This is a genomic window from Pseudaquabacterium rugosum (genome assembly GCF_038066575.1).
GTDB classification, from domain to species: domain Bacteria; phylum Pseudomonadota; class Gammaproteobacteria; order Burkholderiales; family Burkholderiaceae_C; genus Pseudaquabacterium; species Pseudaquabacterium rugosum.
This window is the reverse complement of the sequence record NZ_JBBUTF010000005.1, coordinates 57672-170856: the sequence shown is the minus strand read 5'-3', so window position 1 is coordinate 170856 and position 113185 is coordinate 57672. Positions and strand designations below refer to the sequence as shown.

General features: G+C 68.7%; 101 protein-coding genes, 3 tRNA genes and 1 other RNA gene (2 of these 105 only partly in view). 36 read left to right on the top strand and 69 right to left on the bottom strand.

Annotated features, from left to right (window positions below):
- The 8 genes from AACH11_RS06750 to rnpB all read right to left on the bottom strand — a co-directional run.
- A protein-coding gene (locus tag AACH11_RS06750; protein ID WP_341373434.1) for a UDP-N-acetylmuramoyl-L-alanyl-D-glutamate--2,6-diaminopimelate ligase crosses the window boundary here: on the bottom strand, nt 1–752 show its 5' portion. It extends 883 nt beyond the left edge of the window; only the first 752 of its 1635 coding nucleotides appear in the window; its start codon is at nt 750–752; its stop codon lies off the left edge, out of view.
- Nucleotides 749–2536 carry a peptidoglycan D,D-transpeptidase FtsI family protein gene (locus tag AACH11_RS06745; protein ID WP_341373433.1) on the bottom strand — a complete coding sequence of 596 codons (1788 nt, stop codon included), beginning with the start codon at nt 2534–2536 and terminating at the stop codon, nt 749–751. Before AACH11_RS06745 ends, AACH11_RS06750 begins: the two co-directional genes overlap by 4 nt.
- Nucleotides 2533–2856, bottom strand: coding sequence for a cell division protein FtsL (gene ftsL, locus AACH11_RS06740; RefSeq protein WP_341373432.1), 324 nt, complete (start codon nt 2854–2856; stop codon nt 2533–2535). Before ftsL ends, AACH11_RS06745 begins: the two co-directional genes overlap by 4 nt.
- Nucleotides 2853–3764, bottom strand: coding sequence for a 16S rRNA (cytosine(1402)-N(4))-methyltransferase RsmH (gene rsmH / locus AACH11_RS06735; protein WP_423228705.1), 912 nt, complete (start codon nt 3762–3764; stop codon nt 2853–2855). The genes ftsL and rsmH overlap by 4 nt, the downstream gene beginning before the upstream one ends.
- 138 nt (nt 3765–3902) lie before the next feature.
- Entirely contained in the window at nt 3903–4358 is a 456-nt protein-coding gene (gene mraZ / locus AACH11_RS06730; RefSeq protein WP_341373430.1) for a division/cell wall cluster transcriptional repressor MraZ, read from the bottom strand.
- A gap of 402 nt (nt 4359–4760) precedes the next feature.
- Nucleotides 4761–5915 carry a carbonic anhydrase gene (locus AACH11_RS06725; protein WP_341373429.1) on the bottom strand — a complete coding sequence of 385 codons (1155 nt, stop codon included), beginning with the start codon at nt 5913–5915 and terminating at the stop codon, nt 4761–4763.
- Nucleotides 5916–6070: 155 nt separating this feature from the next.
- Entirely contained in the window at nt 6071–7282 is a 1212-nt protein-coding gene (locus tag AACH11_RS06720; protein WP_341373428.1) for a multidrug effflux MFS transporter, read from the bottom strand.
- Nucleotides 7283–7335: 53 nt separating this feature from the next.
- Nucleotides 7336–7678: RNase P RNA component class A (rnpB, locus tag AACH11_RS06715), an RNA gene on the bottom strand.
- Nucleotides 7679–7774: 96 nt separating this feature from the next.
- Here rnpB and cysK point away from each other — a divergent pair.
- Complete coding sequence (gene cysK / locus AACH11_RS06710; RefSeq protein WP_341373427.1) at nt 7775–8701, top strand: cysteine synthase A; 927 nt, start codon at nt 7775–7777, stop codon at nt 8699–8701.
- A 47-nt stretch (nt 8702–8748) separates the two neighbouring features.
- Here the strand turns inward: cysK and pyrC are convergent, their stop codons facing one another.
- Nucleotides 8749–9795, bottom strand: coding sequence for a dihydroorotase (pyrC, locus tag AACH11_RS06705; RefSeq protein ID WP_341373426.1), 1047 nt, complete (start codon nt 9793–9795; stop codon nt 8749–8751).
- A 202-nt stretch (nt 9796–9997) separates the two neighbouring features.
- On the opposite strand from pyrC, the gene AACH11_RS06700 reads away from it, so the two are divergent.
- The 4 genes from AACH11_RS06700 to AACH11_RS06685 are packed head-to-tail and all read left to right on the top strand — an operon-like array spanning nt 9998 to nt 13957.
- Nucleotides 9998–11038 (top strand): amino acid ABC transporter substrate-binding protein, encoded by a 1041-nt coding sequence (locus AACH11_RS06700; RefSeq protein ID WP_341373425.1) that lies wholly within the window; start codon nt 9998–10000, stop codon nt 11036–11038.
- 5 nt (nt 11039–11043) lie between these two features.
- A complete protein-coding gene (locus AACH11_RS06695) occupies nt 11044–12081 on the top strand; it encodes an amino acid ABC transporter permease (protein ID WP_423228700.1) in 1038 nt (345 codons plus the stop codon).
- A complete protein-coding gene (locus AACH11_RS06690) occupies nt 12081–13208 on the top strand; it encodes an amino acid ABC transporter permease (protein WP_341373424.1) in 1128 nt (375 codons plus the stop codon). Before AACH11_RS06695 ends, AACH11_RS06690 begins: the two co-directional genes overlap by 1 nt.
- Nucleotides 13205–13957, top strand: a complete 753-nt coding sequence (locus tag AACH11_RS06685) for an amino acid ABC transporter ATP-binding protein (protein WP_341373423.1) — start codon at nt 13205–13207, stop codon at nt 13955–13957. Before AACH11_RS06690 ends, AACH11_RS06685 begins: the two co-directional genes overlap by 4 nt.
- An 18-nt stretch (nt 13958–13975) precedes the next feature.
- On the opposite strand, the gene AACH11_RS06680 is transcribed toward AACH11_RS06685, so the two are convergent.
- A complete protein-coding gene (locus tag AACH11_RS06680) occupies nt 13976–14887 on the bottom strand; it encodes a LysR family transcriptional regulator (RefSeq protein ID WP_341373422.1) in 912 nt (303 codons plus the stop codon).
- A gap of 226 nt (nt 14888–15113) precedes the next feature.
- On the opposite strand from AACH11_RS06680, the gene AACH11_RS06675 reads away from it, so the two are divergent.
- A complete protein-coding gene (locus tag AACH11_RS06675; protein ID WP_341373421.1) occupies nt 15114–15764 on the top strand; it encodes a PEP-CTERM sorting domain-containing protein in 651 nt (216 codons plus the stop codon).
- A 130-nt stretch (nt 15765–15894) separates the two neighbouring features.
- Here the strand turns inward: AACH11_RS06675 and AACH11_RS06670 are convergent, their stop codons facing one another.
- Complete coding sequence (locus AACH11_RS06670) at nt 15895–17718, bottom strand: ABCB family ABC transporter ATP-binding protein/permease (protein WP_341373420.1); 1824 nt, start codon at nt 17716–17718, stop codon at nt 15895–15897.
- A 156-nt stretch (nt 17719–17874) separates the two neighbouring features.
- Between AACH11_RS06670 and AACH11_RS06665 the strand changes: the two genes are divergently transcribed.
- Nucleotides 17875–18309, top strand: a complete 435-nt coding sequence (locus tag AACH11_RS06665) for an acyl-CoA thioesterase (protein ID WP_423228699.1) — start codon at nt 17875–17877, stop codon at nt 18307–18309.
- A gap of 50 nt (nt 18310–18359) precedes the next feature.
- Here AACH11_RS06665 and AACH11_RS06660 read toward each other — a convergent pair whose 3' ends face one another.
- From AACH11_RS06660 to AACH11_RS06635, 6 genes are all read right to left on the bottom strand, one after another.
- On the bottom strand, nt 18360–19121 hold the full coding sequence (locus AACH11_RS06660) for an enoyl-CoA hydratase (RefSeq protein ID WP_341373419.1): 762 nt from the start codon (nt 19119–19121) through the stop codon (nt 18360–18362).
- Nucleotides 19122–19180: 59 nt separating this feature from the next.
- Entirely contained in the window at nt 19181–20410 is a 1230-nt protein-coding gene (locus AACH11_RS06655; protein WP_341373418.1) for an acetyl-CoA C-acyltransferase, read from the bottom strand.
- A gap of 52 nt (nt 20411–20462) precedes the next feature.
- Entirely contained in the window at nt 20463–22871 is a 2409-nt protein-coding gene (locus AACH11_RS06650; RefSeq protein ID WP_341373417.1) for a 3-hydroxyacyl-CoA dehydrogenase/enoyl-CoA hydratase family protein, read from the bottom strand.
- Between the two features lie 65 nt (nt 22872–22936).
- Nucleotides 22937–23401, bottom strand: a complete 465-nt coding sequence (locus AACH11_RS06645) for a DUF2147 domain-containing protein (protein WP_341373416.1) — start codon at nt 23399–23401, stop codon at nt 22937–22939.
- Between the two features lie 79 nt (nt 23402–23480).
- Nucleotides 23481–25277 carry an acyl-CoA dehydrogenase C-terminal domain-containing protein gene (locus tag AACH11_RS06640; RefSeq protein WP_341373415.1) on the bottom strand — a complete coding sequence of 599 codons (1797 nt, stop codon included), beginning with the start codon at nt 25275–25277 and terminating at the stop codon, nt 23481–23483.
- A gap of 108 nt (nt 25278–25385) precedes the next feature.
- The gene (locus AACH11_RS06635; RefSeq protein ID WP_423228698.1) at nt 25386–26108 is read right to left on the bottom strand and encodes a TetR/AcrR family transcriptional regulator; all 723 of its coding nucleotides are present in this window, start codon (nt 26106–26108) and stop codon (nt 25386–25388) included.
- A 307-nt stretch (nt 26109–26415) separates the two neighbouring features.
- On the opposite strand from AACH11_RS06635, the gene AACH11_RS06630 reads away from it, so the two are divergent.
- From AACH11_RS06630 to AACH11_RS06620, 3 genes are all read left to right on the top strand, one after another.
- Nucleotides 26416–26973 (top strand): HNH endonuclease, encoded by a 558-nt coding sequence (locus tag AACH11_RS06630; protein WP_341373414.1) that lies wholly within the window; start codon nt 26416–26418, stop codon nt 26971–26973.
- Between the two features lie 102 nt (nt 26974–27075).
- Entirely contained in the window at nt 27076–27564 is a 489-nt protein-coding gene (locus tag AACH11_RS06625) for an outer membrane lipoprotein (RefSeq protein WP_341373413.1), read from the top strand.
- A gap of 438 nt (nt 27565–28002) precedes the next feature.
- Nucleotides 28003–29661 carry a GGDEF domain-containing protein gene (locus AACH11_RS06620; RefSeq protein WP_341373412.1) on the top strand — a complete coding sequence of 553 codons (1659 nt, stop codon included), beginning with the start codon at nt 28003–28005 and terminating at the stop codon, nt 29659–29661.
- Between the two features lie 19 nt (nt 29662–29680).
- On the opposite strand, the gene AACH11_RS06615 is transcribed toward AACH11_RS06620, so the two are convergent.
- Both AACH11_RS06615 and hrcA read right to left on the bottom strand, forming a co-directional pair.
- Nucleotides 29681–29759, bottom strand: a tRNA-Ile gene (locus AACH11_RS06615).
- Nucleotides 29760–29786: 27 nt separating this feature from the next.
- On the bottom strand, nt 29787–30824 hold the full coding sequence (hrcA, locus tag AACH11_RS06610; protein WP_341373411.1) for a heat-inducible transcriptional repressor HrcA: 1038 nt from the start codon (nt 30822–30824) through the stop codon (nt 29787–29789).
- Between the two features lie 119 nt (nt 30825–30943).
- Here hrcA and AACH11_RS06605 point away from each other — a divergent pair, with 119 nt between their 5' ends.
- From AACH11_RS06605 to AACH11_RS06590, 4 genes are read left to right on the top strand one after another with little or no spacing between them, the layout of a single operon-like run.
- Nucleotides 30944–31819, top strand: a complete 876-nt coding sequence (locus AACH11_RS06605; protein ID WP_341373410.1) for an NAD kinase — start codon at nt 30944–30946, stop codon at nt 31817–31819.
- A gap of 19 nt (nt 31820–31838) precedes the next feature.
- A complete protein-coding gene (gene recN, locus AACH11_RS06600) occupies nt 31839–33572 on the top strand; it encodes a DNA repair protein RecN (protein ID WP_341373409.1) in 1734 nt (577 codons plus the stop codon).
- Nucleotides 33569–34510: an RNase adapter RapZ gene (gene rapZ, locus AACH11_RS06595; RefSeq protein WP_341373408.1), complete on the top strand. Its 942-nt coding sequence runs from the start codon at nt 33569–33571 to the stop codon at nt 34508–34510. Before recN ends, rapZ begins: the two co-directional genes overlap by 4 nt.
- Nucleotides 34511–34536: 26 nt before the next feature.
- On the top strand, nt 34537–35169 hold the full coding sequence (locus tag AACH11_RS06590; protein WP_341373407.1) for an LON peptidase substrate-binding domain-containing protein: 633 nt from the start codon (nt 34537–34539) through the stop codon (nt 35167–35169).
- Here the strand turns inward: AACH11_RS06590 and mutY are convergent.
- From mutY to mutM, 3 genes are all read right to left on the bottom strand, one after another.
- On the bottom strand, nt 35156–36307 hold the full coding sequence (gene mutY, locus AACH11_RS06585; RefSeq protein WP_341373406.1) for an A/G-specific adenine glycosylase: 1152 nt from the start codon (nt 36305–36307) through the stop codon (nt 35156–35158). The two genes, AACH11_RS06590 and mutY, sit on opposite strands and share 14 nt — an antisense overlap.
- Nucleotides 36308–36449: 142 nt before the next feature.
- Nucleotides 36450–38462 carry a dynamin family protein gene (locus AACH11_RS06580; protein ID WP_341373405.1) on the bottom strand — a complete coding sequence of 671 codons (2013 nt, stop codon included), beginning with the start codon at nt 38460–38462 and terminating at the stop codon, nt 36450–36452.
- Between the two features lie 179 nt (nt 38463–38641).
- A complete protein-coding gene (gene mutM, locus AACH11_RS06575; protein ID WP_341373404.1) occupies nt 38642–39565 on the bottom strand; it encodes a bifunctional DNA-formamidopyrimidine glycosylase/DNA-(apurinic or apyrimidinic site) lyase in 924 nt (307 codons plus the stop codon).
- A 232-nt stretch (nt 39566–39797) separates the two neighbouring features.
- On the opposite strand from mutM, the gene AACH11_RS06570 reads away from it, so the two are divergent.
- The 8 genes from AACH11_RS06570 (at nt 39798) to pth (ending at nt 46900) form a co-directional block, all read left to right on the top strand.
- Nucleotides 39798–41606, top strand: coding sequence for a tetratricopeptide repeat protein (locus AACH11_RS06570; RefSeq protein ID WP_341373403.1), 1809 nt, complete (start codon nt 39798–39800; stop codon nt 41604–41606).
- Between the two features lie 53 nt (nt 41607–41659).
- The gene (locus tag AACH11_RS06565; protein WP_341373402.1) at nt 41660–42184 is read left to right on the top strand and encodes a lipoprotein insertase outer membrane protein LolB; all 525 of its coding nucleotides are present in this window, start codon (nt 41660–41662) and stop codon (nt 42182–42184) included.
- A gap of 69 nt (nt 42185–42253) precedes the next feature.
- Entirely contained in the window at nt 42254–43168 is a 915-nt protein-coding gene (ispE, locus tag AACH11_RS06560) for a 4-(cytidine 5'-diphospho)-2-C-methyl-D-erythritol kinase (RefSeq protein ID WP_341373401.1), read from the top strand.
- Between the two features lie 36 nt (nt 43169–43204).
- Nucleotides 43205–43281 (top strand) — tRNA-Gln (locus AACH11_RS06555).
- A 92-nt stretch (nt 43282–43373) separates the two neighbouring features.
- On the top strand, nt 43374–44336 hold the full coding sequence (locus AACH11_RS06550; RefSeq protein WP_341373400.1) for a ribose-phosphate pyrophosphokinase: 963 nt from the start codon (nt 43374–43376) through the stop codon (nt 44334–44336).
- A 140-nt stretch (nt 44337–44476) separates the two neighbouring features.
- Nucleotides 44477–45094: a 50S ribosomal protein L25/general stress protein Ctc gene (locus AACH11_RS06545; RefSeq protein ID WP_341373399.1), complete on the top strand. Its 618-nt coding sequence runs from the start codon at nt 44477–44479 to the stop codon at nt 45092–45094.
- Between the two features lie 117 nt (nt 45095–45211).
- Entirely contained in the window at nt 45212–46171 is a 960-nt protein-coding gene (locus tag AACH11_RS06540) for a LysR family transcriptional regulator ArgP (protein WP_341373398.1), read from the top strand.
- Nucleotides 46172–46264: 93 nt separating this feature from the next.
- Complete coding sequence (gene pth, locus AACH11_RS06535) at nt 46265–46900, top strand: aminoacyl-tRNA hydrolase (protein WP_341373397.1); 636 nt, start codon at nt 46265–46267, stop codon at nt 46898–46900.
- A gap of 383 nt (nt 46901–47283) precedes the next feature.
- Here pth and AACH11_RS06530 read toward each other — a convergent pair whose 3' ends face one another.
- The 12 genes from AACH11_RS06530 to AACH11_RS06475 all read right to left on the bottom strand — a co-directional run bounded on the left by AACH11_RS06530 (nt 47284) and on the right by AACH11_RS06475 (nt 56505).
- Nucleotides 47284–47616, bottom strand: coding sequence for a YfhL family 4Fe-4S dicluster ferredoxin (locus AACH11_RS06530; protein ID WP_341373396.1), 333 nt, complete (start codon nt 47614–47616; stop codon nt 47284–47286).
- Between the two features lie 47 nt (nt 47617–47663).
- Complete coding sequence (gene coaD / locus AACH11_RS06525) at nt 47664–48188, bottom strand: pantetheine-phosphate adenylyltransferase (protein WP_341373395.1); 525 nt, start codon at nt 48186–48188, stop codon at nt 47664–47666.
- Entirely contained in the window at nt 48185–48769 is a 585-nt protein-coding gene (gene rsmD, locus AACH11_RS06520) for a 16S rRNA (guanine(966)-N(2))-methyltransferase RsmD (RefSeq protein WP_341373394.1), read from the bottom strand. Before rsmD ends, coaD begins: the two co-directional genes overlap by 4 nt.
- Complete coding sequence (gene hisF / locus AACH11_RS06515; RefSeq protein WP_341373393.1) at nt 48769–49548, bottom strand: imidazole glycerol phosphate synthase subunit HisF; 780 nt, start codon at nt 49546–49548, stop codon at nt 48769–48771. The genes rsmD and hisF overlap by 1 nt, the downstream gene beginning before the upstream one ends.
- A 20-nt stretch (nt 49549–49568) precedes the next feature.
- Complete coding sequence (hisA, locus tag AACH11_RS06510) at nt 49569–50318, bottom strand: 1-(5-phosphoribosyl)-5-[(5-phosphoribosylamino)methylideneamino]imidazole-4-carboxamide isomerase (RefSeq protein WP_341373392.1); 750 nt, start codon at nt 50316–50318, stop codon at nt 49569–49571.
- Between the two features lie 127 nt (nt 50319–50445).
- Nucleotides 50446–51105, bottom strand: a complete 660-nt coding sequence (gene hisH, locus AACH11_RS06505; RefSeq protein ID WP_341373391.1) for an imidazole glycerol phosphate synthase subunit HisH — start codon at nt 51103–51105, stop codon at nt 50446–50448.
- 4 nt (nt 51106–51109) lie between these two features.
- Nucleotides 51110–51697: an imidazoleglycerol-phosphate dehydratase HisB gene (gene hisB, locus AACH11_RS06500; protein WP_341373390.1), complete on the bottom strand. Its 588-nt coding sequence runs from the start codon at nt 51695–51697 to the stop codon at nt 51110–51112.
- Nucleotides 51698–51729: 32 nt separating this feature from the next.
- Nucleotides 51730–52800 (bottom strand): histidinol-phosphate transaminase, encoded by a 1071-nt coding sequence (gene hisC / locus AACH11_RS06495; RefSeq protein WP_341373389.1) that lies wholly within the window; start codon nt 52798–52800, stop codon nt 51730–51732.
- A 21-nt stretch (nt 52801–52821) separates the two neighbouring features.
- Nucleotides 52822–54159, bottom strand: coding sequence for a histidinol dehydrogenase (gene hisD, locus AACH11_RS06490; protein ID WP_341373388.1), 1338 nt, complete (start codon nt 54157–54159; stop codon nt 52822–52824).
- Between the two features lie 46 nt (nt 54160–54205).
- Nucleotides 54206–54856, bottom strand: coding sequence for an ATP phosphoribosyltransferase (gene hisG, locus AACH11_RS06485; protein ID WP_341373564.1), 651 nt, complete (start codon nt 54854–54856; stop codon nt 54206–54208).
- Between the two features lie 22 nt (nt 54857–54878).
- Entirely contained in the window at nt 54879–56147 is a 1269-nt protein-coding gene (gene murA, locus AACH11_RS06480) for a UDP-N-acetylglucosamine 1-carboxyvinyltransferase (protein WP_341373387.1), read from the bottom strand.
- A gap of 94 nt (nt 56148–56241) precedes the next feature.
- A complete protein-coding gene (locus AACH11_RS06475; RefSeq protein WP_341373386.1) occupies nt 56242–56505 on the bottom strand; it encodes a BolA family protein in 264 nt (87 codons plus the stop codon).
- Nucleotides 56506–56601: 96 nt separating this feature from the next.
- Here AACH11_RS06475 and AACH11_RS06470 point away from each other — a divergent pair, with 96 nt between their 5' ends.
- On the top strand, nt 56602–57399 hold the full coding sequence (locus AACH11_RS06470) for a fused MFS/spermidine synthase (protein ID WP_341373385.1): 798 nt from the start codon (nt 56602–56604) through the stop codon (nt 57397–57399).
- Here AACH11_RS06470 and AACH11_RS06465 read toward each other — a convergent pair.
- The gene (locus tag AACH11_RS06465) at nt 57350–58144 is read right to left on the bottom strand and encodes a YoaK family protein (RefSeq protein WP_341373384.1); all 795 of its coding nucleotides are present in this window, start codon (nt 58142–58144) and stop codon (nt 57350–57352) included. The two genes, AACH11_RS06470 and AACH11_RS06465, sit on opposite strands and share 50 nt — an antisense overlap.
- Nucleotides 58145–58474: 330 nt before the next feature.
- On the opposite strand from AACH11_RS06465, the gene AACH11_RS06460 reads away from it, so the two are divergent.
- A complete protein-coding gene (locus AACH11_RS06460; RefSeq protein WP_341373383.1) occupies nt 58475–60031 on the top strand; it encodes a methyl-accepting chemotaxis protein in 1557 nt (518 codons plus the stop codon).
- Between the two features lie 15 nt (nt 60032–60046).
- Here AACH11_RS06460 and AACH11_RS06455 read toward each other — a convergent pair whose 3' ends face one another.
- The 3 genes from AACH11_RS06455 to AACH11_RS06445 are packed head-to-tail and all read right to left on the bottom strand — an operon-like array spanning nt 60047 to nt 62417.
- Nucleotides 60047–60820 carry an ABC transporter permease gene (locus tag AACH11_RS06455; RefSeq protein ID WP_341373382.1) on the bottom strand — a complete coding sequence of 258 codons (774 nt, stop codon included), beginning with the start codon at nt 60818–60820 and terminating at the stop codon, nt 60047–60049.
- Nucleotides 60817–61725 carry an ABC transporter ATP-binding protein gene (locus tag AACH11_RS06450; protein WP_341373381.1) on the bottom strand — a complete coding sequence of 303 codons (909 nt, stop codon included), beginning with the start codon at nt 61723–61725 and terminating at the stop codon, nt 60817–60819. The genes AACH11_RS06455 and AACH11_RS06450 overlap by 4 nt, the downstream gene beginning before the upstream one ends.
- A gap of 59 nt (nt 61726–61784) precedes the next feature.
- Nucleotides 61785–62417 carry a response regulator gene (locus AACH11_RS06445; protein ID WP_341373380.1) on the bottom strand — a complete coding sequence of 211 codons (633 nt, stop codon included), beginning with the start codon at nt 62415–62417 and terminating at the stop codon, nt 61785–61787.
- A gap of 257 nt (nt 62418–62674) precedes the next feature.
- Here AACH11_RS06445 and AACH11_RS06440 point away from each other — a divergent pair, with 257 nt between their 5' ends.
- Nucleotides 62675–64384, top strand: coding sequence for a catalase (locus tag AACH11_RS06440; RefSeq protein ID WP_341373379.1), 1710 nt, complete (start codon nt 62675–62677; stop codon nt 64382–64384).
- A 29-nt stretch (nt 64385–64413) separates the two neighbouring features.
- On the opposite strand, the gene AACH11_RS06435 is transcribed toward AACH11_RS06440, so the two are convergent.
- Nucleotides 64414–65298: a winged helix-turn-helix domain-containing protein gene (locus AACH11_RS06435; protein ID WP_341373378.1), complete on the bottom strand. Its 885-nt coding sequence runs from the start codon at nt 65296–65298 to the stop codon at nt 64414–64416.
- 129 nt (nt 65299–65427) lie between these two features.
- Between AACH11_RS06435 and AACH11_RS06430 the strand changes: the two genes are divergently transcribed.
- Entirely contained in the window at nt 65428–66867 is a 1440-nt protein-coding gene (locus tag AACH11_RS06430) for a GGDEF domain-containing protein (RefSeq protein ID WP_341373377.1), read from the top strand.
- A gap of 140 nt (nt 66868–67007) precedes the next feature.
- On the opposite strand, the gene AACH11_RS06425 is transcribed toward AACH11_RS06430, so the two are convergent.
- The 14 genes from AACH11_RS06425 to AACH11_RS06360 form a co-directional block, all read right to left on the bottom strand.
- On the bottom strand, nt 67008–67775 hold the full coding sequence (locus tag AACH11_RS06425; RefSeq protein ID WP_341373376.1) for a PEP-CTERM sorting domain-containing protein: 768 nt from the start codon (nt 67773–67775) through the stop codon (nt 67008–67010).
- 197 nt (nt 67776–67972) lie between these two features.
- Complete coding sequence (locus tag AACH11_RS06420; protein ID WP_341373375.1) at nt 67973–68206, bottom strand: hypothetical protein; 234 nt, start codon at nt 68204–68206, stop codon at nt 67973–67975.
- 177 nt (nt 68207–68383) lie between these two features.
- Nucleotides 68384–70681 carry an O-antigen ligase family protein gene (locus AACH11_RS06415; RefSeq protein WP_341373374.1) on the bottom strand — a complete coding sequence of 766 codons (2298 nt, stop codon included), beginning with the start codon at nt 70679–70681 and terminating at the stop codon, nt 68384–68386.
- A gap of 384 nt (nt 70682–71065) precedes the next feature.
- A tRNA-Met gene (locus tag AACH11_RS06410) sits at nt 71066–71142 on the bottom strand.
- Nucleotides 71143–71277: 135 nt separating this feature from the next.
- Nucleotides 71278–73182 (bottom strand): methyl-accepting chemotaxis protein, encoded by a 1905-nt coding sequence (locus AACH11_RS06405; protein WP_341373373.1) that lies wholly within the window; start codon nt 73180–73182, stop codon nt 71278–71280.
- Between the two features lie 273 nt (nt 73183–73455).
- Entirely contained in the window at nt 73456–74673 is a 1218-nt protein-coding gene (locus AACH11_RS06400; protein ID WP_341373372.1) for a GGDEF domain-containing protein, read from the bottom strand.
- A 44-nt stretch (nt 74674–74717) separates the two neighbouring features.
- Nucleotides 74718–78380: a CHASE domain-containing hybrid sensor histidine kinase/response regulator gene (locus tag AACH11_RS06395; RefSeq protein WP_341373371.1), complete on the bottom strand. Its 3663-nt coding sequence runs from the start codon at nt 78378–78380 to the stop codon at nt 74718–74720.
- Nucleotides 78373–79338 carry a diguanylate cyclase domain-containing protein gene (locus tag AACH11_RS06390; protein ID WP_341373370.1) on the bottom strand — a complete coding sequence of 322 codons (966 nt, stop codon included), beginning with the start codon at nt 79336–79338 and terminating at the stop codon, nt 78373–78375. The genes AACH11_RS06395 and AACH11_RS06390 overlap by 8 nt, the downstream gene beginning before the upstream one ends.
- Nucleotides 79339–79363: 25 nt before the next feature.
- Complete coding sequence (locus AACH11_RS06385; protein WP_341373369.1) at nt 79364–80407, bottom strand: acyltransferase family protein; 1044 nt, start codon at nt 80405–80407, stop codon at nt 79364–79366.
- 87 nt (nt 80408–80494) lie between these two features.
- Nucleotides 80495–81658: a glycosyltransferase family 4 protein gene (locus tag AACH11_RS06380; RefSeq protein WP_341373368.1), complete on the bottom strand. Its 1164-nt coding sequence runs from the start codon at nt 81656–81658 to the stop codon at nt 80495–80497.
- 33 nt (nt 81659–81691) lie between these two features.
- A complete protein-coding gene (locus AACH11_RS06375; RefSeq protein ID WP_341373367.1) occupies nt 81692–82957 on the bottom strand; it encodes a lipopolysaccharide biosynthesis protein in 1266 nt (421 codons plus the stop codon).
- Nucleotides 82954–83676, bottom strand: a complete 723-nt coding sequence (locus AACH11_RS06370; RefSeq protein WP_341373366.1) for a tyrosine-protein phosphatase — start codon at nt 83674–83676, stop codon at nt 82954–82956. The genes AACH11_RS06375 and AACH11_RS06370 overlap by 4 nt, the downstream gene beginning before the upstream one ends.
- A gap of 133 nt (nt 83677–83809) precedes the next feature.
- Nucleotides 83810–84127, bottom strand: a complete 318-nt coding sequence (locus AACH11_RS06365) for a helix-turn-helix domain-containing protein (protein WP_341373365.1) — start codon at nt 84125–84127, stop codon at nt 83810–83812.
- Nucleotides 84111–84263, bottom strand: coding sequence for a hypothetical protein (locus tag AACH11_RS06360; RefSeq protein ID WP_341373364.1), 153 nt, complete (start codon nt 84261–84263; stop codon nt 84111–84113). The genes AACH11_RS06365 and AACH11_RS06360 overlap by 17 nt, the downstream gene beginning before the upstream one ends.
- Before the next feature lie 227 nt (nt 84264–84490).
- Here AACH11_RS06360 and AACH11_RS06355 point away from each other — a divergent pair, with 227 nt between their 5' ends.
- Both AACH11_RS06355 and AACH11_RS06350 read left to right on the top strand, forming a co-directional pair.
- Nucleotides 84491–84775 carry a helix-turn-helix domain-containing protein gene (locus AACH11_RS06355; protein WP_341373363.1) on the top strand — a complete coding sequence of 95 codons (285 nt, stop codon included), beginning with the start codon at nt 84491–84493 and terminating at the stop codon, nt 84773–84775.
- Nucleotides 84765–86009: a type II toxin-antitoxin system HipA family toxin gene (locus AACH11_RS06350; protein ID WP_341373362.1), complete on the top strand. Its 1245-nt coding sequence runs from the start codon at nt 84765–84767 to the stop codon at nt 86007–86009. The genes AACH11_RS06355 and AACH11_RS06350 overlap by 11 nt, the downstream gene beginning before the upstream one ends.
- Before the next feature lie 58 nt (nt 86010–86067).
- Here AACH11_RS06350 and AACH11_RS06345 read toward each other — a convergent pair whose 3' ends face one another.
- From AACH11_RS06345 to rfbB, 13 genes are all read right to left on the bottom strand, one after another.
- Nucleotides 86068–88362 carry a GumC family protein gene (locus AACH11_RS06345; protein ID WP_341373361.1) on the bottom strand — a complete coding sequence of 765 codons (2295 nt, stop codon included), beginning with the start codon at nt 88360–88362 and terminating at the stop codon, nt 86068–86070.
- A gap of 104 nt (nt 88363–88466) precedes the next feature.
- A complete protein-coding gene (locus AACH11_RS06340) occupies nt 88467–89531 on the bottom strand; it encodes a right-handed parallel beta-helix repeat-containing protein (RefSeq protein WP_341373360.1) in 1065 nt (354 codons plus the stop codon).
- A gap of 13 nt (nt 89532–89544) precedes the next feature.
- Nucleotides 89545–90624, bottom strand: coding sequence for a glycosyltransferase family 4 protein (locus tag AACH11_RS06335; protein ID WP_341373359.1), 1080 nt, complete (start codon nt 90622–90624; stop codon nt 89545–89547).
- 18 nt (nt 90625–90642) lie between these two features.
- On the bottom strand, nt 90643–92034 hold the full coding sequence (locus AACH11_RS06330) for an oligosaccharide flippase family protein (RefSeq protein ID WP_341373358.1): 1392 nt from the start codon (nt 92032–92034) through the stop codon (nt 90643–90645).
- Nucleotides 92035–92090: 56 nt separating this feature from the next.
- Complete coding sequence (locus tag AACH11_RS06325; protein ID WP_341373357.1) at nt 92091–93143, bottom strand: glycosyltransferase family 4 protein; 1053 nt, start codon at nt 93141–93143, stop codon at nt 92091–92093.
- Nucleotides 93144–93155: 12 nt separating this feature from the next.
- Nucleotides 93156–94445, bottom strand: a complete 1290-nt coding sequence (locus tag AACH11_RS06320; RefSeq protein WP_341373356.1) for an O-antigen ligase family protein — start codon at nt 94443–94445, stop codon at nt 93156–93158.
- On the bottom strand, nt 94442–95425 hold the full coding sequence (locus AACH11_RS06315; protein WP_341373355.1) for a glycosyltransferase family protein: 984 nt from the start codon (nt 95423–95425) through the stop codon (nt 94442–94444). Before AACH11_RS06315 ends, AACH11_RS06320 begins: the two co-directional genes overlap by 4 nt.
- Entirely contained in the window at nt 95422–96372 is a 951-nt protein-coding gene (locus tag AACH11_RS06310; protein ID WP_341373354.1) for a glycosyltransferase, read from the bottom strand. The genes AACH11_RS06315 and AACH11_RS06310 overlap by 4 nt, the downstream gene beginning before the upstream one ends.
- A 62-nt stretch (nt 96373–96434) precedes the next feature.
- Nucleotides 96435–97310, bottom strand: coding sequence for a glucose-1-phosphate thymidylyltransferase RfbA (rfbA, locus tag AACH11_RS06305; RefSeq protein WP_341373353.1), 876 nt, complete (start codon nt 97308–97310; stop codon nt 96435–96437).
- A gap of 66 nt (nt 97311–97376) precedes the next feature.
- Entirely contained in the window at nt 97377–97949 is a 573-nt protein-coding gene (rfbC, locus tag AACH11_RS06300; RefSeq protein ID WP_341373352.1) for a dTDP-4-dehydrorhamnose 3,5-epimerase, read from the bottom strand.
- A gap of 46 nt (nt 97950–97995) precedes the next feature.
- On the bottom strand, nt 97996–98895 hold the full coding sequence (rfbD, locus tag AACH11_RS06295) for a dTDP-4-dehydrorhamnose reductase (RefSeq protein ID WP_341373351.1): 900 nt from the start codon (nt 98893–98895) through the stop codon (nt 97996–97998).
- 18 nt (nt 98896–98913) lie between these two features.
- The gene (locus tag AACH11_RS06290; RefSeq protein ID WP_341373350.1) at nt 98914–99822 is read right to left on the bottom strand and encodes an acyltransferase family protein; all 909 of its coding nucleotides are present in this window, start codon (nt 99820–99822) and stop codon (nt 98914–98916) included.
- A 46-nt stretch (nt 99823–99868) separates the two neighbouring features.
- Complete coding sequence (gene rfbB, locus AACH11_RS06285; protein WP_341373349.1) at nt 99869–100933, bottom strand: dTDP-glucose 4,6-dehydratase; 1065 nt, start codon at nt 100931–100933, stop codon at nt 99869–99871.
- Between the two features lie 287 nt (nt 100934–101220).
- Here rfbB and AACH11_RS06280 point away from each other — a divergent pair, with 287 nt between their 5' ends.
- From AACH11_RS06280 to fcl, 8 genes are all read left to right on the top strand, one after another.
- Nucleotides 101221–102372, top strand: a complete 1152-nt coding sequence (locus AACH11_RS06280) for a glycosyltransferase (protein WP_341373348.1) — start codon at nt 101221–101223, stop codon at nt 102370–102372.
- A gap of 140 nt (nt 102373–102512) precedes the next feature.
- Nucleotides 102513–103193, top strand: coding sequence for a sugar transferase (locus AACH11_RS06275; protein ID WP_341373347.1), 681 nt, complete (start codon nt 102513–102515; stop codon nt 103191–103193).
- A 256-nt stretch (nt 103194–103449) separates the two neighbouring features.
- On the top strand, nt 103450–104796 hold the full coding sequence (locus AACH11_RS06270; protein ID WP_341373346.1) for a UDP-glucose dehydrogenase family protein: 1347 nt from the start codon (nt 103450–103452) through the stop codon (nt 104794–104796).
- A gap of 191 nt (nt 104797–104987) precedes the next feature.
- Complete coding sequence (locus AACH11_RS06265; RefSeq protein ID WP_341373345.1) at nt 104988–106448, top strand: mannose-1-phosphate guanylyltransferase/mannose-6-phosphate isomerase; 1461 nt, start codon at nt 104988–104990, stop codon at nt 106446–106448.
- A 51-nt stretch (nt 106449–106499) separates the two neighbouring features.
- A complete protein-coding gene (galU, locus tag AACH11_RS06260; protein ID WP_341373344.1) occupies nt 106500–107366 on the top strand; it encodes a UTP--glucose-1-phosphate uridylyltransferase GalU in 867 nt (288 codons plus the stop codon).
- Nucleotides 107367–107578: 212 nt separating this feature from the next.
- Entirely contained in the window at nt 107579–108970 is a 1392-nt protein-coding gene (locus AACH11_RS06255; protein WP_341373343.1) for an undecaprenyl-phosphate glucose phosphotransferase, read from the top strand.
- A 183-nt stretch (nt 108971–109153) separates the two neighbouring features.
- Nucleotides 109154–110278: a GDP-mannose 4,6-dehydratase gene (gene gmd / locus AACH11_RS06250; protein ID WP_341373342.1), complete on the top strand. Its 1125-nt coding sequence runs from the start codon at nt 109154–109156 to the stop codon at nt 110276–110278.
- A complete protein-coding gene (gene fcl, locus AACH11_RS06245) occupies nt 110275–111258 on the top strand; it encodes a GDP-L-fucose synthase (RefSeq protein ID WP_341373341.1) in 984 nt (327 codons plus the stop codon). Before gmd ends, fcl begins: the two co-directional genes overlap by 4 nt.
- Before the next feature lie 171 nt (nt 111259–111429).
- Here the strand turns inward: fcl and AACH11_RS06240 are convergent, their stop codons facing one another.
- The 3 genes from AACH11_RS06240 to AACH11_RS06230 form a co-directional block, all read right to left on the bottom strand.
- Nucleotides 111430–111906, bottom strand: a complete 477-nt coding sequence (locus AACH11_RS06240) for an ImmA/IrrE family metallo-endopeptidase (RefSeq protein WP_341373340.1) — start codon at nt 111904–111906, stop codon at nt 111430–111432.
- 154 nt (nt 111907–112060) lie between these two features.
- The gene (locus tag AACH11_RS06235; RefSeq protein WP_341373339.1) at nt 112061–112510 is read right to left on the bottom strand and encodes a helix-turn-helix domain-containing protein; all 450 of its coding nucleotides are present in this window, start codon (nt 112508–112510) and stop codon (nt 112061–112063) included.
- An 85-nt stretch (nt 112511–112595) separates the two neighbouring features.
- A protein-coding gene (locus AACH11_RS06230) for a transposase (protein WP_341373338.1) crosses the window boundary here: on the bottom strand, nt 112596–113185 show its 3' portion. The gene runs 325 nt beyond the window's last position; only the last 590 of its 915 coding nucleotides appear in the window; its start codon lies off the right edge, out of view; it ends in the stop codon at nt 112596–112598.

The window sequence follows — 113185 nt, the reverse complement described above, 5'->3', positions numbered from 1 at the left end:
GCCCAGTAGGCCGCCATGTCCACGTGATAGTCGAGGTGGTCGCGGGTGAAGTTGGTGAAGACGGCCACGCGCACCGGCATGCCGGCCATGCGGGCCTCGGCCAGACCGATCGACGAAGCCTCGATCGCGCAGGCGCGAACGCCCTCGTCGCGCATGCGGGCGAAGCCCGCGTGCAGGCGCACCGGATCGGGCGTGGTCAGGCCGGTCGGGTCGATGGTGCCGGGGCGGCCGGCCAGCGGCGGGCGGCCGATGCCCAGCGTGCCCACCACCTCGCAGGGGCGCTGCAGCAGGCCCAGCACCTGAGCCAGCCACCAGGCGCTGCTGCTCTTGCCGTTGGTGCCGGTGATGGCCACCACGTCGAGCGCGATGGCGGGCTCGCCCTGCCAGCGCGCGGCCAGCGGGCCACACAGCGGCTTGAGCCCGGACAGCAGGGCCACGCGCGGATCGTCGAAAGCCCAGGCCTCGGCGCCCTCGGCCTCGACCAGGCAGGCCGCCGCGCCGGCGGCCAGCGCATCGGCGACATAGCGGCGACCATCGGTGGCCGCGCCCGGCCAGGCGATGAAGGCATCCCCGGCGCGCAGCTGGCGGCTGTCGATGACCAGCCGGCCGGTCGTCGCGCCGGCGGGCACGACCGCATCGGCGGCCACACCCAGGCGCGCGCGCAGCCACGCCAGCGCGGCGTCCAGATCGGCCAGACGTGGCGAGCCACGGGGGTCCACGGGGGCGATGGCGTCGGCGGTGCGATCGGTCATTGCACCGTCTCCTCGGCGGCGACCGGCTGCGGCGCGGCACGCGCCACCAGCTGGCTGCGCACGTCCAGATCCGGCGGCACGTTCATCATCCGCAGCGTCTGCTGCACGATGGTGCTGAACACCGGCGCGGCGACCTCGCCACCGAAATAGACACCGGCGCTCGGTTCGTCGACCATCACCGCGACGATGACCCGCGGCCGCTCGATCGGCGCCATGCCGACGAACCACGACCGGTACTTGTTCGACGCGTACTGGTGGCCCATCTGCTTGTGGGCGGTACCGCTCTTGCCGCCGACGGAATAACCGATGGTCTGCGCCTTCGTGCCGGTGCCGCCGGGCCCGGCGGCCATCTGCAGCATGTGCCGCACCTCCTGCGCGGTGGCGGGCGAGAACACGCGCGTGCCGGTCACCGGCTCGGAGCGCTTGAGCATGGTGATGGGAATGATCTCGCCGTCTCGTGCGATGGCGGTGTAGGAGCGCGCCATCTGCAGCAGCGATGCCGACAGTCCATAACCGTAGGACATGGTGGCCTGCTCGATCGGACGCCAGCTCTTGAACGGCCGCAGCCGACCGCCGGCCACGCCGGGGAACTCCATCTGCGGCCGCTGGCCATAGCCCAGCGAGCTGTAGAGCTCCCACATCTCCTGGGGCGGCATGCCCATCGCCACACGGGCGATCCCGACATTCGAGCTCTTCTGGATCACTTCACGGGCGGTCAGGCTGTCGTGGCCATGGGCGTCGCGGATCGCGAAGCCCCCCACCACCAGGCTGCCCGGGCGGGTGACGATCACCTGCTCGGGCTTGACGCGACGGGTCTCCAGCGCCCAGGCCATGATCAGCGGCTTGACGGTCGAACCCGGCTCGAAGGTGTCGGTCAGCGCGCGGTTGCGCAGCTGCTCGCCGGACAGGCGGCTGCGGTCGGCAGGGTCGTAGCTGGGCCAGTTGGCCAGCGCCAGGATCTCGCCGGACTGCGCATCCAGCACCACCGCGCTGCCCGCCTTGGCCTTGTGCTGCTCGACGGCCTCGCGCACGCGCTCGAAGGCGATGTACTGCACCTTGGCATCGATCGACAGCTGCACGTCCTGGCCATCGACGGTGTCGACGCCCACGCCCACGTCGTCGATGACGCGGCCGAGCCGGTCGCGCACCACCTTGTAGCGGCCGGTACGGCCTTCGAGCGCGTTCTGGAACGCGCGCTCGACCCCTTCCTGCCCCTCGTCATCGAGGTTGGTGAAGCCGACCACGTGCGCCGCGGCACGCCCTTCGGGATAACGGCGGCGGTACTCGGCCGTCTGGTAGATGCCCTTGATGCCGAGCGCCTTGACCTGGTCCCACAGCTCGGGCTCGACATGGCGGCGCAGCCAGGTGAAGCCGATCTTGCGGTTGCCCAGGCGTTCGCCGAGCTCCTGGGCGTCCAGGCCCAGCAGGCGCGCGAGCTGGCGCAGCTGTTGCGGCGTGGCGCGCAGATCCTTGGGATTGGCCCAGATGCTCGGCACCTGGACGCTGGTGGCGAGCATGACGCCACTGCGGTCGAGGATGCGGCCACGCGTGGCCGGACTCTCCAGCCGGGCCTCGATGCGCTTGGCGCCTTCCTGCTGGAAGAAGTCCGGCCGCACGACCTGGATCCAGGCCGCCCGGCCGAGCAGACCGACAAAGCCCAGGCCGACGAGCGCGACGACGAAGCGGCTGCGCCACGCCGGCGTGGGCGAGGCCAGCAGCGGGCTCTGCGCGTAGTTGACGCCGCGCACGCTGCCGGCGGCACGGGCCTGGCGACGGTCGTTCATCGGGCCGACTCCTGACGACGGATCTGCGGCGCCGAAGCCGGCATCGGCGCACTGGCCGGCGCGCCGTCCTCGAACATCATCACGGCCGGGGTCATCGGCCGCATCTGCAGCTTCTGGCGCGCGGTGCGGTCGACCTGCACGCTGGTGGCCTGGACCTGGCGCTCGGCTTCGAGCCGGGCCTGCTCCAGGCCCAGCTGACGGTGCTGGGTCTGGGCGCGGTAGAGCTCGGCGAACAGGCGGCGCTCCTCGTAGGCGGTGCGCACCAGCGCCATCGCGCTGAGCATCACCGCCAGCAGCAGCACGGCGTTCAGACGCGTCATGCCGACGCCTCCGTGCGCTCGGCCACGCGCAGCATCGCCGAACGCGAACGCGGATTGGCCGACACCTCGGCGGCCGACGGCTTCTGGCGGCCGAGCGCCCGCAGCTTGAGCTGCGCCGGTGGCAGCAGGTGGCTGGGCATGCGGCGGTCGACCACCTCCCGGCTGTGGGCGGCGATGAACTGCTTGACGATGCGGTCTTCCAGCGAATGGAAGCTGATCACCGACAGGCGGCCACCGTGCGCCAGCAGATCGAGTCCCGCGCTCAGGGCCTGTTCCAGCTCCTCGAGTTCGGCGTTGACGTGAATCCGAAGAGCCTGAAACGTGCGCGTGGCCGGGTCCTGCCCCGGCTCGCGGGTGCGCACCGTACCAGCCACGAGCCGGGCCAGCTGCGAGGTGCGCTCGATCGGCTGTCCGGCGAGGCGGCCAGCAACAATCGCCTTTGCAATCTGAACAGCAAACCGCTCTTCGCCGTAATCACGTATCACCTCCGCGATCTGGCGCTCGTCGGCACGGGCCAGGAAGTCCGCGGCGGTCTCGCCACGGGTGGTGTCCATGCGCATGTCCAGCGGCGCGTCATGGCGGAAGCTGAAGCCGCGCTCGGGCTGGTCGATCTGCGGCGAGCTGACGCCCAGATCGAGCAGCAGCCCGTCGATGGCCGTCACGCCGCGCGCGGCAAGGGACGGCGCCAGGGTGGCGAAGCCGTCATGGACGATGGAGAAACGGGCATCCTGCGCAGCCAGTGCCTGGCCGGCGGCGATCGCCTGCGGATCCTTGTCGAAGGCGATCAAGCGACCCTGGGGGCCGAGCCGGGCCAGCAGCGCACGGCTGTGGCCGCCACGGCCGAAGGTCCCGTCGACATAGGTGCCGTCCGCGCGCGTGAACACGCCGTCGACGGCCTCGTCGAGCATCACCGTGATGTGGCCGCTGGCGGCAGGAACGGAAGCGGTCAAGGCGTCACGCACAGAATCAGGAGCCACCGGACAGGCGGCGGCGGGCGTCGCGGCTGCGACGGTGGGGGCGGGAGTGCGGCGCGGCATCGGGCGGCCTCAGAACACGAAGTCCTTGATCGCGTCGGGCATCTCGCTGCCCATGACGGCAGCCTCGTGCTGCGCGTAGCGGCCGGCATCCCAGAGCTCCAGGCGCTGGCCCATGCCCATCAACAGCACATCCCGGTCGAGACCGGCCCAGGCGCGCAGCTCGGGCGGCACCAGCACGCGGGCAGCCGAGTCGACATCGACGTCGACCGCACTGCCCAGGAAGATGCGGCGCCAGCCATCGGCCTGCATCGGCAGACCCATCAGCTTGTCGCGGAACTGCTCCCAGGCGCCGCGCGGGAACACCAGCAGGCAGCCGGCGGTGTGCTTGGTCAGCGTCAGCTGGCCCGCGCTCAGCGTGGACAGGACATCACGATGGCGGGCAGGAACGGTGATCCGTCCTTTCCCGTCCAGCGTCAACGCCGACGTCCCCTGAAACACGCTGCCCGACACACTGAGCCCCACCATTTCCCACGAAATGACACTTTACCCCAACTTGTAGGGGGTGACGGCCCGGAGCAGCTTGGAAAATTCAATCAAATCAACTACTTACAAAGCCACCATCAGGACCACCCCGAGGAAAATGGCCTTACAGAAGAACAACTTGCGTCATTTTTTGAAAGCGGGGACTGAGCACCCGGACGGACCGCCGCCGCAGGACATCCACCAGACGGTGGATCCACCCATCCAGCACTCCCTACAGCAACGATCAACAGAGTGTGGCAAGCGTCACCAGGTGTAGCGCGGCCCGAGGCCCCGGCGCGACCCGCACGGACGACGAAAAGCCGCCCGACCGGCGATGCGGTGGGGCGGCGCGAGGAGAGCCGGCGGACCCATGCGGACCTCATGGGTCCGCCGGGCGGGCGCGCGTCAGGGGTTCTGCTTGATCAGACGCCCCGAGGCCTGCTGGACAGGCCGCGCGTTCATCGGATAGAGGCGGCTGAAGATGGCGATCTGCTCCTTGGAGATCGTCACCGGCTGCTGCATGACCAGCCACAGCACGCCTTCGCTGCACGGCGGCGTGGTCAGGCTGCCCATGTAGGTGTAGTAGCGGCGGTCGGCCGGCAGCAGCTGGTTCAGGTCGATCGCACCGGCGGCGGCGACCTCGCTCGACTTCTCCAGCGGCAGGTTGTTCCAGACCGTCTGCACCAGCGGATGGGCGCTGCCCCGGTCCAGCAGCACGGCGATCACCGCCAGCCGGCCTTCCGGATCCTTGTGCACCAGATGCGCGACCATGTCGAACTGGCGGCCGTCGATGCGCTCCTCCGACGGCCGGTGGAAGTGGAACTGCAGCAGGTCGTAGCGCCGGCCCTGGACCTCGATCGCGTTGCCGCCGGCGACGTTGACCTGCACCGTGTGGCCGTTGTCGACGACGCGGAAGGCGCTGGACTGGTAGTCGATGGCGATCGGTTCGAGATCGACCTTGATGCCGCCACGGATGTCGATCGGGCTCTGGCGCTGGCCGCTGCCGCACAACGAGAACTCGGGCCGCAGCCGCCCCCACTGCTCGGGCCCGCCATCGGCGCCATAGCTCCAGTGGGCCGCGTGCCCCCCGGCTGCGGCCGGCCCGTGGCCATCGGTCTTGGCGGCCGCCTTCACGGGCGGCCGCGGTGCCGCCGGCCGGGCCACCTTGCGCGGCGCCGGCGCGGGTGCGGCCGCACCATGGCCGTCATCGTGGGCGTCGCCCGTGGCCTTGGTGGTGACGCGCACGACATAGGGCGACGGCGCCTCGGGCGCCTTGGTCGCACCGAGCTTCTGCGCCAGCCGCTCGCGCAGCTGGTCCATCGGATCGGCGCCCCCGCCACGCGCGGCCGGTGCCGCGGCCACGGCCGGGGCCTCGCCCTTGACCGTGGCATGCAACGGTGGCGGCTGGACGGCCTTGGCGGGTTTGGTCGCGGCCTCCGCCGCATGGCCGTCGGCCGCCCGCGCGGCCAGCGGCCAGAGCGACAGCAGCGCCAGCGTCAAGCAGACACCGAGCACACGGCCGGGGGCGGATCGACACAGCATCGCGACAGGGACGGACATGGCTCGGGCCTCACGGACGGCGGACGGGAACGGTCGGCCGCGCCGACCCCGCCGATGGGTCTCGCAGCACCTGTCCGCAGATATCGGCCCGCCGGTGCGGCCGCTTGAGCCCGATGCGGGCGCCCGATGCCGATCCCGCGGCCCGACTCGGGCCCTCAGCGCGCCACGAGACGCCGCAACAGGACCCAGGCCAGCAGGCCGATGCCCAGCAGCCCCAGCGCCGTCCAGGCCAGCGCCTGGATCGAATGCATGACCAGCGGCGCCAAGACGCCGGCCACCACGCCGTTGGCCGCGCTGCCCACGCACGACTGCAGCGACGACGCCATGCCCCGCCGCGTGGGCACCAGATCGATCACCATCAGCGTGACCACCGGCATCGTCAGCGCCCAGCCATACGCATAGGCGGCCACCGGCGCGATGGCGGCCCAGGCCGGTGCCTGCGGCCAGGCGAGGTTGAGCACGAGATTGGCCACCGCCATCGTGCCCATCACGACGAAGCCCAGCGAGGCCTGGCGGTCGCGCGGCAGCCGTCCGGCCAGGCGGCCGCTGGTCCAGCTGCCGGCCATGATGCCGCTGATGGTGGTCAGGAAGAACCAGAAGAACTGCGTCGGCGCCAGGCCCAGGTGCTCGCCCAGCCAGGCCGGCGCCGACAGCACGTAGAGGAACATGCCGTTGAACGGCACCCCGCTGGCCAGCACCAGCGGCAGAAAGCGCGGATGGACCAGCAGCTGCCGGTAGCCGGCCATCAGCGGCCGCGGCGCGAAGGGCTGGCGCTGGGCCGGCGGCAGGCTCTCGGGCAGCCAGCGCGCATTGGCCGCCAGCAGCAGCAGGCCGACCAGCACCAGGAAGCCGAACACCGCCCGCCAGCCGAAACCGACGAACAGCCAGCCACCGACCACCGGCGCGATGGCCGGCGCGACGCCGAAATAGATCGTGACCTGCGACATCAGGCGCTGGGCCTCGTCGGCCGGACACAGGTCGCGGATGATCGCGCGCGAGATCACCACCCCGGCGCCGGCCGACATGCCCTGCAGCGCCCGGCAGGCCACCAGCATGCCGATGCTGTCGGCCAGCGCGCAACCGGCCGAGGCCAGCGTGAACACCGCCAGCCCGGCCAGCACCACCGGCCGCCGGCCCCAGGCGTCCGACAAGGCGCCGTGGAACAGGTTCATCAGCGCGAAGCCGAACAGATAGGCCGACAGCGTCTGCTGCATCTGCGCCGGGCTGGCCCCCAGCGCCTGGCCGATGCCGGCGAAGGCCGGGATGTAGGTGTCGATCGAGAACGGCCCGATCGTCGCCAGACCGGCCAGCAGCGCGGCCAGGGCCCAGCGGGGATGGCGCCAGAGCGCCGGTGCATCAGCTTGCATGAAGCGCCGCAGTGTGGGCGGCCGGCGGCCGCCGGCCACCGCGGGAAAAGATAGTGTGAAGCGCGCCGATAGGCCGGATTCTGTGCGGCCGCCGGCAGCTTGCGCCGCCGATGGCCGTGACCGCCATTCATCTGGGCCGGGGGTCGCCCACCCGGCTCGGTGCCACCTACCCGCCAGCTCCGCGGGTCACGTCAACGCTGGCCTACTTGGTGTTGCTGCACGCAGAGATTGCCCGTTTCACCCGCCCGCCGGTTGCCCGGCGGACGACTCGTCTCTGTTGCTCTGATCCTCACCTCGCGGTGGAGAGTCGTTAACTCCTGCGCTGCCCTGTGCAGTCCGGACCTTCCTCCAGGGCCACCTTTCGGTGATCGCCCCAGCGGCGGTCTGGCGTGCTTCACGGGCCTATTATCGCCGCATGGGCGGACATGGCCTGCGCGCACCCCGCCCCGGGCCTTCCGGCCCGCTTCCCCGACGCCCCTTCCGGAGCCCCTCATGAAAGCCGACAACGTCCTGGCCACCATCGGCCGCACGCCGCACATCCGCATCCAACGTCTGTTCGCCGGCGTCGGCCCCGGCGCCGAGGTCTGGGTCAAGAGCGAGCGCAGCAACCCCGGCGGCTCGATCAAGGACCGCATCGCGCTGGCCATGGTCGAGGAGGCCGAGACCTCCGGCGCGCTGCAGCCCGGCGGCACCATCATCGAGCCGACCAGCGGCAACACCGGCATCGGCCTGGCGATGGTCGCCGCGGTCAAGGGCTACAAGCTGGTGCTGGTGATGCCCGAGAGCATGAGCATCGAGCGTCGCCGCCTGATGCTGGCCTACGGCGCCAGCTTCGACCTGACGCCGCGCGAGAAGGGCATGAAGGGCGCCATCGAGCGCGCCAAGGAACTGGTGGCCGCCACGCCCGGCGCCTGGATGCCGCAGCAGTTCGAGAACCCGGCCAACATCGCGGTGCACGTGCGCACCACGGCCGAGGAGATCCTCGCCGACTTCCCCGAGGGCCTGGACGCGCTGATCACCGGCGTGGGCACCGGCGGCCACCTCAGCGGCTGCGCCCAGGTGCTCAAGGCGAAGTGGCCGCAGCTCAAGGTCTATGCGGTGGAGCCGGCGGCCAGCCCGGTGATCTCCGGCGGCAGCCCGGCGCCGCACCCGATCCAGGGCATCGGCGCGGGCTTCATCCCGGCCAACCTGAAGACGGGTCTGCTCGACGGCGTGATCCAGGTCGATGCCGAGCCGGCGCGCGAGATGGCACGCCGCTGCGCCCGTGAGGAAGGCCTGCTGGTGGGCATCTCCAGCGGCGCCACGCTGGCGGCCATCGCGCAGAAGCTGCCCGAGCTGCCGGCCGGCGCCCGCGTGCTGGGCTTCAACTACGACACCGGCGAGCGCTACCTGTCGATCGAGGGCTTCCTGCCGACCTGAGCGGACGACGGGCACGGTTCACGCCGTGCCCGGTGCCTGCGGCGGGATCAGGCCGGATCGACCTGGCGCCAGGCCAGCGTCTCGCCGCCGCGCAGTGGCTTGAGCTGCGCATCGCCGAAGGGCACGGCCTCGGGCAGGGCCCAGGCCTCACGGCGCAGCGTGACGGTGCCGGTGTTGCGCGGCAGGCCGTAGAAGTCCGGGCCGTGGAAGCTGGCGAAGGCCTCCAGCTTGTCCAGCGCACCGGCGGCCTCGAAGGCCTCGGCATAGAGCTCGAGCGCCGACAGCGCGGTGTAGCAGCCGGCACCGCAGACGCTGGCCTCCTTCATCACCGAGGCGTGCGGCGCCGAGTCGGTGCCGAGGAAGAAGCGGTCCGAGCCCGAGGTGGCCGCCTCGACCAGCGCCAGGCGGTGGGTCTCGCGCTTGAGCACCGGCAGGCAGTAGTAGTGCGGCCGCAGCCCGCCCTGGAAGATCGCGTTGCGGTTGTAGAGCAGGTGATGGGCGGTCAGCGTGGCCGCGGTGTGGGCGCCGGCCGCGGCCACGTACTGCGCGGCCTCCTTCGTCGTGATGTGCTCGAACACCACCTTCAGCTCGGGGAAGTCCTGGCGCAGCGGCTGCATCACGCGGTCGATGAAGACGGCCTCGCGGTCGAACAGATCGACCGCCGGATCGGTCACCTCACCGTGCACCAGCAGCAGCAGGCCCTCGCGCTGCATCGCCTCCAGCGTGGCGTAGGTCTTGCGGATGTCGGTCACGCCGGCATCGCTGTTGGTGGTGGCGCCGGCCGGGTAGAGCTTGAGCGCGACGACACCCGCATCCTTGGCGCGACGGATCTCGTCGGGCGCGGTGTTGTCGGTCAGGTACAGCGCCATCAGCGGCTGGAAGTCCGCGCCGGGGCCGTCCTTCGGCAGGGCGGCCAGGATGCGTTCGCGGTAGGCGACGGCGGCCGCGGCGGTGGTCACCGGCGGGCGCAGATTGGGCATCACGATGGCGCGGCCGAACTGGCGCGCGGTGGCCGGCAGCACGGCGGCCAGGGCGGCGCCGTCGCGCAGGTGCAGGTGCCAGTCGTCAGGGCGGGTGATCGTGAGCGTGTCCATCGGGAATCTCGGGGCGAAGGTCGGCGAAGAAGGGCCGGGCAGCGCGGTGGCGGCCGCCGCGGCGGCGCGGATTGTCCCACCACGGCGCAGCGCCCCCGGGCTTGTCCGTGCACGCGCACGCTTCTTGCCTGCATACACTGCGCCCGCCCCGACGCCGGGGCCCGCCGCCCCTGAACCGTCCCGCGCCTGGAGCCTGATCCCGATGAATCGACCGACCACCCCCCGCCTGCTGGCCGGCCTGTGCACCGCCGCGGTGCTGGCCGCCTGCGCCCTGCCCGCCCAGGCCGGCAAGACGCTGGACGCGATCAAGGCCCGCGGACAGCTGGTGTGCGGCGTCAACACCGGCCTGGCCGGCTTCGCCGCCGCCGACAGCCAGGGCAACTGGAGCGGCCTGGACGTCGACTACTGCAAGGCGCTGGCCGCCTCGCTGCTGGGCGATGCCGGCAAGATCAAGTACGTGCCGCTGAACGCGCAGCAGCGCTTCACCGCGCTGCAGTCGGGCGAGATCGACGTGCTGTCGCGCAACACCACCTGGACGCTGACGCGCGATGCCTCGCTCGGCCTGAACTTCGTCGGCGTCACCTACTACGACGGCCAGGGCTTCATGGTGCCGGCCAAGACCCGCATCAAGAGCGCCAGGCAGCTCAAGGGTGCCACCGTCTGCGTGCAGTCGGGCACCACGACCGAGAAGAACCTGACCGACTTCGCGCGCACGCACAAGCTGGCGATCAAGCCGGTGGTCTTCGAGAAGCTGGAGGCCGTCAACGGCGCCTACTTCAGCGGCCGCTGCCAGGCCTACACGACCGACGCCTCGGGCCTGGCCTCGATCCGCAACAAGGAGGCCAAGGACCCGGCCGAGCACGTGATCCTGGCCGACCTGATCAGCAAGGAGCCGCTGGGCCCGGTCGTGCGCCGCGGTGACGACGAGTTCTTCGCCATCGCCAAGTGGGTGCTGTTCGCCCTCGTCGAGGCCGAGGAGTACGGCCTGACCCAGGGCAACATCGACCAGCAGAAGACCCGCACCGACGACCCGGCCATCGGCCGCATCACCGGCGCCACCGAGGACACCGGCAAGCTGCTGGGCCTGGACAAGGAATGGGCGGTGCGCGCGATCAAGGCCGTCGGCAACTACGGCGAGGTCTTCGAGCGCAACGTCGGCCCGAACACGCCGCTGAAGCTGCCGCGCGGGCTCAACAACCTGTGGAGCAAGGGCGGCCTGCAGTACGCACCGCCGGTGCGCTGAGCCCGATGGCCGCGCCCGAGGCCGGCATCCCCGCCCGCCCGCCGCCCCGCGGCGCGGCCGCGGACGGCCGCGGGCGGCGCCGGCGTTGGCGCGGCGGGCTGGTCCAGGCCCTGCTGCTGGCGATGGTGGCCGGGGCGCTGGCCTGGCTGGCCCTGCAGACGCTGGACAACATGCGCGCGCGCGGCATCCGCAGCGGCTTCGACTTCCTGGGCGACGCCGCCGGCTTCGACATCGGCGAGACGCCGATCCCCTACGACGCGCTCGACAGCTATGCCCGCGCCTTCGCCGTCGGCATCGCCAACACGCTGCGCGTCGCACTGCCGGGCATCGTGCTGTGCACGCTCATCGGCACGCTGGTGGGCATCGGCCGACGCTCGCCGAACGCGCTGCTGCGCGGCCTGTGCGGCGCCTGGGTCGAGGTGCTGCGCAACGTGCCGGTGCTGCTGCAGCTGCTGATCGGCTACCTGCTGCTGACCGAGTGGCTGCCGGATCCGGACGCGCCGCTGTCGGCCTTCGGCCACGTCTTCCTCAGCAAGGGCGGGCTGGCGCTGCCGGCCCCGCTGTGGGAGAGCGGCCGGCTGGTCTGGGACCTGCCGCGGCCGGGGCCGTTCGCGGTCGAGGGCGGCATGTCGCTGACGCCGGAATACCTGGCGCTGCTGGCCGGCCTGGTGGCCTACACCTCGGCCTTCGTCGCCGAGATCGTGCGCGGCGGCATCGCCGCGGTGCCGCGCGGGCAGACCGAGGCAGCGCTGGCCCTCGGCCTGGGCCGCGGTCTGCTGCTGCGCCGCGTGGTGCTGCCGCAGGCGCTGCGGGTGATCATCCCGCCGCTGGGCAACCAGTACCTGAACCTGACCAAGAACTCCTCGCTGGCGGTGGCCATCGGCTACCCGGACGTGGTGTCGATCGCCAACACCTCGATCAACCAGACCGGCCGCGCCGTCGAATGCATCGCACTGATCATGGCGGTCTATCTGTGCACCTCGCTGGGCACAGCCGCGCTGATGCAGGTCTGGAACCGGCGGGCGGCGATCCGCGAGCGCTGATGGCCGACGCCCCGCGCCCTGACGCCCTGCGGCCGCCGCGCCCGCCACCGCCGGTGCGGCGCGACCTCTGGCCCCGCCTGCGCGCGGCCTGCTTCAGCTCGACCGCCAGCACGCTGGCCACGCTGGCGCTGCTGGCCCTGGCGGCGTGGGCCGCGCCGGGCCTGTGGCGCTGGGGCGTGGCCGAGGCCGTCTGGCGGCCCGATGCCGACGCCTGCCAGGCCGCGCACGGCGTCGGCGCCTGCTGGGGCGTGATCGCCGAGAAGGGGCGGCTGATCCTGTTCGGCCGCTATCCGTTCGACCAGCAGTGGCGGGCGGCGGCCGCCACGGCCGTGCTGATCGGCCTGCTGGGCCTGAGCGGGCTGCGCGCCTGCTGGCGGGCCTGGCTGCCGCTGGCCTGGCTGCTCGGCCTGGGCGCGGGCGCGCTGCTGATGCGCGGCGGCGCCTTCGGTCTGCCCCTGGTCGAGACCGACCGCTGGGGCGGCCTGCCGCTGACGCTGCTGCTGACGGTGCTGTCGGTGGCCAGCGCCTTCCCGCTGGCGCTGGCCGTGGCGCTCGGCCGGCGCAGCGCCCTGCCGCTGGTGCGGGCGCTGTGCGCGACCTATGTCGAGCTGGTGCGCGGGGTGCCGCTGGTCAGCGTGCTGTTCATGGCCAGCTTCCTGTTTCCGCTGTTCATGCCGGCGGGGCTGCAGATCGACGTGCTGCTGCGGGTGCTGGCCGGGATGACGCTGTTCGCCGCGGCCTATGTCGCCGAGGTGATCCGCGGCGGACTCCAGGCGGTGCCGCGCGGCCAGATCGAGGCGGCCGCCGCGCTCGGCCTGGGCGTCTGGCGGACCCAGCTGCGCATCGTGCTGCCGCAGGCGCTGGCCGCCGTGGTGCCGGGCCTGGTCAACCACGTGATCGCGCTGTTCAAGGACACCTCGCTGGTCACCATCGTCAGCCTCTACGAGCTGACCGGCGCGATGAGCCTGGCGCTCAACAGCGACAGCCTGTGGCGCCCGTTCAAGATCGAGGCCTATCTGTTCATCGCCGCGATCTACTTCGCCGGCTGCACCGCCGCCAGCCGCTACGGCGCCTGGGTCGAGCGCCGGCTGCAGCGGACCGCCCCGACCACCGATCCCGCCGCATGACACCCGCCGCAGACCCCGTCATCCGTTTCGAGCGCGTCAACAAGTGGTACGGCGCGGCCCACGTGCTGCGCGACATCGACCTGGACGTCGCCGCCGGCGAGCGGGTCGTGATCTGCGGCCCGTCGGGCTCGGGCAAGAGCACACTGATCCGCTGCATCAACGCGCTCGAGCGCCATCAGGAGGGCCGGCTGACCGTCAACGGCACACGGCTGGACGACGACGATCCGCAGGCCGTCGCCCGCGTGCGGCGCGAGGTCGGCATGGTGTTCCAGCAGTTCAACCTGTTCCCCCACCTGACGGTGCTGGAGAACCTGACGCTGGCGCCGTCGACCGTCGGCGGCCTGAGCCGGGCGCAGGCCGAGGAACGGGCCCTCGCCCAGCTGCAGCGCGTGCGCATCGCCGAACACGCCGCCAAGTACCCGCTGCAGCTGTCGGGCGGCCAGCAGCAGCGGGTGGCCATCGCCCGCGCGCTGTGCCTGCGCCCGCGCGTCATGCTGTTCGACGAGCCGACCTCGGCCCTCGACCCGGAGATGATCCAGGAGGTGCTGCAGGTGATGGAGGAACTCGCTGGCCAGGGCATGACCATGCTGTGCGTGACGCACGAGATGGGCTTCGCCCGTGCGGTGGCCGACCGGGTGGTCTTCATGGACCAGGGCCAGATCGTCGAGCAGGCCGATCCGGCCACCTTCTTCGGCGCGCCGCGCACGGCACGGGCGGCGGATTTCCTGTCGCGCATCCTCGGGCATTGAGGCGCGCCAGCGCCCGGCTCAGCCCGCCTTCAGGAAATCCCACAGCGCCTGGGCCGCGGGCTTGACGTGGCGGGCGACCTCGCGCCGCTCGCGGTACAGGCGCACTTCCATCGTCAGCTCACCGACGCCGGGCGGGGCGGCCGGCACCAGGCGCCGCGCCTGCAGGTCCTTGCGTGCCAGGCTCGACGGCAGGAAGGCGAGACCGTGGCCCTCGACGGCCATCGCCTTCAGTCCCTCGGCCATGTCGGTCTCGTAGAGGGTCTCGAGCACCGGCGGCACCGGCATCTGGCGGATGATCTGCTCGACCATCTGGCCCATGTAGGCACCGCCGGCATAGGCCAGCATCGGCACCGGCGGCCCGCCCGGCTGCAGGCGGAACAGCGGCCGGCCCTCGGCATCGGCCTTGGCATAGGCGGCCAGCGTCTCGTGGCCGAGCGACAGCATCTCGTAGCGCTCGGGGCTGAGCTGCAGCGGCTGCGACGCGTGGTGGTAGGCGATCAGCAGATCACAGCCGCCGTCGGTCAGCCGCAGCACCGCATCGTGGACGTTGGACGCGTTCAGCCGCGTCTTGACGGCGCCGAAGCGGCCACGCAACTCCATCAGCCAGTGCGGGAAGAAGGTGAAGGCCAGCGTGTGCGGGATCGCGAACTCGATGACGTCCTGGCCGCTGGCACGGTGCGACCGCATCAGGTTGCGCGCCGACTGCAGCGCGACCAGGATCTCGAGCGCCTGGGCATGCAGCGTCTCGCCGGCCGGTGTCAACCGCGTCGGGTAGGACGAGCGGTCGACCAGATCGGTGCCCGCCCAGGCCTCGAGCGCCTGGATCCGGCGCGAGAAGGCCGGCTGGGTCACATGGCGCAGCTGGGCCGAGCGCGAGAAGCTGCGCGTCTCGGCCAGGCTGACGAAATCCTCGAGCCATTTGGTTTCCACCGCGCGCAGTGTACGGCGGGCATGCCCCGCGACCCGCCGGACGGCCAAGGGGGCAAACCCGTGACGCCATAGCACGTCAGGACCCACTCACCCCCGTGACCACGCCCTTCCCCCCTCGAACAAAGGGCCTGATAATCTGGGCGTTGCCTCCGGGGCTCGATACAGTCGCCTACAACCCATCTACCTGGCCCACCGAGCAGTCCGGGTCAAGAACAAGGCTCAAGTCATGGCACTCTTCCAACGTCTGATGTTGGCTTCCGCGCTGGCCGCCGGCCTGGTCCCGGCAGCCTCCCACGCAGCAACCATCGATTTCAACAGCGTCGCGTCGAGCATCACCAGCTCGGCCGGTTATGCGCTGACCGGTACCGAATTCGTATCGCAGGGCGTGCGATTCGTGTCGAACAGCAGCAGTCCGCTGGTGCTGTACGCGTTCAGCTCGACGCTGGGCAACGCTGTCGGTTTGGCCGCATCACCCGACAACTCGGTGTTCTTGGTCGGTCTCGACTACTCGATTGAAGTCCTGCCGGGATTCACTTTCGATCTGTTGACCCTTGACCTGATCGGTCAGCAAGGCAACTCGCTGCAAGGCAGCGTGTTTGGCACGACGGGTAGTCAAACGATCAGCTTCGCACGAGGTGGTGCTGACAGTTGGATCAACGACTATCTGGCGGTCACTGCCGCGACCACCATCGGCACCATCACCTCGATCAGCTTCGGCAGCAACGCCTTCGTCGGTCTGGACAATCTGGCGTTGACGCTCAGCAACACCGGCGGTGGCGGCAATAACGGCGGCGGCTCCGTCCCCGAGCCGGCCAGCTTCGCGCTGGCGCTGGCAGCCCTGGCCGGCATCGGCGTCAGCCGCCGTCGTCAGGCCTGATCCCGACCGCCCGAAGGGCCTGCCCATCGGCCACACCTCCGGGGGTGTGGCACGCCGAGGGCAGAAAACGACCGCAAGGGCCGCGTCATCGCGGCCCTTCGTCATTCCGGGGCCAGGGATCAGGTGCCGGTCACGCCTGCCCCGCCTGCTGCAAGCGCCACATGCGCGCATAGCGGCCATCGGCCACCAGCAGCGCGGCATGGGTACCGCGCTCGACCACCCGGCCGGCCTCCAGCACGACGATCTCGTGCGCATCGACCACCGTGGACAGGCGGTGGGCGATGACCAGCGCGGTGCGCCCCTGCGCCGCCGCGCGCAATTCAGCCTGGATGGCCCGTTCATTGGCGGAATCCAGTGCCGACGTCGCCTCGTCGAATATCAGCACCGGGGGATTCTTCAGCAGCGTACGCGCGATCGCCACCCGCTGTTTCTCGCCTCCGGACAGTTTGAGACCGCGCTCACCGACCACGGTTTCATAGCCCTTGGGCGACGCGGCGATGAAATCATGGATATGGGCGGCCCGGGCCGCACGCTCGACGTCCACCGCATCGGCGCCGGGCCGGCCGTAGGCGATGTTGTAGCCCACGGTGTCGTTGAACAGCACCGTGTCCTGCGGCACGATGCCGATGGCACGGCGCAGGCTGTCCTGGCGCACCGCGCGGATGTCCTGGCCGTCGATCGTGATGCGGCCACCGGCCACGTCATAGAAGCGGTAGAGCAGCCGTGCCAGCGTGCTCTTGCCGGCGCCGGACGGACCGACCACGGCCACCGTCTTGCCGGCCGGGATCTCGAAGCTGACGCCCTGCAGGATGGGGCGGTGCTGCTCGCCGCGCTCGTAGGCGAAATGCACGTCCTCGAAGCGCACCGTGCCGCCGGCCACCTGCAGCGACGACGCGTCGGGCGCGTCGGCCACCTCACGCTCGCGGCCCAGCAGCGTGAACATGCGGTCGAGGTCGACCAGGCTCTGCTTGATCTCGCGGTAGAGCACGCCGAGGAAGTTCAGCGGGATGTAGAGCTGGATCATGAAGGCGTTGACCATCACCAGATCGCCCAGCGTCATGCGGCCATCGACCACGCCCGAGGTCGCCCGCCACAGCATGGCCACCAGGCTGGCCGCGATGATCAGCTGCTGGCCGGCGTTGAGCAGCGACAGCGTGCCCTGCGACTTGACCTGGGCGCGGCGGAAGGCCTCCAGCCCCTGCTCGTAGCGGCGGGCCTCGAAGGCCTCGTTGTTGAAGTACTTGACGGTCTCGTAGTTCAGCAGCGCGTCGATGGCATGGGTGTGGGCGCGGTTCTCCAGCTCGTTCATCTCGCGCCGGTAGCGCGTGCGCCACTCGGTGACGGTGACCGTGAAGACGATGTAGACCGCCAGCGCACCGAGCGTGATCCACACATAGCCCATGTCGAAGCGCAGGCCGAGGTAACCCAGCACCAGCGTGACCTCGACCAGCGTCGGCACGATGGTGTAGAGCGAGTACGAGACCAGCGACTGCAGCGCCCGCGTGCCGCGCTCCAGGTCGCGGCTCAGGCCGCCGGTCTGGCGCTCCAGGTGGAAGCGCAGCGACAGCGCGTGCAGGTGCTCGAAGACCTGCAGCGCGATCTGCTTGGACGTGCCGTAGGCGACCTTGGCGAACAGCAGCTCGCGCAGCTCGGTGAAGACGGTCGTCGACAGGCGCAGCAGGCCGTAGGCCAGCAGCAGCCCGGCCGGCACCACCAGCACCGAGCGCGGATCGCCCGCCTTCAGGTCGAGCGCGTCGACGATGTGCTTGAGCAGCACCGGCACCCCGACATTGGCCAGCTTGGCCGCCACCAGGCAGGCCAGCGCGATGGCCACCCGACCGCGCCACTGCCACAGATAGGGCAGCAACTGCCGCAGCACGGCCCAGTCGTTGTCGCGGCGTTCGTCGGCCCGGCGGGGCTCGGACGGGGTCAGGGAAGCGGAGGATCGGCGCATGGCGGCGGCAGCGTCGACGCGGACACCGGCGATCCGCTGCCGCCACGCCGCCCTGCCGGGATGCGACAAGGCGATCCGTGGCCGTCCAGCGGCGGTCCAGGTCGGTCGGAGACAATCGAAGCGGTCGAGTACACCACACAGCCCAGGATCCGCATGATGAGCGTCCCACCGTCGCCGCCCTCCTACCCCCGTGCGACGGCCGCCGTGCCCGAACTGCCGCCGGGCAGCGAGCTGGTGATGCGGGTGATGCCGATGCCGGCCGATCTGAACGGCAACGGCGACGTGTTCGGCGGCTGGCTGATGGCCCAGGTCGATCTGGCCGGCGCGGTGCTGCCGGCACGCGTGGCGCGCGGGCGCATCGCCACGGTGGCGGTCAACCAGTTCGTGTTCAAGCAGCCGGTCTACGTCGGCGACCTGGTGAGCTTCTACGCGCGGGTCGAGCGCGTGGGCACGACCTCGATCACGATCCATGTCGAGGTCTGGGTCGAGCGCGATCCGGCCGACCCGAAGCTGGTCAAGGTGACCGAGGCCAGCCTGACCTATGTCGCCATCGATGCCCGGGGCAAGCCGCGGCCGGTGCCGCTGGACTGAGCGCCCGCGGTCGGGCCGGCACCCGCGACCCGCGGCCCGGCCCGGGGGGCTCAGAAGCGCGAGAAGTCCGGCTTGCGCTTCTCGAAGAAGGCGCGGATCGCCTCCTGCGTCTCCGGGCCGCGCAGCCGGGCGGCGAACAGCGCGTTCTCCTCGGCCATCACCGCGTCCAGCGTCGCGCGCTGCGGCGCGCGCAGCAGGCGCTTGGTCTCGCGCACGGCCGACGGCGGCAGCGCGTTGAAGCGCTCGGCCATGCGCCGGGCATGCGGCAGCACCTCGTCGGGCGGCAGCACCGCGTTGCACAGGCCGAGCTCGACCGCCTCCTGGGCGGTGAAGGGATCGCCCAGCAGCAGCTTCTCGGCCGAGCGCACCGCGCCGATGCGCTGCGGCAGCAGCAGGCTGGCGCCGAACTCCGGCACCAGGCCGAGACCGACGAAGGGCAGCGCCAGCCGCGCCTCGTCGCTGACATAGACCAGGTCGCAGTGCAGCAGCATCGTCGTGCCGATGCCGATGGCCGCGCCGGTGACGGCGGCCACCACCGGCTTCTCGCAGTCGGCCAGCGCGCGCATGAAGCGCCAGACCGGCGCGTCCTCGCCCTGGGGCGGGCGCTGGACGAAGTCCTCCAGGTCGTTGCCCGCGGTGAAGATGCCGGGCTGTCCGGTGATCAGCACCGCGCGCACGGCCGGGTTGGCACCGGCCGCGGCCAGGCCATCGGCCAGCGCCTGGTACATGTCGAGCGTCAGCGCGTTCTTGCGCTCGGGGCGCGCGATCTCGAGGGTGGCGACGCCGTTGAGCAGGCCGCTGCGGATGGTCATGGGGTCAGGCTCCTGGTGTCGGGGTCGGGCAGACGGGCGTCAGAGGTGGTCCCTGCCGGTCAGACGCGCTCGAAGATGCCGGCCGCGCCCTGGCCCGTGCCCACGCACATCGTGACCATGCCGTACTTCAGCTGCCGGCGACGCAGCGCGTGCACCACGGTGGCGGCCCGGATCGCACCGGTGGCCCCCAGCGGGTGGCCGAGCGCGATCGCCCCGCCCATCGGGTTGACCTTGGCCGCATCCAGACCGCAGCTGCGCATGACGGCCAGCGACTGCGCGGCGAAGGCCTCGTTGAGCTCGATCCAGTCCAGGTCGGCCTGCGCGAGGCCGGCCGACTTCAGCGCCGCCGGAATCGCCTCGACCGGGCCGATGCCCATGATCTCGGGCGGCACGCCGCGCGAGGCGTAGCTGACGAAGCGCGCCAGCGGCTGCAGGCCGAAGCGCTGCACGGCCGCCTCGCTGGCCAGGATCAGGCAGCCGGCACCGTCACTGGTCTGCGAGCTGTTGCCGGCCGTCACCGAGCCCATGCCGGTGGCCTGACCGGCCGGATCGAGCGGTGCGGCGAAGGCCGGCCTGAGCTTGCCCAGCGCCTCCAGGCTGGTGTCGGCGCGCGGGCCCTCGTCCAGGCTGACGGTGCGGCGCTGCTCGCGCACACCGCCGCTGGCCAGGTCGGGGCTGCGGCTGACGACCTCCACCGGCACGATCTCGTCGGCGAACTCGCCGGCCTGCTGGGCGGCGATCGCGCGGCGGTGGCTCTCCAGCGCGAAGGCGTCCTGGTCGGCGCGGCTGACGTTCCAGCGCTGGGCCACCTTCTCGGCCGTCAGGCCCATGCCGTAGGCGATGCCCAGGTTGTCGTCGCGCTCGAAGATGGCCGGGTTGAACGAGGGCTTGTGGCCGGTCATCGGCACCAGGCTCATGCTCTCGGCACCGCCGGCGATCATCACCTCGGCCTCGCCGACGCGGATGCGGTCGGCCGCCATCTGGATCGCGCTCAGGCCCGAGGCGCAGAAGCGGTTGACGGTCACGCCGCCGACCGACTTCGGCAGGCCGGCCAGCAGCGCGGCCACGCGGGCCATGTTGAGGCCCTGGGCGCCCTCGGGCATCGCGCAGCCGATGACGGCATCCTCGATGGCGGCCGGGTCCAGCCCCGGGGCCTGGGCCAGCGCGCCCTGGATGGCGGCCACCAGCAGGTCATCGGGCCGCATCGCGCGGAACACACCGCGGTGGCTGCGGCCGATCGGCGTGCGGGCCGCGGCGACGATGTAGGCCTCGGTCAGTTGCTTGCTCATGGAATCAGTCTCCTGAAGTCTGCGGGAAGGTCGGTGGCCGGTGCCCGGCGTCTCAGTTGCGCACCGGCCGGCCGCCGCCCTGCAGCAGGCTCATCACGCGGGCCTGGGTCTTGGGATGTTCGAGCAGCGCGCAGAAGCGCTGGCGTTCCAGCGTCATCAGGTAGCGCTCGCTGACCAGGCTGCCGGCATCGACGTCACCGCCGCACACCACCTGCGCGATCTGCAGGCCCAGGTGCAGATCGTGGGCGGTGATCAGCCCGCCGTCGCGCATGCCCACCAGCTGGGCCTGGATGGTGGCGATGCCCTCACGGCCGGCGACCGGGAATAGGCGCTCGACCGGCGGCCGCCAGTTGGCCTCGGCCATCGCGTGCACCTGCTGCAGCGCGACGTGCAGCAGCTCGTCGCGGTGGGCGATGACCACGTCCTCGGGCAGCAGGTAGCCCAGCTGGCGGGACTCCAGCGCGCTGGTGCCGACCTTGGCCATCGCCGCGGCCAGGAAGCCGTCCTTGAGGAAGGCCAGCCAGTCGGTCGAGCCGGCGGCCAGCGCCTGCTCGGCGGCGCGGCGGGCGATGTAGGTCAGGCCGCCGCCGCCCGGGATCAGGCCGACGCCGACCTCGACCAGACCGACATAGCTTTCCAGGTGAGCGACACGGCGGGCACAGGCCACGGCCAGCTCGCAACCACCGCCCAGCGCCATGCCGCGGATCGCCGCGACCGTCGGCACCTGGGCATGGCGCAGGCGCAGCACCAGCTCCTGCAGGCGACGCACCACCGGCTCGATGCCCTTGGCGCCCTGCTTCATGAACACCGGCAGCAGCGCCTCCAGATTGGCGCCGGCCGAGAACGGCTCGTCGGGCGACCAGATCACGAGCCCGGCGTGGCCGCGCTCGGCCTCGTCCAGGCCGCGCTCCAGCGCGTCGAGCACGCCGTCGCCGATCAGGTGCATCTTGCCGGTCAGCGACAGCACCAGCACCTGACCGTCCGGCGTCCACAGCCGGGCCTCCTCGTTCTTCAGCAGCTCGGTGCCGGCCTTGCGCGGGTCCTCACCGCCCTCGCCGCCCAGGCGCTCGGGGAAGCGCTGGCGGGCATAGACGGGCAGCGTGCTGCGCGGCACGAAGCGGCCCTCGGCGGCGCTCCACGAGCCCTCGGGCGTGTGCACGCCACCGCGCTCGGCCACCGGACCGGCGCTCACCCAGCCGGGCAGCGGCGCGTCGCTCAGCGCCTTGCCGGCGGCGATGTCCTCGGCCACCCACTGCGCGACCTGGGCCCAGCCGGCCTCCTGCCACAGCTCGAACGGGCCCTGCTTCATGCCGAAGCCCCAGCGCATGGCCAGATCCACCTCGCGCGCGCTGTCGGCGATCGACGCCAGATGCACGGCGGCGTAGTGGAAGGCGTTGCGCAGGATGGCCCACAGGAACTGCGCCTGCGGGTGGGAGGACTCACGCAGCAGCTTCAGCCGCTCGGCCGCCGGCTTCTTCAGGATGCGGTCGATGATGGGCTCGGCCTTGGCGCCGGCCGGCACGTACTGCTGGGTCGCCGGATCCAGCCGCAGGATGTCCTTGCCGACCTTCTTGAAGAAGCCGGCCTTGGTCTTCTGGCCCAGCGCGCCGGCGGCGATCAGGCCGGCCAGCACCGGCGGCGTCGCATAACTGGCGTGGAAAGGATCCTCGGTCCTGCCCGGGCCCAACGTCTCCTGCATCGTGCGGATGACGTGGGCCATGGTGTCCAGACCGACGACATCAGCGGTGCGGAAGGTGCCCGAGCTGGCCCGGCCCAGCTTCTTGCCGGTCAGGTCATCGACCAGATCGAAGCCCAGGCCGTAGCGCTGGGCCTCCTGCATCGTCGACAGCATGCCGGCGATGCCGACCCGGTTGGCGATGAAGTTCGGCGTGTCCTTGGCCCGTACCACGCCCTTGCCCAGCGTGCGGGTGGCGAAGGTCTCCAGCGCGTCGAGGATGCCCGCATCGGTGTCGGCCGTCGGGATCAGCTCGACCAGCTGCATGTAGCGCGGCGGGTTGAAGAAGTGGATGCCGCAGAAGCGCGGGCGCAGCGCCTCGGGCAGCGCCTGGGCCAGCGCACCGATCGACAGCCCCGAGGTGTTGCTGGCGACGATGGCATGCGGCGCGATGTGGGCGGCCACCTGCGCGTACAGCGCCTGCTTCCAGTCCATGCGCTCGGCGATGGCCTCGATCACCAGGTCACAGCCGGCCAGCAGGTCCAGGTGCTCGCCGTAGTTGGCCGGCGTGATCAGCGACAGCTCATCGGCCACGCCGATCGGCGAGGGCTTGAGCTTCTTCAGACCCTCCAGCGCCTTGAGCGCCACGCCGTTGGCCGGCCCCTCCTTGGCCGGCAGGTCGAACAGCACGACCGGCACGCGCACGTTGACCAGGTGCGCGGCGATCTGCGCACCCATCACGCCGGCGCCCAGCACGGCCACCTTGCGGACATTGAAGCGGTTCATCTCGTCTCCTCGGGATTCGGGTCAGGTACCGGCACCGGTGCGAAGCCGGGACCGGCGCGGCGCGTTCACTCGACGCGCTGCCAGATCTGGTTGCGGTAGAAGGGGCCCAGGTAGCCGCGCACCTCGAGCCGTGCGCCGCCGTCCAGCGGCTTCAGGCGCAGGCGGTAGACCTTGCCCTTGTTCGGGTCCAGGATGTCGCCGCCCTCCCAGACCTGGCCGTCGGCGGCCTTGGCCTTGCGCAGGATGGTCATGCCCAGGATGGGCTGGTCCTTGCGCTCGTCCTCGCACTTGTCGCAACGCGCGTCGGGCCTGGCCTGCGGATCGAGGATCTTCTCGACCTTGCCGACCAGCGCGCCGTCCGCACCGGCGACGATGCGCACCAGCGACTTCTCGGCCTTGGTCTCGTCGTCGATGGTCTTCCACAGGCCGACCGGGGTGGACTGGGCCTGCACGCCCGCCGCACCCAGCAGCAGCGGCAGCACGGACAGGGTGGCGAGGCGGCGGATGGCGGTACGGGACGCGAAGGACATGGCGGGCTCCGGCAGGATGGATCGGACGGGAAGGCGGCGCACCCGCGACGGACGCACCACCATGACGTTATCGATCATCTCAGAACAGATCGGCCTCCATCGCCATCAGCGAGCCCACGCCGGAGCGCGCACTGCGGATCAGCGCGGCCGTCTCCGGCAGCAGCTTGGCGAAGTAGAAGCGCGCGACATGCAGCTTGGCCCGGTAGTGCGGATCGTCGCTGCCGGCCGCGATGCGCGCCTGCGCGACCTGGGCCGCGCGGGCGAACAGGTAGGCGAAGCACAGATGGCCGACCACGCGCAGGTAGTCGACCGCCGCACCGCCGACCTCGTCGGCATTGCCGAAGGCCTTCATGCCCAGCTCGGTCGACAGCTTGGTCACCTTGTCGCCGAGGTCGGCCAGCGGGTTGACGAACTCCTGCATCGACTCTGTGACGCCGTGCTCCTCGACCCAGTCGGCGATCTCGCGGCCGAACTCCTTGAGCGCCTTGCCGTTGTCGCCCAGCACCTTGCGGCCCAGCAGGTCCAGGCTCTGGATGGTGTTGGTGCCCTCGTAGATCATGTTGATGCGGGCGTCGCGCACGAACTGCTCCATGCCCCACTCGCGGATGTAGCCGTGGCCGCCGTAGACCTGCATGCAGGCGCTGGTCGCCGTCCAGCCGTTGTCGGTCAGGAAGGCCTTGACCACCGGCGTCAGCAGCGCGACCCGGCGCTCGGCGGCGGCCTTCTCGTCGGCATCGTCGCTGGCGAGCGCGGTATCGAGCTGCAGCGCGGTGTAGACCAGCAACGCCCGACCGCCTTCGGCCATCGCGCGGGCGGTCAGCAGCATGCGGCGCACATCGGGGTGGACGATGATCGGATCGGCCGGCTTGTCGGGCGCCTTCGGTCCGGTCAGCGCGCGCATCTGCAGCCGGTCACGGGCATAGGTGACGGCGTTCTGGTAGGCGACCTCGGTCAGGCCCAGGCTCTGGCAGCCGACGCCCAGACGCGCCGCGTTCATCATCACGAACATCGCCGCCAGGCCCTTGTTCGGCTGGCCGACCAGCCAGCCGGTGGCGCCGTCCAGCGTCATCTGGCAGGTGCTGTTGCCGTGGATGCCCATCTTGTGTTCCAGCCCGCTGCAGAACACCGGATTGCGCGCGCCCAGGCCCCCATCGGCCTGCGGGATGAACTTCGGGCAGATGAACAGCGAGATGCCCTTGGAGCCGGCCGGCGCGTCCGGCAGCCGCGCCAGCACCAGGTGCACGATGTTGGCCGCCAGATCGTGCTCGCCGGCCGAGATGAAGATCTTCTGGCCGGTCAGCCGGAAGCTGCCGTCGGCCTGCGGCTCGGCCTTGGTGCGCAGCAGGCCGAGATCGGTGCCGCAGTGCGGCTCGGTCAGGCACATCGAGCCCGTCCACTCGCCGCTGGTCAGCCGCGGCAGGTAGAGCGCCTTCTGCTCGGGCGTGCCGTGGGCGTGCAGACATTCGTAGGCGCCGTGGCTGAGGCCCGGATACATGGTCCAGGCCTGGTTGGCGCTGTTGAGCATCTCGTAGAGGCACTGGTTGAGCGTCAGCGGCAGGCCCTGGCCGCCATGCGCGGGGTCGACGCTGAGCGCCGGCCAGCCGCCGTCCACATAGGCCTGATAGGCCGCCTTGAAGCCCTCGGGCGTGCGCACCGCGTGCGTGTCGCGATCCAGCGTGCAGCCCTGGATGTCGCCGGGCGCGTTCAGCGGCGCGATCACGCCGGCAGCGAACTTGCCGGCCTCCTCCAGCACGGCGTTGACGGTGTCGGCATCGAGCTCGCCGTGCGGCGGCAGCTGCTTCAACGTCCCGACGGCGTCGAACATCTCGTGGAGCACGAACTGCAGGTCACGGATCGGCGGGGTGTAGGTCGGCATGGTCGGCTTCCTCGGTCAGGGTGCGCGGTGCGCACCGGGCGGCGGGTACGGCAGGCGGTGAAACAGGGATCAGGACGGGATGGCGCCGGTTCCGGCGCCGGGCGGACATCAGCCGCGGGGAGACGGCGCTGCGGCCGGCAGCCAGGGTGCGATGACGCGATCGAAGCCGCGCTGTGCACGCTCGACCGCGCCGGGCCGGCGCAGGAAGCGCGCGTCATGGTGCAAGGCCAGCACCAGACCGTGCAGCTCGAACAACAGCTGCTCGACATCGCAATCCGCGCGCAGATGGCCGCTGTCGACGGCCAGGCGCACCGCGCGGGCCAGCGCCTGGCGCCAGGTCTCGACCATGGCCGCCAGCGCGTCGCGCACGGGACCGGGCCGGTCGTCGAACTCGACGGCGCCGCTGATGTAGAGGCAGCCCGAGTCGATCTCGACCGTCACCCGGCGCAGCCAGGCCGCGTAGAGCGCCCGCAGCCGCGGCAGGCCGCGCGGCTCGGCCAGCGCGGGCCGGAAGACCTCGGCATCGAAGCGGGCGTGGTACTGGCCGACGACGGCGATCTGCAGCTCCTCGCGCGAGCCGAAGTGGGCGAAGACGCCGGACTTGCTCATCGTGGTGATCTCGGCGAGCGCACCGATGGACAGGCCCTCCAGCCCGACATGGGCGGCCAGACCGAGCGCCGCATCGAGGATCACCGCGCGGGTGTGCTGGCCCTTGGCCTGCGCCCTGGGCGCCGACGCGAGCGCACGCATCGGCCGCCGCACGGCCGCGCCGGAGGGGCCGCTGGCGGACGAGGCGGGCCCGGTGGCGCCGGGATCAGGAAGTCGGCTCATGGTGAAGGAGGCGCGCTGTGTCACGCAATAAAACGAACGGTCGTTCTATTTTGATGCCGCGCGACCTCACTGAAGACCCGGGACAACCCTGGGATCGGCGACAGCCGTCCCCTCGCATCCCACCAGGCCGACACATCTCGGGCCGGTGCGCGGGCCCATGCGCGGGCGCACTGGGCCCTGTCACGTGTTTGCGCTACGCTAAGCGGATTGGATCGATCCCGCACCGGGGGCTGCCCGAGTCAGGCGGCACGACGGCACGGCGGGTCAGGGCCTGTTGTTCCGGCGTTTCCTGCTCGAGGAGGTGTCCTTGGACGTTCTGCAGCTCGATGTATCCGGCCGCCCGCAGGCCTGGATCAGCGCGCGCGAGGCGGCGGTGCTCTATGCCAGCGATGGCGTGGCCTGGACGCTGGGGCGCGCCTTCCAGGTGCTGCGCGGCGGCATCCAGCGCACCACCGGCCTGCAATCGCGCATCGAGGTCCATCCGATCATCGCGGTGCGCGGGACCATCCCCAGCCGCGCCTGGCGCCAGCAGCCGGCGCTCAGCAATGCCAAGCTGTTCGTGCGCGACCGCCATCTGTGCGCCTACTGCGGCGGCCGCTTCACCTTCGACCAGCTCACGCGCGAGCACATCGTGCCCACCAGCCGTGGCGGCCGTGACGGCTGGATGAACTGCATCACCGCCTGCAAGGCCTGCAACGGCCGCAAGGGCAGCCGGCTGCCCGAGGAGGCCCGCATGAGCCTGCTCTACCTGCCCTACGTGCCCAATCTGCACGAGGACATGATCCTGCGCGGCCGGCGCATCGTGGTCGACCAGATGGAGTTCCTGATGGCGAGCGTGCCGATCAGCAGCCGCCTTCACGGCTGATCCGCGACATGGGGATGACGGTGCGGCAGGGAACCGGCAACAGCTTGCAGGCACCATAGCGGGATCGATATCCTGCGCGGCCCGCGTGCCGCCCACCCCGCCATGCGCCTGATCCGCCTTCCCCTGACCGCCCTGCTGGTCGGCCTGACTGTCCTGTCGGGCTGCAGCACCAGCAGCCCTGACGTCATCGACCGCGCCGACGCGCAACGCCTGTCGACGGTGACCGACGCCGTCGTGCTCAGCGTGCGTCCGGTGGTGATCGATGGCAGCCAGAGCGGCGCGGGCGGTGTCACCGGTGCGGTCGTCGGCGGCATCGCCGGCGCCTCGGTCGGGGGCCGCCGCGAGGCGGCCGCCGTCGGCGTGCTGGCCGCCGTCGCCGGCGCGGTGGCCGGCAACGCGGTCGAGCGGCTGTCGACCCGCGAACAGGCCGTCGAGATCCTGGTGCAGCTCGCCCGCACCGGTGAGCGGCGCGCCATCATCCAGGCCCAGGGCCAGGAACAGCTCCAGGCCGGGGACGCGGTGCTGCTGATCGGCAGCGCCGGCAAGATCCGCGTGATGAAGGCCCCGCCGGTCGGCGCATCGGCCCCCTGAGCGCCCGGAACGGGCCCGCCCCGGCCGCACGGCCCGCCACGTCGAGATGCAAGCCAAGCCCGCTGTCAACCGGAAAATTTTTCGGATGCGTCACGGCACGGCCGCCCGGGGCCCCATGTGGGCAACCCTGTGCAGAAGGCGGGGACTTCGTGGAATAACTCGCGACCGCCGCGCCACACCGCCCCGATCTGTGGACAAGGCTGTGCGCTTCAGGTGCACAGTCCGCAGAGGTCAGCCCGCGCCGCTGCGGGCGGGTCCGGTGTCAATGTCCCACCGGACTTGAAGGATTCTCCGGCCCCCCCTAGGTCACCTAGCATGAGCAGTTCTGTCGTTGCCGCGACCCGGGATCTGGCGCTGAACGCCGCGCCCACCTCCGATGCCCCTCGCGGCCCGTGCACCGGCTCCTCGCCGGATGGTCAGAACCCACCTGTGATCTCCATGGGCGCCCGAGAACCTGTCGACGTCGACCTGAACCAGCCGCTCCACGAGGCGCTGGAACTCCTGGAATCCGACCAGCATGAGGCCGCGCGCCGCAGCGCGGCCGCTCAACTCAAGCAGGGCGAGGAGCGGGGCCATGCGGCCACGCAGGCCGAGGCGCTGACCGCACTCGCGCTGCACGACAACCTGGTCGGCTGCCACCGCCGCGCCCTGCCATCGGCACGCCGTGCGCTCAAGCTGCTGCAGGCCCAGAACGGCGGCCTGGACGCCCCGACCGAAGCGCGCGTGCTGGGCCTGCTGGCCGACGCGGCCAGCGGTTGCGGCCGCCATGAAGAAGCGGTCGAGACCGCCCTGCTCGCCCAGCGCCTGGCTGAACGGCTGCCGGACGCAGCCCTGTCCGTGCGCATCGCCTGCCAGCTCGGCATGGTCTACGCCTGGGCCGGCAGCACCGAGGCCGCCGAAGCCGAATTCACCGCCGCCGCGGCCGATGCGGCGCGCCTGACGGAGCCATCGCTCGCACTCTGGGCGGGAGCCGGCCTGGCCTTCAACGAACTGCTGAGGCTGTTCCGCGAGCGCTACTACGCCGGCCAGATGCCCGACACGGCGCTGCTGCGCGAGCGCCTGCACGCCTGTGCCGCGCTGTGGGATGCGGACGCACCGCCAGCCATGGCCGGCGCACCCGGCATGGGCCGTCGTCTGCAACGGCTCGGACGCTGTGCGCGGGCGCTGTGCCAGATCTGGTCCGGCGAGCTGGAATCGGCCCGGCGACAGGGCGCACGCCCCCTGATGCTTGAAGCCGGCAGCCCGCGCGCCGACGCCTGGACGCGGCTGCTCGGCCACTGGCTGCGCGCCGAGCTGGACTGGTCCGGCCGCTCGATGGGCTCGGCCCAGGGCGCGGCGACCCGGCTGCTCGAAGCGGCCGCGCAGGCCGGATTCGAGCCCATGGAAGGCCTGGCGCGCATGCTGCGCACCCAGATCCACAAGGCGATGGGCCGCTTCGATCTGGCGCTGGATGACGAGCGGCAGATGCGGCGTCGCGAACAGCTGCTGCGCGCGGAATCGCTGGAGAACCGCCAGCGCGTGGTGCAGGCCCAGCTCGACGTGCGCTACACCCGCCGCCATCTGCAGCAGCTGGCTGAACGCTCGCGGGAACTGGAGCGGCTGAGCTTCGAGGACGCGCTGACCGGCATCGCCAACCGCCGCAGCTTCGAGCACCGCCTGCAGCGCCTGCTCGGTCGCGGGGCGGTATTGCCGCAAACGCTGTGCGTGGCGCTGATCGACGTCGACGACTTCAAGGCGATCAACGACCTGCACTCGCACGGTGCGGGCGATGCGGCACTGCGCGGCATCGCCGATGTGCTGCGCCAGTCCGTGCGCGACTATGACGTCGCAGCCCGCCTGGGCGGCGATGAGTTCGTCGTGCTGTTCGCGCACTCGACGCTGGACACGGCACGCCAGGTCTGCGAGCGCATCAGCGAGCGCGTCAGCGCGCTGCGCTGGGACGACTGGCCGGCCCTGCGTGCCAGCATCAGCATCGGCGTGGCCTCGGCGCGTCCGGGCGACACGATGGATGGCCTGATGCAGCGCGCCGACGCGTGCATGTTCCGTGCGAAGGAGCGCAACGACGGCCAGTCGCTGCAGGTCGAATCCGCCTGGTGAAGGCGGACAGCAGAGGTGGTGGTAGGCCGCCCGTGAGTCGAACACGGCACCAACAGATTATGAGTCTGCTGCTCTAACCAAGCATGAGCTAGCGGCCCCCTGCGAGCCGTGGATTCTAGGCCGGCTCAGCGCGGTCCGGACAGTGCGTTGCCCACCAGACGGGCGGTGACATCGACCAGCTGGATCATGCGATCGTAGGCCATGCGGGTCGGACCGATCACGGCCAGCGTGCCCACCAGCTGGCCGTCGACCTCGTAGGGCGAGGACACCACCGACAACTCCTCGTAAGGCACGACGCCGCTCTCACCCCCGATGTAGATGCGCACGCCGTCGGCGCGGCTGGAGTTCTCCAGCAGGCGCATCAGCTCGGTCTTCTGCTCGAACAGATCGAACATCTTGCGCAGCGAGCCCATGTCATGGCCGAAGTCCTGCACGCCCAGCAGGTTGCGCTCGCCGGAGACCACCACCTGCTCGCTGCGCTCGGCCATCTCGGTGCCGGCCTGGACGGCGGCCTGCATCAGCTGCGCGATCTCGCCGCGCAGCGTGTCGATCTCGCCGCGCAGGCGCTCACGCACCTCGTCGAGGCCGAGGCCGCAGTAGTGGGCATTGAGGAAGTTGCTGGTCTCGACCAGCTCCGAGGGGCTGTAGTCGCGCGCGGTGATGATGACGCGGTTCTGCACATCGCCATCGGGCGCCACCAGGATCACCAGCACCCGCTTCTCGCCCAGGCGCAGGAACTCGATGTGGTGGAAGACGCTGGTGCGCTTGGGCGCGGTGACCACGCCGACGAAGTGCGACAGGCTGGACAGCACCTGCGCGGCCTGGGCGATCACCCGCTGCGGTTGGTCGGCGGCCTGCAACTGGTCACGCACGCTGGCCACGTCGGCCGGCGACTGGGACAGATCGGACAGATCCAGCGCCCGGGCCGTCAGCATGGTGTCGACGAACAGGCGGTAGCCCCGCGGGGTCGGCACCCGGCCGGCACTGGTGTGGGGGCTGGCGATCAGACCCAGCTCTTCCAGATCGGCCATCACGTTGCGGATGGTCGCCGGCGACAGCTCCAGGCCGGAGGCCTTGGACAGCGTGCGCGAGCCGACGGGCTGGCCGTCGGCAATGTAGCGCTCGACCAGGGTCTTCAGCAGGGTGCGGGCACGCTCGTCCATCTTGCGCAGGCAGCTCGGGGGGGTCGGCTTTTCGATTGTAAGGATACGCCGCCGGTGCCAGGCCCGCCCAACGGCGGGACCGTACGGACGGTCACAGGTGCTGTGGTGTAATCCGCCGCATGTCGGGCCGCTTCCAACATGCCGCTCTGGTGGGCAAGTACCAGGCCGAGGGCATCCGGCCGCTGCTGGAGGACATCGCGCACGTGCTGGTGCGCCAGGGCCTCGAGGTCTCGATCGAGCGTCAGACCGCGCTGAACACCGGCATCACCGAGTTCGAGTCGCTCGATGCCGAGGGCATCGGCCGCCGCTGCGATCTGGCCGTGGTCGTCGGCGGTGACGGCACCATGCTGGGCATCGCCCGCGAACTCGCCCGTCACGACGTGCCGCTGGTCGGCATCAACCAGGGCCGCCTGGGCTTCATCACCGATGTGCCGCTGAACCAGTGGCGCGAGGCGCTCGGCCCGCTGCTGGCCGGCGACTACGAGGAAGACCCGCGCGCCATGCTCGAAGGCGCGGTCTGGCGCGACGGCGAACGCATCTTCGAGGGCCTGTCGCTCAACGACGTGGTCGTCAGCCGCGGGGCGCTGGCCAGCATGATCGAGATCCGCGTCGACATCGACGACGAGTTCGTCGCCAACATCCGCGCCGACGGTCTGGTGCTGTCCTCGCCCACCGGCTCGACCGCCTATTCGCTGTCGGCCGGCGGGCCGATCCTGCATCCGCGCATCGGTGGCTGGATCCTGGTGCCGATCGCCAGCCACACGATGAGCAACCGGCCGATCGTGCTGCCCGATTCGGCCGAGATCCGCATGACGGTGGTCGCCGGCCGCGACGCCTCGGCCAACTTCGACATGCAGGGGCTGGCCAGCCTGCTGCACGGCGACCAGGTGCGGGTGCAGCGCTCGGCACACAAGGTGCGCTTCCTGCACCCGCGGGGCTGGAGCTATTACGCGACCTTGCGCCGCAAGCTGCGCTGGTACGAAGGGGTGGTGTGATGGCCGTACGGGGTGACCGATGCTGCGACGGCTGACGTTGCGTGATTTCGTTATCGTCCAGACGCTGGAGCTGGACTTCCATGGCGGCTTCTCGGTGCTGACCGGCGAGACCGGTGCAGGCAAATCGATCCTGATCGACGCCCTGCAGCTGGCGCTGGGCAACCGGGGCGATGCCGGCGTGGTGCGCGAGGGCGCGGCACGCGCCGAGATCAGCGCCGAGTTCGACACCCCGGACGCCGTGCGGCCGTGGCTGGAGGAGGCGGGCTTCGACCACACGGAAGCCGCCCTGCTGCTGCGGCGCACCGTCGACGCGCAGGGCAAGAGCCGCGCCTGGATCAACGGCAGCCCGGCCACCGTCGCCCAGCTGCGCGAAGCGGCGGCCTGGCTGGTCGACATCCACGGCCAGCACGCCTGGCAGGGACTGACGCGCCCGGGCGACGTGCGCGCCCTGCTCGACCGCCAGGCCGGTGTCGACGCCGGCCCGATGAACGCCGCCTGGGCAGCCCGGCGCCAGGCCGCCGAGGCGCTGCAGCGCGCCGAACGCCAGCAGGCCGAACTCGCCCGCGAGCGCGAACGCCTGAGCTGGCAGCTGGAGGAAATCGACCGTCTGGCCCCCGCCGAAGGTGAATGGGCCGAGCTGTCGGCCGAGCAGCAACGCCTGGCCCATGCCCAGTCGCTGATCGACGCCGCGCAGCAGTCCCTGCAGTGGCTCAGCGAGACCGAGGAGCACAACGCCGAGGCGCTGCTGGGCCGCGCACTCGACGGCCTGGGCGACGTACTCGCCCATGACAGCGCACACCTCCAGCCGCTGGTCGACACGCTGCAGAGTGCCCAGGCCGCCCTGCGCGATGCGGTCCACGGCCTGTCGGCCTATCTGGCCGATGCCGAGCCCGAACCCGACCGGCTGGCCGAGGTCGACGCCCGGCTCGGCGCCTGGCTGACGCTGGCCCGCCGCTACCGGCGCTCGCCGCCGGATCTGCCGGCGCTGCGGCTGCAGTGGCGCACCGAGCTCGCCGCGCTGGATGCCGCGGCCGACCTGGATGCGCTGCGGGCCACGCTGACGCGCACCGATCAGGCCTGGCGGGAGACCGCACGGGCGGTCAGCGCGCTGCGCCAGCGCGCCGCCGGCCCGCTGGCCACCTCGGTCACCCAGGCCATGCAGCAGCTGGGCATGGCCGGCGGCCGCTTCGAGGTCGCGCTGCTGCCGCTCGACGAACCCTCGCCCCACGGGCTGGAACAGCCCGAGCTGCGCGTGGCCGGCCATGCAGGCAGCACGCCGCGGGCACTCGCCAAGGTCGCCTCGGGCGGCGAGCTGTCGCGGCTGGCGCTGGCGATTGCCGTGACCACCGTCCAGGCCGACCCTGACGGCGCCGCCACCCTGATCTTCGACGAGATCGACGCCGGCATCGGTGGCGCCGTCGGCGACACGGTCGGCGCGCTGATGAAGCAGCTCGGCCGCAACCGTCAGGTGCTGGCGGTCACCCATCTGGCCCAGGTCGCGGCCTGCGCCGACCAGCACTATGTCGTGGCCAAACAGGCCCAGGCCGACGGCCGCACCGCCAGCCACGTGGCGCCGGTGCAGGGCCCGGCCCGCGTGGCCGAGGTCGCCCGCATGCTGGGCGGTGAACGCATGGCCGGCACCAGCCTGGCCCATGCCCAGGCCATGCTGCAACAGACCCGAACCCGCCCCACCGCACCCGACGAGGGCACCCCGGGCATGCCCGCCGCCCGCCGCCGCGCCAGCAAGACATGAGCACGACCCCCGACCACCCGCAGCCCACCGGCGAGACCGCCCCCTCGAGCCCGGCCGCCGCCATCGGCCACCACGGCGTGCGCGAGCTGGTGCTGATCAGCGGCATCTCGGGCTCGGGCAAGTCGGTGGCCCTGCATGCGCTGGAGGACGCCGGCTACTTCTGCGTCGACAACCTGCCGCCGGAACTGCTGCGCCACTACATGGAGCTGCAGCACCCGCGCTACACCGAGCGCGTGGCCATCGCCGTCGACGTGCGCACCGCCAGCTCACTGCCGGTGCTGGTGCCACTGATCGCCGAGCTGCGACAGGAAGGCGTGACGGTCAAGCCGCTGTTCCTCGACGCCAGCACCGACACGCTCGTGCGCCGCTTCTCCGAGACGCGCCGCCCGCACCCGCTCAGCCATGCCGAGGCCGGCGCCGGCCAGCACGCGCTGATCGACGCGATCGAGATCGAACGCCTGATGCTGTCGGGGCTGCGCGAGATGTCGATCGTCGTCGACACCAGCACGCTCAAGCCGGCGGGGCTGCGCCAGCAGGTCGGCGCGCTGGTGGCCCACACCGGCCACCGGCTCACGCTGGTGTTCCAGAGCTTCGCCTTCAAGTACGGCGTGCCGCTGGATGCCGACTACGTGTTCGACGTGCGCATGCTGCCCAACCCGTACTACGTGCGCGAACTGAGGCCGCTGACCGGCCGGGATGCGCCCGTGGCGCAGTTCCTGTCCGAGCAACCCGAGGCGGCCGAACTGCTGGCCCAGATCGAATCGTTCATCCGCCGCTGGCTGCCGACCCTGGCGATGGACCAGCGCGGCTACGTCACCGTGGCGATAGGATGCACGGGCGGCCAGCACCGCTCGGTGTACATGGTCGAACAGCTGGGGCGGCGCTTCGCCGACCACGGCGCCACCCTGATCCGCCACCGCGAGCTCGACAGCCTGTGAGCGCCAGCAGCCAACCGCCCGCCCCGGTGGATCCGGAAGCCGCCGTCGATCCGGCCCTGCCGCTGTTTCCGCTGCAGGCCGTGCTCTTTCCGGGCGGCCTGCTGCACCTGCGGGTGTTCGAGGCGCGCTATCTGGACATGGTCAGCCGTTGCCTGCGCAGCGGTCAGCCCTTCGGCGTGGTCTGCCTGCAGCAGGGCGGCGAGGTGCAGCGCACGTCGAACGACGCCACGCGGCTCGAAACCGTCGGCACGCTGGCCCACATCGATGCCGTCGATGCAGAACAGGCCGGCATCCTGCAGCTGCGCTGCCGTGGCGGCGTGCGCTTCTCGCTGCAGGACCCGCGCCAGGCCAGCGACGGCCTGTGGCTGGCCCATGCCCAGAGCTGGACCAAGGAGGCGATCACGCCGGTCGACGAGGCGCTGCAGCCGGCCCGCGACGCACTGCGACGCGCCGTCGACACCCTGCACACCAAGGGCGAGACGCCCTTCCTGAGCCCTTACCGCTACGACGACGCCGGCTGGATCGCCAACCGCTGGTGCGAACTGCTGTCGATCACGCTGGCCGCCCGGCAGCGCCTGATGGCACTCGACGACCCACGGCTGCGGCTGCAGCTGGTGCAGGACTACCTGATCGAGAAGGGCATCGTCAGCCGGGGCTGAACAGGTCGGCTGGCGCCGGCTGCGGCGGGCTCTCCAGCAGCCGCTGCAGCGGTGCCGGCAGGCCATGCGCGGCCCGTTGATGCGGCAGGACCCGCCGGCAGGCGGCCGGCACGGGCTCCTGCGGACCGAGCCCCCGCAGATGGCGCTCGACGGCCTGCACGTCCACATCAGGAGACAGGCGCAGCAGCACCGGCTGCAGCCACAGATCCTGATGGGTGAGCACATGCTTGAACGGCGCGAGCACCTGCGGACGGACACCCAGCGCGGCGCCCACCGCCCGGGCCTGCGCCAGGTCATCGCACTCGGGCAGGCACCACAAGCCGGCCCAGATGCCCGTCTGCGGCCGCTGGCACAGCCAGACAGCGCCATCGGCCTCCTGCAGCCACAGCCAGACGATGTCGCGGCGACCGCGTTGCAGACGCCGGCTGCGACGCGGGTAGTCGGCCTGGCGCTGCTGGGCCCGGGCCACGCAGGTGTCGCGCCAGGGGCACCGCTCACAGTCCGGCCGGCGCGGGGTGCACAAGGTGGCGCCCAGATCCATCAGCCCCTGGGTGTAGGCCTCGATGTCCTGTGCCGGCAGCAGCGCCTCGGCGATGTCCCACAACCGACGCTGGGCGGCGGCCTGGGCCAGATCCTCGTCGAAACCCAGCACCCGGGACAGCACACGCCGGACGTTGCCATCGCAGATCGCCGTGCGACGGCCGAAGCAGAAGGCGGCGATGGCCGCAGCCGTCGAGCGGCCGATGCCCGGCAGGCTCTCCAGATCGGCCGGATCGGACGGGAAGGCGCCGCCGAAACGGCCCACCACGTCCTGTGCACAGCGGTGCAGATTGCGCGCCCGGCTGTAGTAGCCGAGCCCGGCCCACTGGGCCAGCACCGCGTCCTGCGGTGCAGCGGCCAGCGCGGCGACATCCGGAAAGTGCTGCAGGAAACGCTCGTAGTAGCCAAGCACCGTGGTGACCTGGGTCTGCTGCAGCATGATTTCGGACAGCCAGACGCGGTACGGGTCCCGCGTGCCCTGCCAGGGCAGCGCATGGCGGCCATGCTGCCGCTGCCAGGCGATCAGTTGTGCGGACAGGCCTGAGGCCGGGGCCTCGGTCGCGGACCAGACCGCCACACGGTCGGGGGCGACAGGCACGACACCGGCGGGTACGGCAGGACCGGCACCGGCAGGCACCGGCGCATCAAGGGCAGGAAGGGCTCGGCGGGAAGGCATCGCGCCGATGGTAGCGGGCCGGCGCACCGCACGGCGCCGACCGGGTCGGCGGCAGGCCGGACCGTCAGGCGGCCGCGCCGGCGGTGCTGGCCACGCGCTGCACGCGTTGCTCGATGGCCTCGACGACGATGGGCTCGTCGCCTGCCGGCAGGCCGTGCGGCCCGGCCTCGACCTGCTCGATCAGCAGACCGACCTGCTGGCCGACCCGCTCCGCCAGGCGCTGGGCCTCGCGCAAACGGGCCTGCAGCTCCTCGATGCTCTGTTCGAGATCGGTCTCGGCACCCTGGATGCGGCCGTAGGCCTCGCGGCGCTGCGCCAGCGAGCGGCGCCGCTCGCGCAGCTGGTCATCGATCTGGCTGCTGGCGGCCTTGGCCCAGAGCTCGATCTCGACGGCCACCGCCTCGAACAGGCTGCGCAACTTGACGGCCAGCATGCGCGAGAACTGATCCATGAAGCCGGGCTGGGCCTGACGCCAGAGCTGGGTCAGTCCGAGATAGCGGGCATGGACCTGCTCGATGGCGGACAGCTCGTCGATGAAGCTACTGAGCGCCGGACGCGAATTGACGGCCAGCGAAAAGCCGAACTCCGTGTTGAGCTGGCGCTGGCTGGCCGCGAGCATGTCCTCCATCTCGGCGCAACGGCGCTCGACGTCGGACAGGGTCTGGCGCAGCGATTGCCCCATCTCGTTGAAGGCCCGGCTGGCGCCCAGGCGCAGCAGGCTGGACTGGCTCTCGCGACGCATGCGGCGCACCGCATCACGCACCCGGTCGGCCGAGAGCATCGCCAGCACGTCCGCCAGCTGCCGGCCCAGCACGCCACGCAGCGCACCCAGCTTGGGCACGCAGGATTCGAACTCGGCGGCTTCCTTCTCGACCCGGCTGTTCATCAGCGCCAGGCGTGCGGCGCTCTTGCCGCGCAGCGACTGCAGCTCGGCCAGCTGGTCATGCACGGTGCGGGTGCGCTCGTCGATGCGGCGCAAGGCCGTGCGCTGCAGATTGCGCGTCCCGTCACCGACCAGACGGCCGAGAACCTGCGACTGCCGTGGCAGCAGCTCGTCATGCAGCGCCGACTCCAGTGCCGGCAGACCGCTGGCCTCCAGCGCGTGGGCATCGCCGCAGATGCGGGCGTTGAGCGCCCGGCGGGCCGACATCGGGAACAGACGCCGTGCCGGCAGCTTCAGCGTGCGCATCACGTCGTGGCACTGGGTCTCGAGCTGGCCCTGGACCTGCTGCAAGGTCAGCAGCGGGTCCTCCAGCATGTCGATCTTGTTGAGCACGACGTAACGGTCACAGCCCTGCTCACCCAGATGGTTGCGCCAGACCGCCAGATCGGAGCGGGTGACGCCGGTGTCGGCCGCCAGCAGGAAGACCACGGCGTGGGCGGTGGGCAGCAGGCCCAGCGTCAATTCGGGCTCGGCACCGATCGCGTTCAGACCCGGCGTGTCGATGACGACCAGGCCCCGCTCGAGCATCGGATGCGGGTAGTTGATCAGCGCGTGACGCCAGGCCGGCACCTCGACGAGACCGCGCTCGTCCTGCGGCGGGTTGTCGTCGGGTTGGCTGTCATCCCAGAAGCCCAGCACCCGGGCCTCGTCGATGCTGACGTGGCGCGAGCGACGCAGTTCCTCGAAGGCCTTGGCCAGCGAAGCCGGGTCATCGAGCGGCAGCGTGCGACGCACCCACTGCTGCTCGGCATCGCGCAGCGCGCTGACGGTCTGGCCGAGACGGCGGGTGTCGATGTCGAGCAGGGCCAGACTGGGCGGCTGGGCAGGCTCCCAGGCCAGCTCGACCGGGCACATCGTGGTGCGGCCGGGGGTGGCCGGCAGGATGCGGCAGCCGGTGTCGCCGAAGAACAGGGCGTTGATCAGCTCGGACTTGCCGCGCGAGAACTCGGCGACGAAAGCCACGACCAGGCGGTCACTGGCCAGGCGCTGGCGCAGGCTGGCGGCGAGCGCCTGCGCGCTGTCATCGAGCAGGTCCTCGTCGGCCAGCAGGGTGTTGAGCTGGCCGAGTGCCCGGTCCAGCGAGCGGCGCCAGACCGTCAAGGCGTCGAGACCAGTGTGGAGCGCAGGCGTCATGGGCGGGCGTAGCTATCGGCCTGCATGCTAGCGCAGGCCCTGTGCGGCGTGTGACCGGGCGTACAAGTTTTGACGGCCCCGTGCACATTGCCACGAAAGCACGCCCCCCTCGTGGCAGACCTCGGTCTTGACAAGACGGGACAACGCACAGCATCAGCGGACAGCGGCCCGACGCCGACTCAGCGGCGCTGGCAGCCGGCGCAGAAGAAGGTGCTGCGCTGGCCCTGGACGATGCGCCGCACGGTGGCGCCGCAACGCCGACAGGCCTCGCCCTCGCGGGCGTAGACGAGGGCCTGCTGCTGGAAGGCGCCGGCCATCCCGTGCACGTCACGGAAGTCGCGCAGGGTGCTGCCACCGAGTGCGATGGCCTGGCCCAGCGTCTCGCGCAAGGCCGCCAGCAGGGCCGCCGCGCGCGGCCGGCTGATGCGATCGGCGCGGGCACGCGGATCGATGCCGGCGCGGTGCAGGGCCTCGCTGACGTAAATATTGCCGGCGCCCACCACGATGTCACCGGCCAGCAGGGCCAGCTTGATCGCGCAGCGCCGGCGCTGCAGCCGGGCGTGGAACCGCTCAGGCGTCAGTGACGGATCGAAGGGTTCGTCGCCCAGACGCGCCAGCAGGGTGGCCGCCGGCGCCTGGTCAGGTGCCGCCGACCAGACCGCGGCGCCGAAACGGCGCGGGTCATGCAGACCGAGCAGGCCCTGGTCGGTCCCCAGCTGCAGATGGACGTGAGGGGGCAGTGGCGGCAGATCCGGCGCAGCGCCTGCGGCCGACCAGGGCCACCGCAGGGTCGCATCGAACTGCAGCGCGCCGGACATGCCCAGATGCAGCAGCAGACCCGGTCCGCCGTGCAGACCCGGGGCCAGGTTCGGGGCAGGCTCCTCCGGCACCGTCACGTGCGGCCCGTCGGCCGGCAGCAGCGGCAGCCACAGGTACTTGCCGCGCCGCTGCATCGCTCCCAGCCGGGCCCCGTGCAGGGTCTGCGGCGCGATACCGAGCGGCCAGCGCAGGGGCTTGCCCAGACGCACCCAGACCAGGCGCGCACCCAGCAGACGATCGGCCAGACTGAGCCGCGTGACTTCAACCTCGGGCAACTCCGGCATGTGGAACATTATGCGGGGCGCACCGCTCCCTAGAATGGCCTGCACCTGCAGCGCCGCCCGTGCGCGGCCGGGCCCCGCGGCGGACTGCCGGCGCAGCCCCGACCGCGCCTCGCCGGACGTGCCGCGCAGACACCTCTACGCCCAGGGAGTCCCCATGTCCGGCCCGTCCGCAGTCCCGCTCCGCCCCGGCCGCGCCCGTCGCTGCCCAGCGGTCCTGTCCGCCCTGTCCGCCTTGCTGGCGGGGCTGCTGGCGACGCCGGCCGCCCTGGCGGCGACCGATGCCGCACCGCCGGCCCCCGTGCCGCAACGCTCGGCGATGGATGCGCCCTTGTTCTACCAGCTGCTGATCGGCGAGATCGAGCTGCGCCAGGGCCATGCCGGCAATGCCTACGAGGTGATCTTCGACGCGGCACGGCGCCAGAACGACGACCAGCTCTACGAGCGCGCGGTACAGATCGCGCTGGAAGCCCGCGCCGGCGAACAGGCCCTGAGCGCCGTCCAGGCCTGGCGCCGGGCCCGGCCGCGCGCGGTCGAACCATTGCGCTACCAGGCCCAGCTGCTGCTGGCGATGAACCGTGCGGGCGAACTGGTCGAGCCGCTGTCGAGCTGGCTGAAGCTGGCCCGTGACGACGAACGCCTGGGCGTGCTCGCCAACGTGCCACGCCTGCTGGGCCGCATCGAGGACCGCGCCCAGGCGCTCCAGCTCGGCGAACAGGTGCTCGAACCCTGGCGCGAACCACCCGCCACCCGCATGGCGGCCGGCATGGCCCGTGCCCAGCTGCTGCTGGCCGCCGGCCGTCAGACCGAGGCCCTGGCCCTGGCCGGCGCCCTGCAGCAGGCCCAGCCCGACGCCCCCGGCCCGGCCTTGCTCGCACTCGACCAGGCCGCGCGCCAACCCGAGGCCGAGGCCCTGGTGCTGCGCTACCTGGCGCAGCCCGGCGCGCTGCCGGCCGTGCGCCTGGCCTGGGTGCGCCAGCTGGCCCTGCAACAACGCTACGGCGATGCCCTGGCCCAGCTCGACCGCGTCACGCGCGAGCAACCCCGCCTGCCGGAACCCTGGCTGACGCTGGGGGCGATGCAACTGGAACTGCGTCAGCCCCAGGCGGCCGAACAGGCGCTGCAGACCTATCTGCAGCGCCTGGACGAGGCCGCAGCCGACGACGCCCGCCAGCAAGCCGAACGTGCCGCACGGCAGGCCGGCAGCCCGGGCGGTGACGAGGTCGAAGCCGACGCCGACGAGACCGACGACGCCCCGGCCACCGACCGCGAGGAAGGCCGCACCCAGGCCTGGCTGCTGCTGGCCCAGGCCGCCGAGCAACGCGGCGATCTGCCTGCCGCCGACGCCTGGCTGGCGCGCATCGACAACCCACAGCGGGCACTCGAGGTGCAGGGCCGACGGGCCGCCCTGCTGCTGCGCCGCGGCGGCACGCTGGATCAGGCCCGCGCACTGATTCGGGCCGCCCCCGAGCGCACCGGCGAGGACGCCCGCGCGAAAGTGGTCACCGAGGTGCAGCTGCTGCGCGAGGCCAAGGCGTGGCGCGAAGCCGGCGCCCTGCTGGAACAGGCCGTCGTCCAACGCCCTGAAGACACCGACCTGATCTACGAACACGCGATGGTCGAGGAAAAGCTCGATCGGCTCGACCGCATGGAGGCCCTGCTGCGCCGCGTGATCGCGCTGAAGCCGGACCATGCCCACGCGTACAACGCGCTGGGTTACTCGCTGGCCGATCGCGGCCTGCGCCTGGACGAGGCGCGCGACCTGATCCGCCGCGCGCTGGAACTGACCCCGGGGGACCCCTTCATCACCGACAGCCTGGGCTGGGTCGAGTTCCGGCTCGGCCGGACTGACGAGGCGCTGCGCCTGCTGCGCCAGGCCTATGCGGCACGGCCGGATCCGGAGATCGCCGTCCACCTGGGCGAGGTGCTGTGGAGCGTCGGCCAGCAGGACGACGCGCGCCGGCTGTGGCGAGAGGCCCGCGAGCGCGACGCCGACAACGCGGTGCTGCGCGAGACCCTGCAGCGGCTGCGGGTGACGCCGTGAGCGCAGCGGCTCCGACGCGTCGGCAGGCCTTGCAGGCCCTGATGTCCGCCGCGATGCCCCGGGTCACGGCCGTCCTGTGGCCGGCACCCGCCGCCCTGGCGCTGCTCGGTGGCTGCGCCAGCCCCGGCCAACCGGCACGACCGCGCCATGCCGGACGGCTGGCCCTGCGCACCGAAGGGGAGGACAGCCGCAGCTTCACCTCCGCCTTCGAGCTCTATGGCAGCGCGCGCGAAGGCCGACTGATGCTGAACTCGCCGCTGGGCACCACGGCGGCCCAGGCCAGCTGGAGCCCGCGCGGCGCCAGCCTGCAGCAGGGCGCCAGCCAGCAGGACTACCCCGATCTGGACCGCCTGTCCCAGGACCTGCTGGGCGAAACCCTGCCGCTGGCGGCCCTGTTCGACTGGCTGGATGGCCGCCCCTGGGACGGCGCGGCCGCACGCGCCACGGCCGACGGGTTCACCCAACTGGGCTGGCGGATCGACACCCGCGGCCTGAACGACGGCCTGCTGGACATGCGTCGCGCAGAGCCCGGCCCACCCCTGAGCCTGCGTGTACGGCTGGAACGCGATCCCAGCTGACCCGCGGACGGCCTGCACGATCACCCAGGCCGCCCTCCTTTTCCTCTCGACCGCCCTGTCTTCGATACCGTGAGCCTGACCGCCCTGCTCGACGTGCCCGCACCGGCCAAGATCAACCTGTTCCTGCACATCATCGGACGGCGCGATGACGGCTACCACCTGCTGCAATCGGTGTTCGCGCTGATCGACTGGGCCGACACGCTGCACTTCGAGCGCCGCAGCGACGGCCGTCTGCAACGCCACGACCTGGGCCCGGCCCTGCCCGCGGACGACCTGTGCCTGCGGGCCGCACGCGCGCTGCAACAGGCCTCGGGCTGCAGCGCAGGCGCCGACATCTCGATCGACAAGCAGGTGCCCTGGGGGGCCGGTCTGGGCGGCGGCAGTTCGGATGCGGCCAGCACGCTGCTGGCGCTCAACCGCCTGTGGGGCCTGCACTGGCCCCGCGAACGGCTGGCCGCGCTGGCGGTGACGCTGGGCGCGGACGTGCCCTTCTTCATCGGCGGCCACAACGCCTTCGTCGAAGGCATCGGTGAACGGCTGACGCCCATCGAACTGCCGGAATCGACCTACGTGGTCGTCAAACCGGCGGCCTCGATCGCGACCTCCAAAATTTTTTCGTCGCCCCTCTTGCGCAGGTCCACAAAGCCATCTATAGTCATGGACTTCCTAGCGCACAACGCGAAACGCAACGAAGCAGACGCAGCGACGCAGAACGGATCAGCAACCTGCACAACAGGTTACGGATACAACGATCTGCAAGCCGCCGCCGAAGCCGAATGCCCCGAAGTCACGCAAGTGGCCCGGTGGCTGGAAACCCGATACGGCAACAGTCGTATGTCAGGCTCCGGCAGCGCAGTGTTCGCCAGGATCGACATGCAACAGCCGCCCAAGGCGACAGCGCAGCAGGATGACCATCCCGCTGCATGGGCGGCAAGAACATGTCGCAGCTTGTCCCGCCACCCTCTGGTGGACTGGGTCAGCTGAAGGTTTGAAGGGTCTGACGAAAGTCAGGTCCTGTGTAGGGGAGTCGCCAAGTTGGTCAAGGCATCGGATTTTGATTCCGACATGCGAGGGTTCGAGTCCTTCCTCCCCTGCCAAACATCTTTCTGAACGGTTCCGTTCAAATCCCCCCGTATTGATCGCAGTCCTGCCGGCGCCGTGTGGCGCTGGCACATACACGGAGCGCGCCGTGCTGTTCAACACCGTGCTGTTCACGGGCAATGCCAATCCGGCACTCGCCCAGGAAATCGCCCGCAATCTCGGCGCCGAACTCGGCAAGTGCCACGTCGGCAAGTTCTCCGACGGAGAAGTCACGGTCGAGATCCAGCAGAACGTCCGTGCCCGTGACGTCTTCGTCGTGCAGTCCACCTGCTCGCCGACGAACGACAACCTCATGGAACTGCTGATCATGGTCGATGCGTTGAAGCGCGCCAGCGCGCGCCGCATCACCGCCGTGATCCCCTACTTCGGCTATGCCCGCCAGGATCGCCGCCCGCGCTCGATGCGCGTGCCGATCTCGGCCAAGGTCGTCGCCAACCTGCTGGAGACCGTGGGCGTCGAGCGCGTGCTGACGATGGACCTGCACGCCGACCAGATCCAGGGTTTCTTCGACATTCCGGTCGACAACATCTACGCCTCGCCGGTGCTGCTGTCCGATCTGCAGAGCAAGGCCTACCCCGATCTGGTGGTGGTCTCGCCGGACGTCGGCGGCGTGGTCCGTGCCCGTGCGCTGGCCAAGCAGCTGGGCACCGATCTGGCCATCATCGACAAGCGCCGCCCGAAGGCCAACGTCTCGGAAGTGATGCACGTCATCGGCGAGATCGAAGGCCGCAACTGCGTGATCATGGACGACATGATCGACACCGCCGGTACGCTGGTGAAGGCCGCCGAGGTGCTGAAGGACCGTGGCGCCAAGCGCGTCTTCGCCTACTGCACGCACCCGATCCTGTCGGGCCCGGCCGTCGACCGCATCGCCAACAGCCAGCTCGACGAGGTGGTGATCAGCAACACGATCCCGCTGTCGGACGCCGCGGCCGCCTGCAAGAAGATCCGCCAGCTGTCGGTGGCCTTCCTGTTCGCCGAGACCATCCGCCGCATCTCGGACGGCGAATCGGTCACCTCGCTGTTCTCGGAACAGAACAACAACTTCTGATCCGCGGAGACACCGCATCCCGCCGCAAGGGCGCCGCAGTCGTGGCGCCCTTGTCGCATTTTCGAGACCCTGACGTGCGAACCGAGGGGTCTGTTCAACCGGGCAGCCTGGTCGCGGGCTGCCCACACATGGAGCACACCATGCAATTCACCGCCTTCGCGCGCACCCTGCAGGGGACCGGAGCGAGCCGCCGCCTGCGCATCTCGGGCAAGGTCCCGGGCATCGTCTTCGGCGCCGGCGAGCCGGCCACCATCGAGCTGGACCACAACGCCCTGTTCCACGCGCTGAAGAAGGAAGCTTTCCACAGCGCCGTCCTCGAGATGACCCTGGGCGACAAGGTCGAGAAGGTCGTCCTGCGCGACTACCAGCTGCACGCCTACAAGCAGCAGGTCCTGCACATCGACTTCCAGCGCGTGGACGCCACCACCCGCCTGCGCAAGAAGGTGCCGCTGCACTTCACCGGTGAGGCCGACTCCGTCGCCGTCAAGACCGACAAGTGCACCGTCTCGCACATCACGACCGAAGTCGAGATCGAGTGCCTGGCGCTGCAACTGCCGGAATTCATCGCCGTCGACCTGTCGGGTCTGACGCTGGGCCAGTCGGTCCACGCCAGCGACCTGAAGCTGCCGGAAGGCGCCAAGCTGGTGCGTCATGGCAATGCCAACGCCACCCTGGCCACGGCCGTCGCACCGAAGGTCGAGGAAATCGTGGTCGCCGCCGCGCCGGCCGCTCCCGCCAAGAAGGGCAAGAAGAAGTAAGCACACCGCGTGTGTGCCCGGTGCCGGACGCCCTCGGCGATCCGCACCGGCTTCTCCTCAGGAAACCCGCCATCCAGCGGGTTTTTTTTCGCCTGCACCACCACACAATCAGCGGGCATGAACCCCTACGACCCCGCCGCCCTCGAATGCCTGGCTGCACTGGCCGACGCGGGCAGCTTCGAGCGCGCCGCCCAGCGCCTGTCGATCACGCAATCGGCCGTCTCACAGCGCTTGCGCGCGCTCGAGACCAGCCTCGGGCGGCTGCTGGTCGTCCGCTCGCGCCCCCTGCGGCTGACGGAGCCGGGCAAGGTGCTGCTGCGCTATGCCCGCCAGATGCAGGCCATGCGGGCCGACATCGCCCGCGAACTGGGTGCGGCCACCGGGCAGGACGAGCGGCTGCCGATCGCCGTCAACGCCGACAGCCTCGCCACCTGGGTGCTGCCGGCCCTCGATGCACTGGTGCACGAAGGCCAGCGCGACGGCTTCGGCCTGGAGCTGATCGTCGATGACCAGGACTTCACCCACGACTGGCTGCGCGAGGGTGCGGTGCTGGGCTGCGTCAGCACCGTGGCCGACGCGCTGCGCGGCTGCCAGGTCTCGACGCTGGGCGTGATGCGCTACATCGCGGTGGCCAGCCCGGACTTCATCGCCCGCCACCTGCCGGACGGGCTGCACGGCGGCAACTTCGCGCGCGTGCCCTGGCTGGTGTTCAACCGCAAGGATGACAACCACGCGATCTGGGTCGCCCAGGCCTTCGGCATCCAGGGCCCGCGGCTGGTCGAGCGCCATGTGCCCTCGACGGAAGCCCATCTGCGCGCTGCGCTGATGGGCTGGGGCATCGGCGTGATGCCCGAGCAGATGGCACGCGAGGCGCTGGCCGCCGGCCGCCTGCAGGCCCTGCACCCGCAGGCCTGCGTCGACGTGGTGCTGCACTGGCACCAGTGGAAACTGCAGGGCGAGAGCCTGCCGGCCCAGGCCAGCGCGGCCGATCACCTGCTGCGCGCCGGTGTGCTCGAACGCATCGGCCTGGCCCTGGCCGAGGGTGCGCGGCAGGCGCTGCGGCCCGTGGGCGACTGAAGCTCCCCCGAAGGAGCGCCCCCGCCGCGCCGCGTCCAGGCCCCCCGCCGGAGTGCGCCGGACGGCACGGCGCCGCCGCCGATAATCCGCCCCATGATTCGACTGATCGTCGGCCTGGGCAACCCCGGGCCCGAATATGAGGACACCCGCCACAACGCCGGCTTCTGGTGGGTCGATGCGGCCGCGCGCCAGCTCGGCGTCACGCTGTCCCATGACAAGGCCTACCACGGCCTGGTGGGCCGGGCCAATCTGCCGGGCGGCCCGCTCTGGCTGCTCAAGCCGCTGACCTTCATGAACCTGTCGGGCAAGGCGGTCTCACCGCTGGCCCGCTTCTTCAAGATCGAGCCGTCGCAGCTGCTGGTCGTCCATGACGAGCTGGACCTGCTGCCCGGCCAGATGAAGCTCAAGCAGGGCGGCAGCCCGGCCGGCCACAACGGCCTGAAGGACATCCACGCCCAGCTCGGCAGCCCCGACTACTGGCGGCTGCGCCTGGGCATCGGCCACCCGGGCCACCGTGCCGAGGTCGCCGCCTACGTGCTGCGCAAGCCACCGGCAGCCGAGCGCGAGGCCATCGAGGCCAACGTCGAGACCTCGCTGAAGGCCCTGCCGCTGATGCTCGACGGTGCAATGGACCGCGCGCTGCAGCAGGTGCATGCCAAGCCGGCGCGGCCGAACAAGCCGCGGCCCGTCGCCACGCCCCCCGCGCCGGACGACCCCGGCGAACCCTGAGGAGACCCCCGCCATGACCCGTCCCCGTTCCGGCCCGCTTCATGCGTCCCTGTTCAGGAGCCTGGTCCTGGCATCGCCGGTGCTGGCGGTCATCCTGCTGGCCGCACCGGCCCGCGCGGGCGACGCGGTGCCGCGCACCATCTGGCGCTGCGGCGACAGCTACAGCCATCAGCCCTGCCCGACCGACGCCGCCGCACGCCCGGCGGCCGGCGCGCGCAGCCTGGCCGTCACCGATGCGCTGACCCCGGAGCGTCAGCGCGAGGCCCGGGCGGTGGCCACGCGCGAGCAGGCGCTGGTCGCCCGGTGGGCCCGCGAACGTGCACAGGCCTGGCGCGAGGCCGGCAGCGGCCTGTCGGGCATGGGGCCCGCGCCCGCGCCGGATCTCAAGCGCCCGAAGGCGTCACGTCCGGTGGAGAAAAAGGCATCGGCGGCACCGCGGCCGGGGAGCCGGTCAGCGTCGTCACCGCCGCGGCGCGCATCAGATGCTCGTACTTCGCCATCAGCTGCTGGGGCGTCTCCACGTGCTCAGGATTGAGCGGGATGCACTCGACCGGACAGACCTGCACGCACTGCGGCTCGCCGTGGTGACCGACGCACTCGGTGCAGCGCGCCGGATCGATGACGTAGAAGGTCTCGCCCATCGAGATGGCCTGGTTCGGGCACTCGGGTTCGCAGACGTCGCAGTTGATGCACTCCGACGTGATCATCAGGGCCATGGCGGATCCGGTACAGGCTGAGGCGGGTGGAGGGGGCCGGCGCGCGCTCAGGCGGCGGACGGCTCGGACGGCGGCTGGGTCACGCGGTCCTTGAGGCGGCGCAGCACGCCCGGCGCGACGAACTTGGAGACATCGCCGCCCAGGGTGGCGATCTCGCGCACGAAGGTGCCGCTGACGAACTGGTACTGGTCGCTCGGCGTCAGGAACAGCGTCTCGACCTCGGGCATCAGCTGGCGGTTCATGCCCGCCATCTGGAACTCGTACTCGAAGTCGCTGACCGCGCGCAGGCCGCGCACCACCACATGGCCGCCATTGGCCACGACGAAATCGCGCAGCAGGCCGCGGAAGGCCACCACCTCGACGTTCGGATACGGCGCGGCGATCTCCTGCGCGATCTCCAGCCGCTCGGCGATGGTGAACATCGTGCGCTTGTGGTGGCCGGCGGCCACCGCCAGGATCAGGCGGTCGAACAGGCGCGAGGCCCGGCGCATCAGGTCCTCGTGGCCGAGCGTCATCGGATCGAAGGTGCCGGGATAGACGGCGACGCGGGCGGCGGGCACGGGATGGCTCATCGCGGGGACTCCGGGGACACCGCCGTCGCGGGCAGCCGCTGCAGCAGATGGAAATGCACGGCACCGGCACGCCCCTGGCGCCAGACGGACCAGCCCGCGGGCACGTCGGCCGCGGCGAGCGGGGCCGGCGACTCCAGATAGATCAGCCCGCCCTCGGCCACCAGCGGGGCGGCGGCAACGAGCGCGGGCGCCTGCAGACCGGCGTCGAACGGCGGATCGAGCAGCACCAGCTCGAAGGAGGCCGGCGCACAACCGCGCATCCACGACAGGGCCTCGACGGCATCGATCTGCAGCGCCTCGGCCTTCAGCCGGGTGCGGCTGTCGCGCAGGCTGCGCACCAGCGCGGGGTCGCGTTCGAGCAGACGGACCTGGGCGGCCCCGCGCGAGGCCGCCTCGAAGCCGAGCGCCCCGCTGCCGGCGAAGGCGTCGAGCACGCGCCAGCCGGCCAGGTCCTGGCCCAGCCAGTTGAACAGGGTCTCGCGCACGCGGTCAGGCGTGGGCCGCAGGCCGGGCCGTTCGGCCACCGGCAGCAGGCTGCGCCGCCACTGGCCACCGACGATGCGCACCTGGTGCGCACCCATCACTGGCGCACCGGAATGCCGCGCGACGCCATCATGGCCTTGGCCTGCGCGACGCTGAAGGTGCCGAAGTGGAAGATGCTGGCGGCCAGCACGGCGTCCGCGCCGCCGATCTGCACGCCATCGGCCAGATGCTCGAGTGCGCCGACGCCGCCCGAGGCGATCACCGGCACCGGCACCGCGTCGCTGACGGCCCGCGTCAGCTCCAGGTCGAAGCCGATCTTGGTGCCGTCGCGGTCCATGCTGGTCAGCAGGATCTCGCCGGCGCCGTGCTCGGCCATCTGCCGGGCCCAGGCCACGGCGTCGATGTGCATGTTCTTGCGGCCGCCGTGGGTGTAGACGTCCCAGCCCGGGCCCTTGGCGGCCAGATCGTCACCGACACGCTTCTTGGCGTCGATGGCCACGACGATGGCCTGCGAGCCGTACTTGTCGCTGGCCTCGCGGATCACCTCGGGGTTGGCCACCGCGGCCGAGTTGAAGCTGACCTTGTCGGCGCCCGCGTTCAGCAGACGGCGCACATCGGCCACCGTGCGCACGCCGCCGCCCACCGTCAACGGGATGAAGACCTGCGAGGCCACGGCCTCGATGATGTGCAGGATCAGGTCTCGGCCGTCGCTGGTGGCGGTGATGTCGAGGAAGGTCAGCTCGTCGGCACCCTGCTCGTTGTAGCGGGCGGCGATCTCGACCGGGTCGCCCGCATCGCGCAGCTCGACGAAGTTGACGCCCTTGACGACGCGGCCGCCGGTGACGTCCAGGCAGGGAATGATGCGTTTGGCGAGCATGGGGTGCGCGGGGAGCGGCTTCAGTCGCCGCGGCCGTTGAGTGCGTCCGCCCGGGCCTGCCCTGCGGCGAAGTCCAGCGAACCGGTGTAGATCGAGCGGCCGCAGATCACGCCCTCGACGCCTTCCTTCTCGACCGCGCACAGCGCCTCGATGTCGGCGATGTTGCTCAGGCCGCCGGAGGCGATGACGGGGATCGTCAGCGCCTGGGCCAGCTTGACCGTGGCCTCGATGTTGATGCCGGTGAGCATGCCGTCGCGGCCGATGTCGGTGTAGATCACGCTCTCGACGCCGTAGTCCTGGAACTTGCGGGCCAGATCGACCACCTCGTGGCCGGTCAGCTTGCTCCAGCCGTCGGTGGCGACCTTGCCGTCCTTGGCGTCCAGGCCGACGATGATGTGGCCGGGGAAGGCGCTGCAGGCGTCCTTCAGGAAGCCCGGGTTCTTCACCGCGGCGGTGCCGATGATGACGTAGCCGATGCCGTCGTCCAGGTAGCGCTCGATGGTGTCGAGGTCGCGGATGCCGCCACCCAGCTGCACCGGGATGTCGTCACCGACGGCGCTCAGGATGGCCTTGATCGCCGGCTCGTTGACCGGCTTGCCGGCGAACGCCCCGTTGAGGTCGACCAGATGCAGGCGGCGGGCGCCGGCATCGACCCACTTGCGCGCCATCGCGGCAGGGTCCTCACCGAAGGTGGTCGACGCGTTCATGTCGCCCTGTTGCAGGCGCACGCAGTGGCCGTCCTTGAGGTCGATGGCGGGAATCAGCAGCATGGCTGGTCAGTCAGGGCGAGTGGAGGGAGGAAGGGCGTGGCGCAGACACGGGGCAGAACCGGCGTGCCCCTGTCACAGGGCCGCACACCGGCGCCACAGCGGCGCACACGCGAGGCGAGGAATCGGTTCAAGGCTTCCAGGCGAGGAAGTTGCGGTAGAGCATCAGGCCGTGCTCCGCGCTTTTCTCGGGATGGAACTGGGTGGCAAAAATGTTATCCCGCGCCACCGCACAGGTAAAGGCGTCGCCGTAGTCGGTCAGGCCCGCCGCGTGGCGCGGGTCATCGGGCTGCGCCCAGTAGCTGTGGACGAAGTAGAACCAGGCGTCATCGGGCACGCCGGCCCACACCGGGTGCACGGCGCCGTCGTGGGCCTGCTGGCGCACGCGGTTCCAACCCATCTGCGGCACCTTGTAGCGGCTGCCGTCGGGCTGGGTGCGGCCGGCCAGCTGGAAGCGGCGCACGCGGCCCGGGATCAGGCCCAGGCCCGGCGTGTCGCCCTCCTCGCTGTGGTCGAGCAGCATCTGCATGCCCACGCACACGCCCATCAGCGGCCTGGTGGCGGCGGCCTCCAGCACGGCATCCTGCAGGCCGCTGTCGGCCAGCTCGCGCATGCAGTCGCGCATCGCGCCCTGGCCGGGCAGCACCACGCGCTCGGCCGCGCGCACGTCCTCCGGACGCTGGGTGACGAGGACGGTGTGGCCGGACGCGGCGGCCACGTGCATCACGGCCTGGGACACCGAGCGCAGGTTGCCCATACCGTAGTCGACGACGGCGACGGTCTTGCTCATGGGATTACAGCGAGCCTTTGGTGGAAGGGATGACGCCGGCCGAACGCGGGTCCAGCGTCAGCGCCATGCGCAGCGCGCGGCCGAAGGCCTTGAAGGCCGTCTCGCACTGGTGGTGCGCGTTGACGCCCTTGAGGTTGTCCACGTGCAGCGAGACCAGCGCGTGGTTGACGAAGCCCTGGAAGAACTCGTAGACCAGCTGCGTGTCGAGCTGGCCGATCATGCCCGCGGTGAAGGGGATGTGCATCTGCAGGCCCGGACGGCCCGAGAAATCCACCACCACGCGCGACAGCGCCTCGTCCAGCGGCACGTAGCTGTGGCCGTAGCGGGTGAGGCCCTTCTTGTCGCCGACGGCCTGGGCGATGGCCTGGCCGAGCGTGATGCCGACGTCCTCGACGGTGTGGTGGCCATCGATGTGCAGATCGCCCTCGCAGTGGATCTCGAGGTCGATCAGGCCGTGGCGCGCCACCTGGTCGAGCATGTGGTCGAAGAAGCCGATGCCGGTGTCGAGCACCGCGTGGCCGGTGCCGTCGAGGTTGACGCGCACCCGGATCTTGGTCTCGTTGGTGTTGCGGGTGACTTCGGCGATGCGCATGGGGCGATCCTGGTGCGAGGAAAAAGAGCGGCTCAGCGGGCCAGCAGGGTGTCGAGGGCGGCGATCAGCACGTCGGTCTGCGCCTCGGTGCCCACGGTGATGCGCAGGAAGTCGGCGATGCGCGCCGGCTTGCTGAACTGGCGCACCAGCACGCGCTGGGCGCGCAGGCCGGCGGCCAGCTCGGCGCCGGCATGGCCGGGCAGGCGCGCGAAGACGAAGTTCGCGGCCGAGGGCAGCACCTCGAAGCCGCGGGCCTGCAGCGCGGCCGTCATGCGCTCGCGGGTGGCCACGATGCGCGCGCAGGTGGCATCGAACCAGGCCACGTCGTCCATCGCGGCGACGGCGCCGGCGATGGCCGCACGGTCCAGCGGGTAGGAGTTGAAGCTGTCCTTGACGCGGGTGAGCGCCTCGATCAGGTCGGGATGACCGATCGCGTAGCCCACGCGCAGGCCGGCGAGCGCACGCGACTTCGACAGCGTGCGCACCACCAGCAGTTGCGGATGGCGGTCGATCAGCGTGGCGGCGGTCTGCGCGCCGAAGTCCACGTAGGCCTCGTCGATCACCACCACCGAATCCGGATTGCCCTGCAGCAGGCGCTCGATGTCGGCCAGCGGGATCGCGCGACCGGTGGGCGCGTTCGGGTTCGGGAAGATGATGCCGCCGTTGGGGCCGGCGGCCAGGTAGTCATCGACCTGGATGCCGAACTGCGCGTCCAGCGGCAGCTCGCGCGTGGTCACGCCATAGAGCCTGGCGTAGACCGGGTAGAAGCTGTAGGAGATGTCCGGGTGCAGCAGCGGCGCCTCGTGGCGCAGCAGGGCCATGAAGACATGGGCCAGGACCTCGTCCGAGCCGTTGCCGACGAAGACCTGGTCGGCGCGCAGGCCGTGGTGGCGGGCCACCGCATCCTTCAGGCTGCCGGCCTGCGGATCGGGGTAGAGGCGCAGCGCCTCGGTGGTCTGGCCGGCCATCGCGTCCAGCACGGCCTGGCTCGGGCCATACGGGCACTCGTTGGTGTTGAGCTTGACGAGGCCCTCGATCTTCGGCTGCTCGCCCGGCACATAGGGCGTCAGCGTGTGGACGATCTCGCTCCAGTAACGGCTCATGTCAGGTGTCCTTCAGATCGGTCAGATCGGCTTGCGCAGGCGGAACTCGGCGGCCTGGGCATGGGCCTGCAGGCCCTCGCCGTAGGCCAGGATGGCGGCGGTCGGGCCCAGGATCTGCGCCCCGGCCTCGCTCACCTGGATCAGGCTGCTGCGCTTCTGGAAGTCATAGACGCCCAGCGGCGAGGAAAACCGCGCGGTGCCGCTGGTCGGCAGCACGTGGTTGGGTCCGGCGCAGTAGTCGCCCAGGCTCTCGCTGGTGTAGGCGCCGAGGAAGATGGCGCCCGCGTGCCTGAGCAGCGGCTCCCAGCGGTTCGGCTCGGCGCTGGAGACTTCCAGGTGCTCGGGCGCGATGCGGTTGCTGATCGCGCAGGCCTCTTCCATGTCGCGCGTCAGGATCAGCGCGCCACGGCCTTCCAGGCTGGCGCGGATCACGTCCTTGCGCGGCATGCCGTCGATCAGGCGCTCGATGGCGGCCTGCACCTGGGCGATGTAGCCGGCGTCGGGGCACAGCAGGATGGATTGCGCCAGCTCGTCGTGCTCGGCCTGGCTGAAGAGGTCCATCGCCACCCAGTCCGGCGGCGTCGTGCCGTCGGCCAGCACCAGGATCTCGGACGGGCCGGCGATCATGTCGATGCCCACCAGGCCGAAGACGCGGCGCTTGGCGGCGGCCACGTAGGCATTGCCCGGGCCGGTGATCTTGTCGACCTTGGGCACGGTGGCCGTGCCGTGGGCCAGCGCGCCGACGGCCTGCGCGCCGCCGATGCAGAAGGCGCGGCTGACGCCGGCGACATAGGCGGCGGCCAGCACCAGCGGGTTCTTCTCGCCTCTGGGCGTGGGCACCACCATGATGATCTCGCCGACACCGGCCACATGGGCCGGGATCGCGTTCATCAGCACGCTCGACGGATAGGCCGCCTTGCCACCGGGCACGTAGATGCCCACGCGGTCCAGCGGCGTCACCTTCTGGCCCAGCACCGTGCCGTCGGCGTCGGTGTACTGCCAGCTCAGGCCGCAGGCCTGCAGCTGCCTCTCGTGATAACTGCGGACCCGGGCGGCGGCCGATTCGAGCGCGGCGCGCTGCTCGGGCGTGATCGCGTCGAAGGCGGCCTTGAGCTCCTCGCGCGTCAGCTCCAGCGCGGCGACGCTCGCGGCCTGCACGCCATCGAAGCGGGCGGTGAACTCCAGCACCGCCGCATCGCCCTGCGTACGCACCGCGGCCAGGATCTCGGCCACGCGCTGCTCGATCGCGTCATCGGTCTCGGCGCTCCAGTGCAGCACCTTCTGGAACGCGGCCTCGAAGTCGGGCTGCGCCGTGCTCAGACGGGTGACGGCGACGGGGGTGGATGCTTGGGCAGACATGGGTGCTTGGCAGTGGGCCCCGGCGCGGACGCTGGCGCGGAGCGGTTCAGGAAGGGTTGCGGGCGTCGATGGCGGCGGAGAAGGCGTCGATCACGCGGCGGATGCGCTCGCGCTTCAACTTCAGCGCCGCCTGGTTGACCACCAGCCGCGAGCTGATGTCCATGATGTGCTCGACCTCGACCAGGTGGTTGGCCTTGAGCGTCGAGCCGGTGGACACCAGATCGACGATGGCGTCGGCCAGCCCGGTCAGTGGCGCCAGCTCCATCGAGCCGTAGAGCTTGATCAGGTCGACATGCACGCCCTTGTCGGCGAAGTGCTGGCGGGCGATCGACGTGTACTTGGTGGCCACGCGCAGGCGCGAGCCCTGCTTGACCGCGCCGGCATAGTCGAAGTCGGCCCGCGTGGCCACGCTCATGCGGCAGCGGGCGATCCTCAGGTCCAGCGGCAGGTACAGGCCCGGCTCCTCGCTTTCCAGCAGCGTGTCGAGGCCGGCCACGCCGATGTCGGCGCCGCCGTGGGCGACGTAGGTCGGCACGTCGGTGGCCCGCACCAGCACCACGCGCACGTCGGGCTGGTTGGTCGGCAGGATCAGCTTGCGGCTCTTGTCCGGGTCCTCGGTGACCTCGATGCCGGCGGCGGCCAGCAGCGGCAGGGTCTCCTCGAAGATGCGGCCCTTGGACAGGGCGAGCGTCAGCATGTCGGCGGGAGCGGTCATCGCATCAGCCCTTCACGCGCTCGATGTCGGCGCCCAGGCCACGCAGCTTGGCTTCCATGCGGTCGTAGCCCCGGTCCAGGTGGTAGATGCGGTCGACGACGGTCTCGCCCTCGGCCACCAGGCCGGCGATGACCAGGCTGGCCGAGGCGCGCAGGTCGGTGGCCATCACGGTGGCGCCCGACAGCGTGGGGATGCCCTCGACGATGGCGGTGTGGCCGTCCACGGCGATGTGCGCGCCCAGGCGCACCAGCTCGTTGACGTGCATGTAGCGGTTCTCGAAGATCGTCTCGGTGATGCGCGAGACGCCCTCGGCCACCACGTTGACGGTCATGAACTGCGCCTGCATGTCGGTCGGGAAGGCCGGGTACTCGCGGGTGCGGAAGCTCACCGCCTTCGGCCGGCCGTTGCTGCGCACGGTGATCGTGTCCGCACCCGGCTCGACGGTGACGCCGGCCTCGCGCAGCTTCTCGATCACGGCATCCAGATGGTCGGCCCGCACGTCGGTCAACGTGGCCTCGCCGCCGGCGGCGGCCACCGCGCACAGGAAGGTGCCGGCCTCGATGCGGTCGGGGATGATGCGGTGCGGCTGCGCCGGGGTGTGCAGGCGATCGACGCCCTGGATGCGGATGCGGTGCGTGCCGTGGCCCTCGATCTTGGCGCCCATGCTGATCAGCAGCTCGGCCAGATCGGTGATCTCCGGCTCCTCGGCGGCGTTCTCCAGGATGGTCTCGCCCTCGGCCAGCGCGGCGGCCATCAGCAGGTTCTCGGTGCCGGTGACGGTCACCATGTCGGTGGTGATGCGCGCGCCCTTCAGGCGGGTGCAGCGGGCGTTGATGTAGCCCTGCTCGACGGTGATCTCGGCGCCCATGGCCTGCAGGCCCTTGATGTGCTGGTCCACCGGCCGCGAGCCGATCGCGCAGCCGCCGGGCAGCGAGACCCGGGCCTGGCCGAAGCGCGCCAGCAGCGGGCCGAGGGCCAGGATGCTGGCACGCATGGTCTTGACCAGATCGTAGGCCGCTTCGGGCTTGTCGATCTGGGCGGCGTCCAGGCGGACGATGTCGGGGCGCTCGGCGTCGCGCTCGGCCCGCACGCCCATGCTGCGCAGCAGCTTGAGCATGGTGGCCACGTCCTGCAGCTGAGGCACGTTGTGCAGCTCGACCGGGCCGGGCACCAGCAGGGCCGCGCACAGCTCGGGCAGGGCGGCGTTCTTGGCGCCGGAGATCTGCACGCTGCCGTGCAGCGGGCGACCGCCGCGGATGAGGAGTTTGTCCATGTTCAGGCCAGGTGGCGGCCGAGCAGGACAGCGGGCTGCGGGGCCACTTCAACGGGTGGCCGCGCCACCCGCTGCACGTGCCGCCGCGGGTGGGTCAGGAGGGGTGGTGTGCGGCCGGGGCAGCAGCGTGCTCGGCCGGGGTCAGCGTCTTCATCGACAGCGCGTGGATTTCGGCGCGCATTCTATCGCCCAGCGCCGCATAGACCACCTGATGGCGCCGCACGCGCGACAGGCCTTCGAAGGACGGCGAGACGATGGTGGCGAAGAAGTGCTGCCCGTCGCCTTCCACCTCGAGGTGGTCACAGGGCAGGCCGGCGGCGATGTAGCCGCGCACGTCATCAGCGGTAGGGAGTGCCATGGCGCCGATTATCGGCGCGTCGCCTTGCCCCAGCGCAGGGGCCGGGCAAACCGGTGCCGACCGGTCCCTATCATCGGGCCCCTGCGCCTTCAGCCCATGACCGAGATCCTCACCCCCTCGCCACACGACGCGGCCGACGAAGCGGCGCCCGTGCAGCCCTACGTCCAGCGGACGCTGACCCACAAGGCGCTGCATTTCTCGATCCACGAGATCCAGAGCAGCATGGACGTGCGCGCACCGCACGCCCTCGACCTGGACTACACCCGCACGATGATGGCCTTCCTGCTGTTCCTGCAGCAGCCCCGCCACATCCTGATGATCGGCCTGGGCGGGGGCTCGCTGGCCAAGTTCTGCCACCACCACCTGCCGCGCACGGTGATCACGGCCGTCGAGATCAACCCCCATGTCGTCGCCCTGCGCGACGAGTTCCTGATCCCGCCCGACGGCTCGCGCTTCAAGGTCATCGTCGGCGACGGGGCCCGGCACCTGCGCGACGACCCCGAGGTCTGCGACGTGCTGATGGTCGACGGCTTCGACGACCAGGGGCAGCCCGAGGCCCTGTGCACCCAGGCCTTCTACGACCTGGCCCGCGAGCGCCTGCGCCCGGGCGGGATGCTGGTGGTCAACCTGCACTACGGCCACCCCGAGCACCGGCGGCATGTCGCGCGCATCCGCCGGGCCTTCGGCGGCCAGGCCCTGGTGGTCGATGACGCCGAGTGCTGCAACACGGTGGTCTTCGCCTGCAAGGGCGAGCGCCTCACCGGCGTCCGGCGGGATGATCTGCGTCCGGCCCGCAGCCTGCGCCGCGACGCCCGCGGCCAGCTGGCCGAGGCCTTCGCCCTCGTCACCGACGCCTGGACGCAGCAGATCGGCAGCGCGCCAGCGACACCCTGAGCCGGGCACCGATCCGCAGGTCCCGCCAGACGGGCGGCAGGGCCACGATGGCCAGCACGACGGCCACCGGCACCGTGGCCACGAAGCCCAGGTGCTTGAAGGCCAGCGCCCCGCAGACCCCCCCGACGAAGAAGGTGCCGATGAGCGTGGCGTGGATGACCATGCGGTCACGGTCCGCCCGCACCTGCTGCTCCGGCGGACCGGGCCGGCGGTTCCAGTACATCAGCCGCCCGAGCTCGATGCCCAGATCGGTCAGCAGGCCGGTCAGATGGGTGGTGCGGATCTGCGCGCGCGAGATCTTGGTGATCACCGCGTTCTGCAGGCCCATGATGAAACACAGCAGCAAGACGGTGGCCGGCACGATGAGGTCGATGGCCACGTGCAGGCTGGCACCCAGCAGACCGAAGATCAGCAAGGCGAGCGCCTCGACCATCAACGGCATCGCGTACACGCCCGACAGCCGCTGCCGCCGGCCCCAGTTGATGAGCAGCGCCGTGCAGGCCGATCCCCCCACGAAAGCGCTGACGGCCACCACGCCGGCGCCGGCCAGCCACCATTGACCGAGCGCCAGATCGTCCGCCACGCCCGAGACGATGCCCGTCATGTGCGAGGTGTAGCGGCTGACCGCGAGGAACCCGCCCGCGTTGACGGCCCCGGCCACGAAGGCCAGCAGCACGCCCAGATGCCGGTTGCCCAGCGCCGAACGCCGCGCACCGCTGAGCACATCGAGATAGGCCACCGGCATCGGCGTCTAGCCTCCAGGCCGCACCGCCCCGCCCGCCGGGCAGCAGGCAGGCCTTCGTCTCGGCAGCATCGCTTCAGGCAGCAGGATCATGTCGACCGGGGTGACCAGCAAACGATTCTCGCCGCAGAAGCCCGGCCGGGGATCCCCGCGGAAGAACGATTGCACGCCACAGCACGCCGCAGCACGCCGCAGGCCTGCGCCCCCCTGCACTCAGGGTTCCCCACGCCGATAAGAGCCAGGAAGTTGGCAGTACGGCACCGACCGGACGCGTCATGGCGTGGCCGGCGGATTCGACACGTCGCAGAGGAAGCGACAAAGAAGGGCTAGCTCGTGAACGGGTTGAACCATTGGAAGATCGGGGCCCGGCTGGGCGCGGGATTCGGCCTCGTGCTGACCCTGCTGCTGGCCATGGTGGTCGCCGCCAGCGTGTATCTGGGCCTGATCGGCGACGCATCGCGTCAGCTCTCGTCCACGGACATGGTCAAGGCCGAGGCCGCGGAGACGGTCGACATCTACACCCGCGCCAACGCGCGGCGGACCATGGAGATGTTCTTCGTCACCGATGAGCCGGAGCGCCAGCGCATCCAGGGCTTCATGGACGGCAACAAGCAGAAGATCACCGACGCGCTGGCCGTGCTCGATCGCCTGGTGGTGCTCGACGAGGGCAAGGCCATCCTGGCGCGCATCAAGCCGCTGCGGGCCGACTACGTCGCCAGCTTCACCAAGACCCTGGGTCTGCTGCAGGCCGGCGACCGCAGCGGCGCCGAGGCCCACCTGCGCAGCGCCACGCTGCCCGCGCTCGACCGCCTGCAGGCCGAGGTCAGCCACATGGGCCACTTCCAGGCCGAACTGGCGACCACGCGGAGCCGGCAGATCAGCCAGGACGCGAGCACCGCGCGCACCACCCTGTGGATCGTGGGCGCCCTGGCCCTGCTGTCCGGCACGCTGGCCGCGTGGTGGCTGACGCGGTCCATCACCACGCCGATCGAGCAGGCGGTGCAGATCGCGCGCACGGTCGCCCAGGGCGATCTGACGGCCTCGGTCCCCGTCGTCACCCGCAGCGCCGGTGACGAGACCGGCCAGCTGCTGCAGGCCCTGCACGAGATGACCGGCAACCTGGTGCAGATCGTGGGTCAGGTGCGGCAGAGCAGCGAGTCGATCGCGACCGGCTCCTCGCAGATCGCCATGGGCAATGCCGACCTGTCGCAGCGCACCGAATCCCAGGCCAGCAGCCTGGAGGAGACGGCCGCGTCGATGGAGCAGCTCACCCACACGGTGCGCAGCAACACCGAGACGGCCCAGGAGGCCAGCCGCCTCGCGCTGAGTGCCAGCGACTCGGTGGCCGAAGGCAGCCAGGCGGTGGACAGCGCCGTGCAGACCATGGACGCCATCGCCGACGCCAGCCGGCGAATCGCCGAGATCACCGGGGTGATCGACGGCATCGCCTTCCAGACCAACATCCTGGCGCTGAACGCGGCGGTGGAGGCCGCGCGCGCCGGCGAGCAGGGCCGCGGCTTCGCGGTGGTGGCCACCGAGGTGCGCACGCTGGCCCAGCGCAGCGCCGATGCCGCCCGCGAGATCAAGTCGCTGATCGCCACCAGCACGCAACGGGTGGAGACCGGCTCCCGCCAGGTGCAGGATGCGGGCCGCACCATGGGCCAGATCGTGACCCAGGTGAAGAAGGTGGCCTCGCTGGTGGCCGACATCTCGCAGGCCAGCACCCAGCAGTCGGCCGGCATCGGCCAGGTGGGCGAGGCGGTCAGCCTGCTGGACCAGGTCACGCAGCAGAACGCGGCCCTGGTCGAGGAAGGCGCGGCGGCGGCCGAGAGCCTGAAGAACCAGGCCGAGAACCTGGCCAGCGTGGTGCGCGCGTTCCGCCTGGCCTGAGCCCGGCGCGCGCGCTCAGCCGCGGATCTTGTAGCCGCGGCGCAGCAGCTCCAGCGCCAGCGCGGAGACGCCCACCGTGGCCGCGCCCACCACGCCCAGGCTGAACCACGGCGAGACATCGCTGTGGCCGAAGAAGCCCGCGCGGAAACCGTCGATCATGTAGAAGAACGGGTTGACGTGGCTGAGCGCCTGCCACACGCCGGGCAGCGAGTGCACCGAGTAGAAGACGCCCGAGAGGAACGTCATCGGCATGATGATGAAGTTCTGGAAGGCGGCCATCTGGTCGAACTTCTCCGCCCACAGCCCGGCGATCAGGCCCATCGCGCCCAGCATGGCCGAGCCCAGCAGCGCGAAGACCAGCACCCACAGCGGCTGCACCAGCCCCGGCGGCGCCAGCCAGGCGGTGACCAGGAACACCCCGGCACCCACCACCAGCCCGCGCACCATGCTGGCGCCCACATAGGCCACGAACCAGGCCCAGTGCGACAGCGGCGAGACCAGCAGGAACACCAGGTTGCCGGTGATCTTGCTCTGGATGAGGCTGGACGAGGCGTTGGCGAAGGCGTTCTGCAGCACGCTCATCATCACCAGGCCGGGGATGAGAAAGCGCGTGTAGGCCACGCCGTCGAAGACCTCGACCCGGTCCTCCAGCACGTGGCCGAAGATCAGCAGGTACATCACGGCCGTGAGCACGGGCGCGGCCACGGTCTGGAACGCCACCTTCCAGAAGCGCAGCACTTCCTTGCGGAACAGGGTGCCGGCACCGGCCAGCCGCGGGGCGCCGCTCATCGCTGGGCTCCGTTCATGATGTCCACGAACACGTCCTCCAGATCGGGCCGGCCGATCTCCAGATCCTCGATCCTCACGCCGGCGGTGCGCAGCGCGGCCAGCGCCTGCTCGACCCCGGCGGCATCCGACACGCGCAGCTGCACGATGCGGCCGGTCACCCGGGCCTGGGCGGCCAGCGCGGCGGGCAGCGCCTGATCGGTCTTGAAGCGCAGCATGGTGGCGGCGGCGGCCTGCAGCAGCGTGGCCGTGCGGTCCAGCGCCACCAGCTGGCCCTGCTTGAGCATGCCGATGCGGTGGCACAGCGCCTCGGCCTCTTCCAGGTAGTGGGTGGTCAGCAGCACGGTCGAGCCCTGACGGTTCAGGCGGCCGATGAAGGACCACAGCGTGCTGCGCAGCTCCACGTCCACGCCGGCCGTGGGCTCGTCGAGCACGATGACCGGCGGCTTGTGCACGAGCGCCTGGGCCACCAGCACGCGCCGCTTCATGCCGCCCGAGAGCTGGCGCATGTTGGCGTCGGCCTTGTCGGCCAGGCCGAGCTCGGCCAGCAGCTCGTCGATCCAGGCCTCGTTGCCGCGCACGCCGAAGTAGCCGCTCTGGATGCGCAGCGCCTCGCGCACGCTGAAGAACGGGTCGAAGACCAGCTCCTGCGGCACGATGCCGAGCGCCTTGCGGGCCGCGGCGGCATCCGCGCGCACGTCGTGGCCCATCACCGTCACGCGGCCGGCCGTGGCGCGGCTGAGGCCGGCCAGGATCGAGATCAGCGTGGTCTTGCCCGCGCCGTTGGGCCCGAGCAGGCCGAAGAACTCGCCCTGGGCGATGTCGAAGGACACGCCCCGCAGGGCCTGGAAGGTGCCTCGGGCACCGGTGTAGGTCTTCTCGACCGAATCGAATCTCACCGCTGGCATAGGCGGCGGATTCTAGGCACGCGGACCCGGGGCGGCCGCGCACCCGGCCGGCCGGCCCCTCACTCGATCAGGCCATGCTTGATCGCGTAGTAGGTCAGCTCGCTGTTGGTCTGCAGGCCGAGCTTGCGCAGCGCGCGTCCGCGGTAGGTGCTGACGGTCTTGACGCTCAGGCACATCAGCCGGGACACGGCGGTCAGCGTGTTGCCGCGGGCCAGCGACAGGAAGACCAGCAGCTCGCGCGGCGACAGGCCGTCGTGTGGCGTCTGCTGGCTGCGCCCGGTCCACTCGTCGGCCAGCAGATCGGCCACACGGGCGCTGATGTAGCGCCGACCGGTGGACACCCGCCGGATCGCGTCGAGCAGCTCCTCAGGTCGGGCGTCTCGTTCGATGTAGCCGGCCGCGCCGTTGCGCAGGAGCATGGTCGCGTAGCGCTCCTCGGGAAAGGCCCCGAAGACCAGCACGGGCAGCTCCGGATGCCGGGTCCGCAGCTTCACCAGGGCATCGACCGCCTGGGCGCTGTCGATGGACTGTTCGAGCAGCAGCACGTCCGGCGGCTGCAGCCGCACCATGTCCAGCGCCTGCTGCCCGTTGTCGACCTCGCAGACCAGTTCGATGTCCTGCTGCCCTGCCACCACCTGCCGAATCCCGATGCGCGCCACCATCTGCTGATCAACCACTGCCAACCGGATCATGGATTTCGCCTTCCCTGTCTTCTGTCTGCCATCTGTGATGACTGGATTCTGGAAAGTGCCTGCGGGGCAAGTCCTTTAAAGCTCTTCGCCGACAGCTTGCCGGCGGACAGAGACATCACGGACAGAGCCCGTTTCTGACATGCACCGGAGCACTGCGCCGGCAGCGGACGCGGCACGAGGACCGCAGCATCGCGTCCGGACAGCCGGGCATCGCGACCTGCGCCGTACCGCCATCCCGCCCGCAGCAGGAGATCCCCATGCCCACGCCCCCCATCTGCGGCCACCCCTGCGAGGCCGACACGCCACGCATGCCCACCCCGCCCGCCACGGACCGCGCGTCCTGCACCGCCCACGGCACGTTCGAGTGCCTGATCGACGGCCACGGCCTGAGCCACGCGGAGGTCCTGTCCCGTCGCGGGCAGCAGACCCCGGTGTCGGCCCGCTTCACGCGGGTCATCGATCGCGCAGGCCGGGCCGACACGGTGCCGGATGCGCGCAGCTTCAGCGTGCGCTTCCACGGCAGCGAAGAAACGTTCGACCTGAACGGCTGCAGCCTGCCGGTGGGGCTGGCGCGCGACGGCCCGCCCCTGACCTGGCCCGGCATGCCGACCGCCGAGGAGGACCCCGAGTCGCGCCCGCTCCCGGTCCGCGAGCGCTTCTGGAGCGCCGTCGCGGACGCGCCCGGTCGCCTGCACATGGCCCTCTGGGCGATGAGCGACCGGGGTCTGCCGCGGTCACTGCGCTGGATGGACGGCTACGGCCTGCAGACCTTCCGCCTGGACGACAGCCCGCAGGGCTGGCGCTGGGGCCGGTTCCAGTGGCGCTCGACCCTGGGCATCAGCAGCCTGAGCGGCGCTGAAGGCCGTCAACTCGCCTGCGCCAGCCCGGACCACCACCACCGCGATCTGCACGACGCCATCGCGCGCCAGGAGCCCCCGAGCTGGGATCTGTGCGTGCAGATCTTCGACCAGCACGACGGCGAGGGCTGGCCCTTCGACCTGCGGGATCCGACCACGCTGGTCCCGGAGGAGGTCGCCCCGCTGATGGTCATCGGCCGCATGACCCTGGACCGATCCTGGCCCGAGCGCGCACACCTCCGCCACACGGCGCGGCCCGCATCCGCCCGCATGCCCGGTCCGGCCCGACGCTGGCCACCGGCACAGCCCCCGGATCCGTCGCCCGCGCGCGCCACGGAGGGCCCGTACCGCCAGAGCCAGCAGTTCGTCCAGGCGCTCGATGCGATCGAACGCGAGCAGCTCATCGACACCCTGTCGCGCGAGCTCGGCCCCTTGTCGCGCCCGTCCGTCCGCCTGCAACTGCTCGGGCACCTGCGCGTGATCGACGAGGCCCTCAGCGTCGAACTGGCCCAGCGCCTGGCGATCGACGAGCGCCGGGTGCGCCCCGCCCGCGCGCCGCTGCCACCGGCGGCCCAGGCGCCCTACCCGTCGCTGAGCGCGGCGCGGTCCAGACCGGGCACCCTGCGCGGGCGCCACGTCGGTGCCCTCGTCAGCGCCGGAGCGGACGCCGCCATCCTGCGGATCCTGGCCGCCCAGCTGAACCGGGCCGGTGCGCGCCTGAGCGTGATCGGCATGCGACCCGGCTGCGTGAGCCTGTCCGACGGCTGTCACCTCATCCCGGACGTCACGCTCGGGCAGGCCCCTGCCGCGTGCTTCGATGCCGTGGCGATCCTCGGCGCGCCCTACAGCATGGCCGGGCTGCAAGGCGATCCCGGTGCGCTGGACTGGGTCCGCGACGCCTGGCGCCACGGCAAACCGATGGCGCTGGTGTGCGCCTCAGTTCCGTTGTGTGTGCTCATCGGCGCAGGCTGCGACGAGGGCATGTTCGTGCTCGACGGGCAGGAGGACCCTCGACTGGCCGGTCTGGACCTGGGCGGCCGGCTGCAGATCTTCTGTGCGCTGGTGGCGCGGGGACGGTGGCGCGGCCGCCGGCCGGCAGGCCGATGCTGAGCCGCCGATGCCCGCACGCCATGCCCCGGTCAACGCCCTTGCCACCGCAGCCTGGCCGCCGCGACGGACGGCGGAGGCGACAGCACCGCCCCTGCCGGCATGGCCATGGGCATCGGCATGGGCATCGGCTCGCGCAAGGGCACCACCCGCTCGCCGGGCCAGGCCTGGGCCTCGCTCAGGTGCACCGCGCTGTGCACCAGCAATCGAAACGGCCGGCCCGGCCCCCGATCACCGCCGCCATCGGCACCGGCCTGGGCGAGCAGCTGCTGGCGGATCTGCGGCTGCAGCGCGAGGCGGGTCCGCTCCGCCGGCCCCACATCGTGCAGGCACACCACCGCGCCACGCTCGCACAGACGGCCCAGACGGGGCAGCACCTGGGACCAGTCCTGCACATGCCAGGCCATCACGTCGGCAGCCCGGGCAAAGCGCAAGGCCGTCTCGCGGAGCCACCAGTCGCGCAGGGCCGGCGTGCCGGCACAGATCGTGATCCACGGGTGATGCCAGAGGCTGCGGGCCAGCATGGCCGGACCGTTCGTGGCCAGGGCATCGTGCTGCGATGGCGAGGCCGGACGATCGCCATCGTCGGGCGCCGCCCGCGCATCGGGCTCACCGGGCGCGTCCGGATGCCCCGGCACCAGCAGATAGCCACGGCGAGGCACCGTCTTCAGCCAATCGGCCCCCAGCAGCCGCCGCAAGGTCCAGACCTGAACGGACAGGTTGTTGGGCTCGACGGCCAGGCCGGGCCAGATCCGCTCGTACAGCTCCTCCTTGCTGACCAGGCGCCCACGCCGCTCCAGCAGGACCAGCAGCAACTCGAAGGCTCGACCGCCGACGGCCAAGGGCACACCATCGCGCAGCAACTGCCGGGAATGAGGCAATACGACGCAGCGACCGATCTTGTAGGTGGGCAACATGATCCGGACTTTCCCGTGCGGGCGTGCGCTCTTGCACACCTGAAAACCCTAGCTGCGGGTAGCTTCCATGACAGCCACAGGCTCCTCAGATCAAGAATGAATCCGTCCTTGCAACGAAATGCCAACTACATGAAGGACACGTACCTGCAGTTTCAGGACTCGCTCGAAGATGCGATCCAACACGCTCGGAATCGGGTCACCGAGCCCATCCGCGATGCGCTGCACGATCTGGTGACGCACCAGGCCGATGCCATCGCCGAGAGCTTCTATGCGGCAGCCAACCGCCATCCTGAGGCCCATGTGCTGCTGGGCCGCGGCGAGGTACCCGAACGATTGCGACGGGCCATGTCCCACTGGCTGAGCACGCTGTTCGACCCCGCACAGCCGGCACGCAGCCTGCTGGACCTGCAGGAGCGCACCGGTGCGGCCCATGCGCGCATGGGCGTGAGCAACCGGCTGGTCTCGGCCGGCGCCCGCCACATCAAGTCGGCGCTGACCCAGGTGGCGCACCAGCATCTGGACCGTGGCGATCTGGCCAGCGCCATCCAGCACGTCTACGAGATGGTCGATCTCGCACGCGACGCGATGGTGGGCATCGCCGAATCCAACGGCAAGCGCCTGCAGCGCGCCGAGGAGTCGCTGCGGCTGTTCCAGCTATCCCACAACCTGCGCACCGAGCGCGAGCGCCAGCAACGCCAGCTGCTGCAGTGGGGGCAACAGCTGCAGATGCACCACTACTGGCTGCTCGAGCCCTCGTCGACGGCCCTGCCGGCGGCCGATGAAGGCATCCCGGAACACGGCGACCCGTTCACGCTGTGGGTGCGCCACAAGGCCCCGATGCTGTTCGGCTCGTCGGTGGAGCTCAGCGACATCCAGCAGGCGATCGCCGCGATCGAGCTGAGCACCGTGCCCCGCCTGCGGGCCGCCCGCCTGGCCGGGGCCGAGGCCGGTGCGCTGATGTTCAACCTCCAGCAGCAACTCGACGGCATCGGCCGCCTGCTGACCCACCTGTTCGATCGCGCCGGCGAGGTCGAGGACGGTCTGGACCAGGTCACGCGCCTGCTGAACCGGCGCTTCTTCCCGACCGTGGCCAAGCGCGAGATCGGACTGGCCCATCAGGCCGCACAGGGTCTGGCGCTGCTGGCCATCGAGATTCAGCGCTTCGACATGGTGCGCACCACGCTGGGCGATGCCATGGCCGATCTGGTCCTGGCGCAGCTCGCCCAGCAGATCAGCGATCTGGTGCGGGCCGGCGACTACGTCTTCCGTTACGGCGACGCCCAGTTCCTGCTGCTGCTGACGGAAGTGGGCGAGGCCCATGCGCAGGACATCTCGTCCGCCCTGCTGCGGCGGCTGACCCAGGCCCCGCTGCGGCTGGGCAACCAGATCGTGCCGGTGCTGCAGATCGTCGCCGGGCTGGCCATCCACGACGGGCACCCGGATTACCAGCGCCTGCTGGACCGGGCGCACGACGCCCTGGCCGAGGCGCGCACGCAGTATGAGCGGGAGCCAGCGCACATGGGCAGCCCGGTGCTCGGCGATCCGCTGTACCTGGTGCGATCGCACTGACGCCTGCCGGGGCCACCTTCCCGGCGGCCCCAAGCAAAACGGCACGCGCTCCCTTGCGGGGGCGCGTGCCGTTGTTCAGACCCTTGCAGGCCCGAGACCCGCCGAGGGATCCCGCAGGATCCACCCGGCAGGTGGCGCGATCAGGCCTGGGCGGCCTGACGGCGACGCAGCTTCAGACCGACGACGGCCAGACCCGCCAGCATCATGGCGTAGGTCTCGGGCTCGGGGACGGCCGGGGTCACGGCGACCGACTGGGCCACGAACTGGACGGCCGGGGTGTAACCGTAGGCGGTGTAGTCCACATTGCCCAGGCTGGTCGACAGCGCGTCGGTCGACAGCACCTTGCCGTAGGCGTCGGTGACGTAACCATTGATGGCGTCGCCGGTGGTGCCGACGTCGGTGCCGACGATGGCGCCCTGGTTCAGGTAGTAGTCGTACAGCGCGAAGCCCAGGCTGTCGGTGTCACCCGACACCGCGTTCAGCGCGACGGTGTAGGTGAAGGTATCCGGCAGGTTGAACGGGCCGAGGTCGACCTGGACCGGGACCAGCACGCCATTGGGGATCAGCGTCGGGGTGGTCAGGACCGAGCCCAGGCTCACGGTGCCGCTGGTCTGCGACACCAGCAGGCTGCCGGCGGTGTCGTAGATCGAGACGGTCAGCGAGAACGACGAGGCACCGGCACCGGCGGCCTGGAACAGGCCGATGTTGACGTAGTCGACAGCGCGCAGCGTGCCGGCCAGGGAGATCTGGTCACCCACTTCGGCCACGGCGTTGTAGGCCGTCGAGCCGACGGTCTCGCCCGAGAAATCGACGTAGGACCAGGTGTAGGTGCCGGTCCAGTTGCCGTTGGAATCGAGCTCGGCCGACGGCGAGATGTTGGTCAGCGAGTCGAAGACGACTTGCTGCACAGCGGAGGCAGAGGTGGACGCGGCGGCGAGCACCGCAGCGGCTGAAGCAACGCGCAGAGCGTCACGGACGTGGAAGGCCTTCATGGCTTCGGACTCCAGAGAAGTTCGGACAAAGCTCCGCCCGGGAGCCAGAAGGCCCCAACGATAGGAACTCTTATAGGAAGGGAAGCAGCCCGCCGGGCTGCTTCAGGGCGGAATCAGCAGCGGCTGACCGTGCTGGTGCCGCCAGCGTTGCAGGACACCACCGGGTTCAGGACCACCGGCGCGTTCACCGACGGAGCGACCACGGGCGTGATGGCCACCGGGACCGGCACCGGAGCGACCACCGGCGGGGGGGCTGTCGTGCGGCGGCCAACTGCGTTAGCGCTGAGGGCCAGGACCGAGCCGGCCACGAGCACCAGGGTGGCACGCGCCACCGTGTTGATCGTCATAGATTTCATCTTTAGCTCCCAAGCGCTTTGCAGCGCGTAGATTGGATTGCGACGAACATTAACATGAAGCATCGGGAAACCCTTGATCCCGGAGGATCCACTCACCCCCTTGTTTGCTAGGGGGGAGTGTGTCAGGCCGCCCGACACGCATGCACCACAGACAGCGCCACGTCACGCTCAGCGTGCGCTGCCTGCGGCGGATGCACCAGCTGCAGGCTCGGGCGCGGGTAACGCATCGGCCACTTGCAAAAGCTGCGCCTGCTTGTAAATCCGCTTGCGGGCCCAGACGGGCGCCGCATCGTAGTAAGCCAAGGTCCAGTTCTTCATGTCAGGCGGGGCATCGCCCCAGACACGCAGGGCGACGTCCAACAGGTTGGACTGCACGCCGGCCTCGTACGGCCCCAGGCGCAAGGCCTGACGCCACACATCCTGGATCTCGCCAATCGGACGATCGGCACCGCACATCGCGATGGCCATCACGCTGAGCGTGCCGGCATGCATCGGACGCAGGACGGACACCTGCCGCAGCAGCTCGATGGCCCGCTGGTACTCGGCGATGCTGGTCGCCGTGTCGTCCCAGGTCGCCGCGCCGCGGCAGGCATGCAACTGGGCCAGCGCCACCGCCAGCGCACCGTGGTCGGGCAGCATCGAGACGCCCCACTCCAGCTGCCGCTGCACCGGCGCCCAGTCCTTCTCGTCCCACTGAGCGACGTGGCTGGCGCAGCTGCCAACCAGCTGGCGGGCCCGCTGGGTGCCGTAGTCGGCCAGCAGCACCGGCGTGCCGATCCAGCTCAGCGACAGCCACAACACGACCGCCACCGCGGACAGCACCGACCACACCGTGCGGCGGCCGCGCATCTGCTCGCCGGTCAGCTCACCCGGGGCGGGCGGCTGGGGCTTGACCTTGCGCGTCAGGGCCCCGGCGCCGCCCAGCGGCGGCACGATGCCGGCGACCCCGACCGCGCCGACGCCGGCGCCAGCCGCCAGGGACGGCACCGGCGGCAGGCCCGCCATCACGTCCTGGCCGGTCACGGCCACGGCCGGCTCCGGCTGCGCATCGACGGACGACTTGTCCTGCGGCTTGTAGCCCTTCCAGCCGCGGGGCCGCGCCACCAGCGGCTTGCCGCAGGGCACCGCCCAGGCCAGGGCCATCAGCACCAGCAGCGCGCCGGCGTTGGCGGGGATCTGCAGGTTGAAATCGACCAGGCTGTGCAGGCCCATGCAGACGAGCGCCATCAGCGCCGCCGCACCCACGCCGCGGTGCAGGCGCGGCTGGTTGTCCCGCAGCAGCGAGACCGCGCGCACCAGCGTGGCCAGCGCCGCCGTCATCAAGAGCCCCAGACCGACGAGGCCGGTGTCGACCGCGATCTCGATGTAATCGTTGTGGACGTGGTCCCAGAAGCCGGTCATCGCCGGCTGCTTCATCGCCGGGAAGCGCAGATAGAAGGTGCCGGCGCCCTTGCCGAAGACCGGGGCCTCGTCGATCAGGCCGGCGGCCAGGCGCGGCGCGCGCAGGCGATCCTGCAGGCTTTCCTCCTGCTTGCCCTCGGCGGCGCCGCGGCCCAGATCCAGCTGGCCGTCGGCCCGCGCCTCGGATTCCAGCTGCGTGGCCTCGACCGTGTCCTGCAGGCGATCGACCACCTTCTCCAGGCCCACCCACTGGCCGATGATGAAGACATCGACCACCACCATGCTGATGACCAGCCACATCGCCACCTGGCGCAGCTTGGTCGAGACGATGGCGATCACCGCGCCGACGATCAGCAGCGCGATGAAGAAGGCGCCATTGCCCATGCGGCTGTGGGTCATCACCAGCGCGACGACCAGCACCACCAGCGCCAGGCGCAGCAGCATCTTCGGCGAGAGGATGAACTGCATCACGTGCTGCAGCTTGCGCTGCCAGCTCAGCTCGCGATCCGAGTCCGCCGCCGAGCTGCCGCCGAACTGGCTCACCAGCAGACCGAAGCCCGCCGACAGGCACAGCTCCATGTAGCCCGCCAGGTGATCCGCATTCGGGAAGGTGCCGCTGGCCCGGCCGTTGTAGGCGAACTGGTAGAACATGTACCAGAAGGTCTGCCGGCCGCTGAGCATCAGCACCGCCAGCACCGCCTGCAGAACGCCCGCGCCCAGCATGGCGAACAGCAGCCACTTGACGCGCTTGTCGCTGTGCGCACACAGCAACACGGCCGAGACCAGGCCCACGTGGGCCAGGCTGCTCAACAGATGGAAGCGGGTCTGCGAGGCCTCCAGCGTGCCCAACCCGGCGAAGCCGGCCAGTTGCAGCCCGACCAGCACGGTGAAGCCCGCCAGCGGCGCGACCAGCCAGGGCAAGGCTCGGCGCGCGAGCTCGCCCGGCAGCGCGACCGCATCGCGCACACGCAGCAGCAGATGGATCGCGACGACGGCCCAGACCATCAGCGCCAGCAAGGCGGCAGCCCAGGGCCGGTTGCTGCCCAGCGGCAGCGGTGCCCACACCAGCAGAGCGCACAGACAGGCGCAGAGAACGGTATCCCACCGAGGAGCGGGCGGGACTTTCGTCTTGACTACCCGTTTGGACTGCAGATCGGCCACTGAAGAACACCCGCGACAAAAAGCGAGCGCTCATTGTCCGAGCCACAACCGGTTTCAGACAGGCATCCAGCCCCCCAAGCCGGGTGGCAATCCCCGATGCAGCGGCCTTCGGTTGTCAGAAAAGGACCTGAGCCGCCTTTTCTCACAAGTTGTTACGGGTGATGTCGTTTTGAAAAGACACGCCGCCCGCGCGCAGCCCTGCTGGACGCCAGCGCCACAAAGCAAAAAGCCACCGCGAGGGTGGCTTTTTGCAGGACCGCCGGCCGGTGATGACCGTGGACCTTGGTGTGGTTGCGGGGACAAGATTTGAACTTGCGACCTTTGGGTTATGAGCCCAACGAGCTACCAGGCTGCTCCACCCCGCGACTGAAGCCGCAAGTATAGACCACAAATCCGCCCCCGTGCAACTTTTTCAGCACGGGGTCAGGTCTTGCCCTTTGCCAGCAAGGCAGATGACAAAAGGCAAGACCTGACCCCGGCCGAAGACCCCGGCCGAAGCTTCAGCGGCGGTCGAAGGCCGAGATGGCGCCGATCAGCTCGCCGGCCTGGCTGCGCAGGCTGGACGAGGCGGCGGCCATCTGCTCGACCAGGGCCGCGTTCTGCTGCGTGCCGCGGTCCATCTCCAGCACCGATTGCCCGACCGATTCCACGCCGTGCGCCTGGTCCGCGCTGGCCTGGCTGATCTCGCCGACGATCTGGTTGACGCGCTGGATGCTGGCCACCACCTGCTGCATGGTCTGTCCGGCCTGATCGACCAGCGCGCTGCCGGCCTCGACCCGCTCGACATTGCTGCCGATCAGCGTCTTGATGGCCCGCGCCGCCTCGGCCGAGCGGCCGGCCAGGCTGCGCACCTCGCTGGCCACCACCGCGAAGCCGCGGCCCTGCTCGCCGGCCCGTGCCGCTTCCACCGCCGCATTCAGCGCCAGGATGTTGGTCTGGAAGGCGATGCCGTCGATGGTGCCGATGATGTCGCCGATGCGGCGGGAGGCGTCATGGATGTCGCGCATGGTGGTCACCACCTGATCCATCACCTGGCCGCCCTGCTGGGCGACCGTGGCGGCCTCGTCGGCGAGCTGGTTGGCCTGGCGGGCGCTGTCGGCGTTCTGGCGCACCATGTGGCCGAGCTCGCTCATCGATGAGGCGGCCTGCTGCAGCGCGCTGGCCTGCAGCTCGGTGCGCGAGGACAGATCGTGGTTGCCCTGGGCGATCTCGCTGCTGGCGGTCGACACGCCGTCAGCGCCCTGGCGCACCTGCGCGAACACGTCGCGCACCTTGACCATGAAGGCATTGAAGCCGCGGCCGATCTGGGCGAGCTCATCGTGACCCTGGTCATGCAGGCGGACGTTGAGGTTGGCATCGGCGCCACCCAGCTCGGTCATGGTGTGGCTGAGCTGGCGCAGCGGGCGCATCAGGTGCCGCACGAGGGCGAACATGGCGACCGCGGCCAAGGCACAGCTGACCAGCGCGGCCGCCACCGCGATGCCCATCAGCTCATGCGCGCTGGCCAGGCTCTGATCGACCGGGTAGGACAGGCGCACGCTCCAGGGCAAGGTGCCCGGCTGCACCACCACCGGTTGATAGAGGTGCACCCAGCCCTGGGCGTCGGCCTGGCGGAAGGCCTTGCCCTGGGCGATGGCGGTCAGCGCCTCGGCCGGCACGTCCTCGGCCTTCTTGGCCAGGCGCTTCGGGTCCTTGCCGGTCAGGTACATGCCGGCGTTGGACAACAGCTCGACCGTGGCGCCCGGCATCGGCGAGAGCTTGCCCAGCCGCTCGGACAGGGCCAGCAGCGGCAGATCCGCGCCGGCCATGCCGACGAACTTGCCGTCGATGACGATGGGCGCGGTGACGGTGGTCATCAGCACGTCCTTGCCGGCCACCGGGTAGAGATAGGGCTCGATCAGGGCGTCCTTGAGGGTGCGGCGCGGCACGTCGTACCAGTCGTTGGCGCCGGCCTTCTCGTAATCCAGCAGCGGCTCGACGGCGATCTGTCCGGCGCCGCGGTTCCAGTAGGCGATGTAGCGGCCGGTCTCGTCGTAGCCGGGGCCGCTCTTGGCGAACTCGGCGTCGCGGCCGTCCAGCGCGTTGGGCTCCCAGATCGAATAGACGCCGATGAACTCGGTGCGCTCCTCCAGGATGCGGCGGGCCATCGCGTCGATCTGCGGCCGGGACGGCGGCTGACCGGCGGCCTTCATGCCGTGCAGGGCCTGACCGAAGGCCTTGATGGCGCTGTAGCTGTGGCCGACCTCGGCCGCCACGGCCTCGGCGACATCGCGCGTGGCCAGATGGGCGGCCACGTCCGCCTCCTGCGCTGCCTGCTGGGACGCACGCCAGCCCAGCACCGCGCTGGTGACACCCACCGCCAGCACGCACAGCGCCGCGGCGGACACACTGAGCTTGGCGGTCAACGAGAGGCGGGACAGAACGCCGCCAGAGGGAACGACGGAGATGGACATCGACAAGACCGGAAAAGGGATAGCGACCGCAGGTAGATCGGCCGTTTCGCGCCGAACCTGAGGGATGGGGTCAGGTCTTGCCTTTTGTCATTCGTTTGAAGGAGCAAAGTGCAAGACCTGACCCCGGCCTTCCCCAACGTCGCGGTCCAGGAAGACGTCGCCCCCGTCATCGCCCCGTCGCGCCGCATCGTGCGACACCCCCGCCGCCGCGGCGCCTGATCGGGATCAGCGCCCCAGCACCACCCGGTCGCGGCCTTCGCGCTTGGCGCGGTAGAGGGCCTCGTCGGCGCTCTGGATCAGGGCGGCGAGGCCGGGGGCGTCGGGGCCGGCGTCGCGGTCGGGGGTGCGGGCGCAGACGCCGATGCTGCAGGTCAGCGACAGCGGGGTGCCGTGGACGTCCAGGCGCAGGGCGCGGATGTCGCGGGCCAGGCGCTCGGCGACGTCGACGGCGCCGCCGGCGTCGGTGGCCGGCAGCAGCACGACGAACTCCTCGCCGCCGTAGCGGGCGACGACATCGCCGGCGCGGGTGCAGGCCGCCGCCAGCGCGGCGCTCACGGCCTGCAGGCAGCGGTCGCCCGCCGGATGGCCGTGGGTGTCGTTGATGCGCTTGAAGTGGTCGAGATCGACCATCACCACGGCCAGGGGCTGGCCGTCGCGCTGGTGGCGGCGCCATTCGCGCTCGCCCAGGCGGTCGAAGGCCACGCGGTTGTGGACCTGGGTCAGGCCGTCGGTCAGGCTGGCGCGCTGCAGGGCCAGCGCCTGGCGGGCGAGCTGGCGGCGGGCGCGGCGGGCCTCCCAGTAGTCGGCGTAGACGATGGCCGACGAGCGGCGCAGGTACAGCAGCAGCGCCAGCTCCAGGCCCAGCATCACCTGCTGCGTGGGGTCGTCCTGCAAGGCCTGGCAGGCGACCACCGGCAGCACGAGCGCCAGCGGATACGGATAGCGCAGCGTGCGGTCGATCGCGAACAGCGCGTTGCCGCCGCCGCAGAAGGCCACCATCAGCACCAGCATGATCCAGGCGGCGCCGTGGTCATCCAGGCTGACGATGCACAGCCCCGTCAACCCGCCCCAGTACAGCGCGATCAGGAGGGTCAGTGCGCGAAAGGCGAAGGCCGTGGCGCGGAAATGGCTGTGCAAGAGCTGCGGCAACCGCCGGTGCAGGCCATAGCGCACCACCGACAGGCCGAACAGGCCCGCCACATGGCCCCAGGCCAGCCACGGATGCAAGTCGGTCAGGCCGGTGAACACGCACACCAGCAGCCACATCCCCGGATAGACCCAGATGCCGAGCGCGGTGCGCTGGTCGATGTCCAGCAGACAGCGCAGCGCCAGGTTCTCGTGCGCGGCGGCCGTCGTGTCCACCATGGACTGGGTGTCGGACCACGCGGCCCGTTGCCCGGCCATGGGGGATGGATTCGCCATGTCGAGGGCATCGGACGACATGCCCCGAGCTTGAGCCTCCGATCGGGGTCAGGTCTTGCCTTTTGTCATTCGTTTGAAGGAGCAAAGGGCAAGACCTGACCCCGTATCAGGCTGGCGGCCTTGGCGCAGTCGTATTCGTCGAGGGCGAGGCTCAGGGCGCGGATGTCGGCGGTGGGGGCGCAGCGGCGCAGGGCGGGCAGCAGGCGGCGGCAGTCGCTGACGGCGTCCAGGCGGTGCAGCTCCAGGTGGCGGGCCAGGGCCTGCAGCGTCGGGGCGTCGGGGCACTCGGTGGTGCTGTCGGCGGTGCTGTCGTCGGGGCTCCCGGCGGGCTGATCACCGCCGGCGTCCTCCCGGATCTGCCAGGGCTGGGCGGCCCGTTGCAGGGCCTGCAGCGCCTGCGCCAGACGGGATGCGGCCGCGTCGATGCGCGGGGGATCGGCGCCGTCCGCCGCGCGCAGGGCCATCTCCAGGGCCGCCGCCATGCCGGAGATCTCGCCCGCACCGACGATGCTGGCGCTGCCGGCCAGCTTGTGGGCGCGCGCCGCCAGTTGCTCGCGGGCCATCGCATCGGCGGCCAGCGCCGCGCCGCCGGCCGGCAGCGGGCGGGCCAGATCGGTGAACTCGTCGAGCAGGCGGCGCAGCATCTGGCCGAACAGCACGCGGTCCCCCTGCAGATCCCGGATCACCCGCGCCACGTCCACCCCCGGCAAGGCGGGGCCGGGCACGGCGGCCCGCGGCACGAGCCGCCGCAGGCAGTTCACGAGCTGGTGCGGCACCAGTGGCTTGGTCAGGAAGTCGGTCAGGCCGGCGTCCTGCGCGCGCTGCCGCTCCGAGGTCAAGGCCCCCGCGGTCAGCGCGATCACCGGCAGGTTGCGCAGGGCCGGCTCCGCGCGGATGCGCCGGGTGGCCTCGTAGCCGTCCATGCCGGGCATCTGCAGATCCATCAGCACCGCGTCGTGGTCCTGCGGCTGCGCGCGCAGCACGGCCAGCAGATCCTCGGCCCGCTCGAAGCAGCGCACGTGCGCCCCGTGCAACGCCAGCACGCGGCGGGCGACGTCCAGGTTCAGCCGGCTGTCGTCGGCCACCAGCAGGCGCAGCCCGTGCAGGTCGCGGCCGTCGTCGCGCTCGTCGGGCTCGACGACGTCGGTGGCGATCTGCAGCGGCAGGGGCGCGCGCGGCAGCACCAGCCGCACGGTGAAGCGGCTGCCCTGCCCCGGCGTGCTCTCGACGGTGATCCGCCCGCCCATCAGCCCCACCAGCTGGTGCACGATGGACAGGCCCAGACCGGTGCCGCCGAAGCGGCGCGTCACCGTCTCGTCGGCCTGCATGAAGGGCTGGAACAGCGCCGCGACGACCTCCGGCGGCATGCCGATGCCGGTGTCCTCGACGACCACCGTCAGCGCCACCGCCTCGGCGGCCGGCGCCGCATCGGCGCGCAGCGTCACGCCGATGCGACCCTGGCTGGTGAACTTGACGGCATTGCCCAGCAGATTGGTCAGCACCTGGCCGAAGCGGGTCGGATCGCCCAGCACCAGCGGGCAGGCCGATGCATCGACATCGACGTCCAGCTGCAGGCCCTGGGCCCGGGCCGGCGAGGCCAGCATGGCCACCCCGCGCAGCAGCACCGCGGCCGGCTGGAAGGGTGCGGACTCCAGCCGCATCTCGCCGGACTCGATCTTGGAGATGTCCAGCACGTCGGAAATGATGCCCAGCAGCGTCTGCGAGGCGGTGCTCATGCCGCGCACCAGCTCCTGGTCTTCCAGCGCCAGGGGCTTCTGGGCCAGCAGGTAGTTCAGGCCGACGATGGCGTTGAGCGGGGTGCGGATCTCGTGGCTCATGTTGGCCAGGAAGGCGCTCTTGGCCCGGTTGGCCTGCTCGGCGGAGGCCTGCGCGGCCCGCAGGGCGGCCGCGGCCTCCTCCCGCTCGGTGACGTCCTGCACCGTGCCGACGTAGGCCGTCACCGCGCCGCGGGCATCGAACAGCGGCTGGGCCATGCCGTGCACCCGCCGCTCGGAGCCATCGGCGCGCCGCACGCGGAAGGCCTGGTCGCAGGTCAGGCCCTGGGCCGCGCACTGCCGCCAGGCCTGCTGCAGCGGCAGCCGGTCCTGCGGGTGCAGCGCGGTCTGCCAGCCGTGGCCCAGGCTCTGCGCGGCCGACAGGCCGAAGATGGCCTGCCACTGGGCGTTGGCATAGGTCATCGCGCCGGAGGCATCGGCCGCGAAGACGCCCAGCGGCGCATGCTCGGTCAGCGCCCGGAAGCGGGCCTCGCTGTCGGCGATGCGCTGCTGGGCCGCCTGGGCGGCGGTGATGTCGGTGCGGATCGAGATGTAGCGCTGCACCCGGCCGTCGGCATCCAGGAAAGGCGCGATCACGCTGTCGACCCAGTACAGCGACCCATCCTTGGCCCGGTTGCAGACCTGCCCGCGCCAGGGCTGGCCCTTGGCCACCATGCGCCACATGTCCGACCAGAAGCCGGGCGGATGCAGGCCCGAGTTGACGATGCGGTGGTCCTGGCCGATCAGCTCCTCGCGGCTGTAGCCGCTGAGGGCGCAGAAGGCGTCATTGGCCTCGGTGATGCGGCCCTGCCGGTCGGCCGCCGAGACCAGCGCATGGGTGTGCAGCGTGCTCAGCAGGGCCTGGTTGTCGCGCAGCGCGGTGGCCAGCTCCTGCGTGCGCTCGCGCTCGGCGGCCTCCAGCGCGGCGCGGCCGCGGTGGGCCAGGGCCAGGTACACCAGCAGCCCCAGCAGGCTGCTGGCCAGGGTGCCGGCCAGTGCCACCAGGCTGGCCGAGGGCAGGCTCTGCCCCGCCAGCCACGCCGCCGTCGGCCGCACCGACAAACGCCACTGCCGCTGGAACACCTGGCGCGGCAGCTCACGCACCCGCCGGGCCGGAGCCGCCTCGGTCGACCGCGCCGACGTGACGGCGGCCACCGGCCGGTAGACCGCCACCCAGGCCCCGTCCGCATCCTGGTCGTCGATCGACAGCTGCAGCCCGGGCTGGGTGGCCAACGGCGCCGCCAGCATCGCGTGGACATCCACCAGCGCGCTGACGACCCCCACCGCCCGGGCCTGCGCCAGATCCGGCGCGGCAGGCCGCGGGCCGTCCGGGTACATGGCCAGGTACAGCACCACCATCGCGTGCGGCGGCCGGCCGGCCGGCCCGGCCCAGTCCACCAGCGGCGCGCTGCCGTGGAGCTCCCCGCTGCGCAGCGTGGCGATCACGCCCTGGGCGCGCCGCGGGTCGGCCAGGCTGTCCAGGCCGAGAAAGCCGCGGTAGGCCACCGGATCCGAGACCACCTGCAGCACCACGTGATCGGCCACGCCGGGGCGGACTGGATGCAGGGCGAAGTCCGGCCCGTGCGCCTGACGCATGCGGGCCAGGAACGCGGGCAGCCGGGCGGCCGTCACCCGCTGCTGGAAGCCGACGGCCTGCAGGCCCGGGAACTCACGCGGCACATCGCGTGAGGCCAGATAGGCCGAGAAGCCCTGCTGCGTCAGCCGCTGCGTGCCCGTGCCCTGGAAGTAGCCGCGCACGCCGCGCATGCCCTTGCCGATGGCGCCCGCCGCCCGCTCGACCTCGGTCACCAGCGCGGACGAGGCCTGATCGAAGCGCTGCTGCAGCAGGCGCTCGTTCTCGGTCGCACGGCGCCAGGTCAGCGCCGCGGTCAGGCCCAGACCCAGCGCCAGCACCGCCAGGGCCGTGCTGCGCGGGCGCAGGCGGTCAAGCATCCGCCACCTCGGTCGGCCACGGGCACAGGCAGCGGGCGCGGCCCTGGCGCTTGGCCTCGTACAGGGCCGTGTCGGCCTGTGACGACAGCCGCTCCAGCGCATCCCGCGCGGACAGATCGGCGCGGACCGCGTCGCCATCGCGCTGCCAACCCGGGCTGCGGGCATCGAAGGCGCTGCCGCCGATCGACACGCTGACCCACGGGCTGGCCGACGACGCCCCGTGCACCCGCCGCACCGCCGACACCTCGGCCAGCACCCGCTCGCCCATGGCCTGGGCGCCGGCCAGATCGGTGTCGGGCAGCAGCATCACGAACTCCTCGCCGCCATAACGCGCGACCAGATCGGCCGGCCGGTGCACACAGCGCTGCAGGGCCTGGGCGACATCACGCAGACAGGCATCTCCCGCCGCATGGCCATGGCGGTCGTTGTAGGCCTTGAAGTGATCGACATCGATCATCAGCACCGCCAGCGCCCGGCGGTTGCGCAGCGCACGCAGACACTCCCGCGGCAGCACGTCGTCCCAACGGCGGCGGTTGGCGATGCCGGTCAGGCCATCGATCCAGGCCGCCACCCGCAGCGCATCGGCCATGCGCTTCATCCGCACATGGGTGGCGATGCGGGCCTGCACCACCGGCCCCCGCGGCGGCTTGGCGATGAAGTCCACCGCGCCGACGGCCAGGCCGCGCAGCTCGGCCGCGTCGTCATGGTGCTGGGACAGGAAGATCACCGGCACCTCGGCCAGCGCCGGCACCTCCTTCAGCCGGGCGCAGACCTCATAGCCATCGAGCCCCGGCATCTCCACATCCAGCAGCACCAGATCCGGCGGATCCGCCTGCGCCAGCCGCAGCGCATCCGCCCCATTGCGCGCCACCCGCAACGCATACGCCGCCCCCAACAACACCTGCAACGCGACGATGACATTCACATCGTCATCCACGATCAACACACTGTCGCGCATCGGCATGCCTCCTGTTTGAGCGGGGTCAGGTCTTGCCTTTTGTCATTCGTTTGAAGGAGCAAAGAGCAAGACCTGACCCCGGCAGGCGGATCGTACGCGTGGATAGGGCGTCAAAAGCGCGGGCCAGCCCCTGGCTGGCGGCCCACAGGCCGATGGCGGCCAGGCTGGCGGCCAGCGCGCCATCGAGGCCGGCGGCGGCGTACAGCGCGTTGCCCAGCACCAGCACCGCGAAGTGGGTGAGGAACAGCGTGTACGAGCCATCGGCCAGCCGGCGGCTCAGGCCATCGAGCCGGCGCCCCAGCAGCCGCGGCCAGGCGCCGGCCCACAGCAGCAGCAGCGCCACCGCGGTGGCCACGGCGATGCGGCTGCGCCACTCCATCCAGCACGCCACGCCGCCGAGCACCACGATCAGCGCCGTGGCCAGCCAGCGCCGCTCGCGCAGCAGCGCGGCCAGCACGCCCAGGCCGTAGGCGCCGAAGAAGTACGGCGCCCAGACATCCCAGCTGCTGTCGAGGTTGATGACGAACAGCGAGACCGCCACCCCGCCCGTCACCGCCCACGCCCGCGCCGCCGGCCAGCGCCGGCCGGCCCAGGCCAGCAGCACCCACAGCGCGAAGAGCTGGAAATCGATGGCCACGTACCAGACGCCCGCCCCCAGCGATTCATGGCCGAGGATGCCGTGCAGCAGCAGCGCGTGGGCCAGCAGGTTCAGGCCCTCGACCGGCTCGGACAGCATCGGATCATCGAACCACGGCCGCACCAGGCCGGAGACGGCCACCGTCAGCACCACCGCCAGCATGAAGGGCCGCGCCAGCCGCACATAGCGCCGGCCGATGGCGGCCCACGGGTTGCGGGCCACACCCGCCAGCCCCTGCGCGGCCAGAAAGCCGCCCACCACCAGGAACACCTGCACCGCGATGCGGCCATCCTGGTAGAGCCAGCCCGACACCGCAGGCCAGGCCTGATCCAGCCCCTGGGACACCGGCCCATAGGCCACCAGGTGATGCCAGACGATCAACTGCGCCGCGACCGCCTTCAGCGCATCGACAACCGGAAAACGAGGGGTCATAACCAAAGCGGGGTCAGGTCTTGCCTTTTGCCCCCCCCGTTCGAAGGAGCAAAAGGCAAGACCTGACCCCGATCGAAGCCGATCGAATCAAAGCGCGTCGTAGATACGGCGGTAGTGGTGGGCGATGGATTCGATGCCGAAGTCGTGGGCGGCGGAGGCGGCGGCGGCGTGGCAGGTGGGGCGGTCGAGGCGGCCGAGCAGCTCCAGGCAGGCGTCGGCGAAGCGGTCGGGGTCGCGGTCGGGCAGGTTGCGGGCGATGGGGCGGCCCTGCAGCACCCAGCCGGTGATGCCCTCGATGTCCATCGCCACCACCGGCAGGCCGCAGCACAGCGCCTCCAGCAGCACGTTGGGCAGGCCTTCCTGGCGGGAGCAGAAGACGAACAGATCCGCCGCGCGCATGCGGTCGGCCACGTCGTCGCAGGCGCCCGCGAACGTCACGCCCTGCACGCCGTGCGCGGCCAGCCAGGCCTGCAGCTCGACGTAGAACGGGTTGTCGTCCCGGTTGCCGGGCCCGACGATGACCAGCCGGCTGCCCGCCAGCTGCCCGCGCACGCGGCTGAACGCCTGCAGCAGCGTGTCCAGGCCCTTGCGGTGCTCGATGGAGCCCACGGTCAGCAGCACCCGCTCATCGGCCGCCCAGCCGAACCGCTGGCGCAGCTGCGTGCGCTCGTCCGCGGTGGCCGGGTGGAAGCGCTCGGGCGCGACGCCGTTGGGCACCATCACCACCCGCGCCGGGTCGATGCCGCCGGCCACCGCCATGTCGCGCAGCTTGGGCGAGATGGCGATCACCAGCGTGATCTGCCGCATCAGCCAGCGGTACAGGCCGCCCATCAGGCGCCGCCGGCCCAGCGTCAGCGGATCGTCGGAGCCGGCCAGCGTGATCTTGTAGACCGTGCGGCGGCCCAGCCAGCGCAGCACCGGCATGGCCAGCAGCTCGGGCCCGCGCACCGAATGGAAGTGGTAGACCGTGTAGGACGGGTGCGCGAAGGCGAAGGCGATCAGCCGCAGCGCCCACAGCACCTGGCGCACCAGCGAGCGCTGGGGCAGCGCGCCCGTGGCGCGGCGCAGCACGCGCACGTCGTCCTGCAGGAACTCGCCCGAGGGCTGGCCGCCGCTGTCGACCAGGAAATGCACATCCTGCCCCTGCAGCTTCAGCTCACGGCTGAGCCGCAGGGCCTGGACGATGGCGCCGCCGAACTCCGGCGGGCACAGGAACGCCACCATCAACACCGTGTTGAACTTCGAACTCATGTCTGGGAAATCGCCAGGAACCGCACGGCCCGATCAGCGGGGCAGCCGCTGGCGGATCAAGCGCAGCACCGTCCACGCATTCAGCCCGTAATAGACCGCAAGGCCCGCACTGTATAACCCCAACGTGAAGAAGGGTGTCAGATCCAGTGACACCCCAAAACCGAAAGCGCCGAGGGTGATCAGCGCCCGCACCCCATCGAACCACAGGAACAGGCGCTGGCGCCCCAGCACGTTGAGCGCTTGCGTCAGCGGGTTGGACACGAACTGCGCCACCAGGTAGACCGACAGGATGGCCGCGAACACCCCCGCATCCGCCCACTGCGCGCCGAACACCCACGGGAACAGCGTCGGCGCGCCCACCAGCAGCACCAGCGAGGGCACCGCCCCCAGCAGCGCCAGCTTGCGCGCGATGCCCACGGACAGCGCCTGCAGCCGCGCCGCATCCCCGGCGCCGAGGCGCGCGATCTCGGCGTAATAGGCCTGCGCCGTGGTCTGCACCAGCAGGCTCACCGGCATGGCCAGCACGGTGAAGGCCAGGCCCAGCTGCCCCGCCACATCGGCGCCCCACAGCGCCGCCGCGAAGAACACCGGCGATTGCGACGACACCACCAGCAGCACCTGCGCCGGCATCCGATAACGCGGGAAATCGGCATACCGACGCAGCGCCGCCGCCACCCGCCACCGCAGCCGCCGCGGCCATCGCCACTCCCGCCACAGCGCCCGCCCCAGCGCCACACAGCCCCAGGCCTGGCCCACCAGATGACCGATCAGCAGCCCGCCCGACAGCGGCGTGGCCGCCTGGATCAGCACCTTGGCCGCACTGCCCGAGGCCGACATCCCCACCTCCGCCAGCGCGATCGGGCGGAAGCGCTTGTGGCGCGAGGCCCAGGCCGACAGGATCTCGTAACTGCCCGCCAGCGCGATCGAGCCCAGCAGCAGCGGCCAGACATCCCCCAGACGGGCGGCCCCCACCACCCCGAAAAGGGTGTCACCCCACAGCGCGAACACCCCCCCCATCAGGGTGCACGACAGCAGCAGCAGCCCGAAGCACGCCAGCACCAGCACCTGAGCCTGGCCCACCCGCTGAGGCAGCAGGATGGCCGACACATAGCGCAGCGTGACGAAGGGCGAGGCCAGCGTGGTGCCGGCCAGCAGCAGCGAGAACAGCCCGTAGGCCTCGGGCCCGTACAGCCGCGTGATCAGCGGGATGGCCGCGATGCCCACCAGCTTGCCCACCCCGGCCCCGGTGGCCAGCGTGAGCATGTGGCGCAGCACATCGCGGTCGCCGCGGCCGCTCACAGCGCCATGCCGCAGATCCGCGCCGGAGCGGCCACCGTCAGCTCATAGGCGGCGGCGGCGCCGTAGGTGTGGTGCAGCCAGTCGCGCGCCGCACCCATGCGCGGGCGGCGGCCCTGCAGGTTGTGGGCATCGCTGGCGATCACCGTCACCCAGCCCTCGTCCAGCAGCGTCTGCGCCGTTTCCTGGGCCTTGGCGCCGAAGTGGCCGGTCAGGCTGGCCGCCGTCACCTGCACCGGGCAGCCCATGTGGATGAAGGGCGCCAGGCGCTGGGGATCTTCCATCACGCCGCGGTTGCGCTCGGGGTGGACGATGACGGGCAGGATCTTGTGCTGGATCAGGTGGGACACGAAGCGATCGGCCCCCAGCGGCACCTGGCCGTCGGGCATCTCCAGCAGCATGGTGTTGAAGCCCTGCACCTGGCCCAGGAAGGGCAGCTCGCCCAGCGGCAGCAGATCCAGGCTCTCGGGCGTCAGCCGCACCTCGCCCGCGCAGCTGAGCTTCAGCGGGATGCCGCTCTGGGCCAGCAGCGCCTGGAAGCGGGTGAACTCGTCGAGGATGCCGGTGCGCCGGTTCTCGAAGCGGCCCGGGAACACATGGGGCGTGCATACCACGTGCTGGATGCCGTCATCGGCCAGGGCCTTGGCAAGCGCCATCGCGTCCTCGACGGTGGAAGGGCCGTCGTCGATGCCGGGCAGGAGGTGGCAGTGGATGTCGATCATGGGGCGCTGATTGCAACATACGCACCACGCGACGCAACACCGCGCCCCGCATTGCGACGTCTTTTGCGACACCGTCGCGGAACTGGGCCTCGCCGAGGTGGTGGCCGCAGCGCTGGGCCTGAGGCCCTGGACCTCAGATCTTTCCGGCGACAGCCAGAAGCGCAGCGGGGTTGGTGCGGGCGATGGTGAGCAGCGTGCGGGCAGCGCCACTGGGCTGCTTGCGCCCCTGCTCCCAGCCTTGGAGCGTGCGCACGGAAACGCCCAGCAAAGCTGCGAACTGGCTTTGCGAAAGACCGGTCTTCTCTCGCGCTTCCACCGCGGGGCTGTGGACCACGGCAACCTTGCCGGCCTTCATCTCGCGGATGGACTGAAGCAACTCCGCGCCAAGATCGCGGTTGGCTTCGTACTGGGCAAGCGCCTGATGGGAAAGGGGCTCAGTCTTCGAGGGCACGACGGATCTCCTTGAGAACGACGTCACCAGCCTCCGGATTGGCAGAAAGGAACGCAGCGAACTCTGCGCGCTCCTCTTCTGTCCAGTACGCAGGCCACTGCTTCTGGAACAGCAGGGTCTCGACGACGGTGAACATGCGCCAACTATACGCCAGAGGCGCATAGACATCGCGTCTGGCAGCCCGATGGAGACCAACTGCTTCCTGGACGCCAGCGGTGGCCCAGCGCCAGCCCCATCCGCAAGACTAGGAACCGTCCGAACCGGGACGGCTGCGCTGGGCGATGTAATCCTTGAGCACGCCATCCGTGCGGAACTGCCAGCCATACCTTGCAAAACCCCCGCGCAGCACCAAAAATGCCAGCCATGACTGACACCATCCGCCTCCCCGATGAGCTCGGCCAGCAGTTGATGGCGCGGCGCCTGGCGCTCGGGATGAGCAAGTCCGAGGTGGCGCAGCGCGCGGGCAAGGTGCGCGAGGTGGTCTACCGGCTGGAAGCGGGGGAAGACAGCACGGTGTCGTCCCTGCTGGCGGTGGCCGCGGCGTTGGGCCTGGGGCTGCGGCTGGAACCGGTGGGCCTGCCTTCGGCGGCCGAGGTGGCCCGTCGGTTCCGGATGGACGACGACGAAGGCGACGACCATGGCGCCTGACGGCCTGCCGGAGCGCCTGCGTGCGCTGGACGTCTCCATCGGCGATCACGCCCTGGCCGGCCAGCTGCTCAAGACATCGACCTACGAGTTCCGCTACCGGGATGCGACGCCTGAGCAGCCTGCTGTCGCGCTGTTGATGCCCGCCAAGGCTCAGCTGACCTGGCAGGACGGCGACCTGTTCGCGCCCATGGACCAGAACCTGCCCGAGGGCGATCTGTTCATGCGCATCCGGCAGCTGTTTCCCAAGCGGCCGATGACGCCGATGCACCTGCTGGCCCTGGTGGGGCACAACGGCATCGGCCGGCTGGGCTACCGCCAACCGGGCGCGCCGGAGCGGGCCCCGCCGCCGGCGATGGGCAAGGACGCCCTGCTGAAGACCCGGTACAGCGCGGAAGTGTTCGACGACCTGGTGGCCGCCTACCTGAGCACCGGCGCAGGCATCGCCGGCATGCAGCCCAAGATCATGGTGCCGGACCGGCCCACCGTGCCGATCCCGTCGTTGATCGTGAAGGCCGCCAGCCCGGCGTATCCAGGCCTGTGCGCCAACGAGTTCCTGTGCTTGAGCGCTGCCCGAAGCGCCGGCATCGCGGTGCCCGGCTTTGCGCTGTCCGACGACGGCCAGATGCTGGTGCTGGACCGGTTCGACATGGTCACGCAGGCCGACGGGCGCACCGAACGCCTGGGCTTCGAGGACATCGCGGCGCTGGCCGGCCTGCGCGTGCGCGACGTGCTGTCGGACCGCAAGTACCAGGGCAGCTACCAGCGCGTGGCCGAGTTGCTGCGGCAGCTGGGGCTGCCCGGAGACAACCTGCACCGCTTCTTCGCCCAGGTGGCGTTCTCGGTGATGGTGCGCAATGGCGATGCGCATCTGAAGAACTTCGGCGTGCTGTACCGCGGCACGCACGACATCTGGCTGGCGCCGATGTTCGACGTGGTGACCACGGCCATCTACACCTACACCCGCTACCCCGGCGGCCCGGAGCTGGAGGACCGCACCTTGGCCTTGAAGCTGTTCGCCGGGCGGCACCAGACCCGCACCTACCCCACGCGGGAAGAGCTGCTGGACTTCGGCCGCCGCATCTGCGGCGTCAGCCAGCCGGCCCGGGTGCTGGAGGCCATCACCCACGCCCTGAGCGACACCCTGACCCAGGCCCGCGGCGACGACCGCGTGCCGCGCCCCTTGCTGGACAAGATGAGCGCCGCCTGGGCCGAAGGCCTGACACTGGCGCGCTGACGCCCTCCGCGCCAACCAAGGCCCACGCCGGGCATCACCCCGACGCAGGCCCTGAACATCACGCCTGCGGCGACCCGCCGCCCTCGGCCGCCTTGGCCGTGCTGCTGCCCCCATACGTCAGCTTGGCGTTGCTGTAGCCGCCGTAGCTGTAGGTGGCGGCGCCGTACTCGCCGTAGTACATGCGGGCGGCCTCGAAATCGAGATCGTTGACGACCACGCCCAGGATCTTGCCGCCCGCGCGCTGCAGGCGCACCAGGTTCTTGCGCACCAGCGGGGCCGGGGTGGCCATGGCCTTCACCACATAGGCGATGTTGGTGACCATGGGCGCCAGCACCAGGCTGTCACTGACCAGCTCGACCGGCGGGCTGTCGATGATGACCATCTCGAAATGCTCGGCCAGAGACGCCAGCGCCTCCTTGAACTTGTTGGACAGCAGCACTTCCAGCGGGTTGGGCGGCAGATCGCCCACCGGCATCATCATCAGCGGGCTGTCCTTGACGCGGTAGATGCACTCTTCCAGCGGGGCGCCGGCCACGAAGTTGGTGATGCCCTTGGCCCCCGGCGGCAGATCGGCACTGCGCGAGGCCTGCGAGCGGCGCATGTCGCAATCGATCAGCAGCGTGTTCTTGGTTTGCGCGTGGGCGTGGGCCAGGTTCAGCGACAGCGTGGTCTTGCCCTCACCCGGCACGGTGGACGTGATCAGCAGGATCTTGTTCTTGACGTCCAGGCCCGACAGCAGGATGCCGGTGCGGGCCGTGCGGATGGCCTCGGCATAGTGCGAGTGGTTGTCGTCGAGGAAGTAGCGGCCGAGCTTGAGACGGTCCAGATCCTTGACCTGCGGGATGGCGGCCAGGGTGGGCAGGCGCAGGCGCTGCTCAGCGTCATCAGGCCCCTTGACGGTGTTGTCCAGACGGTCAATCAAAATGCTTGCAGCAGCACCGATCAACAATGAAACAACCACGCACATGACGACGAACTGAACCTTCTTGGGCTTCACAGGGCGCACATCCGGCACAGCTTGGTCAACAACCCGTCCCACATTAGCCTGCACATCAGCTGCCAAGTTGGTCTCCTTAGCGCGGCTCATGAACATCTCGTAGAGCTGACGGTTTGTAACGACATCGCGCTCCAAAACAGCAAGATCAAATTCTTCGCGGTTGAGATTCTGAACATCGCTGCGTACCCGACCAAGCGCCTGTTCCAGAGACTTTTCAGTCCCACTGGCAACCTCGTAGTCGCGCATCAGGCTACGAACGACAGCTTTTTGCGCCGCACCTAGCGAACGCTTTATCTGAGAAATCTCACCCCCAAGAGAAACAACAGACGGATGCTGTGGCCCCAACGATTCTGCGAGCTCCGAAAGCTTGCGCTGAGCGTCACTTAACTTGGCACTCTCCGCAATAACGATAGGATCGCGAAGCACTGCCGAGACCGACGAATAATCGCCGTCCAGTACCGATCGCACCTGAGCGTATGCATTTTCAAGCTCCAAACGACGTGCGCGCGCAGCGATCAAACTACCCAATGCGCCAGTTGCTTGCTGCGACGCCATTGCCTGCGAGGATCCTCCAACGCTGACAACACCCTTGCGCTCGCGATATTCTTGAAGCGCCTGCTCAGAACGGGTCAGATTCTCGCGCAAAGAACCCACTCGTTCTTGCAAAAAAGAACTGACCTCTTGCGAGATTTTGAACTTGGCGTCGCGATCAGCCTCGATATATTGGCTGGCAATTGTGTTCGCGACCAATGCGGCGGTATCTGGGTTCTTGGACTCGACGCTTAGCTTCACCAACTGACTCAGACGGACAGGATCAAGGGCAATCTGAGATCCGATCTTTTCAACCACAGCGTCGACCAACGCATCTTCATTCCACTCTTTGGCTGTCGACGCAGAGCCGGCTATAGAAATAAAAAAGTCGCGCAGCCCACTCGATTTAATCCTTGGATCGTACTCAGGATTTTCCCACAAACGAAGCTTCTTGACTGCCCGAACCAAAACCTCTCGTGACTGAAGTATCTCAATCTGAGTCTGGTAATGTTCCCGCTGACCGTTTATTGAATAAACATCTTCAATCGAGAGAATCTTGCCCTTGCCTGACTCGATCAAAACCGTCACAGTTGATCGATAAACGGGGCTCATGGCAAACGCAAAAAGCGCAGATGCCACAGTAACAGCAACTGCCAAAAGCGCAATCCACCACCGCCGCTTCACCAAGCTGCGCCAGTACTCAAGAATCTCGAAGCCATCTCCCTCAGAAGATGGCAAAGAGAATCCAACACGAGACTCCGGCGCGCCAACCACGGCAACCTCCGCGCCCCCGCCCACATGAATCGGCAAGTTTTTGGAATTCATGGAATTAATCGCAAAAATTGGAAAAGCAACGCCACAAAACTACTAACATGATACAACAAAAGCCAAAAAATCCAAACAACGAACGACGGACCGGCGAGGACGCCTCAAGCCTCTGGACTGGCGCGAATCACTTTGTCACCGACAAAGACAACCCGCCCACTTGAAGAAAAGTCGTTATTTACCCACGAAACATCCTTTGACACGCCATCGACGGACAGCGCGAACGTGCGTAGTTCATCGCGAACATAACATCCACTGACCCTTCCGTTTCGAACATTAAACAAATGAATGTTCCCGGTCGCGTTATTCAAGCAGCGCACACCCGACACGAATACATCAGAAGCGGACGCCGGCGCGGACGGCCCGAAATCCACACCCTTATTAAAATTCCTAGAATACTCCCCCCCGATAATTGAAACGTTCTCGTACGCACCCACGTACACACCAGACTGCCCGCAATCGATTGCCACACATCGATCAAGCAACGCGCCGCGCCCTCGAGACAATACAAAACCATCATAGAAATGGGACTCGGGGCGCCAACGGCCATCCGGGAACTCAGCCGACTGGGACCACTGATGAGTGGCATAGCAAAGCCGAAATACGGTACTTGATCCAGAACCAAAGAAGCCGAAACGGCAGCCACCCGCAAAGCAATTTGCAACAAACGTATCCGAACATGCCCCTGCAGCGGATCCACCAATACTCAATCCGACCCAACCCAATCCGTACAACGAACAATCATAAAAACGCCCTCCCACCCCAGAAACATACGCCACGCCAGTCAATGCGGGGGATCTAAAAAATGCCTGCAATTCGATGCCGGAAGCTGTGAATTGATCACCAAAAAATGAAATCACAGCATCGCGCTCACCCCAGGCGGCCTTAGAAAAAATAGGCACCCGCAGCTGGACTCCTGAGAAATCAAATCGCGCACCGGAGGCAAGCACTTTTACAACAACCGGATGCAAGATATCCACCGACGTCATGAACTGACGTAAGGGCGCATCAGACTCGCCAACGGCGACCGAGGTCAACCATCGAACAAGATCTTCCGTACGGCCCCGCCGAACGGAAGGAACCCGCTCGTTAAAAGCGCAACCCGATGCAGTCAGCCCAAGAAGCAACGCAGCGCGCCTGTTCACAAACACCCCATCAGAAGTGGTCATGTGCAGGCGGACTTTAGAAGGCCTTTACCCAACGCTTTGCGACCTCGTCTTCCGAGTACCGAAACGCAAAGGCCTCCGCTTTCTTTTGCACGAAATGAAATTTCGATCCATCACCGCAAAGGGAATCGATATATTTTTCTGCTCTCACAACAAAATCCTCCTCCGAGGACAGCAAGTCCGGAAATTCAGAAGACAAGATCTCAGAGGGGCCAGCATGGTCGGTACAAAGAGGAATACACCCGCAAGCCATCGCTTCGATCACGACCATGCCAAACGCCTCCTCCCAACCTTGAATGCGCTTGGACGGCAACAACAAAAAGTCGCTGGATTGAAATTCCTTTGCGAGCCGGCCACGTCCGAGCGAGCCTAAAAACTCGACATTCAAGCCCTGTTCAACGGCAGCGTCGGACAAAATTTTGGAATCCGCACCACTCCCGACCACAGAAAACTTCACCGAAAATCGATTGGACAAACGTCGAACCACGTCCAGCGCATCAAATATCCCTTTTGACTTAACTAGCCTTCCAACGAAGAGCAGTCGGATGACGGGCACTGAGCGCTCTTGCACTCTTGTTGCAGCATTGAAAATTTCTGATTCAAAAGAATGCGCGACAACCGAAATCGGCATCTTTGGCATGTCCGAACGGAGAAAGGCAGATTTCGCATACTCCGTCACAAAAAAAGCCTGCTTCACTCGGGGAAGAAAAACCTTAGCCCAGACCCAAGCCCCAAATCTGCTGGATTTTGCGGAATTAGAACCATCCCAGACTGGCCATGAGTTATGCCATAACAAGTTCCCGTTGCGCACAGCGAAGACAAGAAGAAGCACTCGCCAGTCATAAGGCGCAGCGCCCACAACGAAATTTACGCCTTTCGATCCAGAAAAAATTCGACGAATCAAGGCGAGTCCGTTCAAAAACCCTCGCAGAACAAGGGCACCATCCCGCCTCGTCGCAGCTTTAACCATCTGGCGAAACCAGCGAAACTCAAAATAATCGACCTCTGCACCGCGCAATTTGCAAATAGCCTCCAGCCCACGATAGTGATGTGGAGAACCGTATTCATGCCAAACCTCAAATTTCTGCTTACCCATCAGTACAAGACCCTAGACTTAACCACTAAATTTAAAATACTTAGAACCCAAGCGGAGGGCAGCCAAGAACAACGCGGCACACGACCCTACCCAGACCCAAGCGGCAACAATCACATCAGCCGGATTAGCGATATAAAACATCAACGCCGCCAACATCGCACCCGCCGAGGAATAAGAAAGCGGAATGAGCGAAAGCTCAATCAATCCATTCAATCCAAGACGGCGCTCCACGAATATGTACTGAAAGAACACCTCCAATAAGGAGGCGCACATCACAGCGCAAGCCAATCCAATCGCGCCCCAACGAACCCCGAAAAATACAGCGGCAACAGAAGGAACCAAGCGCAAAAGATTCCACTGCAGGGCGAGTTCATATCGACCCTTGGAGTACATCGCAGGTCCGATCAACAAAGCACGGCCACGACACCATCCCCAGACTCCAAGTGAGAAAAGGAGTCCTTGATGAAAGTTCCAACGATCGCCAAAAACAAGGTTAGCCAACCCAGAGCTGGTACCGGCAACGAAAAGAGAAATCATTCCAAAGCTCAGCGCGTAAGCCGAAATCAGGCCCCTGTACAGCAGGTTGACCTTGCTGTCAGGCGCGCCATCAGATACCAGGCGAACCATACGCGGCATGTAAACTCGACTTAAAACCGGCGTCACCAAAGCGTTAACTCGATTCACCAAGTCTCGAATTAGTGCATAGGTCCCCAACTCAGAGCTGGTCAGAAATATTTTTCCAATAAAAATATCAGCTTGCGCCGACCCGTTTCCGACCAAAGAAGCAACCACCAATGAAATTCCGCTCTTCACATATGGCTTGGAATCAGTCATGTTTACATGACCCCAAAAACTCCAGCCATCTCGAAGGAACATGGCAGTCAAAACAAACTGCAACAGACCACCGACCAACAATCCCAAGAAATACAAGTCCGGATTTCTGGTCACATATATAAGCCCCAGGGACGTCGATGAGCCACCAACAACGCACACTGTTTCTATAAGCGAAACATTGACGACCTTGCCTGCCGCTTCCGCACTCGACTTACGATGAGCCGCCAAGCTCGAAACGATCAAAAAGGCAGCGATATACCCGAGCGACCATCCGCTCATTCCTGAACCAAGAAAACCAACGCCGATCCAATTTGCACCGATCAAGATCAAAGCGACCGCCATCGCAACAAGAACACCCCACCAATGAAGCGCGCGGCGGACCGAGTGCTTTAGCCCTGGGGTGGTTGCGACAACAGACGACAGTCCACCGTCCAAGAATATTTGAAGAACCGCCACGGTAGCCATCCCAAAGCTGACAGTACCGTACCCTTCAGGGCCGAGCAGGCGTGCGCAAAGATAAAGAACAATTAGTTGAAAGCTGGCACGTACCCCAACAAGAACCGCATTCAAGCCCATGATCCAATCCCCCCCAACGACTCATTTATTTATCGACAAGTATCCAAAAAAAACAATCAACTCAATCTAGCGACGCACTCCTTCACGAAAGCCCTGTCGTCACCAGCGACAATAACGTTTGGAACGTCATCCCAGATACCGTCGGCAGCCACCTGAGTGCAAATGGTTGGGATACCGGAGAAGGCCGTCTCCAAGACCTTGATCTTTATTCCTGCACCAAACGTCAGTGGCGCCACGGACAAGTGCGCCTTCTCAAACTCTACAGCGGGGTCGTCCACGAACCCAGTGAATGAGACCCCATCAGAGGCTCGCGCCAGAAGCGCTTGCGGTGGATTCGCGCCAACCACTCGAAACTCTGCAGTCGGTACCGCTTTCTTTATCGCAGGCCACAGATTTTCCAGAAAATATTCAACGGCCAACGAATTTTCAGGGCGAGCCAAGTTCCCCCAAAATATCAGCCGTCCCTTCACCACGGAGGCCGCGGTTCGGGTTCGGCAAACATAAGATGGAATTGGCCGCTCCACAAGCACGCCCGTGCTTGATCCTCTGCTTGTAGAAACAGCCTCTGCCTCGCGATCCGTGAGGCAGTGCACCGCGCGAGCGCTGCGCCACACAAATGGCTCATACCAGCGCCATCGCAGAGATTCGATCAACCCAATCAATCGCCTGGGAATAGACCCGGACCTAGATTGCCGTCCGTACAGCTCTCTGACCGTGTCATGAATACGAACTTCCGCTTTTGAAGTCCACCGGGTTGGCACGCATCCAAAAGATTGAGTGAAATCCCCATACACCAGATCTGGATTTGGAATCTTACTCAGGCCGGCGCTCCTGATAGCAACCATGCGAACGGCGACGCCGAGGGGATGCAGCGGGAAGAGTATTTGCGACAGCAAAGTATGCCAACGCCCGATTCTTATATCGCTGGCGAGGACATTTGAAGGGAACCCCTGCTCGGGCGGAAGCGCATAGCGGCAAAAGCTAAAGACGTAGACCTGATCGTATTCAGTGGCTAATTGCTTCACCTTCTGCAACGCCAACTGGGTACCGGCAGATGGTTCGGCGCTGTTGCAAGGATACGCAGATACGTAGACGGCGATAGTCTTCATTTTATTTCGGAATCAGCGTATCGCCGGGCTATCCGGCTTGGCCAAAACTGCAGAAACAGCGCCCAGTGAGAAGAACGCATAAGAAAATCCAGTGTATATGTAGTTGCCAAACTGGATGACCAGCGTGGCAATCAACATTCCACCAAACACGAGGATCAGTGACGCATTGCCGGAAGACACCAAGCGATCTCGGAGTCGGAACATGAACGTCATCGCCAGCCCGAACATCAGCAGAAAGGTGGCCAGCCCAAGAAACCCTCTGGAAACGAGCAATGCTATATACGAATTGTCAATCGTAGATATATCACCCATTTGCACGGACGCCAGAACTTCTGAGCCAGGCCCGAAGCCGAGAACGGGACTGTCTTCGAAGAGCTTTACCGCCTTGTCCCACATCACTCTTCGCAATTCGGTACTCATGGCTTCATCGTCGCTGCGGCCTTTGATCAAGTCGCCAATCAGACCATCGCCACCACCAAGGACTGCGTCCCCGACAAGATAGGTCGCAGTGAGCAATGTCATAGACCACATTACAGTGATCAGGGCCACGCTACCGAGCGCAATAACTCCACGCAACAAAAGTGGAATCAGCAGAGCAAAGGCCATACCTAACAAGGCCGTCCGACTCCCACTTGCCCAAGCTCCGCCTAGTGCAACAGTCAAACCAAAAATCGCTGGAAGAGCTCGTCTAACTGCCGACTGATTTCCATTACGGGTGAATTCCCAAATGCTCAACGTCGCCAGCACAGCCATACCGCTCGCCAGCATAATTGGATGCTCGAAAGTTGACTGTGCCCGAAAGACACCGTCACGGTACTTCGCCTCACCCATGGACATCAGATCAGCCGAGATACTGGCGCCAGCCTTCAAGAACCATTGAGCCACAAATGGCCATTCCAGGACCTTTTCCAGAACGGCCAAGGTCCCAGCCAGAAGCAAGCCTCGACGGAGCAAGGTCAGATGCAGCGAAAGGCCACCCAATCCGACCGATACGACTCCAAGCAAGAATAGTGCATTGACCTGAATCGCCTCACGAAAGAAAACTGCAGCAGTCGCTTCTTTACTGCCCAACACCAAAGAGAATGCTGATAGCAGGTTAAATATCAGCCAACATTTACCCAGATGGCCAGCCAACGCAGTGGACAGCGCCGAGCGTGACGAACGTGAACCCACGATGACCAAGAGCGCGGCGAAGATAGCCAACGTATATGGACTAATTCGCGCGCCACCAATGTCAAAGCCCAAGTACTTCGGCCATAACGGCAGAAGCAAGATGATTATCGAAATAATCAAGGACGTCACGAATACTGCGCCTGCTGCAACATACCAAGAAAAATCGCCCGCGCACGACGGGCATCACCCTTCACGGCCGAAAGTGCCGCTTTGGCTGTCAGCCGAGTCAGAATTGCCGGAAGCAATACCCTGTGATGCCGCCAATAGAACTTGACGTAGCTTCTTGCAAGATAAAACTCAGCAACCAAGCTGTGCTTCTTAACTTGGACAGACTTTGTTCCGATTGATCCGCCCTCCTTATGCCGAACCACCGATTTCAGACACAGCAAAGGCGCTGACAAGCCTTTCGCTCTTGCACGCGCCACCCAGTCCAGCTCTTCGAAATATAAAAAATAATCCTCGGACATCAGTCCGACGACATCCAAGTACTTTCGATTGACCGCCAAGCTGGCGCCAGCCAAGTACGAAAAATCGGAAGGATTCTTCAACGACGAATCCTGCCTAGAGAGCCCTTCACCTAGGCGCCCCAACCTGCCTGTCAACGGATTGAAGAGACAACCTGCAGACTGCACTACTTCGGGGTGATCGTAGTGAACAAGCAACGAACCCACGGCCAATGGCCCTGATGTTCCAGAAAACTCTTGGCAGAGAGAACTGACCGTATCCCGCTCGACAGCCGTATCGTTATTCAAGTACCAGTACACGCCCACCGACGCGTCGGCCATGAAGAACCGAGTTCCGACATTATTCCCGCCGGCAAATCCGTGATTTTTCTTTGCCTTGATGAATACAACCGATGGAAGCTGCTCCCATTCCCGATTGGCAACCTCGCCTTCTTCGACCCGAATCCAGTTTTCGGCGGGCATAAAAGACGCGATCCCTTGCAGGATTTCATCGATACCGGAAGAGGGCGACGCGTTGTCTACGACCACGACCTTAAAGTCATCGCGCGCCAGATCAGCCTGCAGGCTACGCAGACACTGAATCGTGTCATCTGCTCCTTTCCAGTTGACCAATATGGCGACCGCTCGAACACCCATAGATTTCATGATGCTTTTCTCACGAGCACGCCGAACAGACTGAAGGCCGCAACCAAAACTCGCTCTTTCGTCGATCGACGCCCGTCACTCAGCAGCGTGGGCACTCGAAGCAATCCGTTGAGCCAGCCTGGCGCCAATTCACCTTTCGGATTCATGCGAAGCAAGCGTCGCTCACCGTCTGTCAGCGGCGCCACGTGATTTATACAAAGGGCGATCGCATTGACCTGCGCACCATACCAACCGTTGAGCATCTTGCTCAGCCGGTGAGAAATGGCAGTCCAACTGCCTTTCGCACCCGTGTCATTGTTGGCATGCTGCCGATAGCGCATCAAGGGCCTAGGCACATGCGCCCATCCATATCCCAACCGGCGACAAAATGCGTATATCAGCCAATCGTGGTAGTGGACGTTCTTTCGCAAAGCCAAAGGAATCTCTTTGATTGCGGCGACCACGTTGATCGCACACGCCCATGTAAGGACAAAGGTACACCCTTGTCCTGCGCCTTCAAATAGATAGTCATACTGGCAAACACGGCGACTTTGCACAAGCACTTGTTCCGCCCCATCCGGCCAGAATGCGAGAGTCGCAGCGGAGATCAGGCCAACATTGCCACTGGCTGGGTGGCTGGCACCAAAGGCGATGCAGGAGGACAATTTATCTGGTGCCCAAACATCATCCTGATCGGCCAACGCGACATAGTCATAGTCTGCGCTCGGATCCAGTGAGGTCAAAATTCTAAAGAAGTTCGCTGCAGCAGACCCGCCTTTCCAGCCAAACGGCAGGTGCGCGATACGGTCGTCGCGCTTGCAGCGCTCAAGAATCATATCGACGGTGGCATCTTTGCTGCCATCATCGGAGATGAGGATCGAAACCCTCACACCAGTTTGCTGAATGACGCTGTCGATTTGAGCGTCCAGCCACTGTTCTCCGTTGTACGTCGCCATCAGGACCAGCACATGGGGCAGGTCATCCGTTGTCGAACTTTTTTCGATGGCCTTCGAAATAACTGGCGGTGCCGTCACTTCACCAACCCCATCAGGTACTGCCCATAGCCGGTCTTCTTCAGCGGCTGGGCCAGACGGTCGATCTGCGCGGCATCGATCCATCCCGCGCGGAAGGCGATCTCCTCCGGACACGCCACCTTCAGGCCTTGCCGCTTCTCCAGCGTCGCGATGAACTGGCCGGCTTCCAGCAGGCTGTCGTGGGTGCCGGTGTCCAGCCAGGCGTAGCCGCGGCCCATGATCTCCACCTGCAACTGGCCCTGGTCCAGATAGGTCTGGTTGACGGTGGTGATTTCCAGCTCGCCGCGGGCACTTGGTTTGATGGATGCGGCGATGTCGCAGACCTGGGCGTCGTAGAAGTACAGGCCGGTCACCGCGTAGTTGCTCTTCGGCGCGGCAGGCTTCTCCTCGATGCTCAGCGCCTTGCGCGTGGCGTCGAATTCCACCACGCCATAACGCTCGGGATCGGTCACGTGGTAGGCGAACACGCTGGCGCCTTCGGTGCTGGCGTTGGCATGCTCCAGCATCGGCTGCAGGTCGTGGCCGTAGAAGATGTTGTCGCCCAGCACCATCGCGCTGGGGGCGCCGCCGATGAAGTCCTTGCCCAGGATGAAGGCCTGCGCCAGGCCATCGGGGCTGGGCTGCACGCAGTACTGCAGGTTCAGGCCCCACTGGGCGCCGTCACCCAGCAGCGCCTGGAAGCGTGGCGTGTCCTGCGGCGTGCTGATGACCAGGATGTCCCGGATGCCGGCCAGCATCAGCGTGGTCAGCGGGTAGTAGATCATCGGCTTGTCGTACACCGGCAGCAGCTGCTTGCTGATGGCGAGTGTGGCCGGGTGCAGGCGGGTGCCGCTGCCACCGGCCAGGATGATGCCTTTGCGGGTCTTGCTCATGATCGTGTGGGTCCCTGGATGTGCGTGATCGGGTGGATTCGGTGCAGTTGAGCGGCTTGGGCCGGCTCAGAGCGTGAAGACGTCAGCGTCGGCCAGCAGCGGTGCAGCGGCATCCTTGGGCGCCACCAGCGGCTGCAGCCCGGCGGGCAGCGGCCAGGTGATGCCGATGGCCGCATCGTCCCAGCGGATCGCGCGTTCGCAGTCACGGCTCCACACGTCGGTGGTCTTGTAGAGGAAGTGGGTGTCGTCCTCCAGCGCCACGAAGCCGTGGGCGTAGCCCGGCGGGATCCACAGCTGCTGCTTGTTGTCGGCCGTCAGCTCCAGGCCGAACCACTGGCCGAAGGTGGCGCTGCCGCGGCGGATGTCCACCGCCACGTCCCAGGCCCGGCCCTTGACCACGCGCACCAGCTTGCCCTGGGGCTGCGGCGGCAACTGGTAGTGCAGGCCGCGCAGCACGCCGGCCTGGCTGCAGCTGTGGTTGTCCTGCACGAAGCGCACGGGGCTGGCCAGCCCGGCCTCGGCGAGTGCGGCATTGAAGCGTGCCTCGTTCCAGCTCTCCATGAACCAGCCGCGCGCATCGCCGAAGGCCTGCGGCTCGACGACGACGACGCCCGGCAGCGGGGTGAGGGTGAGTTTCATCGGGGAATCAGGATGCTCGGTTTGTCGGTCAGGCCTGTGGCAGCGCTCAGCGCGCCAGCACCTCGGTCAGCATGCGTTCGACGCCGCGCTGCCACTCGGGCAGGCGCAGGCCGAAGGTCTCGCTGAACCGGCGGCAGTCCAGCCGGCTGTTGAGCGGGCGCTGTGCCGGCGTGGGGTAGGCGCTGGTGGGGATGGGCTGCACCGCCTCGGGCGCCACCTTCAGCGCCACGCCGGCGGCCCGGGCCTGACGCAGCACCTGCGTGGCATAGCCGTGCCAGCTGGTCTCGCCGGCCGCCGTGCAGTGGTACAGGCCGCTGACCTCGGGCCGGACCTGGGCCACGCGCAGCGCATGGGCCGTCACGTCGGCCAGCAGCTCGGCCCCGGTGGGCGCGCCGATCTGGTCGTCGATCACCTTCAGCGCGTCGCGCTCGGTGGCCAGCTTCAGCATGGTCTTGGCGAAGTTGCCGCCGCGCGCGGCATACACCCAGCTGGTGCGCAGGATCAGGTGCCGGCAGCCGCTGGCGGCGATCAGCTCCTCGGCCTCGCGCTTGGTGCGGCCGTAGACGCTCAGCGGCGCGGTGGCGGCCGTCTCGTCGCGCGCGGCCTCGCCGCTGCCGTCGAACACGTAGTCGGTCGAGTAATGCGCCAGCCAGGCGCCATGCGCCGCCGCCCAACGGGCGATCAGGCCGGGCGTGGTGGCGTTGATGGCGCGGGCCAGCTCGGGCTCGCTCTCGGCCTTGTCCACCGCGGTGTGGGCCGCGGCATTGACGATGACGTCGGGGCGCACGCGCTCCAGCAGGGCCTGCACCGTCTCCGGCGCGCTGAAGTCGGCGCGCAGATCGCCGGGGCTGTCGTGGTCGGCGCCGGTCAGATCACCCAGCGGCGCCAGCGCGCGCTGCAGCTCCCAGCCCACTTGGCCACCTTGGCCCAACAATAATACCTTCATTTACCCCCCTAGAAGCAATTAAAATACAAACCTATAAAATCTGGGAAATATTCGCCAAAGTCCATGCACACAAGCCAATGCGACCAAATAAACCAATAAGGGCAACAAGAAAGAATCTGGCGAAAATCTCGCCTTCAAAAGGCCAATAATTGGCGGATGAATGAAATAAACCCCAAACGAGTGCCGCCCCAGCAGAGGCAGCCCAATATTTCTCAGTGAACCAAAAATCTTATCAAGAGGAAAAACCAGCGCCAAAGATGCGATCACGGCGACAAGATAGGTCGAACCGATCCCCGACCAAGGCAACCTAGCAATCGAAGCAAAAATAAGCGCCGTCATGGCGCCGAAAACCCAAGCAGGCGGGAGGCCTTTTGAAAACCTAAAAGCAAACCCCAAACAAACCCCAAACAGCGCATGAGCGTATTGCGGCAAGGGAATTGGCAATCCTAGGGATTCCGGCCTCCAAAAAGGAACAAAAACCAGGATAGTCAGCGCAAATATTATGGCCAACATGAAGCCCAAGAGGGGGGAGAAGCATCGCCAAAAGGCGTACCCAACCACCAACACAAAGAATGCAAATGGCAGGTACCAGAGGTGCACACTCGGGCCAGCCAAATATCCGATCCAGCTTTCCCCGCCCTCAACTATCGGCCTGCGCCTTAAAATATTGACCGCAGCGTAAATTACACACCAGATCAACCATGGCCGAATCAAACGATTAGCCAGTTTTAAAGCATAGGCCGAGAAAGAGCCTGCGCCAAAATCCGAGAACCAGATCGAAATAACAAAAAAAACCAGCAAACCACCATAAGCAATCCCGGATCCCGGAGCACCTGCATGGAACCAGACGATTCCGATCGTTGCCAAAATCCGCAAGATTTCGACATCGACGCGAAAGTGATTGGCAAAGGCCTTTTCCTTGCCCATCCAATCGGAATCCAATGGCTTCATCAGGCCCCCGGCATATCACGAGTTAGCGAGACATGTACTGGGTGTCGATCCAGTCGCGGTAGGCGCCGCTCTGCACCTGGCTCACCCACTCGGCGTTCGCCAGATACCAGGCCACCGTCTTGCGGATGCCGGTGGCAAACGTCTCGGCCGGGCGCCAGCCCAGCTCGCGCTCGATCTTGCGCGCGTCGATCGCGTAGCGGCGGTCGTGGCCCGGGCGGTCGGTCACGTAGGTGATCAGGCGTTCGTACTTGCCGGCCGGGTCGGGCTTCAGTTCGTCGAGCAGGCCGCACACCGTCTTGACGATGTCGATGTTGGCCATCTCGTTCCAGCCGCCGATGTTGTAGGTCTCGCCCAGGCGGCCGCCGGCCAGCACGGCGCGGATGCCGCTGCAGTGGTCCTTGACGTAGAGCCAGTCGCGGATCTGGCGGCCGTCGCCATAGATGGGCAGCGGCTTGCCGGCCAGCGCGTTGACGATGACCAGCGGGATCAGCTTCTCGGGGAAGTGCAGCGGGCCGTAGTTGTTGCTGCAGTTGGTCGTCAGCACCGGCAGGCCGTAGGTGTGGTGCCAGGCGCGCACCAGGTGGTCGCTGGCGGCCTTGCTGGCCGAGTACGGGCTGTTGGGCTCGTAGGGATTCGTCTCGGCGAAGGGCGGATCGTCGGCCTTCAGGCTGCCGTAGACCTCGTCGGTGGAGACGTGGTGGAAGCGGAAGGCGGCCTTGGCCTCGCCCTGCAGCGCGCCCCAGTAGGCGCGGGCGGCCTCCAGCAGCGTGAAGGTGCCTTCGACATTCGTCTTGATGAAGGCGCCGGGGCCGTGGATCGAGCGGTCCACATGGCTTTCGGCCGCGAAGTGGACGATGGCACGCGGGCGGTGCTCGGCCAGCAGGCGATCGACGAGGGCGCGGTCGCCGATGTCGCCATGCACGAAGGTGTGGCGGGCATCGCCGCCCAGGCTGGCCAGGTTGGCGCGGTTGCCGGCGTAGGTCAGCGCATCCAGCGTGACCACGGGCTCGGCCGACGGATCCGCCAGCCAGTCGAGAACGAAGTTGCTGCCGATGAAGCCGGCGCCGCCGGTGACGAGGAGGGTCATGGGTGGTGAGTCGATGGAGGAAGGCTGAGGCACCGCACAGGTAGACGGCCGCGGATGTGGCAGCGTCAAAAGATTATGGGTGGCAACCCTGAGTCACAGTTCAGCAACCCCCATGCCCTGGGGCGCCCACATGCGCCGACCGCCACGGAGAGCTAGGGGGGGCGCACCGAGCCAGCCCCCTAGGTCCGGCCCTGGTTGAGGGTGTGTGTACCGGGCTGATGCTGCCCTTCACCTAACATGACAGTGCACGCATCATCTTCACGCACTGTCACATCCGGAGAAGTCGCTTGAGCGCACCCCACGCCCAGCCAGCTCACGTCGCATCCAGCCCAGACATCGTCCACTTCGTGGGTGAATTGACCCCGGTGGTGTTGAGCTACCTGCAGCCAGCAGCGCAGGCGCTGGACCGCGCCGGCTTCCAGCAGCACATCGTGGTGGTGTCTGCCAGCCCCACCCCCCTACCCGTGTCCGATTTCGGCAGTCGCACCCAGTTGTCCTGGGTCACGTCGCCATCGCGCTTCAACCGTTGGGTGTCTGGCTTGAGCACGCTCACCGGCCTGCTCAAGCCCCTGCCCCCCGCGGGTGTGCATCTTCACGGCTTCATCCCCTTCTGTCTGGGGGGCATGTCGCTGCGGCGAGAGGGCTACACCGGCCACATCTACTACAGCCCCCACGGCTCCCGCGCGCACGGCAAGCTGGGGCTGCTGGGCTCGCTGGCGTACTCGCTGGTGTCCCCCTGGATCGGCGGCAACTCGTTCCTGGTGATCGCCGACAGTGCGGGCGATCCAGCCAACAAGTTGCCCGGCCACAGTGATGTGGTCGAGATCGTCGGCACCCCCATCAGCGAGGCCTACTTCGAGACAGAGCACATCGAGGCCCCAGAGGCCATCGTCGTCGGCGGCAGCAGTGAGGCCACGGCGGCGGATGTGAACGCCTTCTGCCAGATGACCGTGATGATGCCGCGCACCACGCAGAACGGCACCCGCGTGCGCTACTTCTGGACCGGCCCGGTGCTGCCAGAGCAAGAGGCGGTGCTGAAGGCGGCCGAGATCGAGCGCGTGGCCCCCAGTGACCAGACCGCACGGATCGAACTGCTGTCGATGGCCTGGCTGTTCCTGGCCCCGATCAGTGGCCGCGGCTACCCGCTGCCACTGGCACAGGCCATGGCCTGCGGCGTGCCGTGCGTGGCGGTGGATGCACCAGAACACCGCGCCTTGATCCGCCATGGTGCGGATGGGCTGCTGTTCCAGGCTGCCAAGCAGGGCTTGGCCCAAGCCACGGAACTGCTGGAAACGACGGATCGGCGCCAAGCCCTCGGCCGCATGGCCGCCGTGCGCATCCAGTCCACCCGCACCCGCAGCGCATTCGAGACCCAGGTGGTGCCGCTTTACAAGGACTCCGCGTCCGATCTGAAGGCCCGCGCCGCGACCCCCTCATGACAGCCCAGCCACAACGCCGCGCAGATGCGGGCACTGACCAAGGGGATATGCGGGTTGCCCCTGATACGGGCACACTCCCCGGCAAAGTTCTTGCAGACGGCGACACATCGCCGCCACAACTTGGCCCAGGGGAAATCCACATGCTGACCACTGCACCGCGCGCCACTTCAGTCAACAAGCTGCTGGAGCGCCGTGAGCACACGGGCATGCTGTCCCGGTTGATGGAGTTCGTGTTCAACCGGGGTACGGCGCTCGTCATCCTGATCCTGCTGTCACCGTTCCTGTTGGTGGTGGCGGTTGCGCTGCTGATGTCCGACGGCTCTCCGTTGACCTTCGGCCACTACCGGGTGGGCAAGAACGGCAAGCTGTTCAAGTGCCTGAAGTTCCGCACCATGGTGCGCGACTCGGCTGCACGACTGGAAGCGCTGCTGGCCTCCTCAGCCGAAGCCCGCGCCGAGTGGGAACGCGACCACAAGCTGACCAACGATCCGCGCATCACGCCCATCGGCAACTTCCTGCGCCGCACTAGCCTGGACGAATTGCCGCAGCTCTTCAACGTCCTGCGCGGTGAGATGAACCTGGTGGGCCCCCGTCCGGTCACCGTTCCGGAATTGACCAAGTACGGGCACGTCAAGCGCCACTACCTCAGCGTGATGCCCGGCATCACCGGTCTGTGGCAAGTCAGCGGACGCAACGATCTGACCTATGACGAGCGGGTTGAGCTTGACCGGCACTACGTGGAGCACAAGAACTTCGCCACCGATGTGAAGCTCCTCTTCATGACCGTTTGGGTTGTGCTTGCACGCAAGGGCGCCAAATGAGCTGATCCAGCGCAAAACGCAGCTTAAAAAAGGCCCAGCAAGGCGACTTGCTGGGCCTTTTTGTTTTCGTGCACCGCCCCAAGTGGCACTAGCAGACCACTGCTCGTGACGCGCCACAAGCCACGCGCCAGGACTCAGTCGAACCCCTAACACATGAGGGGTTAGAGGTGAACTTCTAGCAATGTTGCATCTCTAGAATTGACGATAGTCTGGCCGGCTCGCCTGCCATGTCCTTTTTTGGAAGAAAGCGATCGCAATGAAGATCACAGTGGTGGGTGCCGGCTATGTCGGCCTGGTGACGGGGGCCTGCCTGGCCGAGATGGGCAACCACGTGGTGTGCCTGGACGTCGATCCGCGCAAGATCGAGATGCTGCAGCGCGGCGAGATTCCGATCCACGAGCCGGGGCTGGACAAGGTGGTGCAGCGCAACGCCGCCGCCGGCCGCCTGTCGTTCACCACCGACATGCAGGCCGCCGTGGCCCACGGCACGCTGCAGTTCATCGGCGTGGGCACGCCGCCCGATGAGGATGGTTCGGCCGACCTGCAGTACGTGCTGGCCGCCGCCCGCAACATCGGCCGCCACATGACCGACTACAAGGTCATCGTCGACAAGAGCACGGTGCCGGTGGGCACGGCCGACAAGGTGCGCGCGGCCGTGGCCGACGAGCTCAAGGCCCGTGGTGTGGATCTGGCGTTCGCCGTCGTCAGCAACCCCGAGTTCCTGAAGGAAGGCGCGGCGGTCGATGACTTCATGCGGCCGGACCGCGTGGTGGTCGGCTCCGACGACGAGCGCGCCACGCTCCTGATGCGTGCGGTCTACGCACCGTTCATGCGCAACAAGGACAAGCTGCAGGTGATGGACGTGCGCAGCGCGGAGTTCACCAAGTACGCGGCCAACGCGATGCTGGCCACGCGCATCAGCTTCATGAACGAGCTGTCGCGCCTGGCCGAGCGCGTGGGCGCCGACATCGAGGCGGTGCGCCGCGGCATCGGGGCCGATCCGCGCATCGGCACGCACTTTCTGTACGCCGGCACCGGCTACGGCGGCAGCTGCTTCCCGAAGGACGTGAAGGCGCTGGTGCGCACCGGCCGTGAATACGGCGTGGAGCTGCAGGTGCTGCAGTCGGTGGAAGACGCCAACGAGCGGCAGAAGAGCGTGCTGGTGGACAAGGTGAAGGCGCGCTTCGGCGACGACCTGACCGGCCGCACCTTCGCCATCTGGGGCCTGGCCTTCAAGCCCAACACCGACGACATGCGCGAGGCGCCCAGCCGCGTGATCATCGACGCGCTGCTGGAGGCGGGCGCGAAGGTGCAGGCCTATGACCCGGTGGCCCGGGAAGAGGCGCAGCGCGTGCTGACGGGCCGCGCGGGGCTGGCCTTCGCCGCTGACCCGCACGCGGCCCTGGAAGGCGCCGATGCGCTGCTGATCGTCACCGAATGGGGCGAATTCCGGAACCCGGACTTCGACGGCATCAAGGCCGCGCTGAAGCAGCCGGTGATCTTCGACGGGCGCAATCTGTATGACCCGGCGCTGGTGGCCAGCTTCGGGCTGGATTACCTCTCGATCGGCCGCCCGGCCGTGACAGGCGACGGCGCCGCTTGACGACACGCGCGTGTCATCTGCACAGATGACACGCTGGCGCCCTCTTCGTAAGGGGTACCCCTAGGTCGGGTGGACAGTAACCCAGGAACAGCGCCAGACAATGCCTTGGCACAAGCTGGGAGGAGCCCGCTTGGCACAGCACCTGCGGAAGGCCACGCACAACCGGGCCTTCCCAAGGACACACAAGGCACATGACCGCTCGCATCCTCACCCAACCCGTCATCATGGCCGGCGGCTCCGGCACCCGGCTGTGGCCGCTGTCGCGCGCGGGCTATCCCAAGCAGTTCCTCGTGCTCGGCGGCGATGCCGATCGCAGCGACAGCCTGTTCCAGCAGGCCGTACGCCGGCTGCAGGGCTTGGATGGCGCCGAGCTGGCCGTGGCCGCGCCGCTGATCGTCGGCAACGAGGACCATCGCTTCCTCTGCCTGGATCAGCTGCGTGAGCTCAAGGTCGAGCCCGCCGCCGTGCTGCTGGAGCCGGTGGGCCGCAACACCGCGCCGGCCGTGACGCTGGCCGCACTCGCCGCTCAGGCTGACGGTCAGGATCCGGTGCTGGTCGTCACCCCCGCCGACCAGACGGTGACGGACGAACCGGCCTTCGCCGCCGCGCTGAAGCAGGCCGTGCTGGCCGCCGCCGACGGCGCCGTGGTGATCCTGGGCATCACGCCCGATCGGCCCGAGACCGGTTACGGCTACATCAAGACCGGTGAGCCCGACGCCCGCGGCGTGGCCCCGGTGCAGCGCTTCGTCGAGAAGCCCGATGCCGCCACGGCCGCCCGTTATCTGGCCGAAGGCTGCTATGCCTGGAACGCCGGCATCTTCGTGCTGCGCGCCAGCACCTGGCTGAAGGCGCTGGGCAGCTTCCGCCCCGACATCGCCCAGGCCACGCAGGCCGCCTGGGATGGCCGCGCGACGGACGCCAAGTTCGTGCGCCCGGCCAAGGCGGCCTTCGCCGCCGTGCCGAGCGAATCGGTGGACTACGCGGTGATGGAGCGCTGCCCGGGCAGCCCCTTCGCCATCCAGATGGTGGCGCTGAACGCCGGCTGGAACGATCTGGGCGCCTGGGATGCCGTCTGGCAGGTCTCGGGCAAGGATGCCGGCGGCAACGCCAGCGTCGGCGACGCGATCATCAAGGACTCCGAGAACGTGCTGGTGCACGCCACCAGCCGCCTGGTCAGCGCCGTGGGCCTGAAGGACGTGGTGGTGGTGGAGACGCCCGACGCCGTGCTGGTGGCCGACCGCGCCCGCAGCCAGGAGGTCAAGCAGATCGTCAACCAGCTGACGAAGGAAGGCCGCGGCGAGCACACGCTGCACCGCAAGGTGCACCGGCCCTGGGGCTGGTATGACTCGATCGACCACGGGCCGCGGCACCAGGTCAAGCGCATCATGGTGAAGCCGGGTGCCAGCTTGAGCCTGCAGATGCACCACCACCGGGCCGAGCACTGGATCGTCGTCAGCGGCACGGCCGAGATCACCAACGGTGACAAGGTGCTGATGCTGACCGAGAACCAGTCCACCTACATCCCGCTGGGCCAGGTCCATCGCCTGGCCAACCCGGGCAAGGTCGATCTGGAGATCATCGAGGTGCAGTCGGGCAGCTATCTGGGTGAGGACGACATCGTCCGCTACGAGGACACCTACGGCCGCGCTTGAGCGGCCCGTACGCGCCTTTCATTACTTTCAATCTGAGGGAGTACAACGCACATGACCGTCAAGAAAGCCATCTTCCCCGTCGCCGGCCTCGGCACCCGTTTCCTGCCGGCCACCAAGGCCCAGCCCAAGGAAATGCTGCCGGTGGTGGACAAGCCGCTGATCCAGTACGCGGTGGAAGAAGCCTACGCCGCGGGTGTGCGCGAGATGATCTTCGTGACCGGCCGCCACAAGCGCCCGATCGAGGATCACTTCGACATGACCTTCGAGCTGGAAGTGGCGCTGGAGCAGGCCGGCAAGAAGGAACTGCTGGACGTGGTGCACAGCGTCAAGCCCAAGGACATGGAGTGCGTGTACGTGCGCCAGGCGCAGGCGCTCGGCCTGGGCCACGCCGTGCTGTGCGGCCAGCGCCTGGTGGGCAACGAGCCCTTCGCCGTGCTGCTGGCCGATGACCTGATGGTGGGCCAGAAGCCGGTGCTGCGGCAAATGGTGGAGCAGTACAACGAGTGGCGCGCCTCGGTGCTGGCCGTGCAGGAAGTGCCGGCCGAGCACACCCGCCGCTACGGCATCGTGGCCGGCACGCTGGTCAACGATCGGCTGATGGACGTGACCGAGATCGTCGAGAAGCCGGCGCCGGAAGAAGCGCCCTCGCGCTGGGGCGTGGCGGGCCGCTACATCCTGACGCCGGGCGTCTTCCACGAGATCGCCAGCCAGCCGCGCGGCGTGGGCGGCGAGATCCAGCTGACCGACGGCATCGCCAGCCTGCTGCGCCGCGAGAAGGTGTTTGCCTACCGCTACGAAGGCAAGCGCTACGACTGCGGCAGCAAGGAAGGCTTCCTGCAGGCCAATGTGGAGCTGGCGCTGCAGCATCCGCAGCTGGGCGCGGGCTTCCGCCAGTACCTGCGGGATCTGGAGATCTGAGGCTGCAGAGCCCCTGACCGGGGGGCAAAAGGCAAGACCTGACCCCGATCACGAGGCGCCGCGAGGCGCCTTTTTGCTTGGTCGGGGCACGCGGAGAAAGGCGCACGCCGCCACTCTCTACCGCAGAGTGTGCGGTCGGACACACATGGATCGGGGCGAGTCCCCTAATCCGCACGCGGCCCCGGTCACATGCGGCTCGGACAATCAAAGCCATGTTCGACCAGCGCCCCGATCAAAGCTTCGGCAACGCCCCCCAGTCCGTCACCGGGCTGATCGCGACCTTGCTGGAGCCCGGCGTGGCGCTGCTGGTCTACATCGCCGTGAAGCTGCTGTACGTGGATGGGGTGGACCGGCCGGATGCCGCGCTGATGATGCTGACGGCCACGCTGACCTTCCCGGGCATCAACCGCTTCCGCCAGCGCTTCTCGACGGCGGCGGTGGAGATCGCCAAATCCTGGTTCAGCACGCTGCTGATCCTGCTGCTGTTCGGCTATGCCACGCGCAGCCTGCCGCTGTTCGATCTGCAGCAGCTGATGCTGTGGGCAGGCATCACGCCGGTGCTGCAGCTGATGCTGGTGCGCATGGGCCACCGGGTGCTGTCCCAGCACGCGCGGCTGCCGGAGAACCGCCGCGGGGCCGTCGTCATCGGGGCGGGCCCGGTCGGCCTGCGCATGGCGCAGCGGGTGGCGGCGTCCACCGGCCAGGGCATCGACGTGGCCGGCTTCTTCGATGACCGCACCGACGCCCGCGTGGCCTCCGGCGCGCAGGACCAGCTGCTGGGCACGCTGCGGGCGGCGGCGCCCTACATCGCGGCGCACGGCATCTCGCACGTGTTCATCACGCTGCCGCTGAGCCAGCAGCCCCGCATCCTGGAGCTGCTGGAGGATCTGCAGACCACCACGGCATCGATCTACTTCGTGCCCGATGTCTTCGGCGTCACCATCATCCAGGGCCGCCTGCTGGACATGAACGGCGTGCCGGTGGTGGGCATCTGTGAAACCCCGTTCACCGGCACCAACCGCCTGGTCAAGCGGCTGAGCGACATCGTGCTGGCCAGCCTGATCCTGCTGCTGATCTCGCCGCTGCTGATCGCCGTGGCCATCGGGGTGAAGCTGAGCTCACCCGGGCCGATCATCTTCCGCCAGAAGCGCAACGGGCTCGATGGCGAGGAGATCCTGGTCTACAAGTTCCGCTCGATGAAGGTGATGGAAAACGGCGCCAAGGTGACGCAGGCCACCAAGGGCGATTCCCGCATCACCCCCTTCGGCGCCTTCATCCGGAAGACCTCGCTGGACGAGCTGCCGCAGTTCATCAACGTGCTGCAGGGCCGCATGAGCATCGTCGGCCCCCGCCCCCACGCGGTGGCCCACAACGAGCAATACCGCCAGCTGATCAAGGCCTACATGGTCCGCCACAAGGTCAAGCCCGGCATCACCGGCTGGGCCCAGGTCAACGGCCTGCGCGGCGAGACCGACACCATCGACAAGATGCAGGCCCGGGTGGAATACGACCTGGCCTACCTGCGCAACTGGTCCCTCGCCCTCGACCTGCAGATCATCCTCCGCACCCTCAAGGTCTTCAAAGGCGAGAAGACGGCGTATTGATGTTGATGGGGGTCAGGTCTTGCCTGTTGCCCCCAGGGTGGGTCCGGCGTTCGGCCGCATCGGCGCCGGAAAAGGCGCGCTGAGATCCAGTAACCTTCGCGCCCTGGCCTTCTTCCAGTGCAAGCGTCTTCGGACGAGAGAAGAAGGTGCACGCAAGGCAACCTCACCACCCTGGGTCACAAGTTGAAGAAAGCACTCATCACCGGCGTCACCGGCCAAGACGGCTCCTATCTGGCCGAGTTCCTCCTTGAGAAGGGCTACGAGGTGCACGGCATCAAGCGCCGGGCATCGCTCTTCAACACCGGCCGCGTGGATCACATCTACGAGGACCCTCATGTTGAAGACAAGCGCTTCGTGCTGCACTACGGTGATCTGAGCGACAGCAGCAACCTGACCCGCATCCTGCAGACGGTGCAGCCCGATGAGGTCTACAACCTGGGCGCCCAGAGCCACGTGGCCGTGAGCTTCGAGAGCCCGGAGTACACGGCCGATGTGGACGCCATCGGCACGCTGCGCCTGCTGGAGGCCATCCGCTTCCTGGGGCTGCAGAAGAAGACGCGCTTCTATCAGGCATCCACCTCGGAGCTGTACGGCCTGGTGCAGGAGATCCCGCAGAAGGAGACCACGCCCTTCCACCCGCGCAGCCCGTATGCCGTGGCCAAGATGTACGCCTACTGGATCACGGTGAACTACCGTGAGGCGTACGACATGTATGCCTGCAACGGCATCCTGTTCAACCACGAGAGCCCGCGCCGGGGCGAAACGTTCGTCACCCGCAAGATCACCCGCGGCATGGCCAACATCGCCCAGGGCCTGGAGAGCTGCCTGTACATGGGCAACATCGACAGCCTGCGGGACTGGGGCCACGCCAAGGACTACGTGCGCATGCAGTGGATGATGCTGCAGCAGGATGTGGCCGAAGACTTCGTGATCGCCACCGGCAAGCAGTACAGCGTGCGTGAGTTCATCACCTGGTCGGCGAAGGAACTGGGCATCACCCTGCGCTTTGAAGGCACGGGCGTGGACGAGAAGGCCTACGTGGACGCCGTGACCGGCGACAAGGCCCCGGGCGTGAAGGTGGGCCAGTGCGTGGTGCAGATCGACCCGCGCTACTTCCGCCCGGCCGAGGTGGAAACGCTGCTGGGTGACCCGACCAAGGCCAAGACCAAGCTGGGCTGGGTGCCGGAAATCACCGCACAAGAGATGTGCGCCGAGATGGTGGCCGCTGACCTGAAGGACGCCCAGCGCACCGCCCTGCTGCGCGCCCACGGCCACGATGTGGCGGTTGCCCGCGAAGGCAACCGGTGAGCAACGGCCGCGACGTCACCGCCCGCGTTTTCGTGGCGGGCCATCGCGGCATGGTGGGCAGCGCCATCGTGCGCCGCCTCCAGGCCCTGGGCTACACCGACATCGTCACGGCCACCCACGCCGAGCTGGACTTGACCAGCCAGGCCGCGGTGCACGCCTTCTTCACCGAGAAGAAGATCGATCAGGTGGTGCTGGCCGCGGCTAAGGTGGGTGGCATCCATGCCAACAACACCTACCCGGCCGATTTCATCTACGACAACCTGATGATCCAGGCCAACGTGATCAACAGCGCGCATCAGCACGGTGTGCAGAAGCTGTTGTTCCTGGGCTCATCGTGCATCTACCCGCGCATGGCCCCGCAGCCCATGCGCGAGGATGCGCTGCTGACCGGCACGCTGGAATCCACCAACGAGCCCTACGCCGTGGCCAAGATCGCCGGCATCAAGCTGTGCGAGAGCTTCAACCGCCAGCACGGCCGCGATTACCGCAGCGTGATGCCCACCAACCTGTACGGCCCGGGCGACAACTACCACCCGGACAACAGCCACGTGATCCCGGCACTGCTGCGCCGCTTCCATGAAGCGGTGAAGGCGAACACGCCTGAGGTGGTGATCTGGGGCAGCGGCACGCCGATGCGCGAGTTCCTGCATGTGGACGACATGGCCGCGGCCAGCGTGCACGTGCTGGAGCTGCCGACCGAGGTCTACCAGCAGCAGACGCAGCCCATGCTCAGCCACATCAACGTGGGCACGGGCGTGGACTGCACCATCCGCGAGCTGGCCGAGACCATCGCCAAGGTGACCGGCTTCAAGGGCACGCTGGGCTTTGATGCCACCAAGCCGGATGGAACGCCGCGCAAGCTGATGGACGTCAGCCGCCTGGCCGGCCTGGGCTGGAAGGCCACCATCACCCTGGAAGACGGGCTGACGGATGCCTACCAGTGGTTCCTCAAGCACCAGAGCGAAGCGCGATTGAGCTGAGGGGGGTCAGCTGAGGGGGGGTCAGGTCTTGCCTGTTGCCCCCATCTACTTGCCGCTGATCTTCTTGGCCAGGCCGTGGAGGATGTCCAGCAGTGCGGTGTAGAGACGATCGTCTTCCTTCTCTCCGCCCGAATCGCGCTGCCCGCGATTGAATGCTGCGCGAACGGCGGATCAGATGCTGGTCAGACCGAGATCTCGAAGCCGGTACTTCAGGGCCACACCGGAAACAGCGAAGTGGCGGGCCAGCGCGGCGTCGGAGGCAATGTCCTTGTGCGCCAGGACGTACTCGACGATCCGGGCCGGCATGAGCAGCGCAGCGGCAAACGCATTGGCCTGGCGCTCCAGCCCGCGTGCGCCGGTGGAGAAATCGGCCACGCTGTCCCGGAACATGCGCTGACTGCCGCGCAGGTGGCCCAAGGCGAAGTGCCCGATCTCGTGTGCGACGGTGAAGCGCTGCCGCACCTCAGGCTCGGCGCGAACGAAACGGATCACGAACGAGCCATCGGCCGCCTGCTCGATTTCACCGCTGGCCCCGTTGTCAAGAACATCGACGGACTCGACAGCGAGACCCATGCGTTGCGCGATACCGACCACATCGACGGGCAGACACCCGTCCCAGTAGCGGTCAAGGACTTCGGAAGCGTTCATGGGGACGGCCCTCGGAGCGGCAGCATTCGGGCATACCGCGCAATTATCGCCGCAGCTGCGAGCGTCAACAGCAAGGGGTCAGGTCTTGCCTGTTGCCCCCCATGAGGGGGTGGCAACGGGCAAGACCTGACCCCGCTCGGTCCCGCGCGGTCGGTCAGCGACCACCACGGTCCTGCGCGTCCGGTTCTGCATGGGCGCCCAGCAGCACATCGGCGGGCACCCGGAAGCGCCGGGTCAACGCCATCACCTGACGGGCGTTCAGCACACGCTTGCCGGCCAGCACCTCGCTGACCACGCCTTGCGATCCCACCTCGGGCAGGTCGCACTGACGCAGGCCGTGCTCCTGCATCAGCAGAGCCAGCACGTCGGCCGGCGTGGCGGTGTCAGGCCAGGGATGTGCACGCGCCTCATAAGCGCGGATGCGATCGCCCGCCACCCCGATCAGGCCCCACAAGGGGCTGGCATCGTCGCCCTCCGCGGCGGCCACCAACTCCTCGACGTCGGCCTGGGCCTCGCTGTATTCCACCTCACTGGCAATGGGACGTGCCAAGCCCATGGCCTCGTGCAGCGCCACCCAGTGCGCGGCCACATCTCGCAGGTTCATTTCCAGGCCCCTTTGTCGTACTCGGCATGCGTCAACACCGCCTTGACCCACACGATGCGCGGGCCGAAAGCGATTCTGCAAGGGGTCAGGTCTTGCCTGTTGCCCCCCATGAGGGGGTGGCAACGGGCAAGACCTGACCCCGCTCGGGACCCCGCTCGGTCTCTTTCAGGATGCGGCTGACGCGGGAGACGGACAGGCCGAGCGCAGCCGCGATGGCGGTGAGGGTGTGGCCGCCGTGGTGGTGCGCGCGGGCGATGGCGGCGCGGCGGTCGGGGGCTGCGCGCAGGGTGGAGAGGTCCACCGTCGGGATGGGCGGCGGTGGCGGGATGGCCACGCCGGCTTGTTCGCGGATGCGGGCGCTGAAGGCGTCGTCACCCAGGCAGACCGGGCGGGCCTTGCCCTGCTGCCACAGCAGGCCCAGTGCCCGGGCATCCTCGGCATCGGACAGCAACCGGGCATAGGCCTGGCGGGCCAGCTCGCGGGCCTGCGGGTCATGGATGTCGCGGCCGCTCAACTGGCCCAGCACGCCGTCGCTGTCCAGCCAATCGGGCGCCGGCACCAGGCCCAGGTGCGCACGCGCGCTGGACCACGTCCACGCCCGCGCGTCATCGATCAGGCCGGCCGCCACGGGATTGCGCTCCACGTACCGGCACAGCGCCGCCAGATAGCCGTCAC

What these genes read in the sequence shown, in the direction of transcription:
- rfbA (WP_341373353.1), bottom strand. Translation starts at nt 97,310, where the DNA reads ATGAGCAAGACCCGCAAAGGCATCATCCTGGCCGGTGGCAGCGGCACC.
- AACH11_RS06675 (WP_341373421.1), top strand. Translation starts at nt 15,114, where the DNA reads ATGGCACTCTTCCAACGTCTGATGTTGGCTTCCGCGCTGGCCGCCGGC.
- AACH11_RS06445 (WP_341373380.1), bottom strand. Translation starts at nt 62,417, where the DNA reads ATGATCCGGTTGGCAGTGGTTGATCAGCAGATGGTGGCGCGCATCGGG.
- AACH11_RS06635 (WP_423228698.1), bottom strand. Translation starts at nt 26,108, where the DNA reads ATGAGCCGACTTCCTGATCCCGGCGCCACCGGGCCCGCCTCGTCCGCC.
- AACH11_RS06695 (WP_423228700.1), top strand. Translation starts at nt 11,044, where the DNA reads ATGGCCGCGCCCGAGGCCGGCATCCCCGCCCGCCCGCCGCCCCGCGGC.
- hisG (WP_341373564.1), bottom strand. Translation starts at nt 54,856, where the DNA reads ATGCTGACGCTCGCCCTGTCCAAGGGCCGCATCTTCGAGGAGACCCTG.
- AACH11_RS06725 (WP_341373429.1), bottom strand. Translation starts at nt 5,915, where the DNA reads ATGTCCGTCCCTGTCGCGATGCTGTGTCGATCCGCCCCCGGCCGTGTG.
- AACH11_RS06745 (WP_341373433.1), bottom strand. Translation starts at nt 2,536, where the DNA reads ATGAACGACCGTCGCCAGGCCCGTGCCGCCGGCAGCGTGCGCGGCGTC.
- galU (WP_341373344.1), top strand. Translation starts at nt 106,500, where the DNA reads ATGACCGTCAAGAAAGCCATCTTCCCCGTCGCCGGCCTCGGCACCCGT.
- AACH11_RS06670 (WP_341373420.1), bottom strand. Translation starts at nt 17,718, where the DNA reads ATGCGCCGATCCTCCGCTTCCCTGACCCCGTCCGAGCCCCGCCGGGCC.
- AACH11_RS06540 (WP_341373398.1), top strand. Translation starts at nt 45,212, where the DNA reads ATGAACCCCTACGACCCCGCCGCCCTCGAATGCCTGGCTGCACTGGCC.
- AACH11_RS06440 (WP_341373379.1), top strand. Translation starts at nt 62,675, where the DNA reads ATGCCCACGCCCCCCATCTGCGGCCACCCCTGCGAGGCCGACACGCCA.
- AACH11_RS06265 (WP_341373345.1), top strand. Translation starts at nt 104,988, where the DNA reads ATGACCGCTCGCATCCTCACCCAACCCGTCATCATGGCCGGCGGCTCC.
- ftsL (WP_341373432.1), bottom strand. Translation starts at nt 2,856, where the DNA reads ATGACGCGTCTGAACGCCGTGCTGCTGCTGGCGGTGATGCTCAGCGCG.
- hisF (WP_341373393.1), bottom strand. Translation starts at nt 49,548, where the DNA reads ATGCTCGCCAAACGCATCATTCCCTGCCTGGACGTCACCGGCGGCCGC.
- AACH11_RS06355 (WP_341373363.1), top strand. Translation starts at nt 84,491, where the DNA reads ATGACTGACACCATCCGCCTCCCCGATGAGCTCGGCCAGCAGTTGATG.
- AACH11_RS06430 (WP_341373377.1), top strand. Translation starts at nt 65,428, where the DNA reads ATGAAGGACACGTACCTGCAGTTTCAGGACTCGCTCGAAGATGCGATC.
- hisB (WP_341373390.1), bottom strand. Translation starts at nt 51,697, where the DNA reads ATGCGCATCGCCGAAGTCACCCGCAACACCAACGAGACCAAGATCCGG.
- mraZ (WP_341373430.1), bottom strand. Translation starts at nt 4,358, where the DNA reads ATGGTGGGGCTCAGTGTGTCGGGCAGCGTGTTTCAGGGGACGTCGGCG.
- AACH11_RS06275 (WP_341373347.1), top strand. Translation starts at nt 102,513, where the DNA reads ATGCTGACCACTGCACCGCGCGCCACTTCAGTCAACAAGCTGCTGGAG.
- AACH11_RS06315 (WP_341373355.1), bottom strand. Translation starts at nt 95,425, where the DNA reads ATGAAATCTATGGGTGTTCGAGCGGTCGCCATATTGGTCAACTGGAAA.
- AACH11_RS06255 (WP_341373343.1), top strand. Translation starts at nt 107,579, where the DNA reads ATGTTCGACCAGCGCCCCGATCAAAGCTTCGGCAACGCCCCCCAGTCC.
- AACH11_RS06700 (WP_341373425.1), top strand. Translation starts at nt 9,998, where the DNA reads ATGAATCGACCGACCACCCCCCGCCTGCTGGCCGGCCTGTGCACCGCC.
- pyrC (WP_341373426.1), bottom strand. Translation starts at nt 9,795, where the DNA reads ATGGACACGCTCACGATCACCCGCCCTGACGACTGGCACCTGCACCTG.
- AACH11_RS06235 (WP_341373339.1), bottom strand. Translation starts at nt 112,510, where the DNA reads ATGAACCTGCGAGATGTGGCCGCGCACTGGGTGGCGCTGCACGAGGCC.
- rsmD (WP_341373394.1), bottom strand. Translation starts at nt 48,769, where the DNA reads ATGGGTGCGCACCAGGTGCGCATCGTCGGTGGCCAGTGGCGGCGCAGC.
- AACH11_RS06450 (WP_341373381.1), bottom strand. Translation starts at nt 61,725, where the DNA reads ATGCCAGCGGTGAGATTCGATTCGGTCGAGAAGACCTACACCGGTGCC.
- AACH11_RS06655 (WP_341373418.1), bottom strand. Translation starts at nt 20,410, where the DNA reads ATGAGCAAGCAACTGACCGAGGCCTACATCGTCGCCGCGGCCCGCACG.
- AACH11_RS06470 (WP_341373385.1), top strand. Translation starts at nt 56,602, where the DNA reads ATGACCGAGATCCTCACCCCCTCGCCACACGACGCGGCCGACGAAGCG.
- AACH11_RS06620 (WP_341373412.1), top strand. Translation starts at nt 28,003, where the DNA reads ATGGGCGCCCGAGAACCTGTCGACGTCGACCTGAACCAGCCGCTCCAC.
- hisC (WP_341373389.1), bottom strand. Translation starts at nt 52,800, where the DNA reads ATGAGCCGTTACTGGAGCGAGATCGTCCACACGCTGACGCCCTATGTG.
- murA (WP_341373387.1), bottom strand. Translation starts at nt 56,147, where the DNA reads ATGGACAAACTCCTCATCCGCGGCGGTCGCCCGCTGCACGGCAGCGTG.
- AACH11_RS06545 (WP_341373399.1), top strand. Translation starts at nt 44,477, where the DNA reads ATGCAATTCACCGCCTTCGCGCGCACCCTGCAGGGGACCGGAGCGAGC.
- AACH11_RS06390 (WP_341373370.1), bottom strand. Translation starts at nt 79,338, where the DNA reads ATGCGCGACAGTGTGTTGATCGTGGATGACGATGTGAATGTCATCGTC.
- AACH11_RS06645 (WP_341373416.1), bottom strand. Translation starts at nt 23,401, where the DNA reads ATGTCCTTCGCGTCCCGTACCGCCATCCGCCGCCTCGCCACCCTGTCC.
- AACH11_RS06625 (WP_341373413.1), top strand. Translation starts at nt 27,076, where the DNA reads ATGCGCCTGATCCGCCTTCCCCTGACCGCCCTGCTGGTCGGCCTGACT.
- AACH11_RS06685 (WP_341373423.1), top strand. Translation starts at nt 13,205, where the DNA reads ATGACACCCGCCGCAGACCCCGTCATCCGTTTCGAGCGCGTCAACAAG.
- AACH11_RS06240 (WP_341373340.1), bottom strand. Translation starts at nt 111,906, where the DNA reads ATGAACGCTTCCGAAGTCCTTGACCGCTACTGGGACGGGTGTCTGCCC.
- hisH (WP_341373391.1), bottom strand. Translation starts at nt 51,105, where the DNA reads ATGAGCAAGACCGTCGCCGTCGTCGACTACGGTATGGGCAACCTGCGC.
- recN (WP_341373409.1), top strand. Translation starts at nt 31,839, where the DNA reads ATGCTGCGACGGCTGACGTTGCGTGATTTCGTTATCGTCCAGACGCTG.
- AACH11_RS06335 (WP_341373359.1), bottom strand. Translation starts at nt 90,624, where the DNA reads ATGGGTAAGCAGAAATTTGAGGTTTGGCATGAATACGGTTCTCCACAT.
- cysK (WP_341373427.1), top strand. Translation starts at nt 7,775, where the DNA reads ATGAAAGCCGACAACGTCCTGGCCACCATCGGCCGCACGCCGCACATC.
- mutM (WP_341373404.1), bottom strand. Translation starts at nt 39,565, where the DNA reads ATGCCGGAGTTGCCCGAGGTTGAAGTCACGCGGCTCAGTCTGGCCGAT.
- AACH11_RS06580 (WP_341373405.1), bottom strand. Translation starts at nt 38,462, where the DNA reads ATGACGCCTGCGCTCCACACTGGTCTCGACGCCTTGACGGTCTGGCGC.
- AACH11_RS06650 (WP_341373417.1), bottom strand. Translation starts at nt 22,871, where the DNA reads ATGAACCGCTTCAATGTCCGCAAGGTGGCCGTGCTGGGCGCCGGCGTG.
- rapZ (WP_341373408.1), top strand. Translation starts at nt 33,569, where the DNA reads ATGAGCACGACCCCCGACCACCCGCAGCCCACCGGCGAGACCGCCCCC.
- rfbB (WP_341373349.1), bottom strand. Translation starts at nt 100,933, where the DNA reads ATGACCCTCCTCGTCACCGGCGGCGCCGGCTTCATCGGCAGCAACTTC.
- AACH11_RS06370 (WP_341373366.1), bottom strand. Translation starts at nt 83,676, where the DNA reads ATGATCGACATCCACTGCCACCTCCTGCCCGGCATCGACGACGGCCCT.
- pth (WP_341373397.1), top strand. Translation starts at nt 46,265, where the DNA reads ATGATTCGACTGATCGTCGGCCTGGGCAACCCCGGGCCCGAATATGAG.
- AACH11_RS06345 (WP_341373361.1), bottom strand. Translation starts at nt 88,362, where the DNA reads ATGAATTCCAAAAACTTGCCGATTCATGTGGGCGGGGGCGCGGAGGTT.
- AACH11_RS06665 (WP_423228699.1), top strand. Translation starts at nt 17,875, where the DNA reads ATGAGCGTCCCACCGTCGCCGCCCTCCTACCCCCGTGCGACGGCCGCC.
- AACH11_RS06640 (WP_341373415.1), bottom strand. Translation starts at nt 25,277, where the DNA reads ATGCCGACCTACACCCCGCCGATCCGTGACCTGCAGTTCGTGCTCCAC.
- AACH11_RS06420 (WP_341373375.1), bottom strand. Translation starts at nt 68,206, where the DNA reads ATGACGATCAACACGGTGGCGCGTGCCACCCTGGTGCTCGTGGCCGGC.
- AACH11_RS06270 (WP_341373346.1), top strand. Translation starts at nt 103,450, where the DNA reads ATGAAGATCACAGTGGTGGGTGCCGGCTATGTCGGCCTGGTGACGGGG.
- AACH11_RS06690 (WP_341373424.1), top strand. Translation starts at nt 12,081, where the DNA reads ATGGCCGACGCCCCGCGCCCTGACGCCCTGCGGCCGCCGCGCCCGCCA.
- AACH11_RS06380 (WP_341373368.1), bottom strand. Translation starts at nt 81,658, where the DNA reads ATGAGTTCGAAGTTCAACACGGTGTTGATGGTGGCGTTCCTGTGCCCG.
- rfbD (WP_341373351.1), bottom strand. Translation starts at nt 98,895, where the DNA reads ATGAAGGTATTATTGTTGGGCCAAGGTGGCCAAGTGGGCTGGGAGCTG.
- AACH11_RS06435 (WP_341373378.1), bottom strand. Translation starts at nt 65,298, where the DNA reads ATGTTGCCCACCTACAAGATCGGTCGCTGCGTCGTATTGCCTCATTCC.
- rfbC (WP_341373352.1), bottom strand. Translation starts at nt 97,949, where the DNA reads ATGAAACTCACCCTCACCCCGCTGCCGGGCGTCGTCGTCGTCGAGCCG.
- AACH11_RS06465 (WP_341373384.1), bottom strand. Translation starts at nt 58,144, where the DNA reads ATGCCGGTGGCCTATCTCGATGTGCTCAGCGGTGCGCGGCGTTCGGCG.
- AACH11_RS06290 (WP_341373350.1), bottom strand. Translation starts at nt 99,822, where the DNA reads ATGGGCAAGGAAAAGGCCTTTGCCAATCACTTTCGCGTCGATGTCGAA.
- rsmH (WP_423228705.1), bottom strand. Translation starts at nt 3,764, where the DNA reads ATGCTCGACGAGGCCGTCGACGGCGTGTTCACGCGCGCGGACGGCACC.
- AACH11_RS06340 (WP_341373360.1), bottom strand. Translation starts at nt 89,531, where the DNA reads ATGACCACTTCTGATGGGGTGTTTGTGAACAGGCGCGCTGCGTTGCTT.
- AACH11_RS06720 (WP_341373428.1), bottom strand. Translation starts at nt 7,282, where the DNA reads ATGCAAGCTGATGCACCGGCGCTCTGGCGCCATCCCCGCTGGGCCCTG.
- AACH11_RS06330 (WP_341373358.1), bottom strand. Translation starts at nt 92,034, where the DNA reads ATGGGCTTGAATGCGGTTCTTGTTGGGGTACGTGCCAGCTTTCAACTA.
- AACH11_RS06395 (WP_341373371.1), bottom strand. Translation starts at nt 78,380, where the DNA reads ATGCTTGACCGCCTGCGCCCGCGCAGCACGGCCCTGGCGGTGCTGGCG.
- AACH11_RS06475 (WP_341373386.1), bottom strand. Translation starts at nt 56,505, where the DNA reads ATGGCACTCCCTACCGCTGATGACGTGCGCGGCTACATCGCCGCCGGC.
- hrcA (WP_341373411.1), bottom strand. Translation starts at nt 30,824, where the DNA reads ATGGACGAGCGTGCCCGCACCCTGCTGAAGACCCTGGTCGAGCGCTAC.
- AACH11_RS06400 (WP_341373372.1), bottom strand. Translation starts at nt 74,673, where the DNA reads ATGTCGTCCGATGCCCTCGACATGGCGAATCCATCCCCCATGGCCGGG.
- AACH11_RS06455 (WP_341373382.1), bottom strand. Translation starts at nt 60,820, where the DNA reads ATGAGCGGCGCCCCGCGGCTGGCCGGTGCCGGCACCCTGTTCCGCAAG.
- AACH11_RS06350 (WP_341373362.1), top strand. Translation starts at nt 84,765, where the DNA reads ATGGCGCCTGACGGCCTGCCGGAGCGCCTGCGTGCGCTGGACGTCTCC.
- AACH11_RS06565 (WP_341373402.1), top strand. Translation starts at nt 41,660, where the DNA reads ATGCCCCGGGTCACGGCCGTCCTGTGGCCGGCACCCGCCGCCCTGGCG.
- hisD (WP_341373388.1), bottom strand. Translation starts at nt 54,159, where the DNA reads ATGTCTGCCCAAGCATCCACCCCCGTCGCCGTCACCCGTCTGAGCACG.
- AACH11_RS06385 (WP_341373369.1), bottom strand. Translation starts at nt 80,407, where the DNA reads ATGACCCCTCGTTTTCCGGTTGTCGATGCGCTGAAGGCGGTCGCGGCG.
- hisA (WP_341373392.1), bottom strand. Translation starts at nt 50,318, where the DNA reads ATGCTGCTGATTCCCGCCATCGACCTCAAGGACGGCCACTGCGTGCGC.
- AACH11_RS06660 (WP_341373419.1), bottom strand. Translation starts at nt 19,121, where the DNA reads ATGACCATCCGCAGCGGCCTGCTCAACGGCGTCGCCACCCTCGAGATC.
- coaD (WP_341373395.1), bottom strand. Translation starts at nt 48,188, where the DNA reads ATGAGCCATCCCGTGCCCGCCGCCCGCGTCGCCGTCTATCCCGGCACC.
- AACH11_RS06530 (WP_341373396.1), bottom strand. Translation starts at nt 47,616, where the DNA reads ATGGCCCTGATGATCACGTCGGAGTGCATCAACTGCGACGTCTGCGAA.
- AACH11_RS06325 (WP_341373357.1), bottom strand. Translation starts at nt 93,143, where the DNA reads ATGAAGACTATCGCCGTCTACGTATCTGCGTATCCTTGCAACAGCGCC.
- AACH11_RS06360 (WP_341373364.1), bottom strand. Translation starts at nt 84,263, where the DNA reads ATGTTCACCGTCGTCGAGACCCTGCTGTTCCAGAAGCAGTGGCCTGCG.
- AACH11_RS06605 (WP_341373410.1), top strand. Translation starts at nt 30,944, where the DNA reads ATGTCGGGCCGCTTCCAACATGCCGCTCTGGTGGGCAAGTACCAGGCC.